Origin of the sequence: Kitasatospora sp. NBC_01560 (assembly GCF_045208415.1) — a bacterium.
GTDB lineage: Bacteria > Actinomycetota > Actinomycetes > Streptomycetales > Streptomycetaceae > Kitasatospora.
In genome coordinates this window covers 6,618,358-6,733,700 of the sequence record NZ_CP109364.1, presented here as the reverse complement: position 1 = coordinate 6,733,700, position 115,343 = coordinate 6,618,358, and the positions used below count along the sequence as shown (strand labels likewise).

The window sequence follows — 115,343 nt, the reverse complement described above, 5'->3', positions numbered from 1 at the left end:
TAGCTGTGGACCGGCTCGTTCACCGGCGCGGGGACCTGGGTCACAGCATCCATGAGCGCACGCTCTCCTTCGGTTCATGGGGGATGCCGGCGTGGGTCGCACGTCGGCCACAGGACGAACGCTATTCCTGCACCGGGGCTCACATGATTGGCCGGGCGGCTAAAGTCCCCCGTACGGCGTTGTCCGGCCCGACGAAGGGATCACGGAGCGGTCACGGCGGCGGCCGCCCGCGCGCTCCGGTCCCGGACTGCTCCGGCCCTCGGCCCGTTCCCCGACGGCTCCTCGTCCGCTCCCTGTCCGCCCGGCTAAAATCGCCGGTACGCCGTTGTCCGACCCGATGAAGGAAGCGCCGGTGTCCCAGCCCGCCGGACTCCCCCTGCGCCAGTTGCTGATGTCGCTCGGCGAACCGCTGGTCGAGCTCCAGGCCGCCCCGCTGGGCCTGGACGTCCCGGTCCGCGACGTCGCGATCCTCGACCCGGAGGACCCACCCGTCGCCGCCGCCGGCGAACTCGTCCTCGCCATCGGCGCCCGCGGCCGGGCCGCCCTCCCCGCCCTGCGCGCGGCCGGCCGGGCCGGGGCCGCGGCCGTCGCCGTGAAGCTGGACGCCCCCGGCCAGGCCGACGCCCTGCGCGAGGCCGCCACCGAGGCGGGGGTGGCGCTGCTCTCCGTCCGCCGGGAGACCCGCTGGGAGCACCTGGACTCGCTGGCCCGGGCGATCATCGCCGGGCCGGACGCCCCGGACGGTGCCGGCGCCCCCGAGCACAACGCCGGCGACCTCTTCTCGCTCGCCCAGACCGTCGCCGTGCTCACCCACGGCATCGTCTCGATCGAGGACACCTCCAGCCGGGTGCTGGCCTACTCCCGCTCCTCCGACTCGGACGAGGTCGACGACCTCCGGCGGCTCTCCATCCTCGGCTGGCAGGGCCCCGAGCCGTACCTCTCCAAGCTCCGCGAGTGGGGCATCTTCCAGCACCTGCGCAGCTCGGACACGCCGATCGCGGTCGACCCGCACCCCGAGCTGGGCCTGCGCCGGCGCCTGGCGATCGGCATCCGGACGGGTGCGCAGCCGCTCGGCACCATCTGGGTCCAGGAGGGCGCCCAGCCGCTCGCCCCGCTCGCCGAACAGGCCCTGGTCGGTGCGGCCCGGGTGGCGGCGGCCCAGCTGGTGCGCCGCCGCCGGGAGCTGTCGGCGGACGTCCGGCTGACCCGGACCCTGCTCACCGGCCTGCTGGAGGGCTCGACCGGCCCGCAGTCGCTGGCCACCCACCTCGGCCTGGACCTGCGCCGCCCGGCCACCGTCCTGGCGTACGGCGCCCGGGCCACCGAGGCGCTCACCCGCACCGAGGTGACCGGCCTGATCTCGGTGCACACCGCCGCCCGGCACCGCGCCGCGCTGCTCGCCCCGATCGAGTCCCGGGTGTACGTGCTGCTGCCCGACCTGCCCGCCGGGCTGCCGATGACGACGGTCCGCGGCTGGGCGCAGGAGGTGGTGGAGGCGGCCCGGGACCACCTCGGGGTCCCGCTGCGGGCGGCGATCGGCTCGACGGTGGACGGTCTGGCCCAGGTGCCCGACTCCCGGGCCCAGGCGGACCGGATCCTGGACGCGATGGGGCGCGGCGGGGTGGAGCTGGAGGTCGCCGCGCTGATCGACGTCCAGGCGGAGGTGCTGGTCAGCGAGATGCTGGCGCTGCTGCAGGAGCGCGGCGGCCTGCGCGACCCGCGGCTGACGGCGCTGGCCGACTACGACCGCCGGCACGGCACCCGGCTCGCCGAGTCGGTGCTGGCCTGGCTGGACGCGCTCGGCGAGGTCCGGGTCGCCGCGGACGCCCTGCACATCCACCCCAACACCCTGCGCTACCGGGTGCGCCGGGCCGAACAGCTGACCGGCATCGACCTGACCCAGCCGCAGCAGCGGCTGCTGGCCATGCTCCAGCTCCGGCTGCCCGCCGAGGGCTGACGGCCGCCCGCCGAAGGCCCCCGAAAGGCCCGGAGGCCCCCGCGAACCCCGAGGCGCCCGAGGCGCCCGAGGCGCCCGAGGCGCCCCGAACGCCGGGAAGGGGCCCGCCGGAGCGGGCCCCTTCCGTCACGACAGCGGGGCTCAGGCGCCGTAGCCCTGGCCGCGCTTGTGCTCGTTCAGCCGGTGCCACGGGCCGGTGATGGCCAGCTGGATGCCCGGGGTCTGGATGTTGGCGAAGAGGGTCTTGCCGTCGTCCGAGAAGGTGACGCCGGTGAACTCGCTGAACTCGGGCTTCTCGGCGCTGCCGATGTTCAGCTCGTTGCGGGCGATCGGGTAGGTCAGCCCGTCCTCGGTGGCGCCGAACAGGTGCGACACACCCTCGCCGTCCTCGGCGATCACGATGCCGCCGTAGGGCGAGACGGTGATGTTGTCCGGGCCGTCGAAGTTGTCGTGGTCGCCCCAGACGTCGGAGTTGACGCCCAGCAGGACCTTCAGGGTGATGGTGCGGCGGACGGGGCTGTAGAACCAGACCTGGCCGTCGTGCTGCACCGGGCTCTCCGAGCGGGCGAAGCTGGAGACGAAGTAGAAGCCGCCGTCACCCCACCACATGCCCTCCAGCTTGCGGGCGCGGGTGACCTCGCCCTCCTTGAACTGCTTGCGGATCGAGACGGTCCTGGCGTCGCGGTCCTGGACCTTGACCCAGTCCACGCCGTAGGTGGTGCCGACCTTGGTGGCGCGGGAGAGGTCGTCGACGAACTTGCCCTGGGCGTCGAAGACCTTGAAGGCCTCCAGCACGCCGGCGTCGGCGGCCAGCTTGCGCAGCTGGTAGCGGCCGTGCTTGAAGCCGGCCGGCGGGGTCCAGCGGAACAGCAGGCCGTTGGGGTTCGAGGCGTCCTCGGTCAGGTAGACGTGACCGCGCTTCGGGTCGACGACGACGGCCTCGTGGGCGTAGCGGCCGAAGGCCTTCACCGGCTGCGGGTCCTGGTTGTACTCGTCGTCGAACGGGTCGACCTCGAAGATGTAGCCGTGGTCCTTGGTGAAGCCGTTCTTGCCGGCCTTGTCCTCGGTCTCCTCGCCGGACAGCCAGGTGCCCCACGGGGTCACGCCGCCCGCGCAGTTGGTGGCGGTGCCGGCGATGCCGACCCACTGCTCGACCGTGCCGTTGGCCTTGGCGTGCACGATGGTGCAACCGCCGGCCGCGCCCGGGTCGTAGACGTGGCCCTCGGTCAGCGGCACCGGGTAGGGCCAGTTGGCGCGGGCGCCGCCCAGCTCGTGGTTGACGACCATGAGGTTGCCGCCGCGCTCGTCCTCGAACGCCGAGGTGCCGTCGTGGTTGCTCGGGGTGAACTCACCGGTGCGCAGCTTGGTGACACCGGCCCGGTTCACGACCTTGTACGTGAAGCCCTTGGGCAGCGCGAGCAGGCCCTCGGCGTCGGCGGCCAGCGGGCCGTAGCCGACGGCCACGCGCTCGGCCTCGACGGCCGCGGCGACCGGCGCCTCGCCGCCGACCGGGGCGGCGATCGCGCCCGGAGCGCTGGCCAGCGCCTCGGCGCTGCCGGCGATCAGGACACCGGCCCCGACGAGGGTGGAACGGTTGACGAAGTCCCGGCGGGACAGCGACATGTGAGTCACTCCTGAGTGGTGGGGCACCGACCGGGGGCGAACCCGGTACGTGGCGTGCGAGGTGTCGAGGCAGTCGTCGACGCCCAGAGACTCCGCCGGTGCAGTGAACGCCCGATGAATCGGACACCGCGTCAGGGTGTTCATTTGCCGACCTTATGCAAACGCATGACTTGTTCTTTGCCGTGCGCACCACAGGTCACAGCATCGTCGCCCACCGTTCGCCGCACACCGCCCACGCGTACAGCCCACCGCGCACCCCGCACAGCACGCCGCTCACCGCTCACCGCTCACCGGCAGGCGCGCGCCGACCGCCACTGCTCCCAGGCCGCCAGCCAGAGCTGCTCGCCGAGCTGCTGCTCCTCCCAGCCGTCCCCGTCGGCGGCCGGGCGGTCCCGCCAGAGCTGCTCCCAGGCCCGCTGCGCCGGCAGGCTCGCCACCTCGCTGGCGAACACCGTGTAGCGGACCACCTCCTCGACGGCGGCCTCGCCGTCCGGCGTGCCGACCACCCACTGGGTCTGCCGGGAGAGCCGGTTGAGGTGGTTGACCATCGACGTCACCGCCGCGACCGCCTCCTCGCGGCGCTCCGAGGCCAGCCGCATCTGCTGGCGCACCGCGGCCTCCCAGCGCAGCGCGCCGGTCTCCCCGCGCAGCCCGCGCGGCAGCCGGGGCGTCCGCCCGGCCCGGACCTGCGCCTCGATCGCGGCGGACTCCGCGATGCTGTGCTCGATCACCGCCCGGTGCGCCTCCAGCCCGGTGGCCGGGGCGAGTTCGCGCTCCTCCACCGGTACGTGCGGGCCGCGCCGGGAGGCCAGTGCGCGCAGCAGCGCCGTCCGGCCGCGCAGGTAGCGCTCGATGTCGTCGACGGGTGCCAGTTCGATCGCGCCGGGCGGCACGCCGCGCCCGCAGACGGTGACGGTCACCCCGCCGACCACGAACCGGCCGGCCCAGACCGGCCCGGCGCCCGGCTTGGCGCAGACCCCGGGGAGGCGGTCCTCCGGGCGCTCCCAGACCTCGCGCCGGTCCTCGTGCACCTCGACCGCCCGCGGCTCGCCGTCCACGGTGATCCACTCGCGCAGCGCCCGGACCCGCGCCGGGCAGTCGACCTCGTCCACGCCGAGCTGCTCGTACACCCGGTCGCGCTCGTCCTCGACCACGTCCTCCAGCTCGGGCAGGGCGGCGCCGCCCCCGGCACCGGGCCGGTGGGTGCGGACGGTCAGGTACGGGCCGTCGGCGGCGCTCCGGTCGCCGGAGCGCACCTCGACCCAGCAGAGCAGCCCGTCGGAGGTCTCGAACGCGGCCAGCGCGTCGCCCTCCCGGGCCACCCCGGACGCGACGCCGTACACGGGGAAGTCCGCCGCGGCGAGCATGCGGCGGGCGAAGTCCTCCTGGTCGGTGAAGCGGTCCTCCCGTCCGCGCGGGGCCACCCGCCCCGGCCCGTCGCCCCGGAGACCGTCCTGCCTGCCGCCGCTCTCCCGCGTCATCCCGCGCCGCACCCCCCAAGTCCTCACCGCTCCGCGCACCTGCGGGACCACGATACGTGGCGCGACCTGCCGGGTCATCAGCTCCTCTGGTCCGGCGGGCGGATCGGCCCGCCGGATGCCGTGTCAGGGCCGTGGTTTGTCAGTCCGGCTTCCTACGCTGTCGGGCATGACAGCAGCCAAGGACTTCCCCGCCAGAATCAGCATCGTCACCCTCGGCGTGGCCGACCTCGACGCCTCCGCCCGGTTCTACGAGGCGCTGGGGTGGCAGCGCTCCTCGGCCTCCAGCCCGGAGATCGTCTGGTTCCGCACGGCCGACTCGGTGCTCGGGCTCTTCCCGTACGAGGAGCTCGCCGCCGACGCGGGCGTGCCCGCCACCGGCGAGCCGTCGTTCCGGGGCGTCACCCTCGCGGTGAACCTGGAGTCGCCCGAGCGGGTGGACACCGCCCTGAAGACGGCCGTCGCGGCCGGCGCCACGGTGGTCAAGCCCCCGGCCGCGACCAGCTGGGGCGGCTACTCCGGCTACTTCGAGGACTTGGACGGCCACCTCTGGGAGCTGGCCCACAACCCGTTCTTCCCCTTCACCGAGGACGGCTCGCTGGACCTCCCGTAGGGCCGGGCGGAGCCGGGCCGCGGGTGCGGCGTACCGCCCCCGCCCCCGGCCGCAGCCCCACCGTCCCGTCCCGGTCCGGCCCGAGGGGCCGACCCCGTCAGCTCTTCGAACGCGCCTTGAAGGCCGCCTTGCGGGCCTCCTTGGCCACCGCCCGGTCCAGGTGCAGCTCCCCGACCGTGTCCAGCACGTCCGCCGTGTACGGGTGGTCGACCCGCCAGAGCTCGCCGAAGTAGCTCGCCGGGTTGCCGGTCACCGGCAGCTCGGCGATCAGCTCGCGCAGCAGCGCGGCGTCCCCGCCGGTGTCGAGCAGCTGGGCGGCGAAGGTGTCGATCACCGTCCAGAGCACCATCGTCCGCTCCGGCACGGGCACGTCGGTGGCGCCCAGCCCGACGAGCCAGGCCCGCGCGCCCCCGCCCAGCTCCGGGTCGTCCAGCACCTCCCGGACGGCGGGACCGGCGGGCTCCCCGAGCATCGTCAGCGCCTGCTGGCAGAGCATCCGGCGCATCGGCGCGTACGCGTCGCTGCCGCGCGCCGCGGCGAGCAGCTCACGGGCCGCCGCCACCGGCTCCCGGCCGGTGACCCAGACCCGCAGCTCCTCCTCGGGCAGCACGTTGGCCGCCTCGCAGACCGCGCTCAGCAGCTCGGCGGCGTCGCCCTGGGCGAGCTCACCGACCAGCGGGGCGTCGTAGCCGTCCTCCAGCAGCCACTGCCGGATGCCGTACTGGCCGAGCGGGGTGAGCCGGACCAGGCCGAAGCGGGCCGACTCCTCCTCGTCGAGCGGCTCCTCGCCGACGGCGGGTCCGGCCGGCTCCGCGCCCTCCTCGCCCTCCTCCTCGTCGAACAGCTCCGGGTCGATCGGGCGGTACTCCAGCAGGCCGAGCTCGGAGAGGTCCCCCAGCATGGGGTCCAGCGCGACCATCACGTCGGTGATGTCGCCGAGCAGTTCCTCGCTCGGCTCCTCGCCCTCCGGGACGACCAGCAGCGCGGCCAGCACGCCGAGCGGCACGGTCTCGCTGCCGGGGTCGGCGAAGGCGGTCGTCTCGTACAGCACCTGGAGCGCCTCGTCGAGCAGCTCGGCGGCCTCGTCCCGGGCGTCCTCGACCTGCGCGAGCTGCTCCTCGTCCTCCTCGTCCTCCTCGCCCGACGGCTCCTCGTCCCCGTCCTCGGGCAGCGAGTCCGCCTCCACCGCCAGCTCCCGGACGATCCCGGCAGCGGTGAGCCAGAGCTCCAGGACCGTCTCCGGGTCCCCCTCCTCGGCCGGCTCCAAGTCCGGCCCGGGCACGGCCACGTGCTCGCCGGCCGCGGTCGTGCCGATCTCGACCAGGTCCAGGTCGCACGCCAGCGACCAGGCCCGCATCGCCTCGACCACGGCCTCCTCGGGCGCGTCGCCCTGCTCCGGGGCGAGGCCGAGCAGCCGGGCGGCCGGCTCCCGGTCCGGCCCGGTGAGGTCCCCGAACTCGTCCACGGCCCGGTGCGGGGCCGCCCAGCGGGCCAGCTTCAGCGCGTAGCCGAAGATCGGCACCGCCTTCGCCTGTGCGGCGAGCTCCGCCTCGGCGGGCAGCTTCACCGGCGGCACCAGCACGGCCGCATCGTCCAGGTCCTCGTCGTCCAGCCCGTGCGCGGCGAACGCCCCGTAGAGGTCCTGCAGCTCCAGGTCGGCGGGGAGCACCGCTCCCTCGCCCGGGGTGCCCGTCGCAGCGGCCCCAGCGTTCTTCCGACGTCGTCCGGCCATCGTTGCGCGTTCTCCCTACAGCCTGCGGTCAGCCGATCAGCTCCGCGTACCGGTCTCCTACCTCAGCGTATAGGGACGGCAGGCCCGATGCTTGGCCTCCAGGGGCGCGCGCCGCGGGCGTGCGCCCACCCCTTATCCTTCGCAATGGTGCCGTGCACACCCCGCGCGGGCCACCGGGCAACGAAGCCCCCCTTCCTCCTCGTCCGGCAGCGGACGGGAGGGCACCCCTCACGCTCACTCGCCCCACCAGGGACCCCGCACCGAGGCCACACCACAGCGCCCCCGGACGGGACGCCGGCACACCCCGCCGACCCCGGTGGTGCCCGGCCACAGGAGACCCCTGCCATGGCGGACCTCTCCCCTGCCGGCTCCGGCCTGCGCACCGCGCAGCTCGACGGACGCCGACTGTCGGAGGCCCTGCTTCCCCTGGAGCTCGCCCCCCGGGCCCAGCTCCAGCTCGCCGCGATCAGCCGCTGGAACGCGCTGCGCGGTGTCCGCGTCGGCCTCGTCGCCGCCGCCCTCCTCTTCATGCTGATCGGCGCCAACCTGGCGACCCCGATCTACCCGCTGCTCCAGCAGCGGCTGGCGCTGACCGCGCTCGACACCACGATCCTCTTCACGATCTACGTGTTCGCGCTCGTCCCGGTGCTCGCCGCGGTCGGCCACTGGTCGGACCACCTCGGCCGACGGGCCATGATCCTGCCCGCGGTGGCCCTGGCCGCCGCCGGCGACGCCGTCTTCGCCACCGCCGGCAGCTTCTGGCAGCTCGCCGCCGGCCGCGCCGTCCAGGGCATCGCGGTGGGCCTGTCCACCGGCGCCGCCGGCGCCGCCCTCGGCGACCTGCTGCCCGAGCACCCCACCCTGGCCGCCAAGCTCACCCTCGCCTGTTCGGCCGGCGGCGTCGCGCTCGGCCCGGTGGTCGGCGCCCTGCTGGCGGGCGGCTCGGACCCGCTGCTGACCCCGTTCCTGCTGCACGCCGTCGCCCTGCTCGCGCTCTGCGTGCCGCTCGCCGTGGTGCACCCCCGGATGCCCGGCCGCAACCGCCCGCCGGCCTCCCCGCCGCGGATCACCATGCCGGCCCACCTGCGCCCGCAACGGCTCGCCCTGCCGACCTCCGGCCGGCGCGAGTTCCTGCTCGCCTCCGGCGCCGGCTTCGTCTCGTACGCGGTCTTCGGCGTCTACCTCAGCCTGGCTCCGGCGTTCTCCGCCAAGCTGCTGCACACCGACTCCCGGCTGACCGGCGCCGTCGTGGCGGCCCTGCTGCTCGGCTCCTCGGCCCTCGCCCAGCTGCTCGTCCCGCCGACCGCGGACCGCCTGGTCATCGCCCTGGGCCTGACCGGCCTGGCGGCCGGCCTCGGCCTGGTCGTCACCGCCCAGTACACCGGCACCCCGGCGCTGCTGTTCATCGGCAGCGTGCTGGGCGGCGCCTGCCAGGGCGTCGCCTTCCGTTCACTCTTCACCTCCGCCGTGGCGGCGATGAACCCCGAACGCCGGGGCTCGGAGCTCAGCTCGCTCTGGGTCATCGTCTACCTCGGCTCCTCCCTGCCGATCGTCGGCGTCGGCGCCCTCGTCCAGCGCTACGGCCTGCTCCCGGCCACCAGCGGCTTCGTCGCCCTCGCCGCGACCGTCTGCCTGGCCCTGGCCGCCGTGGTGGCCCGCCGGCCGAAGACCGCCTGACGCACGCCACAACGCCGCCGCCCGGGACGGATTCCGTCCCGGGCGGCGGCGTCTGCCGTGTCATGCGGTCCAGGGTTTCCAGGTGTTCGTGCGGAACTCGAACCCGAAGGGACTCGGCAGCCGGACCGTGTCCCCAAACTTCCACTCGCCCAGGACCGCGTAGCTGCCCTCCCGGCGATCCGGCTCACCGAACAGGGTGACTCCCGGATCCCTCGGATCACGGTCCACGAGCAGGTAGTACGGCACGCCGGTCCGCGCGTACCCGCTCCATCTGGTGGGCTTGACCCGTCGGCCCAGTACCGGACGGCGGTCGTTGTGCGCGTTCGACGAGGAGGTCACTTCGACCACCAGGCCGATCTGGTCCGGCCGGAGATAGGTGGCGTTCTCCGCGAGCCCGCGCTCCTCCACCTCGGCATCCATCACGACGAGGTCGGGGATGTAGCCGTCCCCGACCTCGACAAGATCAAGATTGATCGCCTGTACCACCCGCCAGGGATGGGCGGGGTCCTGGAAGCGGGCGTAGTCGATGCCACGCTGGATGTCCGACAGGATCACCGCGTGGGCGAAGACGGGTGCTGGTGACACGACGAACTCCCCTCCGACCACCTCGACCCGCGTGCCGTCGTCCGGGATCCGCAGGTATGCGTCGAGCTCACCGCGGACCCACATGGCGTACGCCGAGTCGGGCAACGTCCAATGCCCGATCGCTTCCACAGCCATCGCGTCGCTCCCTCCGTGGTCACGGCAGCACTCTCGCCACCCGCTCGCAGATATACCACTGCCGCGCGAATACTTCCCCCGAAGGGGAGACTCGCGCGGCAGCGGGTTGACGCTCGACCGGTCTCAGACGTTGAAGCCCAGCGCCCGGAGCTGGTCGCGGCCGTCGTCGGTGATCTTGTCGGGGCCCCACGGCGGCATCCAGACCCAGTTGATCTTCAGGTCCTGGACGAGGCCGTCGGTGGCCGTCTTGGCCTGGTCCTCGATGACGTCGGTCAGCGGGCAGGCCGCCGAGGTGAGCGTCATGTCGATGGTGGCCACGTCGGACTCGTCGATGTGGATGCCGTAGATCAGGCCCAGGTTGACGACGTCGATGCCCAGTTCGGGGTCGACGACGTCCATCAGGGCCTCGGTCAGGTCCTCGACGGAGACGGTGCCGGCGGTGGTGCCGACGATGACGGTCGGGCCCCCCTCAGCGGAAGGGGCGGGCGTCTCGGTGGTTTCGCTCATGGTCTCGGTCCTCCTCTTCTGCGTCAGTCGGTGGTGTCGTGGACGGCGGGCTGCCCGGCGAGCGCCTTGGCGGTGGCGTCCTTCCAGGCCATCCAGCTCAGCAGCGCGCACTTGACCCGGGCGGGGTACTTGGAGACGCCGGCGAACGCGACCGCGTCCTCCAGCACCTCCTCGTCGCCCTCGCCCTGGCCCTTGCTCTGCATGAGCTCCAGGAAGGCCTCCTGGACGGCCTGCGCCTCGCCGACGGTGCGGCCGACCACCAGGTCGTTCAGCACGGAGGCGCTGGCCTGGCTGATCGAGCAGCCCTGCGACTCGTACGAGACGTCGGCGACCGTGGCACCGTCGAGCTTCACCCGCAGGGTGATCTCGTCCCCGCAGGTGGGGTTGACGTGGTGCACCTCGGCGTCACCGTCCCGCAGCCCCTTGCCGTGCGGGTTGCGGTAGTGGTCCAGGATGATGTCCTGGTACATCGAGTCGAGCTTCATGATCGTCGCGCCCCGTCCCGTCAGCCGAAGAAGTTCCGGACGTGGTGCAGGCCGTCGATCAGGGCGTCGACCTCGCCCGGCGTCGAGTACAGATAGAACGACGCCCGTGTGGTCGCCGGAATTCCGTACCGCAGGCAGACCGGCCGCGCGCAGTGGTGGCCGACGCGCACGGCGATGCCCTGCTCGTCCAGCACCTGGCCCACGTCGTGCGGGTGGATGTCGCCCAGCGTGAACGAGATCGCCGCACCGCGGTCCACGGCCGTGCGCGGACCGATGATCCGCAGGTCCGGGACTTCGAGCAGCCGCTCGACCGCGTACGCGGTGATGGCGTGCTCGTGGGCCGCGATCTTCTCCATGCCGATGCCCGACAGGTAGTCGATCGCCGCGCCCAGCCCGACCGCCTGGGCGATCGGCGGGGTGCCGGCCTCGAACTTGTGCGGTGCCGGGGCGTAGGTGGACGAGCCCATGGTGACGGTCTCGATCATCTCGCCGCCGCCGAGGAACGGCGGGAGGTCCTCCAGCAGCTCCTGACGGCCCCAGAGCACGCCGATGCCGGTCGGGGCCAGCATCTTGTGGCCGGTGAAGGCGACGAAGTCGGCCTCCAGCGCCTGCACGTCGAGCACCATGTGCGGCGCGGCCTGCGAGGCGTCGATGACGACCAGCGCGCCGACCGACTGGGCCTTGCGCACGATGGTCTCGACCGGGTTGACCGTACCGAGCAGGTTGGAGACGAGGGTGAAGGAGACGACCTTGGTCTTCTCGGTGATCAGCTCGTCGATGTTCGAGAGATCGAGCCGGCCCTCGTCGGTCAGCCCGAACCACTTCAGCTTCGCGCCGGTGCGCTGCGAGAGCAGCTGCCACGGGACGATGTTGGAGTGGTGCTCCATCTCCGTGATCACGATCTCGGAGTCGGCGTCCACGCGGTACGGCTCGTCCGCCCAGGTCAGCATGTTGGCGACCAGGTTGAGCGACTCGGAGGCGTTCTTGGTGAAGACGACCTCGTTGCGGCTCGGCGCGTTGACGAACGCCGCGACCTTGTCACGGGCGCCCTCGTACAGCGCCGTGGCCTCCTCGGCGAGCACGTGCACGCCGCGGTGGACGTTGGCGTTGTGCCGCTCGTAGTACGCGTTCAGCGCCTCCAGCACCTGGCGCGGCTTCTGCGAGGTGGCCGCGTTGTCCAGGTAGACCAGCGGCTTGTCGTCGTGCAGCAACCGCTGCAGGACCGGGAAGTCCTTGCGGATCGCGTCGGTGTCGAGCAGTCCCGTAAACGTATGGGTCACTCGGAAGCGCCGCCCTTCACGTAGGCCTCGTAGCCCTCGTTCTCCAGCTTGTCGGCCAGCTCGGCGCCGCCGGACTCGACGATGCGGCCGCCCGCGAAGACGTGGACGTAATCGGGCTTGATGTACCGCAGGATGCGGGTGTAGTGCGTGACCAGCAGGGTGCCGACCTCGCCGGTCGAGCGGACCCGGTTGATGCCCTCGGAGACGACCCGCAGCGCGTCGACGTCCAGGCCGGAGTCGGTCTCGTCGAGGATCGCGATCTTCGGCTTGAGCAGCTCCAGCTGGAGGATCTCGTGGCGCTTCTTCTCGCCGCCGGAGAAGCCCTCGTTGACGTTGCGCTCGGCGAACGCCGGGTCCATCTGCAGACCGGCCATCGCCTCCTTGACCTCCTTGACCCAGAGCCGCAGCTTGGGGGCCTCGCCGCGGACGGCGGTGGCGGCGGTGCGCAGGAAGTTGGAGACCGAGACGCCGGGGACCTCGACCGGGTACTGCATGGCCAGGAAGACGCCGGCGCGGGCGCGCTCGTCGACGGACATCTCCAGGACGTTCTCGCCGTCCAGCAGGACGCTGCCGCCGGTGACGGTGTACTTCGGGTGGCCGGCCAGCGAGTAGGCCAGGGTGGACTTGCCGGAGCCGTTCGGACCCATGATCGCGTGGGTCTCGCCCTGCTTCACGGTCAGGTCGACGCCCTTCAGGATCTCGCGGGGGCCGTTCTCGGCCTCGACGGAGACGTGCAGGTCGCGGATTTCAAGGGTTGCCATATGTACTCAGGACTCCTGGTTGACGGAGACGAGCACATCGTCCCCTTCGATCTTTACGGGGTAGACAGCGACCGGCTTGGTGGCGGGCAGGCCGGAGGGCTTGCCGGTGCGCAGGTCGAAGCTGGAGCCGTGCAGCCAGCACTCGATCATGCAGTCCTCGACCTCGCCCTCGGAGAGCGAGACGTTCGCGTGCGAGCAGGTGTCGTTGATCGCGAACACCCCCTCGTCGGTGCGGACGACGGAGACCGGCACGCCGTTGAGGTCGACGCGCCGGGGCACGTCCTCGGCCAGCTCGCTGAGCGCGCAGGCGCGGAGAAAGCTCATCGGGCTCAGACCGCCGATTCCAGCTCGGCCTCGATCTTCTCCATCAGCTGGTCCTGGATCTCGGCGACGCCGATCTGCTGGACGAGCTCGGCGAAGAAGCCGCGCACCACCAGGCGGCGCGCCTCGTCGGCCGGGATGCCGCGGGCCTGCAGGTAGAACAGCTGCTCGTCGTCGAAGCGGCCGGTCGCCGAGGCGTGGCCGGCGCCGACGATCTCGCCGGTCTCGATCTCCAGGTTGGGGATCGAGTCGACCCGGGCGCCGTCGGTGAGCACCAGGTTGCGGTTGTGCTCGTACGTGTCGGTGCCCTCGGCGGCGGCGCGGATGACCACGTCGCCGACCCAGACGGCGTGCGCGTCCTTGCCCTGCAGCGCGCCCTTGTAGACCACGTTGGAGCGGCAGTGCGGGGTGTCGTGGTCGATGACCAGCCGGTGCTCCAGGTGCTGGCCGGCGTCCGCGAAGTAGAGGCCGAACAGCTCCGCCTCGCCGCCGGGGGCGGCGTAGGTGACCCGCGGGTGGATGCGGACGAGGTCACCGCCGAAGGTGACGACCACGGACTTGAGCGAGGCGTCCCGGCCGACCAGCGCGGTCTGCTGGGCGGCGTGCACCGCGTCGCGGTCCCAGTCCTGGACCGAGACGAAGGTGAGCTTGGCGCCGTCGCCGACCAGCAGCTCGACGTTGGCGGCCCGGGTGCCGGTGCCGGTGTGGTTGATCACCACGACGGCCTCGGCGAACGGCTTGACGTCGATCACCACGTGGGCGAAGCGGACGCCGCCCTCGCCGTGCACGTCGATCTTGACCGGCTCGGTGAGCACCGTCTCCTTGGGGACGGTGACCACGAGCGCCTGCTCGAAGGCGCTGAACGCCTGCGCGGCGACCCGGTCGACCGGCTTGCCGGCCTTGCCCAGGCGGGCGTCGTCGCGGCCGACGGTCTCGGCGGTGACGCCGTCCGGCAGGCTCAGCTCGACCTTGTCCTCGCCCTTCTCGGCGCTGTCGGCGGCGGTGCCGTCGTGCAGGCCGTTCAGGCGGTGCATCGGGGTGAACCGCCAGTCCTCCTCGCGGCCGGTCGGCACCGGGAAGTCGCCGACCTCGAACGAGGGCTTGACCGCGACGCGCGCGTCGATCGGCTGCTGGACGGTGGCACGGCCGGTGCCGGGGCCCGCGAGCTGCGCGCCCGCGCCCGCGGTGCCGACCTCGATCGAACCGGCGGTCGTGGAGCCGGTGGGGGTGTTGACGTCAGCCATGGCTGTCGTGGTGCTCTCTTCCTAGGGATGCGGAGTGGACTGCGTGCGGCCGTGCGTCAGCCGACGGAGCCTTCCATCTGCAGCTCGATCAGCCGGTTCAGCTCCAGCGCGTACTCCATCGGCAGCTCGCGCGCGATCGGCTCGACGAAGCCGCGGACGATCATCGCCATCGCCTCGAACTCGGTCATGCCCCGGCTCATCAGGTAGAAGAGCTGGTCCTCGCTGACCTTGGAGACGGTCGCCTCGTGGCCCATCGACACGTCGTCCTCGCGGACGTCCACGTACGGGTAGGTGTCCGAGCGGGAGATCGTGTCGACGAGCAGCGCGTCGCAGAGCACGTTGGACTTGGCGCCCTTGGAGCCCTCGCCGATCTCGATCAGACCGCGGTAGGACGTCCGGCCGCCGCCGCGCGCCACCGACTTGGAGACGATGTTGGAGGAGGTGTTCGGCGCCATGTGCACCATCTTGGCGCCGGCGTCCTGGTGCTGGCCCTCACCGGCGAAGGCGATCGACAGCGTCTCGCCCTTGGCGTGCTCGCCCATCAGGTAGACGGCCGGGTACTTCATGGTGACCTTGGAGCCGATGTTGCCGTCGACCCACTCCATGGTCGCGCCCTCGTACGCCACGGCGCGCTTGGTGACCAGGTTGTAGACGTTGTTCGACCAGTTCTGGATGGTCGTGTAGCGGCAGCGGCCGCCCTTCTTGACGATGATCTCCACGACCGCGGAGTGCAGCGAGTCCGAGGAGTAGATCGGCGCGGTGCAGCCCTCGACGTAGTGGACGTAGGCGTCCTCGTCGACGATGATCAGCGTCCGCTCGAACTGGCCCATGTTCTCGGTGTTGATCCGGAAGTAGGCCTGGAGCGGGATGTCCACGTGGACGCCCTTGGGCACGTAGATGAAGGAGCCGCCGGACCACACCGCGGTGTTCAGCGCGGCGAACTTGTTGTCGCCGGCCGGGATGACGGTGCCGAAGTACTCCTTGAAGATCTCCGGGTACTGCTTGAGCGCGGTGTCCGTGTCCAGGAAGAGGACGCCCTGCTCCTCCAGGTCCTCACGGATCTGGTGGTAGACGACCTCGGACTCGTACTGCGCGGCGACACCGGCGACCAGGCGCTGCTTCTCCGCCTCCGGGATGCCGAGGCGGTCGTACGTCGCCTTGATGTCGGCGGGCAGGTCCTCCCAGGACTCGGCCTGCTTCTCGGTGGAGCGGACGAAGTACTTGATGTTGTCGAAGTCGATGCCGGTGAGGTCGGAGCCCCAGGTCGGCATGGGCTTCTTGCCGAACAGCTTGAGGCCCTTGAGCCGCAGGTTCAGCATCCACTCGGACTCGCTCTTCTTCGCCGAGATGTCGCGGACGACGTCCTCGCTGAGCCCGCGCTTGGCGGCGGCACCTGCGGTGTCCGGGTCGGCCCAGCCGTACTCGTAGGTGCCCAGGCCTTCGAGCTCCGGGTGCGAAACGGTGTCAGTCATGCGAGCTTCCTAACGCGCGGACGCTGAGTCTTCGGTGGACGTACCGGCAGTCGGCACTGCACCGGTACCCGGGCCTGCGGTACGCAGGGCGGGCGACGATGCGGCACCGGGTGCCGGCACATAGGTGGTGCAGACCCCGTCGCCGTGGGCGATGGTGGCCAGCCGTTGCACATGGGTGCCCAGCAGTTGGGAGAAGACCTCGGTCTCCGCCTCGCAGAGCTGCGGGAACTGCTCGGCGATGTGCGCGACCGGGCAGTGGTGCTGGCAGAGCTGGGCGCCCGCCGGGGCTTTCGCCGCGGCCGACGGAACACGCCGCACGGTGGCAGCGTACCCGTCCGCGCTCAGCGCCTGGGCGAGCGCCTCGGTGCGCTCCCCCGCTTCGGCGCCGTGCAGGGCGTCGAGGTAACGCTCGCCCTGCTTGCCGAACCGGGCGCGGGCGAAGGCGGCGACCGCCTCCTCGCCCGCCTTGCCGCCGCCCACCGAGTCCGAGATCCAGCGCAGCGCGTCGGCCGCGAGCTGGTCGTAGGCCTGGTAGAAGGCGTCCCGGCCGCCGTCGGTGAGGGCGAAGACCTTGGCCGGGCGACCCCGGCCCCGGCTGCCGTACACCCGCTGTTCGCGGGCGTCGACCAGGCCGGCGGCGGCCAGTCCGTCCAGGTGACGGCGGACGGCCGCGGTGGTGAGGCCGAGGCGGTTGGCGAGGTCGGTGGCGGAGGAGGGGCCGTGGTCCAGGATCGAACGGGCGACCCTGTCCCGCGTGGCGCGGTGGCCCTCCAGCAGCACCTCGGCCGCCGTCGCGGGCACGGCGCAGCCGGGGGCCGACTCGGCCTCCGGGTGCGTGGAGTGCTCGCGCATGTTTTTCACAACACCAGTGTTGCGTAATTCCTTCCGACAGGACAACCCGTGATCCAGGCCTCACCGGTGTCCTCTGTCACGCAGGTAAGCCTTACCTGACCTGCGGAAACGATCCACGGCGGCGATTCCCCCTCGGCGGCTCCGGCCACGACGAACCGGACTCCGCAGGTCCGCCGAAGCGGAATCCCATCCTCCGGCACCCTCCGCCCGCGCCCCGGTCCACCCCTGCCGCGTCGACCGCCGGCCGCTCCGGCAGCCCCGGCCCGGCCCACCGTCCGGCCGCCGCGTTCACGCCTCTTACACTCGCCGGTATGCATTCCGAACCCGCGGTCCGGATCACCGGGCTGGTCAAGCGCTACGGCACTGCGTCGAAGCACCGAGTGACCGCGGTGGACGGTCTCGACCTCACCATCGCCCGCGGCGCGATCACCGCGGTGCTCGGCCCCAACGGCGCCGGCAAGACCACCACCGTCGAGACCTGCGAGGGCTACCGCCGCCCCGACGCCGGCACCGTCCGCGTCCTCGGCCTCGACCCGGTCACCCAGGGCGCCGAGCTGCGCCCCCGGATCGGCGTGATGCTCCAGTCCGGCGGCGTCTACGCGGGCGCGCGCGCCGTCGAGATGCTCCGGCACACCGCCAAGCTGCACGCGAACCCGCTGGACGTCGACGCCCTCGTCGAACGCCTCGGCCTCGGCTCCTGCGGCCGCACCACCTACCGCCGGCTCTCCGGCGGCCAGCAGCAGCGGCTCGCCCTGGCGATGGCCGTCGTGGGGAGGCCCGAGCTGGTCTTCCTCGACGAGCCCACGGCCGGCCTCGACCCGCAGGCCCGCCGCGCCACCTGGGAGCTCGTCCGCGACCTGCGCCGCGACGGCGTCACCGTCGTCGTCACCACCCACCACATGGACGAGGCCGAGCAGCTCGCCGACCGGGTCGCGATCGTCGACCGCGGCAAGGTGATCACCGAGGGCACCCCCGAGGAGCTCTGCCGCGGCGGAGCCGAGTCCTCGCTGCGCTTCGACGGCCCGCCCGGGCTCGACCTCGGCCCGCTGCTCAAGGAGCTGCCCGAGGGCGCCGCCGCCACCGAGCCCTCCCCCGGCAGCTACCGCATCGAGGCACCCGTGGACCCGCAGCTGCTGGCCACCGTCACCGGTTGGTGCGCGGCCTCCGGCATCCTCCCCGAGCGGCTGGCCGTGCAGCGCCGCAGCCTCGAAGACGTCTTCCTCGACCTGACCGGACGGGACCTCCGCGCGTGACGACCACCGACCACTCCCCCGCGCCCGGCGCCGCCCCCGTCGGCCGGATGCTGCTCGCGCAGACCGCCTTCGAGACGAAGATGCTGCTGCGCAACGGCGAACAGCTGCTGCTGACCGTCATCATCCCGACGGTGCTGCTCGTCCTCTTCTCCGCCGTCGACATCGTCGCCGTCGAGGGCCCCGGCAAGCGCGTCGACTTCCTGGCGCCCGGCCTGCTCGCGCTCGCCGTGATGTCCACCGCCTTCACCGGGCAGGCCATCGCCACCGGCTTCGAGCGCCGCTACGGCGTCCTCAAGCGGCTGGGCGCCAGCCCGCTGCCGCGCTGGGCGCTGCTCACCGCCAAGACGGGATGCGTACTGGTGACGGAGGCGCTGCAGGTCGCGCTGCTGAGCGTGATCGCGCTCGCGCTCGGCTGGTCCCCGCAGGGCAACCCGCTCACCGTCGCCGCCCTGCTGGTGCTGGGCACCGCCGCCTTCTCCGGCCTCGGCCTGCTGATGGCCGGCACGCTCAAGGCGGAGGCCACGCTCGCCGCCGCCAACCTGGTCTTCATCCTGCTGCTGCTGGCGGGCGGGGTGATCGTGCCGCTGTCGAAGTTCCCGTCCGCCGTCCAGTCGGTGCTGGAGCTGACCCCGATCGCCGCACTCTCGGACGGCCTGCGGTCCGTCCTCCAGGCCGGTGCCGGCGTGCCGTGGGCGGACCTGGGCATCCTGGGCGGCTGGGCGGTGCTCGGCCTGGCCGCGGCGGCCCGGTTCTTCCGCTGGGAGTGAGTGAGCGCGGGTGACGGGGCGGCCCCGACGGTCAGCGTTCGCCCGGGCCGTCGGAGTCGCTGTCCGGATCCTTCGACCGGCGGTAGCGGGTGATCAACTGCCGGGTGGTGTGCCACCGTGAGCGCGCCTGCTCGATCACGGTGTGCCATTCGCGGCGGATCTCGTCGTCGGGCGGGCGCTCGCCCCTGGCGATGCCGACGAGCTCGTCGCGCACCTCCCGCCCGAGCGCGGCCGCCCCGACGATGACGACCATCGCGCCGAAGAGCGCCGAGAGCGTCGCGAAGACGGCACCCACCGCGCCGTAGCGGGCGGCCGAGGAACTGAACAGGTGCGGCAGGTAGACCGCCGCACCCACCGAGTACACCGCCACCAGGACGCCCGCGACGACTCCGAACGGGACCAGGGCCCGCCAGGCGACCCGCCGCGCGGTGAGGATCCGGCCGCTCCAGACGAGGAAGGCCGCCGTCACCGGCGCCTCGGCCACGGCCGCGGCCACCTGTAGGCGCCCGTGGCCGAGGAACCCGTAGACCAGGCCGGTGACCGTCACGTAGCCGGCCAGGCCGGCCACCCACCACAGGTCGTTCAGCGTGTTGCGCACACTGAGCGGCCTGAGCTCCCAGGTCTGTTCGAACAGGCGCTGGACGGCCCGCGCGAAGCTCAGTACCGAGATCACGAGGAACACCACCCCGAAGACCCCGACGGTGGCACTCGTGTCGGACCCGAGCGAAAGGACCTGCCGGACGGCGTAGGCGCCTTCCCCGGTGAGCTGGTAGCGGCTGATGATCCGGTCCGCCGTGTCCTGGTGTCCCGTGTGTCTCAGGATGCTGCCGGCGAGGATCGAGAGCGGGACGGTCGCGGCCAGCGCCCCGGCGGCCAGGGCCATCGAGCGGTCGAAGCCCACGAGCTTCTGGAAGCGGCTGACGCAGCGGAGGGCGAAGGCCGGGCGCAGCCAGAACGTCAGCGTTCTGATGACGCGTTCGCGGCTGGTCTGGGCCGTCACGCCCTCCTTGGATCCCCGAGCTCCTGTCCTGCCTGCGAGCGTAGCCCGCCCGGCCCTCGGCGGGAGCTCGTGACGCGGCCGTGCGGGGACGTCCAGGCAGGCGGCACGGTGCGGCGAGGTGCGGCGAGGCCCTCGCCCGGGCGGGCGAGGGCCTTCGTGGCCGCGCTCAGCCGGGTATGCGGTGGCGGCCGGGCCCGGGGTTGGTTTCGGGGCTGGTTTCGGGGCTGGTTTCGGGCCCGAAGCGCCCGGCCTGGCGGGCGATCCAGGCGTACTCGTGGGTGCCGTCCGGGAGTCGGCGCAGCTCCCAGCGGCCGTGCCGGGTGATCGGCGGCGGGGGCTCGTCCGGCGGGGGCGGCATCCTGAGCGTGGCGACGACGCCGAAGGCGACGGTGGCCAGCGCCAGCGCGAGGAGGGTGAGCAGGGCGGCGCCGACGAGGAAGCCGGCGGTGCCGCTCCTCATCGGCGGATCCCGATCACGCGGTGGCCGAGGTGGGCGGCGAGGGCGTGGAGCAGGTCGTGAGCCTGGTCGCGGGTGAGGGGGACGGCGAGGTGTTCGCCGGGCGCGGCGTGGATGTCGAGGTCGACGGCGACGCGCAGCTGGAGGGCGGCGTCGGGGACGTGCTCGACGGCGAGGAAGGCGACGGTGGTGCGCTCGGTGTGGATCGCCTCGGTGGTGACCATCGGGATCAGGACTCCCACGGCCGGACCTCCTCGGTGTCGCGGAGCAGGTGGAGGAGGTTGAGGAGGGTGGCGACGGGGGCGTTGCCGAAGTCGACCAGGAGGCGGCCGTCGACGGTGCCGTTGACCGTGGTGGCGGAGCCCCACCGGATGCCGAACTGCGATCCCCGGGTGTGGAGTTCGCGCAGCAGCGCGGTGACCTGCGCATCGGTGTACTCGCGCATCCCGGGGTCGTCGGGCGCGATCGGGGCGCGGCGGGCGCTCACGCGGCGCAGTCCAGCTCGAACCAGACGAACTTGCCGTTCTTCCGGGGGCTCGCCCCGAACCGGTGGGTGAGCGAGCGCACGAGGTGCAGGCCGCGCCCGGAGAGCTCGTAGGGGTCGGCGGACGTTCTGGGCTCGGGCAGGACGGGGCTGTCGTCCGAGACCGAGACGCGCAGCGTGCGGGTGGCGAGCAGGACGACGACGACCGTCGGGGCGGGGCTGCCGCCGTGCTTCCAGGCGTTGACGAACAGCTCACAGAGGGCGAGTTCGGCGTCACGGGCCAGGCCGTCCGGCCAGCCGGCGGCGGACAGCGCGTGGCGCAGCGCCTCGCGGGCGGCGGACCAGTCGGGCGGGTTGAAGGCGCACATGAGGGACCTCCGGACGAGGTGGAAGGAGAGGTTCGTCGATCACCGGCGGAGACGTCACCGTGAGCCAGGCCAGGACATGGCTGCTCTGCGGTGCGGGGGCAGCAGGCGCCTACTGCCCTGGAAACAGGCGTTACTGACGACCCGTCGGATCGATGTGATATCGACCATAGCGCAAGCTCTCTTAAAGTTAATCCAGATCCGAGAAGGTTCCCTCTTCGGTGGGACGGCCGCCGCCCCGCACCCAACTGGCACCGCCGACGCGCGGCGCGGCAGACTGACGCCCGTACCCGCAGAGAGGACGTCATGGCCCTTCGCCCGAACCCAACCCTTCGCCAACGTCGCCTCGGCGCCGAGCTGCGAAGGATGCGAGAGCGAGCCGGCTTCGGAGGCAGCCACCTTGCCCGCCTGCTCGGGGTGACTCCGGCACTGGTGACCCAGATGGAGAACGGAAAGTCCTCTGTCAGCGTGGAGCGCCTGCGGGCGATTGCGGCGGCCTGCACCTGTGAGAACGAATCCCTGATCGACGCACTCGCCGACATCGTCGAGGAACGAGAAACAGGCTGGTGGGAGGAGTTCAGCCCCGGCCTGACCACCGACCTCCTCGATGTGGCCGCGATCGAGGGTCATGCACGAAGGATCTCCACGTACTCGATCACCTTCCTCCCCGGGCTGCTCCAGACTCCGGCCTACGCGACTTCGGTATTCGCTCGTGCGATCCCACCGTTGCCGCGCACCGATGTCGAGCTCAGGATGGCTTTCCGCCTCCAGAGGCAGGAGATCATCCGGACCAGCGCGACGCCCTACACGGCGTTCATCCACGAAGCCGCACTCCGCATGCAGTTCAGTGGGCCGGAGGTACTTGCCGAGCAACTCGGGACTCTCACCGAAGACTCCGAGAGCTCCGGAATCTCAGTTCGAGTGGTGCCCTTCGACATCGAATCTCTGCCCGGCCCCAGCGAGAACTTCGTCTACACCGAGGGCCCGGTGACCGAACTGGACACTGTGCAGATCGACATCAGCTTCGGGTGCCCGCTCTTCGACGCTCCATCCGACCTGGCGAACTACCGCGAGATCCTCACCCGCATGGCATCCGTAGCCCTCACGGAGGAGCGGTCCCGAGACTTCATCCGATCCATCAAGAAGGAGATCGAGAGCAAGCATGGGTAGCCCCATATGGCAGAAGTCCAGCTACTCCGGATCCAGCAACGCCTGCATCGAGATCCGCACCGCAGGCGGGCTGATCGAACTCCGCGAGTCCGACGACGCCGACACCATCCTCCGCACCACCCCCGTCAAGCTCGCCGCCCTCCTCCATGCCATCAAGGCCGGCGACTACGACCGCCACGCCTCCCCCGCGTAGCGAGTCGTTCCGGCGGCCCCCTGCTCCTCGCAAGGGGCCGCCGGCAGTGTGACCGGTGCGCCTCCGACGGGGTGACTGTTCGACGGGTCATGACAGGTTCGCGACGGTCTGACACTTAGCGTGACGGCATGACCACATATCATCCGCTCGGTGCCGCCGCGCCCTCGCGGATCATCCGGCACCCCGGCCTCGCGCCCCTCTTCGTCCTGGCCCTCGCCCTGCTCACCCTCGTCGCCGCCATCACGCCCGCCGCGGCCGCGCGCCGGGCGGGCGGCCTGCTCGGAGTGAACCTCGTCAACAGCAGCGACCGCGACCTGACCTTCACCGGCCTCCAGGTCACCGACGGGTGCGCCTACACCAACCCGCCGGCGCGACTCGCCGCCCTCGGCGGCACCGGGCAGTTCAACGTCGGCGTGTGCGACGGCTCCAACGGCGCGTCGGGCACCGTCAGCTACCAGGTGGGCGGTGAGAGCCAGGGCACCCTGATCACGCTCGGCTGGAACGTCCCGGCCCCGCTCGACGTGCCGAACACCTTCACCGAGACCGTGCCCACGGGCTACGTGGCGAGCCACAGCGGCGGCACCGGCCCCTTCGACCCCGTCACCTTCACCGTCGACTGCAACTCCACCACCTGCGACGGGATCCCGGACGACTGGAAGCGCAACGGCGTCACGATCAAGCCCAGCGACGGCAGCCCCGACCAGTTCATCGACCTCAAGGCGATGGGCGCCGACGTGAACAAGCCGGACATCTTCGTCCAGGTCGACTGGATGGCCGACGACACCCACAGCCACGCGCTCACCAACGACGCGATCAGGAAGGTCGTCGACGCCTTCAAGAACTCCCCGTTCAACCGGCACAGCCCCACCACCGGGATCAACCTGCACGTCGACGCCGGGCCGGACAGCTTCCTCGACTACACCAAGAACACCACCTGGGGGGCGCTCAGCAAGGCGAAGAAGCAGACCGAGGCGGCCAACCTCGGCACGGTGGACGCCAGCGGGCGCTACCTGTGGAACGACTTCAACAAGATCAAGACGGCCAAGGGCGGCTTCATCAGCACCGGGCGGAGCTCGATCTTCCACTACGCCATCGCGGCGCACAACCTCCAGCCCGGCGTCACGTACAGCGGCGTCGCCGCCGGCGTACCGGGCAGCGACTTCATCGTCAGCCTGGGCAGCTTCGACAACCGGGTCGGCAACACCAACCAGCAGGCCGGCACGCTGATGCACGAGCTGGGGCACGACCTGGGCCTGAAGCACGCCGGAAACGCCGACGCGCCCAACCACCAGCCGCAGTACTTCAGCGTGATGAACTACTCCTACCAGCTGGGCGGCCTGTCGATCGGCACCACCACCGGGGTCATGGACTACTCGCGCGCGGCGGCCTCGCTGACCGAGCCGACGCTGAACGAGCGCCAGTTCCCGGCCAGCGCCGCCGGCTACGACGTCATGCACTGGTGCCCGAACACCAAGCAGGGCTCCCGCTTCGTCACCGTCCAGGCGAGCGCCGCCCAGGTCGACTGGAACTGTGACGGCATGATCAGCCAGAACACCGTCGCGTTCGACACCAACAACGACGGGGCCCAGACCACGCTGAACGGCCACGGGGACTGGGACAACATCCAGCTGCGCGGCGGCTCGATCGCCCACTCGGGCGCGGCCGGGGTCCCGGCGCCGACCGAGGAGAACGAGATCACCCTCGAAGAGGCCGCCATGGAGCTGCCGCTCGACACCCTGCCGCCGGTCACCACCGCGAGCACCGACCCCCGGCCCGACCGGCACGGTGTCTACCACTCGGACGTCCGGGTCACCCTCGACGCCACCGACGACATCAGCGGCGTCGCGATGACCGACTACCGGGTCGACGGCGGCGAGTGGAAGCGCTACACCGAGCCGTTCACGGTGAGCGGCGACGGCCGCCACGAGGTCGCGTACCGCTCGGTCGACCACTCGCAGAACGCGGAGCAGGAGCACTGCCTGGAGATCCGGATCGACTGCGACCCTCGTAACGCGGAGCTCTGGGACGCGTCCGACGGCTCCCAGGAGGGCTGAGCCGGCCGGCATCTGACGCACCACCACGGGCCCGGGCCACCGCGAGGCTGCCCGGGCCCCGTCGCGCGGCGCGACCTCGCCCCAAAGCTGAATGACCCTCCGACAAAGGAAGCTCGGGCTGCCGCGCAGCTCCGGCACTCCTACGCGGCGAAACCGGTCCCGCGTTCGGCGAAGACACCGATCGCCTCACCCAGGAACTCCACCATCCTCGGGTGGTAGGAGTTGTGGAACTCCCTCATGCCGTCGTCCTCCCCGTAGAAGAGCGCCATGCCGACATAGGCTTCCCTGGTGGGGACGTAGAAACGGCAGATGATGTCGAAGTGCCTGCCGACGAGCTCCTGGACCTGCGGATCGCCGGGCAGGGATTCGTCCAGAGCGGCCGCGATCTCCTTGTACAGCACGTCCCAGTCGCGGTGGACGCGCTCCCTGTCCACGTGCTCCCAGTCGTTGGTCTCGGCGAGGCTCTTCGCCTGCTCCTCGGCCAACGCCCGGCGACACTCGTCCTCGTACTGACTGCGACCGCCCATGGCACCCGTTCCCATTCGTCCAACTACCCATCAATGATCTTGATTCAGACGAACGGTGACACGCCCCCACAGGTACGGCAAACCGTTTTGTCGGGCCGCGTCGAACCGTCCGCAGCGGCAGCGCCGGTACGGCAGGGATGCTCGTCCGCTAGGTTCGATCACGTTCCCGTCGGAGGACGGGCCCGGACCTACGCGTGAAGGAACTCATGGCCGCCATTCACCGCACCACCATGACGCCCACCAAGCTGGAACTGCTCACCGACTGGCTGCCGAAGCAGAGCTGGTACCTGGGCACCGGCGCCGCCCCGGCACTGGAGCGGGCCGGCGGGTTCCGGCTGGACGATCCGGCGGGCGCGGTCGGGATCGAGTTCATGGTCGTGGTGGACACCTCCGCACAGGAGCCGGTGGCGTACCTGGTGCCGATGGCCTACCGCGCTGCGGCCCTGGAGGGCGCCCCCGGCGAGGCGTTGATCGGCACCTCCGAGCACGGCGTGCTCGGCACCCGGTGGATCTACGACGGCGCCCACGACCCGGCGGTGACGGCGCAGCTCCGCGCCCTGCTGCGCGGCGAGGCCGTACCGCAGCACCAGAGCCTGAGCGACACCGCCGACCCCACCGTCACCGTGCACGGAACCGCCCCCGGCGAGGCGTTCGACGTCCGGCTCCACCGCGTCCTCCGGCCGGCGGAGGCCGCACCGGGCCCTGCTGCGACCCTCCTCGCCGGGTGGACCTGGCCGGACGGAACGACCGTGCGGGGCGCGTTCGCCACCGTCGCCCCCCGCTGACGCGGGAAGGTCGACGGCACACGCCCCCGGAGTGGGAAGTCGGACCGGCCGACTTCCCACTCCCCGCGTGGGCACCGTTCGGCAAAAGCCCGGGGTGGTGGCGGATACCCGCCGGCCGTTCTTCACGTCATACCGGTTGCCCGTCCGATCGGCGATGGTTCGGACCGGATCCACCCCCAGAAGGTTGGGATACCGGGCACCCGGCTCCGGCGGCGAGGATGCCTGTACCGGGAGATGTGGCATGCACGAGACACGTCTCCCGGCCGTATCCCGTCCGACCGGAGGAGCACTCCCATGACTTCGCGCAACCGACGCGCCGTCCTCACCTCGGGCCTCGCCGCACTGTTCGCGGTGACCGGCCTCGGGCTGGGCGCCGCACCCGCACAGGCCGATCCGCCCCCGACCCCCGTCTGCAACCCGGACCGGGACTACCTCTGGGAGGACATCGTCTCGGCCCGGGTCGACCCGACCGTCACCGACTTCGTCGCGGTCGCCATCACCCCCGGCACCACCGGCCAGTACACCAGGACGCTGACCGAGATCAACTCCGTGAGCACCACGGTCAACAACAGCGTGGAGGTCACGGCCGAGTTCAAGGCGCTCTTCGCCAAGGTCAGCGCCAAGGTCGGTTTCGCGGTGACCGACACCAAGTCGAGCACCCGCAGCACCTCCGTCACCGACACCGTGAACTTCAACAGCCCTGGCTACTACGGCATGTACCGCGGCACCCGGAAGGTGACCGGCGAGTGGGTCCGGTACATCTGCGCCCGCTCGGGGCCGGGCACCGGGTACTGGATCAACATCACCCCCGGCAGCCCCGGCACCTTCACCACCTTCGACGTTCCCGAGCAGGGCACCGTCTCCTGCGCCTGGCCCGAGCCGGCCGGCACTCTGCGCGCCGCCGCCCGACTGCGGCTCTTCTGCTGATCATCCGCCGGTGCAGCCCGCAAACCCTCAGCCGTGAAAGCGAGTTCATGATGCCCGTTCTTCACCGACTCCGCCGCGGGGTGGCCGCGTCCGGCACTGCGGCCGCCGTCGCCCTGCTGGTAGCCGCCGGCCCGACCGCCGTCGCGGCTCCCGCCCCCGCGCCGACCGCCCTCAACACCACCTGGGGCGACTTCACCTGCGACGGGGGCTTGTACCGCATCAACACCGGCACCGGCCGGCCCCTGACCGTCGCCCTGTCGCCCGGGAACCACGGCTCCGTCATCCAGTACTTCTGGGGCAACGAGTCCAATCAGAAGTGGATCTACTGCCACCGGCCCGAGCCCGACGGCCGCGAGACGGTGGTCTTCCAGGACAGCTGGCGGCACTGGTGCCTCGCCGTCGACGGGAATTCCATGAGCTACGGAGCCTGGATCCTCACCACCGGCTGCTTCAGTGACCACATCCCCACCGAGCAGCAGTTCGTGAAGACGAAGGTCCCCGGTACCAACCTGTTCGCACTCCAGGGCCAGCACTCCGGGAAGTGGGTCGCCGCCCAGTACCACGCCGACACCCTCGGCCAACAGATCGTCCAGGACGACCGGCCCGACCTCTACTCCCTCCAGGCCCTCTGACGACCGTGCGGCTGCCGGGGAGCCCCTCCACGGACGCCCGGTGCGCCGGGGTGGAACGGAGCGAACCTTGAGGCCCACCGCGCGTCGGGCGGGCCACCGTCGCCGGGCGGCCGCTCCGGCCGGCGGGCGCAACCCACGGCGGCCCCCCGCTCGACGTGCGAGCGGGGGGCCGCCGGGGGTGTTGCCGGGTGCCGCGCGTCAGCTCTCGCTGCCGTTGCTGCGGCGCTTGCGGGCGACGAGGACGAGCGCGCCGCCGAGCAGCACGACGCCGCCGCCGGCCGCGGCGATGACCGGGGTGGAGTTGCTGCTACCGGTCGCGGCGAGCGCCGGGCCCGGGGTGGCGGTGCTCGGGGCCGGGGTGGGCGTCTTGGCCGGGGTGGTGACCGCCGCGGTCGGGCTCACCGTCGCGGTGGGCGAGGCCGTGCCGCTCGGGGTCGGCTTCGGCGTCGGGGTCGGCGTCGCCGTGGCGGTCGGCGTCGGGGTGGGGGTCGTGGTCCTGGTGGGCGTGGGGGTCGGCGTCGGGGTCGGGGTGTGGCAGACCTCGATCGTCTTGGTCTCGGTCTTGTTCCAGTCGTGGTTCTTCGGGTCCTCGGTGGTGGTGACCACGATGGTCGCGGAGACCGGCTTGTCGTGGTCCTTGACCGGGTACGTGCCGTGGAACTCCTTGCCGAACGACTTCTGGTCCAGCACCTTCTCACCGTCGACGGTCAGGCTGACGACGTTCTTCACGCCCGACTGGTCGCTGTAGTTGGTCAGGTCGATCACGATCTTGTCGCAGCTCACCTGCCAGCTCGGCGAGTGCGCCGAGGCGCTGGTGGCCAGTGCCATCGGCAGCAGGACGGCGGCCGCTGCCGCCCCTGCCAGTGCCGCGCCCCTGATGCCGAGCTGCCGCTGCTGTCGCGCCATTTCGTTGTCCCCTCCGAACGGTCCTGTGCAGCAGGCATGTTGAGTGGTTTGGCGGTGGCCCGCTACGACTGTCCGGGGGACTCTACCGGCACTCCCGCCCCTGCCCACACCCCGCCGTGCGACCGGATTTCGTCTGTCCGTCCGGCCTCGGATGTGCATAACTAGCCCACCACACCTGCGACCTCGGGGAACAGCGCTTCGGCAAACTTGATCTGTTTCTGTCACACCGGCCAAAAACTGCTGCCCTTGAGGGTCGGAAACCGACCCTCAAGGGCAGCAGGGCGAACCGTCGGACAGGCGTCAGCCGTTCCTGGCCGCCCGACGGCGCGCCGCGACCACGATCGCGCCACCGGCCGCGACCACGACCGCGCCGCCGATCGCCAGCGGGACGACCGGGCCGGAGCCGGTGTGCGCGAGGTTGCCGCCGCCGGTCGCCTCGGCGGACGGGCTCGCGGAGGCACTCGGCGCACCCGGCGCGGCGGAGGCGGAGGCGGACGGGCTGCCGGAGGCGCCCGTGCTCGGCCGGCCGCCGGCCGGGGTGGACGGGGCGCCCGAAGCGCCCGGGGTCACCGAGGCGCCCGGCGTGCCCGGGGCGCTCGGGGTGACCGACGCCGAGGGCGAGCCGCTCGGGACGGTGGTCGGCGGCACCGTCGGCGGGACGCTCGGCACGGTGGTCGGCGGCGTGACGACCGGCAGGCAGCCGGTGAACGGGTAGTGGTGCGTCTCCGCGCCGCCCTCGCCGGACAGCGACTTGGCGATGACCGAGCCGTTGACCGGTCCGCCGCTGCCGAGATCGAAGGCGGCGTTCGGCGCGAGGACGGTGCCGGCCCAGGCGGCGGCGCTGTTCTTGACCACCTTGGTGGCGGTCGGGAAGTTCCAGAGCAGCTTGGCCCGGACGGCCCCGCCGGCGGCGCTCTGCAGCTTGTCGTCGAGGACGTACGCCTTCTTGGCCTCGTCCCACAGGTGGAAGCCGGTGGTCTTCGCGGCGGCCATGTCGTACGCGTCGCCGGTCACGTTGATCACGGTGACCGACCCGGCCGGCACCTTCAGGAACACGTCGTGGGCGCCCTGCAGGGTGGCGGCGCCGACCGTGAAGCTGTTGAGCCGGCCGTCGGCGCCGCTGAGGCGCAGCTCCGCGCCCTTGGACTCCACCGTGGCCCCGGCGGTCTGCGGCACGGCGGCGAGCGCGGTGGAGGCGGCGCGCAGCTTGGCGAACTCCGCCTTGAAGTCGATCGGGGACGCGCCCTTGCCCGTCTTGCCCTGGTGCGCCTCCAGGACGCCGGTCAGGGTGCCGCCGTAGATCCCGTTGCCCTTCATGACCTGCGTGTTGTGACCGTTCAGGTTGCCGGCCACGACCAGTGCGTTGCCGCCCGGCAGTGCCGCGACCTGCTCGGCGGAGAGTTCCTGGCCGACCGAGAAGCCCTTCGGGTTCTTCGGGTCGTTGCCGGCGAAGTAGGCGTCACCGCCGACCGCCACGGCGCCCTCGGCGTCCGGGACGTGGTGGTCGTCGCCCTCGATGAACTCGCCGTAGAGGTTGGCGACACCGAGGGTCTGACACTGCTGCCCCGGTTCGGCGGCCTGGGCCACGGGGGTGACGAGGGCGGCCAGGGCAAGGGATCCGCCGAGTGCGAGCGCAGCGGCGGGTGTGGGTATGCGCATGTGCAGGGTCTCCGCTTGACGTGCGGTGGTGGGGGGCTCGGCCCGAAAAAGGTATGGACCAAACCGCACTCTTCCGGCCAGTCCGGGCATTGGTCAAGACCAATGCCCGGGTTGACCGAACCATCCCTTTTGCGCCAACGGCCTTGCCGGAGCGGCAAACCGCCCGGGCGTCCCGCGCGGTCCGCACGGCGCGCGGCCGCCCCGCCCCAAGATCGGCTGTAAGGGCGCCTACGATTGACCCCGTGCGTACCCCCTTCTCCCTGCTCGCCGATCGCTGGCAGCCCTCCGCCGACATGGTCAGGCGCGCCGCGTTCGCCGCGCTGGTGATGAGCGTGGTCATCGTGGTCACCGGCGGCGCCGTCCGGCTCACCGCCTCCGGCCTCGGCTGCACCACCTGGCCCCGCTGCACCGCCGAGAGCCTGACGCCGACGCCCGAAATGGGCTTCCACGGCATCGTCGAGTTCACCAACCGGATGCTCACCTACGTGCTGAGCGCCGCGGTCGGCTGGGCCATCCTGGCCGCCCGCTGCCACCGCCGGCCTTCGGCCGGGGGCACGGCGACGCCCTGGCGCCGCGGGCTCACCAAGCTGGGCTGGGCGCAGTTCTGGCTGGTGATGAGCAACGCCGTGCTCGGCGGCATCACCGTCCTGACCGGCCTCAACCCGTACACCGTCGCGCTGCACCTGATCGCCGCGATGGGCCTGGTCTGGGTCGCGCTGCTGATGTGGGAGCGCGCGAAGGAGGGCGACGGGCCGGCGCAGCCGCTGGCCGCCCGCCCGGTCGTGCAGCTCACGTACGTCCTGGCCACCGTGATCGGCCTGCTGGTGGCGGCCGGGACGCTGGTGACCGGCGCCGGGCACCACCCGGGGACGCCCAAGGACAACAAGCTGGTGCCGCGGATCCCGATCGACTACGACCGCCTCGCGCAGGTCCACGCCGACCTGGCGTTCCTCTCGGTCGGCCTGGCCGTCGCCGTGCTGTTCGTGCTCGCCGCGGTGAAGGCCCCGCCGGCCGCGAAGGCCCGGGCCCGCGAGCTGCTCGCGGTGCTGCTGGTCCAGGGCGTGCTGGGCTTCGTCCAGTACTTCACCGACGTCCCGGAGATCCTGGTCGGCCTGCACATGCTGGGCGCCACGCTCACCTGGATCGCCGCGCTGCGCATCCCGCTCGCGCTGCGGGTCCGCGCCGAGGACGCGCCCGCCGTTCCCGGGCCGGCCCGGGAGCCGCAGACCGCCACCGCCTGACGCACCCCGTACGCGAAGGGGGCCCCGGGATCACCCGGGGCCCCCTTCGCGCGTTCGCGGTCCGGCGTCAGCCGCCGATCTGGATGCCGGCCATCCGCTTCCACTCGTACGGGCCCGTCTTCACCTTCAGGCCGAGCTCACCCTCGAAGCTGTCGTGCAGGGTGATGCCGGCCAGCTCGGCGGCCCGGCGGCCGACCGCGTAGCTCGGGGCGACCTGGTCGCCCCAGGCGCCGTCCGCGCCGACCACGACGATCCGGGTGGCCACGGCCCCGACGTACTCGACGACGCCGTCGGCACTGCCGCCGTGCTTCGCGGCGAAGCTGCTGAGGTGCTTGGCGATGCGCTTGGCGCGGCGCTCGACGCGGGCGTCCGGCGCGGCGGGGGTGGCGGTCTCTGCGCTGCTCATGCCCGCATGCTACCGAGCGGTAGCGGTGCTGGCGACGGGAGCGGACTGTGCACCGGGCCACATACTGGAACGGTGACCTTCCAAGGCTGGCCGACCGAGGCCCTCGACTTCTACGAGGGCCTGGAGGCCGACAACTCCCGGACCTTCTGGCAGACCCACAAGGACCGGTACGAACACGTCGTGCGGGAGCCGATGGAGCTGCTGCTCGACGAGCTGGAGCCCGAGTTCGGGCCGGGGAAGATCTTCCGCCCGAACCGCGACGTCCGGTTCAGCGCCGACAAGTCCCCGTACAAGACGCACATCGGCGCGCACCTGGCGGCCGGCGGCTACGTCCAGCTCTCCGCCGACGGCCTGGCCTGCGGCAACGGGCTGTACCAGCTCGCCCCGGACCAGCTGGAGCGGTACCGGGCCGCCGTGGCCGAGGACGTCTCCGGCGCCGAGCTGGAACGCGTCGTCGCCCTGGTCCGGGCGGCCGGACCGGAGGTGGTCGGCCGGGACAGCCTGAAGTCCGCCCCGCGCGGCTACCCGAAGGACCACCCGCGGATCGCGCTGCTCCGCCACAAGGGCCTGATCGCCTGGCAGGAGTGGCCGCCCGAGCCCTGGCTGGGCACCCGGGCCGCACGCGACCGGATCACCGCCTTCCTGCGGGCCTCCCTGCCGCTCAAGGACTGGCTGGACGGCCACGTCGGCCCGTCCGAGCTGCCGCCGCGCTGAGCCGGCCGCCGCGGCGGGCCCCGCAACGCCGAGGGGCCCCGGTCCGAAGACCGGGGCCCCTCGCCACGAACGGTGACCGCCCGAACGGGCCGGCTACTTCATGAACGGGTCGACCGCGATGACCACGAAGAGCAGCGTCAGGTAGGTGATCGACCAGTGGAAGAGCCGCATCTCCTTCAGCTTGGCGCCCACCACCCCGGCCTTGGCGCGGGCGTACAGCCCGTGCGCCTCCTTCAGCCAGGCCGCACCGAGCACGACGGCCGAGACGGGGTAGAGCCAGCTGGTGTCGGCCAGCGGCCAGAGCGCCATCGAGACGGCGACCATCACCCACGAGTAGATGACGATCTGCTTGGCGACCGCCAGGTTGCCCTTGACCACGGGCAGCATCGGCACGCCGGCCCGCTCGTAGTCCTCGCGCACCTTCATCGACAGCGGCCAGTAGTGCGGCGGCGTCCAGAAGAAGATGACCAGGAAGAGCACCAGCGCCGACCAGGACACCGTGTTGGTGACCGCCGCCCAGCCGACGAACACCGGCATGCAGCCGGCGATGCCGCCCCAGACGATGTTCTGCGCCGTCCGCCGCTTCAGGCCCAGCGTGTAGACGAAGACGTAGAAGAGCAGTGCCGCCAGCGCGAGCAGCGAGGACAGCGGGTTGACCAGGACGCCCAGCCAGACCGTCGAGCCGACCGCCAGCGCGATGCCGAAGACCAGCGCCTCGCGCGGCGAGACCATGCCGGTCACGAGCGGCCGCCGCTCGGTGCGGGTCATCACCGCGTCGATGTCGCGGTCGATGTACATGTTGAGCGCGTTCGCACCGCCGGCCGAGAGGTAGCCGCCGACGACCACCTGCAGCACCAGCAGCGGATCCGGAACACCGCGCTGCGCCAGGAACATCACCGGCACGGTGGTGATCAGCAGCAGCTCGATGATCCGAGGCTTGGTCAGTGCGACGAAGGCGCCGACACGGGCCCCGAACGGCCGGTTCGCAGGCGTCGCCCCGGTGACCCCGGCGGGACGGGATTCGACGGCGGTCACTAACACCCCAACTGAAGATGAATCCTCACAGGCGGCCACAGGAACGAAGGTCCCGAAATCGTCCGCTCTGTGCGTACCACGCCACCTTAGACGCTCCATATCTCCCCACCGGCTCCGGGGTCCCCCGGCGGGGCGGAACGCACACCCCTGGGTGAACCCACGAAGCCGGGCCCTTGCGGCACCGGTCCCCCGTCCTGACCATCGGACGGGCAGACGCCCGGAAATCAGGAGAGCCTGTGACAAAAGCTCCCATCGAACCCTCGTGGGAATCGCCATACGGAAATCCCGGTTGTCTCAGCACGGAGGGTGAGCCTCAGCACGGACGGTAGGCTCGCCCCAGAAGCGGGATCTACCCTCCGTGACCGGCACCACCCAAGCGTCCGGCCCCACCGACGTGGCCGACCCGGTCCCCCTCACGGGGTCACTCTTCACAACGGAAGGAGCCCTGAGACAGGGTGAGCACGACGCCGACGAATACATTCGAGTGGTCCGAACTGGACGAGCGCACTGTCGACACGGCCCGGGTCCTGGCCATGGACGCGGTCCAGAAGGTCGGCAACGGACACCCGGGGACGGCCATGTCGCTGGCCCCGGCCGCCTACCTGATCTTCCAGCGCTTCCTGCGCCACGACCCGACCGATCCGGCCTGGGTGGGCCGCGACCGATTCGTCCTCTCCCCGGGGCACACCAGCCTGACCCTCTACACCCAGCTGTACTTCTCCGGCTACGGCCTGGAGCTGGACGACCTCAAGGCCTTCCGGGTCGCCGGCAGCCGCACCCCCGGTCACCCCGAGCACGGTCACACCGCGGGCGTCGAGACCACCACCGGCCCGCTCGGCCAGGGCATCGCCAACGCGGTGGGCATGGCGATGGCCGCGCGCTTCGAGCGCGGCCTCTTCGACCCGGACGCCCCGGCCGGCGAGTCGCCGTTCGACCACACCGTCTGGGCCATCGTCTCCGACGGCGACCTGGAGGAGGGCATCTCCGCGGAGGCCTCCTCGCTCGCCGGCCACCAGAAGCTGGGCAACCTGGTCGCCCTCTACGACGACAACCACATCTCGATCGAGGGCGACACCGAGACCGCCTTCTCCGAGGACGTCCTCAAGCGCTACGAGGCGTACGGCTGGCACGTCCAGCGGGTCGCCCCGAAGGCCAACGGCGACATCGACGTGGCCGTGCTGGCCGAGGCGCTCGCCGCGGCCAAGGCCGAGACCTCCCGCCCGTCGATGATCGCGATGCGCACGATCATCGCCTGGCCGGCCCCGGACGCCCAGAACACCGCCAAGGCGCACGGCTCCGCGCTCGGCGCCGCCGAGATCGCCGCCACCAAGAAGGTCCTGGGCTTCGACCCGGAGAAGACCTTCGAGGTCAGCGAGAAGGTCATCGGGCACGCCCGCGAGGTCATCAAGCGCGGCAAGGCCTCCCGCGACGAGTGGCAGCAGTCCTTCACCGCCTGGCGCGCCGCCCACCCGCACCGCGCCGCGGAGTTCGACCGGATCCAGGCCGGCGAGCTGCCCGAGGGCTGGAAGAAGGCCGTCCCGGTCTTCGAGGCCGGCAAGGACGTCGCCACCCGCAAGGCGTCGGGCGAGACCCTCAAGGCGATCGGCGCGGTGATCCCGGAGCTGTGGGGCGGCTCGGCCGACCTCGCGGAGTCCAACCTCACCACCATCGACGAGGAGAGCTCCTTCCTCCCCGAGGGCAACCCGCTGAAGAGCGCCAGCCCGTACGGCCGGACGATCCACTTCGGCATCCGCGAGCACGCCATGGGTTCGGCCATGAACGGCATCGCGCTGCACGGGAAGACCCGCGTCTTCGGCGGCACCTTCCTGGTCTTCGCCGACTACATGCGCCCGGCCGTCCGGCTGGCCGCACTGATGAAGCTGCCGGTCACCTACGTCTGGACGCACGACTCGATCGGCCTCGGCGAGGACGGCCCGACCCACCAGCCGGTCGAGCACCTGGCCTCGCTGCGCGCCATCCCGGGCCTGACCATGGTCCGCCCGGCCGACGCCAACGAGACGGCCGTCGCCTGGCGCACCGTCGTCGAGCGCCAGACCACCCACCCCGGCCCGGTCGGCCTCGCGCTCACCCGCCAGAACGTCCCGACCTTCGACCGCGAGGTCTTCGGCTCCGCCGAGGGCACCGCGAAGGGCGGCTACATCCTGGCCGAGGCGTCCAACGGCGACCCGCAGCTGATCCTGCTGGGCACCGGCTCCGAGGTCCAGCTCGCCGTCAAGGCCCGCGAGGTCCTGGAGGCCGAGGGTGTCGCGACCCGGGTGGTCTCGCTGCCGTCCTTCGAGTGGTTCCAGGAGCAGGACCAGGCCTACCGCGACAGCGTGCTGCCGCCGTCGGTCAAGGCCCGCGTCTCGGTCGAGGCCGGCATCGGCCAGGGCTGGCGCGAGCTGGTCGGCGACCACGGCCGGATCGTCTCGCTGGAGCACTTCGGTGCCTCCGCCGACTACAAGGTGCTGTACGAGGAGTTCGGCCTGACCTCCGAGCGCGTGGTCGCCGAGGCCCACAACGCGCTGCGCTCGCTCGAAGCCGTCAACCGCTAGCCGCACCCGGCCGGGGCGCCGACCGCACATCGAGCGCCCCGGCCCCTCCGACGACCCCACGCAGACAGAAGAAAAAGGACTGAGCACCATGACTGACGCACTGAAGCGCCTCAGCGACGAAGGCGTGGCGATCTGGCTGGACGACCTCAGCCGCAAGCGGCTGAACACCGGCAACCTGGCCGAGCTGGTGCAGAACAAGCACGTGGTGGGTGTCACCACCAACCCGACCATCTTCCAGAAGGCGATCGGCGGCGGCGACTCCTCGTACGACGGCCAGCTGCGCGACCTCGCGGTCCGCAAGGTCACCACCGACGAGGCCGTCCGCATGATCACCACCTCGGACGTGCGCGATGCCGCCGACGTGCTGCGCCCGGTCTACGACGCCTCCAACGGCCGCGACGGCCGGGTCTCCATCGAGGTCGACCCGCGGCTGGCCCACGAGACCGCCGCCACCATCGCCGAGGCCAAGCAGCTCTGGTGGCTGGTCGACCGCCCGAACGTCTTCATCAAGATCCCCGCCACCAAGGCCGGCCTGCCCGCGATCGGCGAGGTCATCGGCAAGGGCATCAGCGTCAACGTCACGCTGATCTTCTCGCTGGAGCGCTACCGGGCCGTCATCGACGCCTACCTGACCGGCCTGGAGTCCGCCAAGGCCAAGGGCCTGGACCTCTCCCAGATCGAGTCCGTCGCCTCCTTCTTCGTGTCCCGCGTGGACACCGAGATCGACAAGCGCCTCGACAAGGTCGGCGGCGACGCCAAGAACCTGCGCTCCAAGGCCGCCCTGGCCAACGCCCGCCTCGCCTACCAGGCGTACGAGGAGGTCTTCGGCAGCGTCGACGGCAAGAACGCCGGCACCGACCGCTGGAAGGCCCTGGAGGCCGCCGGCGCCAAGCCGCAGCGCCCGCTCTGGGCCTCCACCGGCGTCAAGGACCCGGCCCTGCCGGACACCCTGTACGTCACCGAGCTGGTCGCCCCCGGCACCGTCAACACCATGCCCGAGGCCACCCTGGACGCCACCGGCGACCACGGTGTGATCACCGGCGGCACCATCGTCCCCAACTACGCCGACGCCAAGGCCGTGATGGACGCCATCGCCGCCGCCGGCGTGGACTACGACGACGTGGTCCAGGTGCTGGAGGACGAGGGCGTCGAGAAGTTCGAGCAGTCCTGGAACGAGCTGCTCGACACCGTCACTGCCTCGCTCGCCTCCTTCGCCGACGAGAAGTGATCCCCGCTCACAGCCAGCGCACGAAAGCGGAGCCCATCAAGTGAGCACTGATTTCCCCGAGTTGACATCGGATTCGGACGCGGGCGACCCCCCGCCGGCCCCCGTCAACCCGCTTCGTGACCCTGCCGACCGGCGGCTCCCGCGCATCGCGGGGCCGTCCGGCCTGGTCATCTTCGGGGTCACCGGCGACCTGTCCCGCAAGAAGCTGATGCCGGCCATCTACGACCTCGCCAACCGCGGTCTGCTCCCGCCGGGCTTCTCGCTCGTCGGCTTCGCCCGCCGCGAGTGGGAGGACGAGGACTTCGCCAAGGAGGTCCACGACGCGGTCAAGGACCACGCGCGGACCCCGTTCCGCGAGGAGGTCTGGCAGCAGCTCGCCAAGGGCATGCGCTTCGTCCAGGGCGACTTCGGCGACGACGACGCCTTCGACAAGCTGCGCGAGACCATCGAGGAGCTCGACAAGGCACAGGGCACCGGCGGCAACTTCGCCTTCTACCTCTCGGTGCCGCCGAAGTTCTTCCCCACCGTCGTCCAGCAGCTGAAGAAGCACGGCCTGGCCGACCCGCCGCAGGGCTCCTGGCGGCGCGCCGTCATCGAGAAGCCCTTCGGCCACAACCTGGAGAGCGCCCAGGAGCTGAACCGGATCGTCCACGAGGTCTTCCCCCGGGACGAGGTCTTCCGGATCGACCACTACCTGGGCAAGGAGACCGTCCAGAACATCCTGGCGCTCCGCTTCGCCAACCAGATGTTCGAGCCGATCTGGAACCGGTCGTACGTCGACCACGTGCAGATCACCATGGCCGAGGACATCGGCATCGGCGGCCGGGCCGGCTACTACGACGGCATCGGCTCGGCCCGGGACGTCATCCAGAACCACCTGCTCCAGCTGATGGCGCTCACCGCCATCGAGGAGCCGGCGTCCTTCCACCCCAAGGCGCTGGTCGCCGAGAAGCTCAAGGTGCTCAGCGCCGTCAAGCTCCCGGCCGACCTCGGCAAGCACACCGTGCGCGGCCAGTACGCGTCCGGCTGGCAGGGTGGCGAGGAGGTCGTCGGGTACCTCGACGAGGACGGCATCAACCCGGACTCCAAGACCGACACCTACGCGGCCATCAAGCTGGAGATCAACAACCGCCGCTGGGCGGGCGTGCCGTTCTACCTGCGCACCGGCAAGCGGCTCGGCCGCCGGGTCACCGAGATCGCGGTGGTCTTCCAGCGCGCCCCGTACCTGCCGTTCGACTCCTACGCGACCGAGGAGCTGGGGCAGAACGCCCTGGTCATCCGGGTCCAGCCGGACGAGGGCGTGACGGTGCGGTTCGGCTCCAAGGTGCCGGGCACCTCCTTCGAGGTCCGGGACGTCACGATGGACTTCGCCTACGGCGAGTCCTTCACCGAGTCCAGCCCGGAGGCGTACGAGCGGCTCATCCTCGACGTCCTGCTCGGCGACGCCAACCTGTTCCCGCGCCACCAGGAGGTCGAGCTCTCCTGGCAGATTCTCGACCCGATCGAGACGTACTGGGACACCCACGGCAAGCCCGCCCAGTACCCGGCGGGCACCTGGGGCCCGACCGAAGCGGACGAGATGCTCTCACGAGACGGCAGGAGCTGGCGCCGGCCATGAAGATCGACCTCACGAACACGACGTCCAGCAAGATCAACGCCGCGCTGATGGAGGCGCGCCGGGCCGGCGGCTCCACCGCCGCCGGCATGGTGCTCACCCTGGTGATCGTGACGGACGAGGGCAGCGCGTACGACGCCCTCAAGGCCGCCAACGACGCCTCCCGCGAGCACCCCTCGCGCACCCTGGCGGTCATCAAGCGGGCCGGGCGCTCGCCCCGGGCCCGCGCGGAGACCCGCCTGGACGCCGAGATCCTGGTCGGCAGCGACGCCGGCTCCGGCGAGACGGTCGTCCTGCGGATGCACGGCGAGCTCGTCGCGCACGCGCAGTCCGTCGTCCTGCCGCTGCTGCTCCCGGACGCCCCCGTGGTGGTCTGGTGGCCGGAGAACGCGCCGCTGCACCCGGCGCAGGACCCGCTCGGTGCCATCGCCCAGCGCCGGATCACCGACGCGGTGACCGCCGAGTCCCCGGTCGGGCAGCTCGCCCAGCGGGCCCAGAGCTACACCCCGGGCGACACCGACCTGGCCTGGACGCGGATCACCGGCTGGCGCTCGATGCTGGCCGCCGCGCTGGACCAGCGGCCGTCCACGGTCGTCTCCGCGATGGTCGAGGGCGAGTCGTACAACCCCAGCGTCGAGCTGCTCGGCCTCTGGCTGCACAACCGGCTGCACGTGCCGGTCGAGCGGGTCGTCACCGGCGGCCCGGGCATCACCGCGGTGCACCTGCGCACCAAGGACGGGGACATCACCCTGGACCGCCCGGACGGCCTGATGGGCACGCTCTCGATGCCCGGCTCGCCGGACCGCCAGGTGGCGCTCAAGCGCCGCGAGACCTCCGAGCTGATCGCGGAGGAGCTGCGCCGCCTCGACCCGGACGACATCTACGCGACGGCCGTCCGCACGCCCGTGGACCGGCTGCGCGAGCAGGCCGACGCGGACGCCGCGGCGGCGGCCGGGCGGGCGCCCCAGGCGGTCGCCGAGGCCGCGGTGGCCGCCCCGGTCCGGGTGACCGCCAAGGTGCCCGCCACCGAGGCTCCCGCCGCGGAGAAGGCGGCGGGCGGGAAGGCCGCCGCGAAGCCCGCCGTGCAGAAGACCGCCACCAAGCGGACCGCCACCAAGAAGGCGGTCACGAAGACGGCGGCCTCCAAGACGGCGGTCGCGAAGCCGGCCGTTGCCAAGCCGGCGGCCGCGAAGAAGACCGTCGCCAAGAAGGCGGTCGCCAAGACGGCCGTCGCGAAGAAGGCCCCGGCCAAGCCGGCCGCCCGACGCGCGACCAAGCGGGCGGGCTCATGACCGCGGCCACCCCGCAGCTGGTCGTCCACCGCGACAAGGAGCTGATGGCCCAGGCCGCCGCGGCCCGGCTGATCACCCGGATCGTGGACGCCCAGGCCGCCCGCGGCACCGCCTCGGTGGTGCTCACCGGCGGACGCAACGGCAACGCGCTGCTGGCCGCCATCGCCGCCTCCCCCGCCCGGGACGCGGTGGACTGGGCCCGGCTCGACCTCTGGTGGGGCGACGAGCGCTTCGTGCCCTCCGCCGATCCCGAGCGCAACGCCGTCCAGGCCCGGGCGGAGCTGCTCGACGCCGTCCCGCTCGACCCGGCGCGGGTGCACGAGATGCCCGCCTCGGACGGCGTGGACGGCTCGGACGTGGAGGCCGCCGCGGCCCGCTACGCCGAGGAGCTGGCGAAGGCCGCCGGACCGGGTGACCGGCTCGGCGTCCCCGCCTTCGACGTGCTGCTGCTGGGCGTCGGCCCGGACACCCACGTCGCCTCGCTCTTCCCCGAGCACCCGGGCGTGCGGGAGACCGAGCTGACGGTGATCGGCGTGCGCGGTGCGCCGAAGCCCCCGCCGGTGCGGATCTCGCTCACCCTGCCGACGATCCGCTCGGCCCGCGAGGTCTGGCTGCTGGCGGCGGGCGAGGACAAGGCCGGCGCGGTCGCGGTGGCACTGTCCGGGCCGGGCGAGCTGCAGGCGCCCGCCTCGGGCGCGTACGGCCGCAGCCGCACGCTCTGGCTGCTGGACCGGTCCGCGGCGGCGCAGATCCCGCCGCAGCTGTACCCGCCGGCCTCGGCCTGATCCGCGGGCCCCGGCCGGGGCCCGCGGACGCCGAAGGGCGCCACCGTATCCGATACGGTGGCGCCCTTCGTGCGTACGGCCCGGGCTCAGATCTCGCCGCGCAGCTTGGCCAGTGCCTCGGCGAGGATCGCCTCGCCGTCGGCGTCGGTGCGCCGCTCGCGGACGTAGGCGAGGTGGGTCTTGTACGGCTCGTTGCGCGAGGGAGCAGGCGGGTTCTGCTCGTCCTGTCCGGCCGGGAAACCACAGCGCGGGCAGTCCCAGGTGTCCGGGATGACCGCCTCGGCAGCGAAGCTGGGGCGGGTCTCGTGCTTGTTGGCACACCAGAAGGTGATCCGGTTGCGCGGGGCGGACTCGCCGCGCTCCGCCTCCCCCATCGGGCCGGCTCCGACCCTGCTGCCACGAATGGCGTTGCCACTTGCCACGGTCTGACTCCCTGCGTGCTGGTGCGCCCACCCGCCGCGGTGCGCGTCGGTGGCGAAAGTCGTCCTAGTGTAAGCAGGAGTTAAGGGTCCACCACCACCGGCTCCGCCCCGGACCGTTCCAGCATAGGCCGCGGGGCGACGGGGCGTCAGCGATACGTCAGCTCTTGTACTTGAGCACCAGGCCGAGCACGATGATGCATGCGAACCAGCCAACGCCGACAATGATCGTGATGCGGTCCAGGTTGCGCTCGGCCACCGCCGAACCGCCACCGGTGGACATCGCGCCGCCGCCGAACATGTCGGACAGGCCGCCGCCCTTCCCCTTGTGCAGCAGCACCAGCAGGATCATCAGCAGGCTGAAGATGATCAGGGCAATCGAGAACCCGATAACCACGACGGGACCAACTCTCTCGTATCTTCGGCGAAGGGGCCGGGCCCGCGGTGAGCGGTCCGGCCCCAAAGCCTACGTTGCTGCGGCGGCGTTAGCCTACTGCCTGGTCACGGTACCGCACGATCTTGACGAACTCCTCGGCGTCCAGCGAGGCACCGCCGATCAGGCCGCCGTCGACGTCGGGCTTGGCCATCAGACCGGCCGCGCTCGACGACTTGACCGAACCGCCGTAGAGCACGCGGACCTTGCCGGCCAGCTCGGCGTCGTACAGCTCGGCGATCCGCACACGGATGGCGGCGCAGACCTCCTGGGCGTCCTCGGGGGTCGCCACCTCGCCGGTGCCGATCGCCCAGACCGGCTCGTACGCGACCACGACGGACTCGGCCTGCGCGGCCGGGACGTCCTGGAGGGCGCCGTCGAGCTGGGCCAGCGTGTACTCGACGTGGGTGCCGGCCTTGCGGATGTCCAGCGGCTCGCCGATGCACAGGATCGGGGTGATCCCGCTCCGGTAGGCGGCCTTGACCTTGGCGTTGACGATCTCCTCGTTCTCGCCGTGGTACTGGCGGCGCTCCGAGTGGCCGATCACCGCGTAGGTGCACTTCAGCTTCGACAGCATCGGGCCGGAGACCTCGCCGGTGTAGGCACCGGAGTCGTGCTGCGAGATGTCCTGCGAGCCGTACTTGATCTTCAGCTTGTCGCCGTCGACCAGGGTCTGCACCGAGCGGAGGTCGGTGAACGGCACGAGGACGGCCACCTCGACCGACTCGTAGTCCTTGTCGGCCAGCGCGAAGGCCAGCTTCTGGGTGTGCTGGATGGCCTCAAGGTGGTTGAGGTTCATCTTCCAGTTGCCCGCCATCAGCGGGAGACGCTCAGTCATTGCCTCAGCCTTCCAGGGCGGCGAGACCGGGGAGCGTCTTGCCCTCCAGGTACTCAAGGCTCGCGCCACCGCCGGTCGAGATGTGCCCGAACTTCGTCTCGTCGAAGCCCAGGATGCGGACGGCGGCGGCGGAGTCACCACCACCGACCACGGTGAACGCGTCGCTGTCGAGCAGCGCCTGCGCGACGGCCTTGGTGCCCTCGGCGAAGGCCGGGTGCTCGAAGACGCCGACCGGGCCGTTCCAGAACACCGTCTTGGCGTCGGCCAGCTTCTCCGCGAAGAGCTCGCGGGTCTTCGGGCCGATGTCCAGGCCCTCCTTGTCGGCGGGAATCTTGTCCGCGTCGACGATCTCGAAGTCCTCGACCGGCGCGTGCGTCTTGGTGTCGGGGAATTTCGCGGAGATCGCGACGTCCACCGGCAGCACGAACTCGACGCCGTTCGCCTTGCCGCGCTCCAGGTAGTCCAGGACGACGGGGACCTGGTCCTTCTGCAGCAGCGAGATGCCGACCTCGTGGCCCAGCGCGTGCAGGAAGGTGTACGCCATGCCGCCGCCGATCAGGATGCGGTCGGCCTTGCCGAGCAGGTTGTCGATGACGCCGACCTTGTCGGACACCTTCGAGCCGCCGAGCACGACGACGTACGGGCGCTCGACCTCCTCGGTGAGGCGCTTGAGCACGCCCACCTCGGTGGCGATCAGGTCGCCGACGGCGTGCGGCAGCCGGGCCGGCAGGTCGTAGACGGAGGCGTGCTTGCGGTGCACCGCACCGAAGCCGTCGCCCACGTAGAGGTCGGCGAGGCCGGCCAGCTCGTCGGCGAAGGCGCCGCGCTCGGCGTCGTCCTTGCTGGTCTCACCGGCGTTGAAGCGCAGGTTCTCAAGCAGCGTGACCTCGCCGTCGGCCAGGGCGGCGACGGTGGCCTTCGCGCTCTCGCCCACGGTGTCGGTCGCGAACGCGACCGGAACGCCGAGGATCTCGCCGAGGCGGACGGCCACCGGCGCGAGGGAGAACTGCGGGTCCGGCTCGCCCTTCGGGCGGCCGAGGTGGGAGGCGACGACGACCTTCGCGCCGCGGGCGACGAGCTTGGCGATGGTCGGGGCGACAGCCCGGATCCGTCCGTCGTCGGTGATCGTCCCGCCGGACAGCGGCACGTTCAGGTCGGCGCGCACGAACACGCGACGGCCGGCGACGTCGAGGTCTTCGATGGTCTTCACGATCTTCGGTCTCCTGGGGAGAAGGTGGAGCAGGCGACGGCACAACGGCGGGCCGTCAAGGGGGAGTTGAGGGTGCGCAGACGAGGGCCCGGACGGCGTCGAAGCCTTCCGGGCCCTCCCCCTTACTTCACTTCAGCTCCCGCAGCGTCAGAGCTGTCCACCGACGAGGGTGGTCAGGTTGACGAGGCGGTTCGAGTAGCCCCACTCGTTGTCGTACCAGCCGAAGATCTTGACCTGGTTGCCCTGGGCCATCGTCAGCAGCGAGTCGAAGATCGTGGAGAACGGCGAGTTCACGATGTCGCTGGAGACGATCGGGTCCTCGGTGTACTGCAGGATGCCCTGGAGGTTGCTCTCCGACGCCTTCTTGAAGGCCTCGTTGACCTCCTCGACGGTGACGTCGCGCTCCAGGGTGACGACCAGGTCGGTGATCGAGCCGGTGGGCACCGGGACGCGCAGCGAGGTGCCGTCCAGCTTGCCCTTGAGCTCCGGCAGGACCAGCGCGGTGGCCTTGGCGGCACCGGTGGACGTCGGGATGATGTTGAGGGCCGCGGCGCGGGCGCGACGCAGGTCCTTGTGCGGGAAGTCCAGGGTGACCTGGTCGTTGGTGTACGCGTGCACCGTGGTCATCAGACCCTTGACGATGCCGAAGCTCTCGTTCAGCACCTTCGCCAGCGGCGCCACGCAGTTGGTGGTGCACGAGGCGTTGGAGATGATCGTGTGCTTGGCGGCGTCGTACTTGTCGTCGTTGACGCCCATCACGATGGTGATGTCCTCGTCGGAGGCGGGCGCCGAGATGATGACCTTCTTGGCACCGGCGGTGACGTGCTTCTTGGCGGCGTCGGCCTTGGTGAAGATGCCCGTCGACTCGATGACGACGTCCGCACCCAGCTCGCCCCAGGGGAGGTTGGCCGGGTCACGCTCGGCGATGACCTTGAAGGTCTTGCCGTCGACGGTGATGCTGTCCGCGGTGTGGGACACCTCGCCCGGGAAGGTGCCCAGGATCGAGTCGTACTTGAGCAGGTGCGCCAGCGTCTTGGTGTCGGTCAGGTCATTGACACCGACGATCTCGATGTCCGCGCCCTGGGCTTTGACCGCCCGGAAGAAGTTGCGGCCGATGCGGCCGAATCCGTTGATGCCTACCCGGATCGTCACGAACCGATCTCCTCGTTAGGTACGCCGGAACTATGCCGACGGGGTGGAATTTGGGATGTCCCCGACCGCCTATGACCCTACCCCTCCGAGGCCTGGGAGGGCACATCAGGCCGGGTCGGACGCCTTGGCGTGGCGTGTCAAGAGGCCGGGAACAGGCCTTCCGCCCTTGCCGTCGGCGGCAGTTGGTCCGGACCAAGTGCACCCGGGCACGAACTGTCCGCTCCGCACGTCCGGACACGCGAGAGCCGGTGTCCGCAATTCGGACACCGGCTCGGCGTGTTCACGGACGGTGATCGCTAGTTGAGCGCCATCTCGTCGGTCAGATTGGCCTCGGTGCTGGGCAGGCCGAGCTCGGAGGCGCGCTTGTCGGCCATCGCCAGCAGCCGGCGGATCCGGCCGGCCACCGCGTCCTTGGTGAGCGGCGGGTCCGCCAGCGCGCCCAGCTCCTCCAGCGAGGCCTGCTTGTGCTGCATCCGCAACTGGCCTGCGGCGGCCAGGTGCTCGGGCACCTCGTCGCCGAGGATCTCCAGCGCCCGCTGCACCCGGGCGCCCGCCGCCACCGCGGCGCGGGCCGAGCGGCGCAGGTTCGCGTCGTCGAAGTTGGCCAGGCGGTTGGCGGTGGCCCGGACCTCGCGCCGCATCCGGCGCTCCTCCCAGGCGAGCACCGACTCGTGCGCGCCGAGCCGGGTCAGCAGCGCGCCGATGGCGTCCCCGTCGCGGATCACCACCCGGTCCACGCCGCGCACCTCGCGGGCCTTGGCCGGGATGCCGAGCCGGCGGGCGGCGCCGACCAGGGCGAGGGCGGCCTCCGAACCGGGGCAGGTGATCTCCAGCGAGGAGGAGCGGCCGGGCTCGGTGAGCGAGCCGTGCGCCAGGAAGGCGCCGCGCCACGCCGCCTCGGCGTCGCAGGTGGCCCCGGAGACGACGGCCGGGGGCAGGCCGCGGATCGGACGGCCGCGGCCGTCCACGAGTCCGGTCTGGCGGGCCAGCAGCTCGCCGTCCTTGACCACCCGGACCACGTAGCGGCTGCCGCGGCGCAGGCCGCCGGGAGCCATCACGACCAGGTCCGAGGAGTGTCCGAAGATCTCCAGCAGGTCCTTGCGCAGCCGGCGCGCCGCCGCGCCGGTGTCCAGCTCCGCCTCGATCACGATGCGGCCGCTCACGATGTGCAGCCCGCCCGCGAATCGCAGGATCGCCGAGACCTCCGCCTTGCGGCAGCAGGCCCGGGTGACCGGGAGCCGGCTGATTTCGTCCTTCACCGCTGGAGTCATCGCCATGGCCCGATCCTTCCATGTGTCCGGAAAATCCGGTCGTACGCGGCGGCCAAGAGCTCCGGGTCGTGTCGCGGCGTGCCGTCGGTGCGGGCGACCCGGCCGAGCACCAGGGCGGCGCCCATCCGCTCGGCGGCCTTCTCCAGACCGGCCAGGTCCGCCAGGCCGAACGCGCCGCCGGTGACGGCGCGCTCGTCCACCAGGATCGCATCCACCGCGAGGGTGGGGGCGTGGTCGGCGATGACCTCCAGGTGGCGCTGCGGGGTGAAGCCCTCCGTCTCGCCGGGCTGCGGGGCCAGGTTCAGGGTGAGCAGGCGGCGGGCGCGGGTCTCGGTGAGCGCCGCGGCCAGCTCGGGCACCAGCAGGTGCGGCAGCACGCTGGTGAACCAGGAGCCCGGGCCGAGCACCACCCAGTCCGCCTCGCGGACGGCGGTGACGGCCTCCGGGACGGCCGGCGGCGCGTCCGGCAGCAGCCGGATCGACTGGACCGTACCCGGCGTGACGGCGACGCTGGCCTGGCCGCGGACGGCGGACAGCGCACCGGGGTGTGCCGGGTCGTGCCCGCGGACTATCGCCTCGATGTCCAGCGGCACCGCCGACATCGGCAGCACCCGGCCCTGGACGTTCAGCAGCCGGCCCACCCAGTCCAGGGCGGCCACAGGGTCCCCGAGCTTCTCCCAGAGCGCGACGATCAGCAGGTTGCCGACGGCGTGGCCGCCCAGCTCACCGGTGCTGGTGAAGCGCTGCTGGATCACCTCGGACCAGGTGCGGCCCCAGTCGTCGTCGCCGCAGAGCGCGGCCAGCGCCTTGCGCAGGTCCCCCGGGGGCAGCACCCCGAGCTCCTCGCGCAGCCGCCCGCTGGAACCGCCGTCGTCGGCCACCGTGACCACGGCGGTGAGGTCGGTGGTCAGCCGGCGCAGCGCGGAGAGCGAGGCGGAGAGGCCCTGGCCGCCGCCGAGGGCGGTGATCCGGGGTGCCTGCTTGCTCCGGGGCGGCTGGCTGGTACGGGAGGGACTGGTGCGGGCCGGGTTGCTACGGGCCTGGCCGGCCCGCAGGCGGCCGGCCCACGCGGAGCGCGACGGGGCCCCCGTCCGGTCGGCGGTCTTGTTCTGGAGCTGCCGCCCGGGCACGTATCCCGTCACACCCACCTCGCGTTCCTCTTGCCCGCCGCCGGCCTCCGCCGGCGGCCCGGCAGGAAGACGGCGGCTACTCCCGTCCCATGTCACGGTGGACGAGCACCGTTTCGACCCCGTCGGCGACGAGACGCTTCGTCAGGCGCTCGGACATCGCGACGCTGCGGTGCTTGCCACCGGTGCAGCCTACGGCAAGCGTCATGTAGCGCTTCCCCTCGCGGCGGTACCCCTCGGTGACGATGCGCAACAGCTCGGCGTAGCCGTTCAGGAATTCGTTGGCGCCGGGCTGGCGGAACACGTAGTCGGCGACGTCGGAGTCGGTGCCGGTACGGGCCCGCAGCTCGGGCACCCAGTGCGGATTGGGCAGGAAGCGACAGTCCACCACGAGGTCGGCGTCGACCGGCAGGCCGTACTTGAAGCCGAAGGACATCACGGTGGCGCGCAGCTCGGGCTCGTCGTGGTCGGCGAACTGCGCGTCGAGCTTGGCGCGCAGCTGGTGCACGTTGAGGTTGGAGGTGTCGATCACCAGGTCGGCCTCGCCGCGCAGCTCGCGCAGCAGGTCGCGCTCCTGGGCGATGCCGTCGACGATCCGGCCGTCGGCCTGCAGCGGGTGCGGCCGGCGGACGCTCTCGAACCGGCGGACGAGGGCGTCGTCGGAGGAGTCCAGGAAGACCACGCTCAGCCGGACGCCGCGCTTCTCCAGCTCGTCCAGCGAGGTGAGCAGGTCGTCGAAGAACTGGCGGCCGCGGACGTCCACCACGGCGCCGATCCGGGCGACGTTCCCCTGGGAACGGGCGCCGAGGTCGACCATGGTGGGGATGAGGGCCGGCGGCAGGTTGTCCACGACGAACCAGCCGAGGTCCTCCAGGCACTTGGCGGCGGTGGATCGGCCGGCTCCGGACATGCCGGAGATGATCACCAGCTCCGGGACGTTCTCCGCCCCGGCCTCCGGCCGGGGGGTACTCCCGTGGTCGGGCATCGTCACTTCGGTTCCCCGCTCTCGATGGTTCTGCTGAGGAGAACGCGCGTCGCGCGGGCATGCTTCCCCGGTCCACTCGGACGAGTGAGCGCGGGGCGCGCCGGCTGACGGGCGGCGTCGGCCGTCATGGCGTCTCCTGGGAAGGTGCGGTCCGGGGTGCCGCGGTCGGCGGCACTTGGTCCTGCGGCTCTGCGGTCTTCGGCACTGCGGTCGTCGGCACTGCGGTGGGCGGCACCGCGGTCGTCGGCCCTGTCGTCGGCCCGGCGGTCGTCGGCTCGGCGCCCCGCGGTCCTGCGGTGGTCCGGGGCGCTGCGTCCGCCGGGCCGCCGACCGCGTCGGCGCCGTCATCGATGATCTCGCCGGTGGCGGTGTTCACGGCCGGTGCCGCCGGTGTACGGGAGGACAACGCTGCCGCAACAGTCTCCGCCGTGCGGCGTCCGATGCCGGGCACGGCGCAGAGTTCGTCGACGGTGGCCGCCCGGAGCTTCTTCAGCGAACCGAAGTGCTTGAGCAGCGCCTGGCGGCGAGTCTCGCCGAGGCCGGGAACGGAGTCCAGCTCCCCGGCGGTGAGTCGCTTGGAGCGCTTGTTGCGCTGGTAGCCGATCGCGAAGCGGTGCGCCTCGTCGCGGACCCGCTGGAGCAGGTAGAGGCCCTCGCTGCTGCGCGGCAGGACCACCGGGTCGTCCTCGCCGGGCAGCCAGACCTCCTCCAGCCGCTTGGCCAGGCCGCACAGCGCGACGTCGTCGATGCCCAGCTCGTCCAGGGCCCGCTTGGCCGCGGCGACCTGCGGCCGGCCGCCGTCGACGACGAGCAGCTGCGGCGGGTAGGCGAACCGGCGCGGGCGGCCCGTCTCCGGGTCGACGGGGCCGGCCGGTGCACCCGGCTCGTCCTCCCCGCCCTCCTCCGGGACGGCCCACTCCCCGGTCTGCTCGCGCTCCTGCAGGTAGCGGCGGAACCGGCGGCCGATCACCTCGTGCATCGAGCGGACGTCGTCCTGGCCCTCGAAGCCCTTGATCTGGAACCGGCGGTACTCGCTCTTGCGGGCCAGGCCGTCCTCGAAGACCACCATCGAGGCGACCACGTCCTCGCCCTGGAGGTGGGAGATGTCGAAGCACTCGATGCGCAGCGGGACGGAGTCCAGCTCCAGCGCGTCGGCGATCTCCTGGAGGGCCCGGCTGCGGGTGGTGAGGTCGGAGGCGCGCTTGGTCTTGTGCAGCACCAGCGCCTGCTGGGCGTTGCGCTGCACGGTGGCCATCAGGTCCTTCTTGTCGCCGCGCTGCGGGACGCGCAGGTCCACCTGGGCGCCGCGCAGGCCGCTCAGCCACGCGCGGACCGGCTCGACCGGCTCGGGCAGCGCGGGGACGAGCACCTCGCGCGGCACCGACTCGCGCCGGTCGTCCTCGCCGACGCCGCCGTAGAGCTGCTGGAGGGCGTGCTCGACCAGGCCGGCGGTGTCCACGTCCTCGACCCGGTCGGTGACCCAGCCGCGCTGGCCGCGCACCCGGCCGCCGCGGACGTGGAAGATCTGGACGGCGGCCTCCAGCTCGTCCTCGGCGACGGCGAGCAGATCGGCGTCGGTGGCGTCGGCGAGCACGATGGCGTTCTTCTCCATCGCGCGCTTGAGCGCCCCGATGTCGTCGCGCAGCCGGGCCGCCCGCTCGTACTCCAGCTCCTCGGCGGCCTCCTGCATCTGCTCTTCCAGCCGGCGCAGGTAGTTGCCGGTGCGGCCGGCCATGAAGTCGCAGAAGTCCTCGGCGAGCGCCCGGTGTTCGTCGGCCGAGACCTTGCCGACGCAGGGCGCGGCGCACTTGCCGATGTAGCCGAGCAGACAGGGCCGGCCGACCTGGCGGGCGCGCTTGAAGACGCCGTTGGAGCAGGTGCGGACGGGGAAGACGCGCAGCAGCAGGTCGACCGTCTCGCGGATCGCCCAGGCGTGCCCGTAGGGCCCGAAGTAGCGCACGCCCTTCTTGTGCGCCCCGCGCATCACCTGGACCCGCGGGTACTCCTCGTCGAGGGTGACGGCGAGCTCCGGGTAGCTCTTGTCGTCGCGGTACTTGACGTTGAAGCGGGGGTCGAACTCCTTGATCCAGGAGTACTCCAGCTGGAGCGCCTCGACCTCGGTGGCGACCACCGTCCACTCCACCGAGGCGGCGGTGGTGACCATCGTCGCGGTGCGCGGGTGCAGCCCCGCGAGGTCCTGGAAGTAGGACGAGAGGCGGGGCCGCAGGCTCTTGGCCTTGCCGACGTAGATGACCCGCCCGTGGGCGTCGCGGAACTTGTAGACGCCCGGAGAGGCCGGGATCGCGCCCGGGGCGGGGCGGTAGGTGGACGGGTCAGCCATGGGTCCACCGTACCGAGTCGGGTCGGGCGTGCGGAGTGCGGATCAACTGCTTCAGCTCGGAGTCACCTTGAGGTTTCCACCCTCGACGACCACCTGGTACTCGGGCAGCGGCTTGGTCGCCGGGCCCTCGACGCGGGCGCCGGTGGTGAAGTTGAAGTTGCTGCCGTGACAGGGGCACTTGATCAGCTGGTCCTCGACCTTGTCGACCACGCAGCCGGCGTGGGTGCAGACGGCGCTGAACGCCTCCCACTGCCCCTCGGCGGGCTGGGTGACGACGATCTTCTTCTCCCGGTAGACCGTGCCGCCGCCCACCGGTACGTCCGTGGCCGGGCCGACCACCACCGGCTCCTTGGGCTTCGCCGGGGTGGAGGACTTCGGCGCCGAGGAGGAGCCGGCGGAGGCGCAGCCGGACAGGGCGACCGTGCCGCCGGCGGCGAGCACGGCGGCGGCGCCGCAGAGCACGGTGCGACGGGAGGCGGCGGGGGTCTCGGGGGCCTCGGACATCGGTGGCTGCTCCTGGTGGGGTGGGCGGTCCCGGCGGGCCGGGCGGTCCTGCGTCAGCGGGATTCTATGCGGCGCACAGCCGGCCGCCCCGTGACGGGACGGCCGGGCTGCGGCGACGGGCCGCCGCCGGGGCGGGCGGCGGCGGGCCGCGGTCGGCGACGGGCCACGGGCTACTTCTTGGCGGCGGGCTGCTTCTTGGCCGCGGCACGCTTGCGCGGTGCCTTGACCGGGACCGGGGCGTCGGTGAACTCGCCCGGGAGGATGTCCCGCAGGAACTTGCCGGTGTGGCTCTCCGGGACGGCGGCGATCTGCTCCGGGGTGCCCTCGGCGACGACCGTGCCGCCGCCGGAGCCGCCCTCGGGGCCCATGTCGACGACCCAGTCGGCCGTCTTGATCACATCGAGGTTGTGCTCGATGACGATCACCGTGTTGCCCTTCTCCACCAGGCCGGAGAGGACCTTGATCAGCTTGCTGATGTCCTCGAAGTGCAGGCCGGTGGTGGGCTCGTCCAGGACGTAGACCGTCCGCCCGGTGGAGCGCTTCTGCAGCTCGGAGGCGAGCTTGACGCGCTGCGCCTCACCGCCGGAGAGGGTCGGCGCGGACTGGCCGAGCCGGACGTAGCCGAGGCCGACGTCGTTGAGCGTCCGGAGGTGGCGGGCGATCGCCGGGACGGCCTCGAAGAAGTGCAGGGCCTCCTCGATCGGCATGTCCAGCACCTCGGCGATGGACTTGCCCTTGTAGTGGACCTCCAGCGTCTCCCGGTTGTACCGGTCGCCGTGGCAGACCTCGCACGGCACGTAGACGTCGGGCAGGAAGTTCATCTCGATCTTGATGGTGCCGTCGCCGGAGCAGTTCTCGCAGCGGCCGCCCTTGACGTTGAACGAGAACCGGCCGGGCAGGTAGCCGCGGACCTTGGCCTCCTGCGTCTCCGCGAAGAGCCGCCGGACGTGGTCGAACACGCCGGTGTAGGTCGCCGGGTTGGAGCGCGGGGTGCGGCCGATCGGCGACTGGTCGACGTGCACCACCTTGTCCACCAGGTCGGTGCCGGTGATCCGGGTGTGCCGGCCCGGCACGCTGCGGGCGCCGTTCAGCTCCCGGGCGAGGTGGGTGTAGAGGATGTCGTTGACCAGCGTCGACTTGCCGGAGCCGGAGACGCCGGTGATCGCGGTGAACGTGCCGAGCGGGAAGCCGACCGTGACGTCCTTGAGGTTGTGCTCGCGGGCGCCGTGGACGGTCAGCTGGCGCTTGCGGTCCCGCTCGCGGCGGGCGGCCGGGATCGGGATGAACCGCTTGCCCGACAGGTACTGGCCGGTCAGCGACTCCTTGTTGGCGAGCAGCTCCTTCATCGAGCCGGAGTGCACCACCTTGCCGCCGTGCTCACCGGCGCCGGGGCCGATGTCGACCACCCAGTCGGCCATCTTGATGGTGTCCTCGTCGTGCTCGACGACGATCAGGGTGTTGCCGATGTCCCGCAGCCGGACGAGCGTCTCGATCAGGCGGTGGTTGTCCCGCTGGTGCAGGCCGATGGACGGCTCGTCCAGCACGTAGAGCACGCCGACCAGGCCGGAGCCGATCTGGGTGGCGAGCCGGATCCGCTGGGCCTCGCCGCCGGAGAGCGTGCCGGCCGCGCGGTTGAGCGACAGGTAGTCCAGGCCGACGTCGACCAGGAAGCGCAGCCGCTCGTTGACCTCCTTGAGGACGCGCTCGGCGATCTGCTTGTCCCGGGCGTTGAGCTTCATCGCGCCGAGGAAGTCCGAGCAGTCGCTGATCGACATCGCCGAGACGTCCGCGATGGAGCGCCCCTCGACGGTGACGGCGAGCACGACCGGCTTGAGCCGGGTGCCCCGGCAGGTCGGGCAGGGCACCTCGCGCATGTAGCCCTCGAAGCGCTCGCGGCTGGAGTCGCTCTCCGCCTCGGTGTGCCGGCGCTGGATGAACGGCACCGCGCCCTCGAAGCCCGTGGTGTACGAGCGGTCCCGCCCGTAGCGGGTGCGGAACTTCACCTCGACCTGGTGCTTGTGGCCGTACAGCAGCGCCTTCCTGGCGCGGGCCGGCAGCCCGGCCCAGGGGAGGTCGGTGCGGAAGCCCAGCTCCTCGGCGAGCGCGCCGATCAGCCGCTGGAAGTACTCCTTGGTGTGGCCGCCGGACCACGGGTGGATGGCGCCCTCGTCGAGCGACTTCTCCTCGTCGGGGACGACCAGCTCCGGGTCCACCTCCATCCGGTTGCCCAGGCCCGAGCAGTCCGGGCAGGCGCCGAACGGCGAGTTGAAGGAGAACGAGCGCGGCTCCAGCTCCTCGAACGACACGTCGTCGTACGGGCAGTACAGGTGCTCGGAGTACATCCGCTCGCGCTCGGGGTCGTCCTCCGGGAGGTCGACGAAGTCGAGCACGACCATGCCGCCGCCGAGCCGCAGGGCCGTCTCCACCGAGTCGGTGAGGCGGCGCTTGGCGCTCTCCTTGACGGTGAGGCGGTCGATGACCACCTCGACGGTGTGCTTCTCCTGCTTCTTGAGCTTGGGCGGCTCGGCGAGCTGGACCGTCTCGCCGTCCACCCGGGCGCGGGCGTAGCCCTTGGACTGGAGGTCGGCGAAGAGGTCGACGAACTCGCCCTTGCGCTCGCGCACCACCGGGCTGAGGACCTGGAACCGGGTGCCCTCGGTGAGCTCCAGCACCTTGTCCACGATGGCCTGCGGGGACTGCTTGGCGATCGGGCGGCTGCAGTGCGGGCAGTGCGGCTTGCCGATCCGGGCGAACAGCAGGCGCAGGTAGTCGTAGACCTCGGTGATGGTGCCGACGGTCGACCGCGGGTTGCGGTTGGTGGACTTCTGGTCGATCGAGACGGCCGGGGAGAGGCCCTCGATGAAGTCGACGTCGGGCTTGTCCATCTGCCCGAGGAACTGCCGGGCGTAGGAGGACAGCGACTCGACGTACCGGCGCTGCCCCTCGGCGAAGATCGTGTCGAAGGCGAGCGAGGACTTGCCGGACCCGGAGAGGCCCGTGAAAACGATGAGGGAGTCGCGGGGCAGGTCGAGCGAGACGTTCTTGAGATTGTGCTCGCGAGCACCGCGGACGATGAGGCGGTCGGCCACTGCTTCTGGCGCCTTTCTCCGGGGCGAGATGGCTGGCGGAAGTGATGCGTACTTCTTCCAGGATGCGGCAGCCAGCCTACTAGCTCACGCGTTCGATTATCGAGCCTGTCCAGCCGAGTCCACCCGAACGAGTGACGGGGCGCCCCGAGCCCGCCCCGGTCCGTTCGAAACTACTCCTGTTCGGCCCGGGGATCGGCGGTAACGTCACCACGTCAACGAGCGGCGGGGCCTGGAGGCAACGCCGCGAGCCCGCCGATCCGGAGGACCGATGACCGACCCCCAGAGCGCCGCCCGCGCCGCCGCGCAGCTCACCGCCGTCGCGGAGAGCACCGAGCGCCTGCTGCACACCGTGGCCGGGCTCAAGCCCGAGGCGCTGGCCGAGCCCTCGGCACTGCCCGGCTGGACCAGGGGCCACGTCCTGGCGCACCTCGCCCGCAACGCCGACTCCCTGGTCAACCTGCTGGACGGCGCCCGCACCGGCACCGACATCCCGCAGTACCCGAGCGGCGAGGCCCGCGACCGGGACATCGAGACGGACGCGCCCCGCCCGCTGGACGTCCAGCTCGCCGACCTGCGCGCCTCCGACCGGCGGTTCGCCGACGCGGCGGCGCTGCTGCCCGCCGCGGCCTGGACGGCCGAGGTGCGCCACCGCACCGGCTACGTCTTCGAGGCGTCCGAGATCCCCTGGAAGCGCCTGCTGGAGGTCGAGTACCACCACGTCGACCTCGACGCCGGCTACACCGCCGCGCACTGGCCCGCGGAGCTGGCCGGGGTGGAGTTCCGCCGGCTGAGCGACCGGCTGGCCGGCGACGGCGCCCTGCCGGGCGTGCGGCTGATCGCCGACGACACCGAGGACGGCGCCCTGATCGGCAGCGAGGAGGGCGGGCCGGAGCTCACCGTCGAGGGCCCCGTCCGGGCGCTCACCGCCTGGCTCTCCGGCCGCTCCGACGGCGACGGCCTTCAGGTCCACCGGGGCGGCGTCCAGCTCACCGACGGCCGCACCGCGCTGCCCCGACTTCCCCCGCTGGGCTGACGGCGCGAGGATGCTGTCAGGTCAGGTCAACCCACACCTCTAGGAGCGGACGGATGACGTACCACGGAGCGGTCAAGGTCGGCGGACCGCCGGACGTGCGCGAGCTGGCCCACCTGATCATCACCAAGGTGGCCGTCGGACCGTACGACAACAACGCCTACCTGCTGCGCTGCCGGGCCACCGACGAGCAGCTGCTGATCGACGCCGCCGCCGACGCGCCGGTGCTGCTGGAGACGGTGGGCGACACGCTGGCCACCGTGGTCACCACGCACCGCCACCACGACCACTGGGCGGCGCTCGCCGAGGTGGTCGCGGCCACCGGGGCCCGCACCGCGGCCGGGGAGCACGACGCCGAGGGCATCGACGTGCCGACCGGGCTGGCCCTGGCGGACGGCGACACCGTCCGGGTCGGACAGGTCGGGCTCACCGTCCGCCACCTGGTCGGCCACACCCCCGGCGCGATCGTGCTGGTCTACGACGACCCGCAGGGGCACCCGCACGTCTTCACCGGCGACTGCCTCTTCCCCGGCGGGGTGGGCAACACCTGGGGCGAGCCGGAGGCCTTCGCGAGCCTGTTCCGGGGCGTCAACGAGAAGCTCTTCGACGCCCTGCCGGACGAGGCCTGGGTCTACCCCGGCCACGGCAGCGACACCACCCTCGGCGCCGAGCGCCCGCACCTCCAGGAGTGGCGCGAGCGCGGCTGGTAGCCGGCCCGGCCGGGCGACCGGCACGACGACGGCGGCGGGCCCGCGACCACTGCTCGGTCGCGGGCCCGCCGCCGTCGGTGCACGGGGCTGCCGTGCACGGGGTTGCCACGGGGGCTCAGGCGTCGATCTTCTCCGCCTGCCCGGCCTCCCGCTCCTGCTTCCTGGAGGCCATCAGGCTGGTCACGGTGGTGACGGCGAGCACCACCACGATGAAGCCCAACGAGAACGGGATGCCGATCTCCGGGACGTGCACCCCCTGCTCGTGCAGCGCGTGCAGGACCAGCTTCACGCCGATGAAGCCGAGGATCACGGACAGGCCGTACGACAGGTGGACCAGCTTCTTCAGCAGCCCGCCGATCAGGAAGTACAGCTGGCGCAGGCCCATCAGCGCGAAGGCGTTGGCGGTGAAGACGATGTACGGGTCCTGGGTGAGGCCGAAGATCGCCGGGATCGAGTCCAGCGCGAACAGGACGTCGGTGGTGCCGATCGCCAGCATGACGATCAGCATCGGCGTCATCAGCCGGCGGCCGTTCTCCCGGACGAAGAGCTTGGTGCCGTGGTACTTGTCGGTGGACGGGAAGCGCCGCTCGATCGACTTGAGCAGACGGTTCTCCTCGAACTCCTCGTCCTCCTCGTCGGACCGGGCCTCCTTGATCAGCTTCCAGGCCGTCCAGACCAGGAATGCGCCGAAGATGAAGAACACCCAGGAGAACTGCGCCACCAGCGCCGCACCGCCGGCGATGAAGACCGCGCGCAGCACCAGCGCGATGATCACGCCGAACATCAGCACGCGCTGCTGGTAGATCCTCGGCACCGCGAACTTGCCCATGATCAGAATGAACACGAACAGGTTGTCGACGCTGAGCGACTTCTCGGTGATGTACCCGGCGAAGAATTCGCCGGCCGGCTTCGACCCGGAGTGCCACCAGAGGAACCCGCCGAAGATCACGGCCAGCACGACCCAGACCGTGGTCCAGATACCGGCTTCCTTGACCGAAACCTCGTGCGGCTTACGGCCGCCGATGAAGAAATCGGCCACGATCAGCGCCAACAGCACACCGATCGTGCCGACCCACATGCTTACGGAAACGTCCACTACTGCTCCTCCGGCAGGTAGGCGAGACAGACATCGTCACTGCCGGAGGTCTCTTCCGCCCGTCGGACTCGCTCGGCGAGTGCTCGGACCAGCGCCCCGGGACGCCGCTCGGGGCGTCCGTGATGACGGGACAACTGCTGCAGGGAATACTCCCCTCCGCTGCCATCGAGAGTAACAGGAAGTCCAAAGGAAGGTAAAGAAGGTAAAGAACCGCCCCGCGGCACCGCCCCCGGGGCACCACGGCGGCACCTGCTGGAGGAGCGGCTCGACGGCCCTAGAGGAACGGCTCGATGGCCGGCAGCAGGTCCTGGAAGGTCCGCCCCCGGGCCGGTGCGCCGATCGCCAGCATGGCCCAGCCGCCGGCCGCCTCGCGGTACACCTTGGCCATGATCTGGCCGGTGTGCGGGCCGCCGCCGGCCAGCTCGTACCGGGCCAGCTCCAGCCCGGTGGAGTCGTCCACCAGGCGGCAGTACGCGTTCTGCACCTCGGCGAAGGTCTGGCCGGTGTACGAGCTGACCGTGAACACCACCTGGGTGATGTGGGCCGGCACGTGCGCCAGGTCCACCAGGATCGACTCGTCGTCGGCGCCGGACCCGCTGCCGCCGACCAGGTTGTCGCCGGTGTGCCGGACGGAGCCGTCGTCGCTCTCCAGGTGCTGGAAGAAGACCACGTCGGACGGGGTCTGCTCGGCGTACAGCAGCGCCGAGGCGTCCAGGTCGATCTGGCGGGTGCGGCTGCCGAACAGGCCGCGCCTGGGCGCCGCCTTCCAGCCCAGCCCCATCCGGACGATCGTCAGCGACTCGCCCGAACCCTTCTGCAGGCTGACCTGCTGCCCCTTGGCAAGGGTCACCGACACGGCGTTGTCCTCTCTGCCCAGCCGCGCGGTCGGTCTCCGCGCCGGCTCCACGGTGGAACACCCCGTTGCCGTCCCCCGGCTGAGGCCCCCTGGTGCGACCGCCCCCGTCCCGGGGGCGGCACCGCAGGCCAGCCTAGGGCCTGCGCCCGGACGCACCGCCCGGCGTCCACCCGTTTGTGGCCAGGCCGATACACCGCCGGTCCTGACCGGCGCCGGAACCGGCCGGGCCCGGCGACCGCCGGCAGCGGCCCCGGGCGGGGCCCACCGCCGCCCGGGGCCGGGCCCGCTCAGGCGATGCCCGCCTCGCGCATCTGCCGCAGCTCCTTCTTCAGCTCCTTGACCTCGTCGCGCAGCCGGGCCGCCACCTCGAACTGGAGGTCCGTGGCGGCCGCGTGCATCCGGTCCGTCATCGACTGGATCAGCTCGGCCAGCTCCGCCGCCGGCATCGACTTGGCCGGCTTGCGGTCGGCGCCCAGGGCCGGCACCGGGGCCTTGCCCTTGCCGGCCGCGCCGCGGTACCCGCTGGAGAGCAGCTCGTCGGTGTCCACGTCCTCGCGGGCGAGGGTGTCCAGGATGTCGCCGATCTTCTTGCGCAGCGGCTGCGGGTCGATCCCGTGCTTCTTGTTGTAGGCCTGCTGGACGGCCCGGCGGCGGTTGGTCTCGTCGATCGCCCGCTCCATCGAGGGGGTGATCCGGTCCGCGTACATGTGGACCTGGCCGGAGACGTTACGGGCGGCGCGGCCGATGGTCTGGATCAGCGAGGTGCCGGACCGCAGGAAGCCCTCCTTGTCCGCGTCCAGGATCGCCACCAGCGAGACCTCGGGCAGGTCCAGGCCCTCACGGAGCAGGTTGATGCCGACCAGCACGTCGAACTTGCCGGCCCGCAGCTCGCGCAGCAGCTCGACCCGGCGCAGCGTGTCGACGTCGCTGTGCAGGTACTCGACCCGGATGTCGAGGCCGAGCATGTAGTCGGTGAGGTCCTCGGCCATCTTCTTGGTGAGCGTGGTGACCAGGACGCGTTCGTCCCGCTCCACCCGGGTGCGGACCTCGTGCACCAGGTCGTCGATCTGGCCCTCGGTCGGCTTGACGATCACCTCGGGGTCGATCAGACCGGTCGGGCGGATGATCTGCTCCACCTGGCCGTCGCCGCGCGACAGCTCGTACGGGCCCGGGGTGGCCGAGAGGTAGACGGTCTGGTCGATCCGCCCCAGGAACTCCTCCCACTTGAGCGGGCGGTTGTCCATCGCGGACGGCAGCCGGAAGCCGTGCTCGACCAGGGTGCGCTTGCGCGAGGCGTCGCCCTCGTACATCGCGCCGATCTGCGGGACGGTGACGTGCGACTCGTCGATCACCAGGAGGAAGTCCTCCGGGAAGTAGTCGAGCAGCGTGTTCGGCGGGGAGCCGGGCTCGCGGCCGTCGAAGTGCATCGAGTAGTTCTCCACGCCGGAGCAGGTGCCGATCTGGCGGAGCATCTCGATGTCGTAGGTGGTGCGCATCCGCAGCCGCTGGGCCTCCAGCAGCTTGCCCTGCTTCTCCATCCGGGCGAGCGTCTCCTCCAGCTCCTTCTCGATGCCGTTGACCGCGCGCTCCATCCGCTCCGGACCGGCGACGTAGTGCGAGGCGGGGAAGACGTGGACGGCGGTGTCCTGGGTGATGATCTCGCCGGTGAGCGGGTGCAGCGTGTACAGCGCCTCGATCTCGTCGCCGAACATCTCGATCCGGACGGCCAGCTCCTCGTAGACCGGGAAGATCTCGATGGTGTCGCCGCGGACCCGGAAGGTGCCGCGGCTGAAGGCGACGTCGTTGCGGGTGTACTGGATGTCGACGAAGCGGCGGAGCAGGACGTCGCGGTCGATCTCCTCGCCGACCTTGAGCTGCACCATCCGGTCGACGTACTCCTGCGGCGTGCCGAGACCGTAGATGCAGGAGACCGAGGCGACCACGATCACGTCCCGGCGGGTGAGCAGCGAGTTGGTCGCGGAGTGGCGCAGCCGCTCGACCTCCTCGTTGATCGAGGAGTCCTTCTCGATGTAGGTGTCCGTCTGCGGGACGTAGGCCTCGGGCTGGTAGTAGTCGTAGTACGAGACGAAGTACTCGACCGCGTTGTTGGGCAGCAGCTCGCGGAACTCGTTGGCCAGCTGGGCGGCCAGCGTCTTGTTCGGCGCCATCACCAGGGTGGGGCGCTGGAGCTTCTCGATCATCCACGCCGTGGTGGCGGACTTGCCGGTGCCGGTGGCGCCGAGCAGGACGACGTCCTTCTCCCCCGCGCGGATCCGGCGCTCCAGCTCGGCGATGGCCGCCGGCTGGTCACCGTTGGGCTGGAAGGGGCTGACGACCTCGAAGGGCGTCACTGACCGCTCAATACTCGTGATGGGTCGCACGTGTCCACCGTACGACCCACCACTGACAACCGGTGCCTACTTCGCGCCGTCCCCGGCGCCGGCCACCGCACCGGCTCCGACGCCGGCCGCGACAGCGGCTCCGGCCGCGGCCGCGGGCTTCGCGCTGTCCCGCGCCAGGGCGACCAGGCGGGAGACCGCCCGCAGGTACTTCTTCCGGTAGCCGCCGCGGAGCATCTCCTCCGGGAAGACCTGGTCGAACGGGACGCCGGAGGCGGTGATCGGCAGCTCGCGGTCGTACATCCGGTCGGCGAGGACGACCAGGCGCAGCGCGGTGGACTGGTCGTCGACCTGCCGCACGCCGCGCAGGCAGACCGCCCGCACGTCGTCCAGCAGCGCGCCGTAGCGGCTCGGGTGGACGGCGGAGAGGTGGTCGAGCAGGGCGCCGAAGTCGTCCAGCGAGGCACCCGCGGTGCGGCCGGCGACGGCCTCCACGTGCGCGTCGGAGTACGGCGGCGGCGCGTCCGGGAGGCCGCGGTGGCGGTAGTCCTGGCCGTCGATCCGCATCGGGCGGAAGTGCGCGGAGAGGCCCTGGATCTCGCGGAGGAAGTCGGCGGCGGCGAACCGGCCCTCGCCGAGCTTCTCGGGCAGGGTGTTGGAGGTGGCGCAGAGCTTGACGCCGTTCTCGACCAGGCGGCCGAGCAGGGTGGAGACCAGGACGGTGTCGCCCGGGTCGTCCAGCTCGAACTCGTCGATGCAGAGCAGCGTGTGCCCGGAGAGCGTGGTCACGGCCTGCTGGAAGCCGAGCGCACCGACCAGGTTGGTCAGCTCGACGAAGGTGCCGAAGGCCTTGGGGCCGGGGGCCGCGTGCCAGAGCGAGGCGAGCAGGTGGGTCTTGCCGACGCCGTAGCCGCCGTCCAGGTAGACGCCGGCCGGGCCGGTGGGCGCGGGCGCGCTGCGGCGGAACCAGCTGCGCCTGGGGGCCGCACCGTTCCCGCTGTTGAGCGTGCCCGCGAACTGCTCCAGGACCTGTACGGCCTCGTACTGGCTGGGCTGGGTCGGGTCGGGGAGGTACGTCCCGAAGCTCACGTCGGAGAAGCGCGGCGGCGGGACCATCTCGGCGACCAGCCGCTCGGCGGGGACGACGGGGCGTCGGTCGGTGAGGGCGACGGGGGCGGCGGCCGGGGGCTCGGTGGCTATCGACTCGCTCGCACCGGGCGCGGCGTCGGGGTGTGGGGCTGCTGCGGGCACGGTACTAGAGGGTACGCCTGGTCGCGGCCCGGTCCGGGCCGGGCCCGCGGTAGGCGGGGCCGGGGGCCGGGCGGCCGCGGACGCGCCGGGCGCGGGCTGCGGCACCGGGCAGAACCAGGCCGGGCCGGGCCGGGCAGGGCAGGGCCGGGCAGGGCCGGCCGGCGGCTCCGGTGGAAGACTGTGGGCATGCAACAGTTGATCACCCCGCTGGACCGGCCCGCCGCCGATCCGGCGTCCCTGGAGTCGCTCGCCGCCGTCTACGCGTACCCCGACCAGGTGAATCACGGCCGGCCGTGGCTGCGCGCCAACATGGTCGCCGGTCTGGACGGCGGGGCCAAGCTGGACGGGCTCTCCGAGGGGCTCTCCAGCCAGGCCGACAAGCGGATCTTCGGCGTCCTGCGGGCGCTCGCGGACGTGGTGCTGGTGGGCGCCGAGACGGTCCGCGCCGAGGGCTACCGCCCCGGGCGGGCGCGGGCCGACTTCGCCGCGGCGCGGAAGGCGGCCGGGCAGGCCCCGGCGCCGGTGATCGCGGTCGTCACCCGCTCGCTGGAGCTGGACCTCACGGCGCCGCTGTTCACCGAGCCGCTGGTGCGCACGGTGGTGATCACCACCGGGGACGCACCCGAGGAGCGCCGCGCGGCCGTCGCCGGGGTGGCCGACCTGATCGTGGCCGGGCGGGGCTCGGTGGACCTGCGGGCGGCCGTCGCCGCGCTGGCCGAACGGGGCTGGACGCGGCTGCTGAGCGAGGGCGGTCCGCGGCTGCTGGGGCAGCTGGCGGCGGCGGACCTGCTGGACGAGCTCTGCCTGTCGCTGGCGCCGCTGATCACGGGCGGCGGCGCGCCGCGCATCATCCACGATGCGGAAATGCCTGACGTGCAGCAGATGCGACTGGTCTCATTGATCGAGCAGAAAGGATTCCTCTTCACCCGCTACCTGCGTCTTCACCCGCATCCTGCCCCGCCGGGGCCCGGGACCGCCGGAGCGTGATCCCGATCTCGTTCGGGCACCCGCCCGTGTGACCCGCGTGGGAGCGGGCAGCGTGCGGAAAGCTTCCGCCGGGCAGTCATGGGATGCGATGCCGGGGCCCGGGGGCCGGCCACTGGAAGGAACTCACGTGTTCAAGACGGTACTGATGATCGAGAAGGCGCTCTCCGACGCCGACGTGGAGCTGGTCACCACGCTCCACAGCGACGAGAAGGTGTCCTTCGTCGTCCTGATGCAGCCGAGAGGCAGACAGGACGAACTGCTGCGGGCGCTGGACGACGTCGCGCTCGGCCACCTCGACAAGGTGGTGCGCGAGCACGACGAGTCCGAGAGCGGGCCCACGGTGGCCGGCGAGTCGCTCGAACACAGCCTGCGCCACCTGCGGGCCGCCGGGGCCGAGGCGGTCGGCGAGCTGGTCGAGGACAAGCCGCTGGAGCGGCTGCGCGCGGTGGTCGAGGAGCACCGCGCCGACGAGGTGGTCGTGCTCACCTCCCCGCACTTCGTGGAGGAGTTCTTCCACCGCGACTGGGCCTCCCAGGCCCGGCACAAGGTGGGCGTCCCGGTGCTGCGGCTGTTCGCCAGCGACTCCTGACCGCTCCCGCCCGCCCGCTCCCCGGCCCGGGGCTGCCCGTGCGGCCCCGGGCCGCAGCGCCGCACCGCCCGCCCCCGGCCGGCGGTCGCGGACGAGGGGCCCGCCGCCGGTGGTGCAGAATCGTCCTTGCGGTCCGTCCGCGAGGACGACCCGCCCCTCGTCCGTCTTCACTGTCCCGCCCCCGCCCGTACGGAGCCCCGCCTTGAACGACGCCGCGCACGACCTGCACGCCCCGCACTTCATCGGTATCGGCGGCGCCGGGATGTCCGGCCTGGCGAAAATCCTCGCGGTGCGCGGCGCCAGCGTCTCCGGCAGCGACTCCAAGGAGTCCGAGACCGTCCTCGCGCTGCGCGCGCTCGGCGCCAGCGTGCACATCGGCCACGCCGCCGAGCACGTGCCGGACGGCGTCAGCAGCGTCGTCGTCTCCAGCGCCATCCGCGCCGACAACCCGGAGCTGGCCGTCGCCCACGAGCGGGGCATCCCGGTCGTCCACCGCTCCGACGCGCTGGCCGCGCTGATGGGCGGCCGCCGGGCGCTGGCCGTGGCCGGCACCCACGGCAAGACCACCACCACCAGCATGCTCGCCGTCGCCCTCGGCGAGCTGGGCCTCGACCCGTCCTACGCCATCGGCGGCGACCTCGACGCACCCGGCTCCAACGCCCACCACGGCACCGGCGAGATCTTCGTCGCCGAGGCCGACGAGAGCGACCGCAGCTTCCACAAGTACGCGCCCGAGGTGGCGATCGTGCTCAACGTGGAGCTGGACCACCACGCGAACTACGCCTCGATCGAGGAGATCTACGAGTCCTTCGAGACCTTCGTCGGCCGGATCACCCCCGGCGGCACCCTGGTCGTCTCCGCCGACCACGACGGCGCGCGTGAGCTGACGGCGCGGGTGGCCGGCCGCGAGGGCCTCAACGTGGTCACCGTCGGGGCCGCCGAGGACGCCGACGTCCGCGTGCTGTCGGTGGTCGCCCGCGGGATGACCAGCGAGGTCACCGTGGAGCTGGACGGCGCCGAGCTGGGCTTCACCGTCTCCGTGCCCGGCCGGCACTACGCGCACAACGCCGTCGCCGCGCTGGCCGCCGGCGTCGCGCTCGGCGTCCCGGGGGCCGACCTCGCCAAGGCGCTCGGCGCCTACACCGGCGTGCGGCGCCGGCTCCAGCTCAAGGGCGAGGCGGGCGGCGTCCAGGTGATCGACTCCTACGCCCACCACCCGACCGAGATGACCGCCGACCTGGAGGCGATCCGCGAGGGCCTGGAGGGCGAGGGCCGGGTGCTGGTGGTCTTCCAGCCGCACCTGTTCAGCCGCACCCAGCAGCTCGCCGAGGAGATGGGCGCCGCGCTCGCCCTCGCCGACGCCTCGGTGGTGCTCGACATCTACCCGGCCCGCGAGGACCCGATCCCCGGCGTGACCAGCGCGCTGATCGTCGACGCGGCCGGCCGGGCCGGCGCCGAGGTCACCACCGAGCACGACTTCGACGCCGCCCCCGCGCTGCTGGCCGGCCTGGCCCGCCCCGGCGACCTGCTGCTCACCATGGGCGCGGGCGACGTCACCAACCTCGGACCTGCGATCCTGGAAGAACTGCAGCGGGGCTCCAAGCACCTCGCGAACGTCGCCACCAACGTCTGAGTCCACCCGACCGGGAGCTGTCATGAGCTACGAGATCGAGAAGTCCGAGGCCGAGTGGCGCGCCCAGCTCACGCCGGAGGAGTACCACGTGCTCCGCGAGGCCGGCACCGAGCGCCCGTTCACCGGTGAGTACACCGACACCAAGACGGTCGGCGTCTACAGCTGCCGCGCCTGCGGCAGCGAGCTGTTCAGCTCGGAGACCAAGTTCGACAGCCACTGCGGCTGGCCGTCCTACTACGCGCCGCTCGCCGGGGACCGCGTCCAGTACATCGAGGACAGCACGCTCGGCATGCGCCGGGTGGAGGTGCGCTGCGCGAACTGCGGCGGGCACCTCGGCCACGTCTTCGAGGGCGAGGGCTACGGGACGCCGACGGACCAGCGCTACTGCATCAACAGCATCTCGCTGACGCTGAAGCCGGCCGACCAGGGCTGACCCCGGCGGCACGGCAGCACGGCGGCGCGCAGGCCCGGGAGCCCCTCGGCTCCCGGGCCTGCGCGCTGTCCGCGGGCGGGGCCGGGCCAGGGCCAGGGGCCGCGGGCGGGTGCCCCGGCGTGCCCGGGCTATCCGGCGACGGGGTGGAAGCGGACCGGGAGGTGGACCAGGGCGCGGTGGAACGGGCCGGGACGCCAGAGCAGGTCCGCCGCCGGGGTGGCCAGTTCGAGGTCGCTGAGCCGGCTGGTGAGCTGCTCGATCGCGGTGATCGCGATCAGCAGCGCCGGATCCCGGGCGGGGCAGGCGTGCGGGCCGGCGGCCCAGGCCAGGTGGGCGGACTCGCCACTGGGCAGCCCGGTACCGTCCGTGGGCGGCGCCGCCTGCGAGTTCGCGGCCGCGTAGGAGACCAGCACCAGCGTGCCGGCCGGGATCTCGCGCCCGTGGAAGGTGATGTCGTAGCGCGGGTAGTGGGCGGAGAGGTTCGCCAGCGGCGGCTCGTGCCAGAGCGCCTCGTCGATCGCCTGGTACGCCGTCATGGCGCCGCCGAACAGCGAACCGGCGTACCGGGCGTCGGTGAGCAGCCGCAGCAGGGCGTTGCCGATCAGGTTGGTGGTGGGCTCGTGCCCGGCGATCATGTTCAGGGTGATCTGCCGGACCACCTCGTCGTTCTCCAGCCCCGCCGGGTGGGTGACGAACCAGGAGGTCAGGTCGTGCCGGGGCCGCTCGCGGCGCTCGGCGACCATCTCCGTGACCACCGCGACGAGGTCGCCGTACGCGGCGACCGCCTTCTCGGCGGACTCGATCATGCCCGCGATGCCGGCCACCAGCCGGGCGCTGTGCTCCTCCGGCACGCCGAACCAGGTGTTGAAGACGAACAGCGGCAGCCGGCGGGCGTACTCGGCGATCAGATCGGCCGTACCCGTCGCCGCGAAGCCGTCGATCAGCTGCTGCGCGACCTCGGCGACCCGGCGCTGGAGCTGGTGCGGCTCCAGCAGGGCCAGACCGTCGGTGATCACCTGGCGGTAGCGGGCGTGCACCTCGCCGTCGCTGAACAGGGCCGTGGGGCGGTACCCGAGCATCGGCAGCAGCGGGGAGGTCGGCGGGAGGGTCTGCTGCCAGGCCCGGGAGTCCTTGGAGAAGGTGTCGGAGTCGCGCAGCAGGTCCAGCGCGGCCTGGTAGTCGGTGACCAGCAGCGCCTCCACGCCCGGCGCGATCTCCACCGGGGCGACGGCGCCGTAGCGGCGCAGCCGGTCGTAGACGAGCTGCGGGTCGGCGGCGAAGACCGGGCCGTGGATCGGGATCGGACGGTCCGCGGCGGCGGCGGGCGCGTCGGTGTCGACCGGGCCGGTGACGGGTGCGTCGGCGGTGTCGGGAGCGGTGGTGGGGACGGGGGCGGGGGCGGGGACGGCGGGGCCGTTCGCGTCGGCGGGTACGGCGTCGGTGCTGGTCACGGCTGCTCCGGGGCGGCGTCGGGTGCTGCGGGCAGGCCGTGCAGCACGTGCTCGGCCAGCGCGATCAGCGCGTCCAGGCTGGCGCGGCGCTCGCGGGCGTCGCAGAGCACCAGCGGGGTGTCGGCATGCAGGTCCAGGTGCGCGCGGAGCACCTCGACCGGGTGCGCGGGCGCGTCGGGGAAGCAGTTGACGGCCACCGCGTACGGCAGGCCCTGCTCCTCGACCATGTCCATGATCTCGAAGGAGTCGGCCAGCCGGCGGGTGTCGGCCAGCACCAGGGCGCCGACCGCACCGCGGGCGATGTCCTGCCAGAGCGGGAAGAAGCGGCGCTGACCGGGCGTGCCGAACATGTAGAGCACCACCTGGCCGGGCAGGGTGAGCCGGCCGAAGTCGACCGCCACCGTCGTGGTGGCCTTGTCGGGCAGCAGCGCGGCGTCGTCCACGGGGGCGCCGGTCTCGGTCATCGCCTCCTCGGTGTGGAGGGTCGGGATCTCCGAGAGCGTACGGATGAGCGTCGTCTTGCCGACGCCGAACGGGCCGGCGACGACCAGCTTCATCAGCGTCTGGTCCCGGTCGGGCAGGTAGCCCACCCGGTCCGGCCGGCCGGACCGGCCGCCGGCCGGGTCGGCCGGGTCGGCCGGGCTACCGGAGAGTGCGGAGTCCAACGAGGAGCCTCTCGACGATGGAGCGGTCGGTCTGCTGGGCGCGGGGGATCGGGGCGCGGGCGCGGAGGCAGCCCAGCTCCACCAGGTCGGCCGCGAGGAAGACGGTGGCGCTGACCGGCAGCCGCAGGTGCGCGGCGGCCTCCACCACGGTCAGTGCGCCGGGCCGCAGCAGCTCCCAGAGCCGCCGGTGCTCGCCCTCCAGCTCCTGCAGCGCCTGCGGCGGTTCGGCGCCGGTGGTGTGCAGGACGGTCAGCCGCTCGAAGCCCGCCGTACCCGGCCTGGTCCGGCCGCCGGTGGCCAGGTAGGCGGGGACCATCCGCCTGCGGGGTACGGCGGTCATGACCGGACGGTGGCGCCCTGTCGCCTGGCGGGACTCGCCAGGGCGCGGCCGAGGGCGGCCACCTGGACCTGCATCTGGTAGGCCACGTTGCCGAGTTGGGCCTCCGGGGTGGTGAACACCGCCAGCGAGGTGTTCTCGCCCGCCGGAACGACGATCGCGAATCCCTGCTCGGACTCCACCACGGTCTGCGCCAGCCGGGGCTGCTCGATGTCGGTGAAGGCGGTGGTGAACGCGCGGGCGGCGGCGTGCACGGTGGCCGTCATCGCGGCGACCCGCTCGGCCGACGCGCGGCCGAGGCCGTCCGAGGCGCCCTCGACGAGGCCGTCGCCGGTGGCGATCACCGCGTGCAGGACGCCCGGGAGCTCCAGCAGCGGGGTCAGCACCCACGAGATCTCGTCGGTGGCGGTCGGGCTGGGCGTGCTGCTCACTGCTCGGCTCCTTCGGAAGGCTGGACGGGACGACGGCCGGTCCGGCCCTGGCGGGCGGTCTCGGCCTCGGCCTCGGTGGTGTGCGGTGCGGCCGGGACGACCTCGGCGGCCGCGGCCGCCCGGTCGCCGGTCTCCGGCGCGGCAGGCGCGTCGGCGCCGGCTGTGGTGGGCGCGTCGGTACGGGGAGCGGTGCGGGTGCCGGTGCGGGTGCCAGGGGCGGTGCGGGTGGCGGGAGTGGTGCGGGTCGCGGCGGCCGCCTCGGCGACGGCGGCCCGTCCGGAGCCGGTGCCCTGTTGCAGCGCCTCCCAGCGGGCGGCGGCCTGCTCCGGGGTCCGCGCGACCGGGCCGGCGGCGGTGCCGTCGCCCGCGCCCCGCGCGGTGCCGTCGGCGGACCGGTCGGACCCGTCGGCCCCGGCAGGCCCGTCGGCCGGACCGGTGGACGGCTGGGCGAGCGGCTGGCGCCGGCGCCGGCTGGGCAGACCGGTGCCGTCGGACGGCGCGGCGTGCACCGAGGGCACGACGTGCATGGCCGGCGCGGGGTGCCGGAGCGACAGCTCGTGCCGCTCCGGCACGTCGTGCCTGTTCTGATCATCGGACGCGTCGCGCGGTGCCGGCACCGCCTGCACGGTGGGTGCGGGGGCCGGCCCCGTCCCGGCGCGCAGCGGCAGCGGGGTGAGCACCGAGAGCGGCTGCTCCTCGTCCACCACGGTCAGCAGCCCGGCCGGGATCCGCACGATGGTCCGCATGCCGCCGTACGGGGAGGGCTCGATGTGACAGGCGAAGCCGTACTGCCGGGCGAGCTTGCCGACCACCGCGAAGCCGGTCTTCGGCGGGTTGCCCAGCTCCGTGAGCAGCACCTCGGGCGGGCCGGCCAGCAGCCGGCGGGCCCGGCGCAGCTGGTCCTCCTCCATGCCGATGCCGCTGTCGTCGATGATCACCAACGCCCCGCGGCCGCCCTGCTGGACGGTGACCGGGATGTCGGTCTCCGGGTGCGAGTACGCGGTGGCGTTGGCGAGCAGCTCGGCCACGGCGATGGCGAGCGGCTCGGCGGCCCGGGCGACCACGGCGAGGCGGTTCTCCCGCAGGTGGTTGGCCACCTTGATCCGGGCGTAGCCGGGCACCCGGGAGAGCGCGCCGATCACCACCTCGGCCAGCGGGGAGTCGGTGCGGGCCAGACCGGGCCAGGCCTCGCAGAGCACCGCGATGGTCTGGATCCGGCGCAGCGCGACCTCGTTGCGGAAGTCGACCTCCAGCAGCCTGGGGTCGTCGTTGTCGTCCTGGAGCTGCTGGACGAGGCTCTGGATCTGGTACAGCAGCGTCTGGATCCGGGAGGTGGCGCCGCGCATCGCCGCCCGGGCGGCGGCGTCGACCCGGTCGCGCTCGTCCGTGACCGCCGCGGTGGCCGCGTCCAGGACGGCCTGCAGGGCCCGGACGGCCTCGGGGCCGACGGCCGGCGCGTCCAGCGGCCCGACGACGGGCGCGTTGGGGTGGCTGAGCCGCACCGCGGCGGCGGTCACCCGTGCCGTGGCGAGGTGGCCGACCTCGGCCAGCAGGGCGCTGGTCCGCGCGTCGGCCTCCGCGGCCCGCCGGCCGGCCTCGGCGGTGCGGTCCTCGGCCGCGCGGACGTGCAGCTCGGCCTCGGCCGCGCGGTGCTCCGCCGCGGCGGTGCGCTGGTCGGCCTCACGGGCCCGGCCCTCGGTGGCCAGCGCCCGGGTCTCGGTCCGGCGGGCCTCCTCGGTGGCCCGCCGGGTGACCTCCTGCGCCTCGCGCAGTTGCTGCTCACCGCGGGCCAGCCGGCCGTCGGCGGCGCGGGCCCGCTCCTCGCTGTGGGCGGTGGCCGTCTCGGCGGTGACGGCCCGGGTGAGCGCCCGGGAGCGTCCCCGGGCCAGGGCAGCGGCCGCCGCGAGCGCGGCGGCTGCGAGCACCGCCAGGACGAGCAGCGCGATCTGCGTCATCGAAGTCCTCGGAAGTCCTCGATCGAAGGGGCGGGGGGAGCGGCCGGCGAGGGAAGGGGCGCGGAGGGGGTGGAGGGGTGGGCCGCCGGCCGGGCGGTCGGGCAGTGAGACAGCGGGTGGCCGGGCCGCGGACGGTCAGGCGGAGGCCCGGACGTCCGGTCCGGACCGGGGCCGCGGCGGGCGGGCGGCGGCGTCCTCGGCGAGCTCCCGCTCCACCAGGGCGACCTGACCCATCGCCTCCAGGACGTTCGGCACCTCGCTGCCGTTCAGGTGCCGGTACTCGGCGGCGACGGTGAGCACCAGCCGCTCGGGCAGGCCGAGCTCGGGGTGGCGCTGCTCGGCGATGACCCGCCGGGCGGCGTCCAGCGCGGGTATCCCGGCGGCGTGCAGCGCGTGGGCGCGCTCGCGCACGTAGGCGAGGTAGGCGATGTGGGCCCGGACGCCGGAGCGGTCGAGCACCGGGCCGTGGCCGGGGACGAAGATCTCCGCACCGGTGGCGAGGGCCTGCTCGCAGGCGGCGACGATGTTCTCCAGCGGACCGGCCCAGTGCGAGGGGTGGTCCCCGGGCTGCTCGGGCGTCGAGCCGAAGATCACGTCGCCGGTGAACACGGCACGCTGGTGCGGCAGGTGCACCAGCAGGTCGCCGCCGGTGTGCGCGGCCGGCAGCGCGGTGATCTGCACCGGGTACTCCCCCACCCGCAGCTCCAGCTCGCCGGTGAAGACGGTGTGCGGGTGGACCGGCTCGGTCTCCGACCAGTCGAACTGGCCGAAATGACGCTGGAGGTAGCCGCCGAGCAGGGAGTCCGGGTCGCCACCGTTGACCAGGGCGTGCTGCTGCTGCGGCGTCGGCTCCCAGTGGATGTGGCCCAGTGCCTCGCGGGTGGCGATCACCTCGGCGTCCGGGAGCACACCGGCGCCCCAGAGGTGGTCGCCGTTGGCGTGGGTGACGACCACCCGGTCGACGGTGACGCCTTCGGACAGCCGCTGCCGGCTCTCGGCGAGGAACTCCGAGGCGAGGGAGGGGTCGTAGGGTGTGTCGATCCACAGCGCGGTCCGCGGCGAGGCCAGCAGACCGCAGTTGGCCAGCCCCCAGCCACGCTCCGGCGGGAGCCACACGTACAGGTCCTCGGCAATCGCGCTCACGTTCGCGCGGCTGATCGTCATGTGCGCGATTATGCCGATGATATGACAGTGGCGAAGCAAAACCCTTGCACTTCCGGCCACTTCCTGCCCCAGACCCTCCCGACCTGTCCCCATTCGCACCGGTGCGGTCCGGACCACTTCGTCTCAAGGAGCAGGACGGCGAACGGCGCACCGGCGGCCCCGCCGGAGCCTCAGACCGCCGGGAGGAGCCGGCAGACCTCCACCGTCACGTCGACCGTGTCCAGGCCGATCACCCGGCCCTCGACGGCGGCGAATCCTTTCTCCCCGCTGCGGAAGAGCGCCGCCAGCGGGGACTTCCGGCTCGCCGCGGCCAGCGCCTCGACCGCCATCGCCGACCCGAAGGCGAACACCCCGCAGAGCACGATGCAGGGCGCGTGCCGCGAGGTGTGGGTCACGAAGACGAAGCCGTGGTCCCGAATCAGCTCGTCGGCGGGGTTGTACTGGGCCTCGAAGGTCATGCCGCCCCAGCGCGCCCGGGCCGCTTCGGGGTACTCGATGCAGAAGTCCGGGAAGGCCGCACCGAGCACGCTCGCCGAGTACGGATTGACGCTCGGGCCGCCGACCGAGAAGGTCGGCATCCGCGGGTCCTGCGCCCCGGCGGTGACCAGCTCGATCGTCGCCTTGCGGTTGACCTTCCGCAGCAGGTCGGTGAGCTGGGCGATCGCCCGGGCCTCGGCCATCGGCATGAAGAGGACGTTCCGCGGGCCGCGGCTGGTCAGCCGGCGGCCGTCCTTGGCGAAGGCGAACTCCGCCACCTCGATGCTCGGGGTGACGATCTGCACCCGGCTGTACGGCGCGAGCAGCGCCCGGAGGAAGCCGTAGCGGAGGAACAGCCGGGTGCGGGCGAGGGAGCGGGCCGCGAGGAAGCCGATCACGGCCGGAACGAATCCGATCAGGACCTGAAGCAGGATCTCCATACCACCCCCCGCGGGGAATACTCGGGCACGAACTGTCTGCCGTGAGGTGATGCCCCGTAGAACACCGGGAACTCCCGGCACAGCAGCTCGCCCGGCGCGCGCCGCCGCGCGTGCGCCCCGCCCCCGGCGGCCCGCCGGCGGCCCACTGTGCTCCCGTCAGCCGCCCAGCTGCTTGGTGAACTTCCGCTCGCTCGCACAGCGCTCGTACCCGAGCCACTCGTTGATCGCGAGCATCGGCGCATTGGTCGCGTCGTTGCTGGTGTACGCCCGGCGGTAGCCGGCCTCCCGGGCCCGGCGCAGCGACTCGTACTTGGCGAGCTTGCTCAGGCCGCGCCCCCGGAAGTCCCGCCGGCAGGCCGTGAAGGCCGACCAGTAGCGGTCCGCGCCGTCCGTCTGCACCGCGCTGAACGCGACCGGCTCGCCGTCGAGCACCGCGACCACGGTCAGCTCGCGGTCGAAGTCCGGGCGGGCCCAGTCCCCGTTCAGGAACTCCTCGTAGTCGGCGGCGTCCATCACGACCTCGCCCGGTTCGTCGCGGATCGCGTCCGCCTCGACGACGAAGATCGGGTACGGGTCGTCCGCCCACTCGCTCGCCGGGCGCAGCTCGACGCCCGCCGGCACCGCGGGGGCCGCCGGGAGCGGGAGCGCGAGGTCCCGGCCGCCGAAGTGGGCCGTCCGGCCGGCGGTGAAGCCGCGGTTCGCCGCGAACTCCAGTGCCGCCGGCTCGTCGTCCACCCAGCTGTGCACCTCGACCACGCCGTGCTCGGCGAGGTGCGCCTCGGCCGCGCCCAGCAGCGCGGTGAACGCGCCCCGGCGCCGGTGCGCGGGCAGGATGCTGCCGTTGGCGTAGCCGACGCCCTTGGTGCTGGTGCCGGTGACCAGGCCGCAGCGCAGCGCGCCGGCCACCTGGCCGTCGACCTCGGCGACCAGGGTGCGGTGATGCTGCTCCGCGGGGAAGTTGGCGTCCATCCACACGAAGGTCTCGGGCGTGAGCACCAGGTGCTCGCGGCCGGCGCTGTGGGCGGCGGCCACGGCCGCGGCGTCCTCGGGGCGGAAGTCACGAATCGTCAGTGTCGTCATAGGCGTGTCACGCTAGCGCCCGACCACCCGGTTCGCCTTTGAATTTCCGCTCCCACCTGCGCGTTCTCGGCCCGGACGGGACCAAAGTCCCTGACCTCCGGATCCGCAAGCTCAAATAATGCTCTGAGATGACCGGGCAAGGCTTGGCAGCCGCCCCGCCCGGGGACATCCTCAGCAGCACAGCCCGGACCGGCCCTGGCGACGACGCCCGCGCCGGCCGACGGCTCCCCACCCAGCCCTCCGAAGGGGGCGCACCGATGATCTCCCCTGCGCCGAACTCCGCTGCGCCGAACTCCGCTGCGCCGGGACTCCCTGCACCGGGACTCCCCGCACCGAACGCCGCTGCGCCGGACACCTCCGCGAAGAGCGCCCCGGCCCGGCACACCGGGCAGGTCACGCTCGGCGTCGGCCTCGGCTGGCGCAGCGAGATCGACGTCGTGGTCGAGCGGCAGCCAGGCCTCGACTGGGTCGAGGTGGTCGCCGAGAACATCTGCGCCGGCCACCTGCCCGCCTCACTGCTGGCCCTGCGGGAGCGCGGCGTCACCGTCGTCCCGCACGGCGTCTCGCTCGGCCTCGGCGGCGCCGACCGGCCCGACCCGGCCCGGCTCGCCGCGCTCGCCGGGACCGTCGCGGCGCTCGACGCCCCGCTGGTCACCGAACACCTGGCGTTCGTCCGGGCCGGCGGCCTGGAGGCCGGGCACCTGCTTCCGGTGCCGCGCTCGCGCGACGCGCTCGCCGTGATCGCGGAGAACGTCCGGATCGCCCAGGACCAGCTGCCGGTGCCGCTGGCCCTGGAGAACATCGCCGCCCAGCTGGCCTGGCCGGACGACGAGCTCACCGAGGGGCAGTTCCTCGCCGAGCTGGTCGAACGCACCGGCGTCCGGCTCCTGATCGACGTCGCCAACCTGCACACCAACCGGGTCAACCTCGGTCTGGACCCAGCGGCCGAGCTGGACCGGCTGCCCCTGGAGGCACTCGCCTACGTCCACGTGGCGGGCGGTCAGCTGGTCGACGGCGTCTGGCACGACACCCACGCGCACCCCGTCACCGAGCCCGTCCTGGAGGTGCTGGCCGAGCTGTGCGCGCGGGTCGTCCCGCCCGGTGTGCTGCTGGAACGCGACGCCGCCTTCCCGCCGCCGGCCGAGCTCGCCGCCGAGCTGGACGCCGTCCGGCGCGTCCTGGACGGGGCGCGGCGACCGTGACGACCCCCGAGGAGGCCGGGCTCGCCGCCGCCCGCGCCCGGCTGGCCGAGCGCCAGGAGGCCCTGCTGACCGCCCTCGTGGCGGGCGGTCCGGTCCCGCCCGGCTTCGACGAGGCGCAGGTCCACGCCCAGGCACTGGGCCTGGCCCGCAAGCGCCGCGACACCACGGCCAAGGTGGCCCCGGAGCTCGCCCGCCTGCTCGGGCCGCGGTTCGGGCCGCTCTTCCTGGCCTACGCCCGCCGGCACCCGCAGGCCGGCGGCTACCGCGCCGACGCCCGGGCCTTCGCCGCCTGGGCGGTGGCCAACACCTCCGCGTACGGCGCCGGCGAGGGCCTCGGCCCCGAACAGCGCCGGGCCCTGGAGCAGTGGCTCCGCGGCCCCGCCCCGGAGCAGCCGCCCGGCCCGCTCACCCGGCTGCGCCGGAGCCTGCGGCCCGGCCGCCGGCCGCACTGACCCGATCTCCTGCACACTTCACCACCCGGGGGAACCGCCCATGTGGCACAACGTCTGCTTCTTCGTCCCCGCCGTCCTGCTGCTCGCCGCCGCCGTCCACGCGTCACGGGCCCGGCAGGCCGTCCTGCGCGTCCCGTACGCCCGGGGCCTGCCCGGCCGCGGGCTGCCGCTGCTGGAGACCGCCTTCCTCTCCGGCGGTCCCGGCCGGGTCTTCGACACCGCCTTCGTCCGGATGCACCAGGCCGGCCACGTCGTCGTCAACCGGGCCGGGCTGGTCACGCTGACCGCCGACCGGCCGTACGACGCCGTGGACCAAGCGATCGTCGAGGCGATCGGCCCGACCGGGCAGCAGGACCTCGCGCCGCTGCGCCGCACCGTGATGCGCTCGCCGGCCGTCCAGAAGCTGGGCGACGGGCTCGCCGACCGCGGTCTGATGCGCAACCCCGCCAAGCTGCGCCGGGCCAGGACCGCGCGCCGGCTGCTCTGGTGGGCGCTGCTGCTGGTGGTGGTGACCACCGTGCTGGCCTTCGCCCTCGACCGCGGCGACGCCGGCGCGGACCGACCGGCGCTCGCCGTCCCGCTGGTGCTGCTGGTGGTCGGGCTGATCTCGCTGATCGTGACCTGGCCGCTCAAGGGCCGGGTCACCCCGGCCGGCCGGCGCCAGCTCGGCCTGATGAACACCGGCAAGCCGTGGCAGCCCTCGGTCGGCCTGGCGCCCCGCGCCGCCGGGGGCGTGCTGCTCGGCTCGATCGCGCTGGGCGGGCTGGCCGTGGCCGGCCTGGAGGACGGCGAGCTGGAGGCGGCGATGACGGCCGCGGCCGCCGCCGAGCTGGAGGCCGCCCGGGTGGCGGCCGGCGCCGGCTCGTCCTCGTCCTCCTCCGGCTCGTCCTCGTCCTCCTGCGCGAGCAGCACCGTGTGGTGCGGGTCCTCCTCGGACTCCGGCTCCTCGTCCAGCTCCTGCGGCGGCAGCTCCTGCGGCTCCTCGTCCGGCTCCTGCGGCTCGTCCTCGTCGAGCTGCGGCTCCTCCAGCAGCTGCGGGTCCTCGTCGAGCTCCTGCGGGTCCTCCAGCAGCTGCGGCGGCGGCAGTTCCTGCAGCTCCTGAGGCCCCCGGGGCTCCCGGGGCCGGGGCCCTCCCGAGTCACAGTTCGGTATCGCGGTCCGGAATTGCGTTCCGCACAAGGTGAGGGCGGGTCTACAACAAGCCCATGTGGTTGCTCTTCCTGATCCCGGCCTGCGCCGCCGCGGTGCTCTCCTGCATCCGGCTGGTCCGGATGACCGCCACCGCCGACGCGCTCGCCGGCCAGGACGGCCCCCGGCCGCCCGAGGCGGTCGGGGTCGGGCTGTACGAGACGGCGTACCTGGCGGGCGGCCCGGAGCGGGTGGTCGAGCTCGCCCTGGTCCTGATGGCCTCGCGCGGCCGGCTGCACCTCGCCCACACCGGCTGGACCACCGTCGTCGACCCGAGGGGCCGCAGCCGGCTGGAACGCGCGGTGGTCGCCGCCGCCGGCCCGGACGGCCAGTGCCGGACGGACGAGCTGCGCCGGGCGATGGCCGTCCACCCCACCGTGCTGGAGATCGGCGCCCGGCTCTCGCTGGCCGGCCTGGCCACCCCGGCCCTGGTGCAGCAGCACACGGTGCTGGTGATCCGGCAGGTCCGGCAGGCGCTGCTGCTGTCGCTGGTCCTGCTGGCCGGCGCGCTGGCCGTCGCCGGCCTGACCGGGGGTGACGCGTCGGCGGCGCTCGCCTGGTTCGCGCTGCCGCTGGTGCTCACCTCGGGCACGCTGCTGATGGCCCGGGTCGACGTCTACCCCTACACCCACTGGGCGTCGCCGGTCGGGCAGGAGGTGCTCCGCGAGGTCCGCCCACCGCGCCAACGCGGCCTGACCGACGACGACGAGCGCGAACTGCTCACCGCCGTCGCGATGATCGGCCCCGCCGCCCACCCCGACGCCCGGCTCCGCGCGGCCCTGGGTCACCGGCACTGACCGCGCCCGGCCGGGGTCGGCCGGGGCCGGCCGGGGCCGGCCGGGGCCGGCCGGGGCCGGCCGGGGCCGGCCGGGGCCGGCCGGGGCCGGCCGGGGCCGGCCGGGGCCGGCCGGGGCCGGCCGGGGCCGGGCCGGGGCCGGCCGGGGCCGGGCCGGGGCCGGGCCGGGGCCGGGCCGGGGCCGGGCCGGGGCCGGGCCGGGGCCGGGCCGGACGTGCCGAGGGCCGGTCCCCCCGATCGGGGGGACCGGCCCTCGGCACGTCCGGGGCTCCGGTCTCAGACCAGGCCGTTCAGCAGCTCGCTGACCGGCTTGCGGCGCCCGGTGTAGAACGGCACCTCCTCGCGCACGTGCAGTCGCGCGCGGGACGGGCGCAGGTCGCGCATCAGGTCGACGATCCGGTGCAGCTCGTCCGCCTCGAAGGCGAGCAGCCACTCGTAGTCGCCGAGCGCGAACGAGGCCACCGTGTTGGCCCGCACGTCCGGGTAGCCACGCGCCATCTGGCCGTGCTCGGCGAGCATCGCGCGCCGCTCGGCGTCCGGCAGCAGGTACCACTCGTAGGAGCGGACGAACGGGTAGACGCAGACGTAGTCGCGCGGGCGCTCGTCGGCGAGGAACGCCGGGATGTGCGACTTGTTGAACTCCGCCGGGCGGTGCAGCGCCATGTTCGACCAGACCGGCTCCAGCTCGCGGCCCAGGCCGGTCCGGCGGAAGCGGTTGTACGCCTCCTGGAGGTCGTCCGAGTCCGCCGCGTGCCACCAGACCAGGATGTCGGCGTCCGCGCGCAGCCCGGACACGTCGTACGTCCCGCGCACCGTGACGTCCTTCGCGGCGAGCTGCTCGAACAGCTCCTCCACCTCGGTGGCCAGCGCGGTGCGGTCCTCGGGCAGGGCGCCCTTGAGCTTGAACACCGACCACATGGTGTAGCGGATGACCTGGTTCAGGTCGCGCGCCTTCTTCTTCTCGGGCTGCTGCTCCGGCTGCTGCTCAACGGTCTCAGTCATGCGCCCATTGTCCTCTCCGTGACGTCCGCCCCGGTCGCCGGGGTCAACACCTTGTCGATCTCCGCTACGGCCGCCCGGGCGCTCGCGATGCACGCCGGGATGCCCACGCCGCCGTACGCGGCCCCGCACAGCGCCAGGGCGCCGACCCGCGCGGCGGCGGCCCGGATCCGGGTCACCCGGTCGAGGTGGCCGACCGGGTACTGCGGCAGGCCGGCCGGCCAGCGGGTGACGGCCGTGTCGTACGGCCGGGCGGTCAGGCCGATCGCCTCGCCCAGGTCGGCCAGCGAGCGCGCCACCAGCTCCTCGTCCGGCAGGTCCAGCGGCTGCTCCTCGCGCAGCCGGCCGAGCGAGGTGCGCAGGAGGAAGCTGTCCGGGGCCGAGCGCTCCAGCCAGCCCCACTTGTTGGACGAGAAGGTGGACGCCTTGATCCGGCGGCCGTCCACCGGCGGCACCAGGAACCCGCTGCCGGCCGGCGGCTCCGGCAGGTCGGCCCGCCGGAAGGCCAGCGTGACCAGCGCCATCCCCGCGTACTCGACGCCGTCCAGCTCGGCCGCCGCCCCGGGCACGTCGGCGCGCAGCAGCCGGGCCGCGGCGGGCGCGGGCACGGCCAGCACCACGGCGTCCGCGTGCAGCACCTCCCCGCTGCCGGTGACCACCCGCCAGCCGTCGGCGGTGCGGCGCAGGCCGTCCACCGCCGTCCCGGTGCGCAGGTCGACGCCGGCCGCGGCGCAGGCCTCGGCGACGGCCACGGGCAGGGTGCCGAGGCCGCCGCGCAGGCCCTGGAAGACGGGGGTCGAGACGGTCTGCGGGCGGGTGGCCAGCGCGTGCACGCCCTCGACCAGCGAGCCGCCGCCGCGGGCGATCTCCAGCAGCTGCGGCACGGCGGCGCGCAGCGAGATCTCGTCCGCGCGCCCGGCGTAGACGCCGCCGAGCAGCGGCTCGACCAGCCGGTCCACCACCTCGCGGCCCAGCCGGTCGGCGACGTAGCGCCCGATCGCCACGTCGTCCGTGACGCGCTCCCCGGTGCCCTCGTGCCGGGCCCGCTCCAGGCCCTCCGGGCTCAGCACCCCGGACGCCGCGAGCGCCGCCAAGTCCCCCGGGACGCCCATCACCTGGCCGCCGGGCAGCGGCCGCAGCGCGCCGCGCGTCCAGATCGCGGCCCTGGCGGTGGTCGGCGGCTCCAGCTCGGCGCCGAGCCCGACCGCGCGGGCCAGCTCGACCGCCTCGGGCCGCCGGGCGAGCATCGACTCGGCCCCGAGGTCCACCCGGACCCCGCCGACCTCGCCGCCGAACAGCTTCCCGCCGAGCCGCTCCGAGGCCTCCAGCAGCGTCACCCGGGCCCGCGCCGGCCCGCCGGCCGCCCCCGAGAGGAACGCCGCCGCGGCCAGCCCCGCGATACCTCCGCCGATCACCACGACCTGTGCTTGCGCCATGCCCCGCAGTCTCGCAGGTCCTTACATCTTTGCCTCAATCCGCCCGCTTCGACCCCTTCGACCGGTTCGGGGCCGGCACGAGCGCGTCGAGGTCGACGGCGACGGGGAACGGCACCGGCCGTTCCAGCAGGCTCCGGAAGATCCCGGCGGGCGCGTACGCGGAGGTGGCGGCGTCCAGCTCGTAGACGTGCACCACGGGGAGGCCGTCCTCCTCCTCGATCACCCAGTAGTGCGCGATCCCGGCCTCGGCGTACTTGCGCAGCTTGACGGTGCGGTCCCGGTGCGCCGACTCCGGCGAGACGACCTCCACGACGAGCGAGACCTCCTCGGCGGCGTACCAGGTGCGGTCCGGATCGTACGAGCCCACCGCGACCAGCAGGTCCGGCTCGGGGCGGTTGTGCCGGTCGAGCTTGACCGTCATCTCACGCTCGGCCAGGTACCCGTCCGGTACGAGAGCCTCCAACAAGGCGGTCAGGGCGGTGACGACCCGGCTGTGCCAGGAGCGCTGCGGGGACATCATGAAGACCAGCACTCCGTCGATCAGTTCGGTGTGCCGCGGTGCCTGCGGAAGGTGGTCGAGGTCGTCGGCGATCCACCCCTCCGCCCGGGGTGCGTACATCCAGTCCGGCAACTCACTCATGGGACCCAAAATAGCGCCCGGCCGGGCCTGCGCGGGCGCGCTGCGGCGGCGGCCCGGGCCGCCGCCTTGTCCGGGCCGCGGCCGAGCCGTGACCGAGTTGCGATCTCCCGGGCGGGTCCGATCGGGCGGCGCCACCGTCCAATGGGCCGGACGCCCCAACGGGGGCTCCGGCCAGAGGACTTGGGGAGGGCACGATCGTGGTGCGAGAACGGCGCGGAGCGGGGCGCGGAGCGGCGGCGGCCGTCGCGGTGGTCACGGTGGCGGTGCTGGCCGGCGGGTGCGGCGCGGGTGCCGAGCGCGGCGCGGACAGTGCGGCGGCGGCCAAGCAGGAGGGGGCTGCGGCGGCCGGTGCGCCCGCGGTGGGGGCGGCGCCGGTGCAGCCGTCGGCTGCCGCGAAGGCGGGCGCACCGGCCGCCGACGGGGCGGCGCAGACCGGCGCCGTGCCGGTGGCCGACCCCCGGCTGATCGCGTACACGGCGCAGCTGTCGGTGCGGACGAAGGACGTGGCCGGGGCGCTGGCGAAGGCGCGGGAGCTGGCGGCGGCGGCCGGGGGCTACGTCGGCGCCGAGACGGTCAGCGGCACCGGTGAGGGCTCCGGGCAGAGCGGCCAGATCACCGTGAAGGTGCCGTCGGCGACGTTCCAGCAGACGCTGGACCGGCTCGCCGCGCTCGGCGAGGTGCTGTCGCGCCGCAGTCAGGCCGACGACCTCACCCAGCAGGTGGCGGACGTCTCCAGCCGGGTGCAGACCCAGCAGGCGAGCGTCGACCGGGTCCGGGCGCTGATGGCGCAGGCGAAGACGCTGGGCGAGGTCACCAGCCTGGAGGGCGAGCTGAGCCGCCGCGAGGCGGATCTGGAGTCGCTGCAGAAGCAGCTGAAGGAGCTGTCGGCGCGGACGTCGCTCTCCACCGTCACGGTGGACGTGCGGCAGCAGGCGGCCCCGGTGCCGGTCGCGCCGGAGAAGGAGGAGGACGGGTTCCTGGCCGCGGTCGGCTCCGCGCTGGGCGGCGGCTGGCACGTCCTGGTTGCGATCGTGCGCGGCCTCGCGGTGGCGGTGGCCGCGGCCGCGCCGTTCCTGCTGGTGCTGGTACCGGCGGCGCTGGCGTTCCGGCTGGTCCGCCGGCGCCGCACGGTAGCGGCCGGGGCGCCGGCGGTGCCGGCCGAGGAGGCCAAGGAGGAGGCGACGGCGGAGCGGCAGGACGGCTGAGCACCGGCGGCAGGACGAACGACGGGCGGCGGGCCCCCGCGCGAAGGGGGCCCGCCGCCCGGTCGGGCGCCTCGGGCGCCGGGGGCTCAGCGCGCGCTGGCCTCGTGCACGAACGCGACGAGCCGGCTGAGCGCGTCCGGGTCCATGCTGGGCAGCACGCCGTGGCCGAGGTTGAAGATGTGGCCGCTGGTGCCGAGGGCCCGGGCGGCGTCCAGCACCTCGCGGGCCTTGGTCTCGACGGCCTCGGTGGGCGCGAAGAGCACGGCCGGGTCGAGGTTGCCCTGGAGGCCCTTGCCGGGGCCGACGCGCTCGGCGGCGACGTTCAGCGGCACCCGCCAGTCGACGCCGACGATGTCCGCGCCGGCCTCACCCATCAGGCCGAGCAGCTCGCCGGTGCCGACGCCGAAGTGGATCCGCGGCACGCCGTAGCCGGCGACGGCGTCGAACACCTTGGTGCTGGCGGGCATGACGGAGCGGCGGTAGTCCTCCGGGGCGAGCGCGCCGACCCAGGAGTCGAACAGCTGGACGGCGGAGGCGCCGGCCTCGATCTGCACCTTGAGGAAGGCGGAGGTGATGTCGGCGAGCCGGTCGACCAGGGCGGCCCACAGCTCGGGCTGCCCGTACATCATGGCCTTGGTGTTCTCGTGGTTCTTGGACGGGCCGCCCTCGACCAGGTAGCTGGCCAGCGTGTACGGCGCACCGGCGAAGCCGATCAGCGGGGTGCCGCCGAGCTCGTCGACCAGCAGGCCGATCGCCTCGGTGATGTAGGGGACGTCGTCGGGCTCCAGCGGGCGGAGCCGCCGGAGGTCCTCGGCGGTGCGGATCGGGTCGGCGATGACCGGGCCGATGCCGGGCTTGATGTCGACGTCGATGCCGATCGCCTTGAGCGGCACCACGATGTCGCTGAAGAAGATCGCCGCGTCCACCTTGTGCCGGCGCACCGGCTGGAGGGTGATCTCCTTGACCAGCTCGGGCCGCATGCAGGACTCCAGCATGGGGATGCCCTCGCGGACCTTCAGGTACTCGGGCAGCGAGCGGCCCGCCTGGCGCATGAACCACACGGGGGTGTGCGGCACCGGCTCGTGCCGGCACGCGCGCAGGAACGCGGAGTCGTACGCGGCGCCGCGGCGCGCGGGGGCCTGCTGACCGGGGGTGGTGCCGGCCTGGGCGGCCGCCGTGGTGTCTGCCGTAGTCTCGCTCACGGTTCAAATCTTCGCACGCGCTCCCCACCCGCCTTTCCGGCCGGTCTCGTCGGTTCCTCCAAGATCTGGCCGGTTTGCCGGTCCGGCACGCCGCGTGAGCAGAAGTTACGGCGATTACCCAGGTTTTCGACCTAGTCTTCGGGTCATGGCAGCGGTCGGCGGGCACCCCGCACAGGGTGGCGGAACAGGTGGCGGAACGGGTCGGGAGGCGGCGCCGAGGGAGTTCCGGGCCGCCGTCGAGGCCCTGACGGGCGCGCGGCTGCGCCCCGAGCTCTCCCTCTCCCCCGCCCCGGCCCCCCGCCGGCTCGCCCCGCACGCCTTCGCCCTGACCGCCACGGTTGAGGTGGACGGCGACGAGCTGGCCGACGGCCGGCTGGTGCTGCTGTACGACCCGGCCGGCCAGGAGGCCTGGAACGGGGACTTCCGCGTGGTGACCATGACCCGGGCGGAGCTGGAGCCGGAGATGGCCGGCGACCCGATGCTCTCCGAGGTCGGCTGGGCCTGGCTGCTGGACGCGCTGCAGGCGCACGGCGCGGGCTACGCGGAGCCGTCGGGCACGGTGACCAGGTGCGCTTCGCAGTACTTCGGCGGCCTGGCCGACCGGGAGTCGTCCACCGAGATCGAGATCCGGGCGTCCTGGACGCCGGCCGACGGACGCTTCGAGCGGCACCTCGCGGCCTGGGGGGACCTCCTCTGTCTCGGCGCCGGCCTGCCGCCGGCCGCCCCGGCGCCGCAGCCCACGGCCGACGTGCCGTCACTCGGCGGGGTGGTCCCGATGCCCGCCCGCCGGCGCCCGCGTTCGCACTGACGGGTGGCTTCCGGGCCGGTCGGCCCCGGCGTGCCCGCCGCCACCCCCAGGGCTGACGGAGTGTGACTTCGGATCCGCTCTGCGTCAATTAACCGGTCGGAGCCGACCGTCCCCCGCCGAGATCTGATCGATTTTGTGCGATTTCCAGGCATGTCGTAATCAGTCACCTGCACGATTTGTCCGTATTGTTACTCACTAGATCGTGATCTTTCGCTAAAGCCGGGCACGGTTGTTGCCGAAGCAGACTGTGACCCTTTCCGAACGCGGAACACTCCGACCGCCCCCATCGGGGTTCCGTCCGCCACTCCCCGCAGGAGGCCTGGTGTCGGTCCTTCTTGAGCACCCCGCAAACGTGGTCGCCTACCGGCCGACCAAGCCCACCGCCATGGTGGTCATCGCCGATCCCCGTGTCCGAAACACCGTCACCCGCCACCTCTGGGCGCTCGGCGTCCGTGACGTGATCGAGGTGTCCTCGATCGCCGAGGCCCGCCCCCGGGTCTCCACCCCGCGCGACATCTGCGTCGCCGACGTCCACCTCCCGGACGGCTCCGGGCTGACCATCCTGGCCGAGACCCGCGCCGCGGGCTGGCCGAACGGCCTGGCACTCTCCGCCGCCGACGACATCGGCGCGGTCCGCAGCGCGCTGGCCGGCGGCGTCAAGGGCTACGTGGTCACCGGTACCCGGACCAACGTCGCCATGCCGGGCCGCCCCGGTCTCCCCCTCGGTGCCGGCGGCCTGGCCGGCCGGATGCGCCGCCCCGGCATGCCGGGCGTGCCGGGTGCGGCCGGTGCGCCGGGCGCCCCCGGGGCCCCCGGTGCGCCGGGCACGCAGCAGGCCGCCTACCGCGAGCTCTCCGGCCGCGAGGTCGAGGTGCTGCGACTGGTCGCCGAGGGCCAGTCCAACAAGGCGATCGGCGTCGCGATGGGCCTGTCCGCGCTCACCGTGAAGAGCCACCTCGCCCGGATCGCCCGCAAGCTGGGCACCGGCGACCGGGCCGGCATGGTCGCGGTCGCCCTGCGTACCGGCATCATCCACTGAGTCGTCGGTGGGACCGCTGCGGCGGCTCTGGAGGAACGTTCCTCCAGAGCCGCCGCAGCGGCGTCGGGCGCCGCCGCGCCGACCGTGCCGGGCGACGCGCCCGTGGCCGCACCGGGCCCGCCCGGTGACGCGCGCGGGCGTGCCCGCCGACCCGGTCTGACCAGTCCGACAACACTCCCGGCTGCGAGGTCCGTCGTACCCTTGGTAGGTGACCGACGCCGTAGCAGCCATCCCAGAAGAAGCAGCCCCGGTCCCACTCCTCGAACCGAAGGAGGGGATCCCGCCAGTCGTGGCGGACGAGCGGGCGCTGGCCGCCACCGTCGCCGCCTTCGCCGCGGGCACCGGACCGGTTGCCGTCGATGCCGAGCGGGCCTCCGGCTACCGGTACGGCCAGCGCGCGTACCTCATCCAGCTGCGCCGCGCGGGCTCCGGCACCGCGCTGATCGACCCGATCGCCTGTCCCGACCTCAGCGGGCTGGGCGCCGCCCTCGCGGACACCGAATGGGTGGTGCACGCCGCCACCCAGGACCTGCCCTGCCTCGCCGAGGTCGGCATGCGCCCGCAGCGGCTCTTCGACACCGAGCTGGCCGGGCGGATCGCCGGGTTCGCCCGGGTCGGCCTCGGGCCGATGACCGAGAGCGTGCTCGGCCTGAGCCTCGCCAAGGAGCACTCGGCGGTGGACTGGTCCACCCGCCCGCTGCCCGAGCCGTGGCTGCGCTACGCCGCCCTGGACGTCGAGGTGCTGGTCGAGCTGCGCGACGCGCTCGAACAGGAGCTGGAGGCCCAGGGCAAGCTCGACTGGGCGCTGGAGGAGTTCGCCGCGATCGCCTCCGCGCCCCGCCCGGCACCGCGCACCGACCCGTGGCGCCGCACCTCGCAGCTGCACAAGGTCCGCCGTCGCCGCCAGCTGGCCGTGGTCCGCGAGATCTGGCTGACCCGCGACCGGCTGGCCCAGGAGCGGGACGTCTCGCCGGGCCGGGTGCTCTCGGACGCCGCGATCGTCAACGCCGCCCTGGCCATGCCGCTCAACGTCGCCGCGCTCCAGGCCGTCCAGGGCTTCGGGCCGCGGGTGCACCGCCGGCAGCTGGAGCAGTGGCTGGCCGCCGTGCAGCGGGGCCGGGAGATCCCGGAGAACCAGCTGCCGCCGGCCTCCGCGCCGCACGACGGCCCGCCGCCGCCGCGCGCCTGGGCCGAGAAGGACCCGGTCGCGGCCGCCCGGCTCTCCGGGGCCCGGGCCGCCGTCAGCGAGCTGGCCGAGCAGCACAACCTGCCGGCCGAGAACCTGATCACCCCGGACCTCGTCCGCCGGGTGTCCTGGGAGCCGCCGGCCGATGCCGGCGCCGACAACGTGGCCGCCGCGCTGCGCCGGCTCGGCGCCCGGGCGTGGCAGGTCGCCCTGGTGGCACCGGCCGTCGCCGCCGCCTTCGCCGACGCCGCCGACGCGACCGACTGAGCGGGCCGGCCCCGCGCAGGACCGGAAGGGGATGCCGTCTTCGGACGGCATCCCCTCCGTCGTACCCGGCCTTCGGGGCACGTGTCGCGGGACACACCCGGAGATCGGGCCGCCGGGCCTGGGCAGGTTGGTTACCGGCGGGTAGCATGGCGGTGAAGCGGCACCGCCCACGTCCTCTCTGCGACGGACGGCGGCAGCCTGCCCACCTCAACCTGTTGGTCCCTGGGAGGAGAGCCCCCGTGCCTCGTACCGCGAGGGACGTCGTCTTCGTCGATGGCGTCCGCACCCCGTTCGGCAAGGCCGGCCCGAAGGGCATCTACCACGAGACCCGCGCCGACGACCTCGTCGTCAAGTGCATCCGGGAACTCGTGCGCCGAAACCCGAGCCTGCCCGTCGAGCGGATCGACGAGGTCGCCGTCGCGGCCACCACGCAGATCGGCGACCAGGGCCTGACGATCGGCCGCACCGCCGCCCTGCTGGCCGGCCTGCCGAAGTCCGTCCCCGGCTACTCGATCGACCGCATGTGTGCCGGCGCGCTGACCGCCGTCACCGCGACCGCCGGCGGCATCGCCTTCGGCGCGTACGACGTGGTCGTGGCCGGCGGTGTCGAGCACATGGGCCGCCACCCGATGGGCGAGGGCGTCGACCCGAACCCGCGCTTCGTCTCCGAGAAGCTCGTCGACGAGTCCGCCCTGTTCATGGGCATGACCGCGGAGAACCTGCACGACCGGTTCCCGCACATCACCAAGGAGCGGTGCGACGCCTACGCCGTGCGCTCCCAGGAGAAGGCCGCCAAGGCGTACGCCAACGGCGACATCCAGCCCGACCTGGTGCCGATCTCGATCCGCAACACCAACCCCGAGGTCGGCGAGACCGGCTGGGGCCTGGCCACCGTGGACGAGCCGCTGCGCCCGGGCACCACGATGGAGTCGCTGGCCGGCCTGAAGACCCCGTTCCGCCCGCACGGCAACATCACCGCGGGCAACTCGGCCGGTCTCAACGACGGTGCCACCGCCTCCCTGCTGGCCGCCGAGGACGTCGCCGAGGAGCTCGGCCTCCCGGTCAGGATGCGCCTGGTCTCGTACGCCTTCGCGGGCGTCGAGCCCGAGGTGATGGGCATCGGCCCGGTGCCGGCGACCGAGAAGGCGCTGGCCAAGGCCGGCCTGACGATCGACGACATCCAGGCCTTCGAGGTCAACGAGGCCTTCGCCGTCCAGGTACTGGCCTTCCTCGACCACTACGGCATCGCGGACGACGACGAGCGGGTCAACCCGTTCGGCGGCGCCATCGCCTTCGGTCACCCGCTGGCCTCCTCCGGCGTGCGCCTGATGAACCAGCTGGCCCGCCGCTTCGAGCAGCGCCCGGACGTCCGCTACGGCCTCACCACGATGTGCATCGGCTTCGGCATGGGCGGCACCATCATCTGGGAGAACCCGCACTTCGAGGGTGGTAAGTGACCATGAGCACCACGACCGATCTGCTCCAGCACGGCGCCCGGCTGTTCCCGGGCGAGGTCATCACGACCGCGCACGTGCGCCACCTCGACCTGCCGCTGCAGGCCGGCAAGCTGGCCCTGATCACCCTGGACAACGGCTTCGACCACACCAAGCCGACCACCTTCGGCCCGGGCTCGCTGCTGAAGCTGGACACCGCGCTGGACCAGGTCGAGGCCGAGGCCGCCGCGGGCACGATCGCCGGTGTCGCGATCACCGGCAAGCCGTTCATCTTCGCGGTCGGCGCCGACCTCAAGGGCGTCGAGCTGCTCAAGGAGCACGCGGACGCGCTGGCCATCGGCAAGGGCGGCCACGACGTCTTCAAGCGGATCGCCGCGCTGCCCGTCCCGTCCTTCGCGTTCTACAACGGCGCGGCCATGGGCGGCGGTGTCGAGGTCGGCCTGCACGCCACCTACCGCACCGTCAGCGCGGGCGTCCCGGCGTTCTCGCTGCCCGAGGTCTTCCTCGGCCTCGTCCCCGGCTGGGGCGGCTGCACCCTGCTGCCGAACCTGATCGGCCCGGCCAAGGCCGTCAAGGTCATCATCGAGAACTCGATGAACCAGAACAAGCAGCTCAAGGGCCAGGAGGTCTTCGAGCTCGGCATCGCCGACGCGATCTTCGAGCCCGCCGACTTCCTGGAGCAGTCGCTGCTCTGGGCCGCCAAGGTGCTCAAGGGCGACGTGGTCGTCGAGCGCGAGGCGATCGACCGCGGCAAGGCCTGGGACGACGCCGTCGCCTGGGGCCGCCTGGTCGCCGACGCCAAGGTGCACGGCGCCGCGCCGGCCGCCTACAAGGCGCTGGACATCATCCAGCAGGTGAAGGACGCCGACCTGCAGGCGGGCTTCGACGCCGAGGACGTGGCCCTGGCCGACCTCTTCATGAGCGGCGAGCTGCGCAGCGGCATCTACGCCTTCAACCTGGTGCAGCGCCGGGCCAAGCGCCCGGTCGGCGCGCCGGACAAGTCGCTGGCCCGCCCGGTCACCAAGGTCGGCGTCGTCGGCGCCGGTCTGATGGCCTCGCAGCTGGCGCTGCTGTTCGCCCGCCGTCTGGAGGTGCCGGTGGTCCTCACCGACATCGACCAGGAGCGCATCGACAAGGGCGTCGGCTACGTCCACGCCGAGATCGACAAGCTGCTCGCCAAGGGCCGGATCGGCAACGACAAGGCCAACCGCCTCAAGGGCCTGGTCACCGGCTCGCTCGACAAGGCGGCGGGCTTCGGCGACGCGGACTTCGTGATCGAGGCCGTGTTCGAGGAGATGGGCGTCAAGCAGACCGTCTTCGCCGACCTGGAGGACGTGGTCTCGCCGACCTGCGTGCTGGCGACCAACACCTCCTCCCTCTCGGTCAGCGAGATGGCCTCGAAGCTGAAGCACCCCGAGCGGGTCGTCGGCTTCCACTTCTTCAACCCGGTCGCGATCCTCCCGCTGCTGGAGATCGTCCGCGGCGAGCAGACCGACGCCGCCTCGCTGGCCACCGCCTTCGGGGTCTCGAAGAAGCTGAAGAAGACCTCGGTGCTGGTCAAGGACGCCCCGGCGTTCGTGGTGAACCGGATCCTGACCCGCTTCATGGGCGAGATCCAGGACATCATCGACGAGGGCACCCCGATCGCCACCGTCGAGAAGGGCGTCGAGCCGCTCGGCCTGCCGATGTCCCCGATCGTGCTGCTGGAGCTGGTCGGCCCGGCCATCGCCCTGCACGTCTCGGAGACCCTGCACCGGTCCTTCCCGGAGCGGTTCACCGTCTCCGAGAACCTGGGCAAGGTCGTCAAGGCCGGCAAGCGCGGCTTCTACACCTGGGTGGACGGCAAGCAGGTCCTCGACCCCGAGGTGCTGGAGCTGCTCTCCTTCGGCGACACCGTGCTGACCGAGGAGCAGGTGCTGAGCCGCTCCCTGGAGGCCGTCGCGCAGGAGATCGGCCTGATGCTGGAGGAGGGTGTCGTCGCCGAGGCGCAGGACATCGACCTCTGCATGATCACCGGCGCCGGCTGGCCCTTCCACCTGGGCGGGATCACCCCGTACCTGGACCGTGAGGGCGTCTCGGAGCGGGTGAACGGCAAGCCGTTCCTCGCCCCGGGTGTGGCCTCGCTGCCCGCCTAGCAGTGACGCGAGGAGCCCCGGTGACCGTGGAGGTCACCGGGGCTCTTTTCGTTCTGCCGGGCCGCTCGGCGCCGACGGCGGGACGTGGTGGGGCGGGGCCGGCGGGGCGTGGTCGGCGGGGCGCAGCGGGGCTGCGCAGGGCCGTGACGGGCCCGTGGCGGGCGGGAGGGGGCGGGGGCCGGATCGGGCGCCGGAGCCCCGGCCCGGCCCGGGCTCAGCGCTTGAGGCGGTAGACCACGGTGTCGGCGAAGACGCCGACCATCTCGTAGTGGGTGTCCAGCAGGTTCTCGATCTTCGGGATCTGGGTCGGCTGGTACGGCGAGAGGCCCGAGTCGTCCACGACCACCTCGGGGAGGCCGTTGTCGACCAGCTCCTTGTCGAAGGTCTGCCAGGCGTTGCTGACGCTGAACTGCTCGCCGACGTTGGCGTTGCCGTCCTTGCCGCCGCTGTAGTTGGTCAGGAATCCGGCCGTCAGGTAGCGGGTGGCCGGCTTGCGGTCGGCCAGCCAGTACAGCTCCGGGTGCATGCCCCAGACCAGCACGGTGTCCTTCGGGGTGGTCTGCGCGGCGACGGCGGTGGCCACCTCGGTGGTCCGGTTCAGCCGCTCCCCGGGCCAGGCCAGCGCCAGCCCCCAGAACGCGGTGGCGGCGACCGTGGTGTACACCAGCACGGGCTTCCAGCGGACCGCCGAGGTGGCGACCGCGCCGGTGCCCAGCAGCACCAGCGGGGGCATCAGCTGCAGGTAGTAGTGGCCGAAGAAGTGGAAGCCCACGCTGACGGCGACCACCGAGGAGAGCAGCCAGACCCAGAGGTCGGTGGTGGAGCCGTGCTCCTCCCCCGCGACCGGCAGCGGGCGGTGGCGGTACTTCAGCCAGAGCCTGCGCCCGACCGGCAGCAGGAAGCCCAGGCCGGCCGCGACCAGGATCGCCGAGTTGCCGAGCGCGCGGCCGGTCATCTGCAGCCAGGCGCCGCCGAACGAGGCGTAGTCGCCGCTGCCGGTGACCACCCAGAACAGGAAGCCCTTCGGCTTGGTGAGGATCACCGCCACCAGCGCTATCGGCAGAGTGAAGCCGAAGCCGATCTTGAACAGCGCGGGCGGCCAGCGGACCCCGCGCCGGCGGGCGTCCTGGAGGAGCATCCAGAGCACCGGCAGCAGCACCGCGCCGCCGGTCTGCTTGGTGAGCGAGCAGAGCGCCACGGCGATGCCGGCGGCCAGCCAGCGGCGGCGCTCGGCGTACCGGAAGGCCGCCACCATGGCGGGCAGCATGAAGACCTCGAAGGTGGCCGCCTGGGTGTCCTCCGGGGAGAGCCCGATGGAGACCAGCAGGTACAGCAGCCCGGCCCCGGCGCCGGCCCGGTTGCCCCAGCGGCCGCGGGCGATCGAGGCCAGCAGGATCGCGGTGACCAGGTGGGCCACCACCGCCAGGGTGCGCAGCGGCCAGAGCGAGGCGGAGCCGAAGAGCGCGAAGCAGGCCTGGTAGAGCCAGGGCAGCAGCGGCGGCTTCCGGTCGACGACGGTGTCGTAGAGAATGCCGCCGTCGGCCAGCATCCGGGCCTGGGTGGCGAGGAAGCCCTCGTCGGGGCTCCAGACCGGCCGGACGAAGGAGGGGATGTGGGTGACGAGGGCGACCAGCGCCAGCACCGGCACCAGCCTCGTCCAGTACCGCCCTCCCAGCCCGCCGAAGGGCAGCAGGAGCCCGGTACGGACGCGTTCGGGCAGGCGCTCGGCGAGCCCGGCGAGGCGGGGGCGGGTGGGGGTCGGCACGCATGACAACCTACCGGGCGGGATCGGCGCGGGCAGCGCCGGTCCCGCCTTTCGATGCGATTATCGTCCCGGCGTCTGGCCTCCCCCGGGCGAACTGTTGCGCACTTGTCGCAAACGGACGCCCCGGGGACGGGCCGGGAACGGGGCCGGAGCCCCGCGAGCGGTGGCTCAGGCCTCGACGGTGGCCACGTCGAGCCGGGCCAGCCGGGAGACCAGCGCCGTCACCTGACGGGCGATGTCGGGGGCGTTGAGGCCGATCTCGGCGAGGATCTCGCCCCGCGAGGCGTGGTCCAGGAACTCCTGCGGGATGCCGAAGTCACGCAGCGGGACGTCCACCTCGGCGTCGCGCAGCGCCTGCGCGACCATCGCGCCGACGCCGCCGACCCGGCCGTTGTCCTCGATCGTGACGACCGCCCGGTGCTCGGCCGCCAGGCCCGGCAGAGCCTTGTCCACCGGCTTGACCCAGCGCGGGTCCACCACGGTGGCGGTGATGCCCTGGGCGGCCAGCAGCCCGGCCACCTCCAGGCTGGTCGGGGCCATCGCGCCGACCGAGACGATCAGGACGTCGGCCCGGCGGCCCTCAGCACCCTCCGCCGGGGCGCTCTCGTGCAGCACGTCCATGCCGCCGATCCGGCCCACCGCGGCGACGGCCGGGCCGACCGTGCCCTTGGAGTAGCGGACCACGGTCGGGGCGTCCGTCACCTCGACGGCCTCGCGCAGCTGGGCCCGCACCTGGTCGGCGTCGCGCGGTGCGGCGAGCCGCAGACCGGGGACGACCTGCAGGATCGACATGTCCCACATGCCGTTGTGCGAGGCGCCGTCGGTGCCGGTGACGCCGGCCCGGTCCAGCACGAAGGTGACGCCCAGCTTGTGCAGGGCGACGTCCATCAGGACCTGGTCGAAGGCCCGGTTGAGGAAGGTCGCGTAGACCGCGAAGACCGGGTGCAGGCCGTTGGTGGCCAGGCCGGCCGCGCTGGTGACGGCGTGCTGCTCGGCGATGCCGACGTCGAAGATCCGGTCCGGGAAGGCCTTGGCGAACGGGGCCAGGCCGACCGGGTGCAGCATCGCGGCGGTGATCGCGACGATGTCCTCGCGCTCGCGGCCGAGGGCGACCATCTCCTCGCCGAAGACCGACGTCCAGTCCTTGCCGGAGCTCTTCACCGGCAGGCCGGTGTCCGGGTGGATGACGCCGACCGCGTGGAAGCGGTCCTCCTCGTTGTTCTCGGCGGCGTGGTAGCCGCGGCCCTTCTCGGTCAGGCAGTGCACGATCACCGGGCCGCCGAAGCCGCGCGCCTTGGTGAGCGCGGACTCCAGGGCGATGAGGTCGTGGCCGTCGATCGGGCCGATGTACTTGAGGCCGAGGTCCTCGAACATGCCCTGCGGGGCGATGAAGTCCTTCAGGCCCTTCTTGGCTCCGTGCAGGGTCTCGAAGAGCTGCTGGCCGACCACCGGGGTGCGCTGCAGCGCGTCCTTGCCCCAGGAGAGGAAGCGCTCGTAGCCCTGGGTGGTGCGCAGCGTGGCGAGGTGGTTGGCCAGGCCGCCGATGGTCGGCGAGTAGGAGCGCTCGTTGTCGTTGACGACGATGACGACCGGCAGGTCCTTGTTGTCGGCGATGTTGTTGAGCGCCTCCCAGGCCATCCCGCCGGTCAGCGCGCCGTCGCCGATCACGGCCACCACCGGGTCGTTCTTCCCCCGGACGCGGTTGGCCTTGGCCAGGCCGTCCGCGTAGGAGAGCACGGTGGAGGCGTGCGAGTTCTCGATGACGTCGTGCTCGGACTCCGCCCGGGACGGGTAGCCGGAGAGGCCGCCCTTCATCTTGAGCCGGGTGAAGTCCTGGCGGCCGGTGAGCAGCTTGTGGACGTAGCTCTGGTGGCCGGTGTCGAAGAGGATGCGGTCGCGCGGCGAGTCGAAGACCCGGTGCAGGGCGACGGTCAGCTCCACCACGCCGAGGTTCGGGCCGAGGTGGCCGCCCGTCTTGGAGACCTCCGTCACCAGGAAGGTCCGGATCTCCTGGGCCAGCGTCGCCAGCTGTCCGGGCGTGAGCCGGTCGAGATCGCGCGGTCCCCGAATGCGGGTCAGCAGGGCCACCCGTTCCTCCTCGTTCAAAGTCGCGGACCGCGGGCGGTCCGACGGGCGTCGCTGCCCGGTGGTGCCGACGCGCTCCGACGGTCTCGGTCGGTGCCGACCGGTCGAGTCTAATGTCCGCCTACCGGACACGGAGCGGGGCGCCCGGTGCCACTGGCCGGTTACCGCCCCGAACGGTGCGGTTCACGCGCGGCGACGGCCACGGAGAGCTCTCCGGCGGGCACTCACGGTCGAGCGGCGGACGTCTGTGCGGATCTGCCGAGCGCGCCGGACTCGCCCATCTCGCTCATCACCAGGGCCAGCGCGCCGAGCACCTCGGCCCGGCCGCCCAGGGTGCCGGGCACCACCGACAGCTGGCGGGCCGCGCTCGGGATGGCGTAGCGGGCCACCGAGTCCCGGATCGGCGCGAGCACCAGCTCGCCGGCGTCGGCGAGGTCGCCGCCGAGGATCACCCGGCGCGGGTTGAGCAGGTTGCAGAGGGTCGCGACGCCGGTGCCGATCTGGCGGCCCGCGTCGGCGATCACCCGGCGGCAGCCGAGGTCGCCCTGGTGGGCCAGCTCGACCACCCGGGGCAGCGAGAGGTCCGGGCCGAGGGTGGGGCTGAGCAGGGCCAGCAGGTAGCGGGAGCCGACGAAGGTCTCCAGGCAGCCGCGGTTGCCGCAGCGGCAGACCGGGCCGGCCTCGTCGAGGGTGATGTGGCCGATCTCTCCCGCGGTGCCGCCCGGGCCGCGGTAGATCTGGCCGTTGACCACCAGGCCGGCGCCGACGCCGCTCGCCACCTTGATGTAGGCGAGGTCGCTCAGGCCACGGCCCGCGCCCCAGACCAGCTCGCCCAGGGCGCCGAGGTTGGCGTCGTTGTCCACGTGCACCGGCATGCCGAGGCGCGCGGCCAGCTCGTGGCCGGGGGCGATGCCGGTCCAGCCCGGCAGGATCGCGGTGGAGCCGAGCGCGCCGGTCTCCACGTCGATCGGGCCGGGGACGCCGAGACCCACCCCGATCACCTTGTCGGGGCGGAACCCGGCCTGCGCGAGCAGCCGCTCGACCAGGGCCTCGGCCCGGTCGAAGCCCTGGGCCGCCGAGACGTCCACGTCGATCGGGGCGCTCTCCTCGGCCAGCACCCGGTGCGCGAGGTTGCCGACGGCGACCCGGAGGTGGGTGTGGCCGAAATCGATGCCCACCACGATGCCGGCGTCGCCGCTGAGCGAGACGCTGCGGGCGCGGCGGCCGCCGGAGGAGGTGTCGGCGACCACGACGGTGCCGCTCTCCTTGAGCTCCCGGACGATGTTGGACACGGTGGCCGCGGAGAGCCCGGTACCGCGGGCGATCTCGGCCTGGGTCAGCGAGCCGGCCATCCGTACCGCCCGGAGCACGCGCTCCAGGTTGGCCCGGTGCAGTGAGGACTGCGAGCCCGGTGTGTCCGTCGACATGATCCACCCTCCCAAGGGCGAGGGAACCCCTCCGCCGGGCGATCCCTTCAACTCCTGAAGCCTAGGCCCTGGAGGGCCCGGGAGGTGCGGTGACGGCCGACGTGGGTGGAACGGCGGGTGGCGGGGAGGGGGCGGCGGGGCGTCTGAGCGCCGCCCCGGGGGTGTCCGGCGGGGTGCGGCGACCGGACGGGACGGGGTACGGCGGCGGTCGGCGGGAGCGCGGCGACGGAGGTGGTGCGGGTGCGGGGCGGGGGTGGCCGGGCGGGAGGTGAGGGGTTGGCGGAGTGTGCGTGGGCGTGCGGTGCGGGCCGCGCCCCGTCGGCCCGTCAAGGGCGCCGCCGGACGGGGAGTCCGGGCAGCTCAGGGCGGGGCGGGCGGGGTTCGGGGCTCCTGCGGCCCGGCGAAATCGGGCCACCCGTACCATGGTGCCCAATCTCACCCGTCCCACCGGCCACGGGGATGTGACCCGGCCGGGGGACACTTCCAGACATGACGGGGCATCAGATGGCAGGGGATCACCCTACTCCAGGGTCAGGCGACACGCCGGGCAACGGACCGCACGACAACCGGGGCGTCTCGTTCGGGCGGACGCCCGGCACGGACCCGGCCGCCGTGGCGGACCAGATGACCCGGCTCGACGGGGCGCCGGTGCCCGGCCAGGCCGGACCGGCCGCCCCCGCGACGCCGCCGGGACAGCCGCCGGCGCCCGGCAGCGAGTACGCCTACGCGCCCACCGCCGCCGCCTTCCCCGCGCAGGCGCCCCCGCCGCCGGCCGGCGCACCGGTCGGCCCGTACGACCCGGCCGCCGGCCAGCAGCCCCCGTTCGGTGCCGGCAACACCGGCCAGCAGTACGGCTACACCGCGCCGCCGAGCCCCGACGCCACCGGCGGCTACGGGTACCCGCAGCAGCAGCAGTCCGGGTTCGGCTTCCCCGGCGCCCCCGTACCCGCGCCGCCCAAGCAGCGCAACCCGGTGATGCTCTGGGGCGGCATCATCGGCGGCGTGCTGGCGATCGCCATCGTCGCCGGGCTGATCGTGCTGTTCACCCAGAACAAGGACGACAACACCTCCGCCGACAGCGGCGGCAGCAGCACCTCGGGCGGCGTGACCGGCGGCTCCACCGCCGACCCCGGCACGTCGGGCGGCACGTCCGGCGGCTCGGGCGGCGGCGGTGGCGGCAAGGCCGGCGCGTACAACCTCGCCTGGACGGCCCCCAAGCCCGCCAACGCCACCAGCGGCGCCCAGCTGCTCGGCATCTGGGGCGCCGACAAGACCGTGGTGCGCGCCGACAGCTACGGCATCCGCGGCCTCAACGCGGCGGACGGCAAGGAGCTGTGGACGATCGCCCCGCCGGCCGGCAGCAAGGAGTTCTGCGCCGCGTCGTACGGCGTCAACTCCAAGCACATCGCCGCCGTCGCGCTCAACACCGGTGACAGCGACTGCTCCACCGTCGGCGCCGTCGACGTCAGCACCGGCAAGCTGCTCTGGACGGTCAAGGTCAGCCCGGACCGGATGTCCTCGCCCACCCTGACCGTCACCGACAAGGTCATCGGCATCGGCGGCAACGTGGTCGGCGCGGTGAACGTCGCCGACGGCTCGCCGGCCTGGCAGTTCCAGCCGCGCGAGAAGGACTGCAGCGTCTACGGCAAGGCCGCGGGCGCCCAGATCGCCGTCAGCGACCGCTGCTACGGCTCCGGCACCACGGTGAAGTCGCAGCTGGTGCTCGTCGACACCGACTCCGGCAAGGCCACCAGCGGCGCGCCGATCACGCTGACCGGCAGCATCGAGCGGGTCGACAAGGTCGTCTCGGACCAGCCTCTCGTCCTGCTCGTCACCAACGGCCCGAACGGCGACTACATCCTGCCGTTCGACAAGAGCAACAAGCCGATGACGCCGATGTCCGTCAAGGAGCCCGGCGCCGACAGCCTGCGGCTCTCCGGCCAGTCCGACGCGTACACCCAGAACGTGGTCAGCGGCACCACGCTGTACGTCCAGACCAGCCCGGTCAAGCCGGCCATCAACGCCTACGACCTGACCACCGGCAAGCGGCTCTGGTCCTCCACCGGCGGCACCAACGAGGGCATCCGGCTGGTCTCCGGCACCGACAAGGACGGCAAGGTCCGCGCCGTGCTGGACATGGGCTACAACAAGGACGCCAAGCTCGTCACGCTCTCGCCGGCCGACGGCTCCGTGACCGAACTGGGCAGCATCACCTCGGCCAAGGGCACCGACTTCCTGGGCTCCAGCACCACCGAGTACGTCCTGCAGTCCGACGGCGCGCTGGTCGGCTTCAGCCGCAGCGCCGGCTCGGACGCCCCGGTGGTCAAGTACACCAAGAAGTGACGCACCACCGGTTCCCCGGGCACCGCGTGCCCGGGGAACCGGCCGGCCGTACGCGTGACGGGCGGGGCAGCAGCGGGCCGGCCGGCCCGCTGCTGCCCCGCCCGCGGCTATTTCCCCGGGCGCCGCACGCCGGACATGGCAGGATGCGGAGCACCAGCCCGACGAAGGAGTCCAGCGAGTGCCCGGCACCAACCTGACCCGTGAGGAAGCCCGCACCCGGGCCGACCTCCTGCACGTGGACGCGTACGACATCGAGCTCGACCTCGGCTCGGCCCGCGAGGGGGGCACCTTCCGGTCCACCACGGTGGTCCGGTTCAGCGCCAACACCCCCGGCGCGGCCAGCTTCATCGACCTCGTCGCCCCGAACGTCGAGGAGATCGTCCTCAACGGCGAGCGCCTCGACACCGCCAACTTCGCCGACAGCCGGATCGCGCTGCCGAACCTGGCGGCCGAGAACGAGCTGCGCGTCGTCGCCGACTGCGCCTACACCAACACCGGTGAGGGCCTGCACCGGTTCGTCGACCCGGTCGACGGCGAGACCTACCTGTACACCCAGTTCGAGGTGCCGGACGCCCGCCGGGTCTTCGCCAACTTCGAACAGCCCGACCTCAAGGCGGCGTTCACCTTCACGGTGACCGCGCCCACGGGCTGGGTCGTGGTCTCCAACTCGCCCACCCCGACCCCGGAGGGCGACGGCGACGTCCAGGTCTGGAAGTTCGAGCCGACCGGCCGGATCTCCACCTACATCACCGCGCTCGTCGCCGGCCCGTACGTGGGCGTCTTCGACGCCTACGAGAACGGCGACCAGAAGGTGCCGCTGGGCGTCTACTGCCGCCCCTCGCTGCGCGAGTTCCTGGACGCCGAGGCGATCTTCGAGGTCACCAAGCAGGGCTTCGACTACTTCCAGGAGAAGTTCGACTACCCGTACCCGTTCGCCAAGTACGACCAGCTCTTCGTCCCGGAGTTCAACGCCGGCGCGATGGAGAACGCGGGTGCCGTCACCCTGCGCGACCAGTACGTGTTCCGCTCCAAGGTGACCGACGCCGCGTACGAGTCGCGCGCCGCGACGATCCTGCACGAGCTCGCCCACATGTGGTTCGGCGACCTCGTCACCATGGAGTGGTGGAACGACCTCTGGCTGAACGAGTCGTTCGCGACCTTCGCCGAGGCGGTCTGCCAGGCCGAGGCGCCCGGCTCGAAGTGGCCGCACTCCTGGACGACCTTCGCCAACCAGATGAAGACGTGGGCGTACCGGCAGGACCAGCTGCCGTCCACCCACCCGATCATGGCGGAGATCAACGACCTGGAGGACGTCCAGGTCAACTTCGACGGCATCACCTACGCCAAGGGCGCCTCGGTGCTCAAGCAGCTGGTGGCGTACGTCGGCCAGGACGCCTTCTTCCAGGGCGTGCAGGCCTACTTCAAGCGCCACGCCTGGGGCAACACCCGCCTCAGCGACCTGCTCGGCGCCCTGGAGGAGGCCAGCGGCCGCGACCTCAAGGCATGGTCCAAGGCCTGGCTGGAGACCGCCGGCATCAACGTGCTGCGGCCCGCGCTCACCGTCAACACCGACGGCGAGATCGAGTCCTTCGCCGTCCTGCAGGAGGCCCCCGCGCTGCCCGCCGGCGCCAAGGGCCAGGCCGTGCTCCGCCCGCACCGGATCGCCATCGGCCTGTACGAGCTGACCGACGGCGCGCTGGTGCGCACCGACCGGATCGAGCTCGACGTCGACGGCCCGCGCACCGACGTCCCGCAGCTGGTCGGCCGGCACCGCCCCGCCGTCGTCCTGCTCAACGACGACGACCTCTCCTACGCCAAGGTCCGCCTCGACGAGGACTCACTGGCCGTCGTCACCGAGCACCTCGGCGGCTTCGCCGACTCGCTGCCGCGCGCGCTCTGCTGGGCCTCCGCCTGGGACATGACCCGCGACGGCGAGCTCGCCGCCCGCGACTACCTGGCGCTCGCCGTCTCCGGCCTCGGCCGGGAGTCCGACATCGGCGTCGTCCAGTCGGTGCACCGCCAGGTCAAGCTCGCGCTCGACGCCTACGCCGACCCGGCCTGGCGCGAGCAGGGCCTGGCCCGCTGGGCCGAGAACGCCGAGGCCCAGCTGCGCGCCGCCGAGCCCGGCAGCGACCACCAGCTGGCCTGGGCCCGGACGCTCGCCTCCGTCGCCCGCACCGACGGCCAGCTCGGCCTGCTCGCCGGCCTGCTGGACGGCACCGCCGAGCTGAAGGGCCTGGCCGTCGACACCGAGCTGCGCTGGACGCTGCTCGGCCGGCTCGCCGCCACCGGCCGCGCCGACGAGGCCGCCATCGCGGCCGAGCTGGAGCGCGACCGCACCGCGGCCGGCCAGGAGCACGCCGCCAGCTGCCGCGCCGCCCGGCCGACCGCCGACGCCAAGGCGCAGGCCTGGGCCGACGTGGTGGAGTCGGACACGCTCACCAACTACGTCCAGGACGCCGTGATCGCCGGCTTCCAGCAGGCCGACCAGCGGGAGCTGCTCGCGCCGTACACCGCGAAGTACTTCGCGGCCGTCAAGGGCGTCTGGGAGACCCGCAGCCACGAGATCTCGCAGCAGATCATCGTCGGCCTGTACCCGGCGGTCCAGGTCGAGCAGGCCACGCTGGACGCCACCGACGCGTGGCTGGCCTCGGCCGAGCCGGCACCGGCCCTGCGCCGGCAGGTCGTCGAGGCGCGGGCCGGGGTCGAGCGCGCGCTCAAGGCCCAGGCCGCCGACCGGGCGGCGGGCGCCCGGGAGCTGGGGCACTGACGCGGTGCGGGGCCCCGGGCACTCCCGGGGCCCCGCCTCCGGGGCCCCGGGGTGTTCCCGGGCCGGTGTCGGAAACGCCGTGAGGGGGCGCCGGACGTGACGTCCGGCGCCCCCTCAGGGCTGGTGCGAGGCTCGGGTGGAGAGCCCTCGGCTACTTCTTCTTGGCCTTGTTGCCCCACGGCATGCCGGCCAGGGCACCGATGATCACGAAGGCCGCGAGCGGGATCAGCACGTACAGGCCGAGAATCTGGGCGACGCTCAGGCCCGGGCCCGGGTCGTCGCCGTCGTCCCGGGTGAGCGCCATGGCGGGCGACGACAGCAGCATCATCAGCGTGACCGTTGCGCTGATCGCGCCGGCTCGCAAAGCGTTCCTCTTGTCCACGTCGCCCAACTTACCCGCCGCTTACGCCGCCGCGCTCGGCGGGGTCGGCCTTTCGGGCCCCTCCGCCAGGATTCCCGCGAAGGCCGCTGCGGCCGGGCCCGCGGCCAGCTCGTCCAGCGTCACCGGCGCCCCGGCGGCGTCGGCGACCGGCAGCCGCCAGTTCGGGTACTGGTCCCAGGTGCCGGGCAGGTTCTGCGGGCGCGGATCGCCCACCAGATCCGGCAGCCAGACGCCGACCAGCTCGGCCGGCGTGGCCCGCAGGAACCGGTACAGCGCCTGCGCCGAGAGCGGATCCCCCTCCCCCAGCAGCCCCAGCCGGGCCAGCTCGGCGTGCCAGTCCGCCAGCTCCGCCGCCGCCTCCGCCTGCTCCTCGCCGAGCGACCGGGCCAGCAGCCCGAGCCGGTGCCGAAGCTCGACGTGCTCGCCGGAGAGCCGGGCCGCCGTACTCGGCAGGTCGTGGGTGGTCAGGGTGGCCAGGCTCCCCGGCCGCCAGCGCTCCGGCGCCAGGATCTCGCCCTTCGCCCGCCAGTCCCGCTCGAACCAGAGCACCGACGTCCCCAGGATGCCGCGCGCCGCCAGCTCCTCCCGGACCCCGGGCTCCACCGTGCCCAGGTCCTCGCCGATCACCGCCGTCCCCGCCCGGTGCGCCTCCAGCGCCAGCACGCCGAGCATCGCCTCCGCGTCGTAGCGGACGTACGCGCCCTCCGTCGGCGCGTGGCCGTCCGGCACCCACCAGAGCCGGAACAGGCCCATCACGTGGTCGATCCGGATCGCGCCCGCGTGCCGGGCCGCCGAGCGGAGCAGCTCCGCGAACGGCGCGTACCCGGTCTCCGCCAGCGCGTCCGGGCGCCACGGCGGCAGGCCCCAGTCCTGGCCGTGGGCGTTGAAGGCGTCCGGCGGGGCCCCGGTCGAGATGCCGGTGGCGAGGGCGTCCTGCAGCGCCCAGGCGTCCGCGCCGTCCGGGTGCACACCCACGGCGAGGTCGTGCACCAGGCCGACCGGCATGCCCGCCGTCCGCGCGGCCTGCTGGGCGTGGGCGAGCTGCTGGTCCACCTGCCAGGCCAGCCGGCGGTGGAACTCGACGCGGTCGCGCAGCTCCTCCGCCGCCAGGGTGACGTGGGGGCTGTCCGGGTGACGCAGCCCCTTCGGCCAGGCGTGCCGGTCCGGCCCGTGCACCTCGGCGAGCGCGTTCCAGACCGCGTACCGCTCCAGCCAGACGCCCTCCCGCCGGCGGTACGCCTCGTACGCGGCCCGCCGGCCCGGGCCGAGCGGCACCTCGTGCAGCAGCTCCAGCACCCGGCGCTTCAGCGCCCAGACCGCGTCCCGGTCGATCAGGCCGTCGTGCCCCAGCACCTCCTCGCGCAGCCGGACGGCCCGGCGGCCCAGCTCCTCCGCCTCGGCCCGCTGCTCGCCCGTCAGGTAGCCGTACTCGGGCACCGCCTCGACCCGCAGGTGCACCGGGTCGGCGAAGCGGCGGGAGGACGGCCGGTACGGCGACGGGTCGGAGGGCGCCCCGGGCAGCGCCGCGTGCAGCGGGTTGATCTGCACGAACCCGGCACCGAGGCTCCCCGCCCACTGGGCGAGCTCGGCGAGGTCCGCCAAGTCCCCCATGCCCCAGGAGCGGTCCGACAGGACGGAGTACAGCTGTGCGAGGAACCCCCAGCTGCGGCCGGGCAGCTTCGGCAGCACCTCCGGTGCGACGATCAGGTGGGCGTGCTCCACCCGCTCCGGCGTGAACGCCCGGAGGGTGTGCCGCCCGAGCGGGAGGTCCGCCGGCAGCCAGTGCGAGTGCCCGCGCGGCAGCTCCCAGATGCCGCCGTCCTCCAGCTCGACGCTCAGCACGGCCTCGGCCGGCACGTCCAGCGCCGTCCGCCGCCCCTGCCGCACGACGACCGTCGGCGGCAGCGACCGCGCCCGCTGCCCGGCCCGGTGCCGCTCCAGCGCCGCCCGCACCTCCTCCGGCGAGGCCGCCGTCACGCCCAGCGCGGCCAGCACCGCCACCAGCGTCCGCGCCGACGGCTGCAACGACACGTCCACGCCGTACGCCTGCGCCAGCGCCACCAGTTCGACCGGCGGCGGCGGCGCGTCCTGCGCCGGCACCTCCAGGCCGTCGGCTCCGTCACGATCGAGATAAGCGGCCACTCGCGGCTCCTGCGATGTCTCGGCACCACCCGGTCAGAACAGCCACAGTCCTACCCGGGTAACACCTCGATCACCCAGCGCGACACGACGGCGGGGCCCGCCGATGAGCGGGCCCCGCCGTTTTCTTCGCCTGCCGGACGCTAGGCGTACGGGTTGATCGAGAACTCCGGCCTTTCACTCGGGAAGTCGTCCGGGAAGAGGTTCAGCCGCACCTCGCCGGAGAGCAGCGCCAGCAACACCCCGGTGGAGCTCAGGGGCAGCTGGGCGTAGCTCAGCCGACCGGCCTCCACCACGAGCGTCGGCCAGTCCTCCGGGTCACCGACCGGCAGCCAGAACACCAGGTCGGCGTTGTCGGTCACCGCCCACTGCACCAGGTCGTCGGTCGTCAGGCCGTGCTCCGCGAGCAAAGCCGGGAGGGTGGGCTCCGGATAGTCCCGCAGCAGCTGCCGGGTCTCCTCCGTCTGCCGGACCAGGTCCGAACCGGGCCTGGTGGATCCCACCGCGTACACCCAGAGGAACTCGTCGAAGCACCCAGGACCGTAGGCGTCGATCAGCGCCCGGTGACTGGGCGGGATCTCGAACCCCGCCCCGGCCGCCGGTACCACCTCGACCCTCTGCTCGGACGGCGGACAGAGGGCCGTCAGGCGCTGCAGCTCGTTCACCGCGAACCTCACAGGTTGGAGAGTGTTTTCTTGAGGGTCCAGCCGAAGTCGTCGACCGCCTCGATCGTGATCCTGGTGGCGAGCGCCCCCGGATTGTCGTAGTGCGGTGTGACGCTCATGATGACGGTATTCCCCGTATTCTCGACGTGCTTGGCGATGAGGTCCTCCACCGTGGCGATGGGACCGTTGTTCTGGGCCTGGGTCTGGGTGACGATGTTCCGGAGATCCTTGCCGGATCCACCGAACTGCCGTCCGATCAGGTGACCCTTGGACCAACCGGCGTTGCCACCACCGAGCTTGATGAACTCGGCAGGCGCGTTCCGCTTGCCCTGGCTCGGCTCGCTGCCGATCGTCCTGGCCTTGGCGTCCGCCAGGACCTGGGGCGACACCTCGGCGTAGGCCACACCGGCGCGGCCGTCGGCCCCCACCTCGCTCAGGTGCACGTTGGCGCCGTTGCAGTTGTGCACGAGCAGCGGGGTGGCGCCCGCGACCACGTAGTAGGTGTGGACGCGGTCAACGGTCAGGTTGTGCGTGACGACGGCGTCGAGGTAGTTGCGGACGGACCGGACGACGCTGGTGCTGCCGTCCGGCTTCCGCAGCTCCTCACCGACGGTGAGCTCACCCGCGTCGACCCACTGCTTGCGCGTCTCGCTCCAGTACGGGTGGTGGTGGGTCGAGGTGATGACGGTGGACTCGCCGGCCAGGGTGAGGTCGGTGAAGTCCTTGTCGTCGGGCGTGGTGATGGTGGTGGTGACCGTCTCGGGCGCGGTCTCACCGGTCTGCGGGTCGGTGGCCATGACCACGTCGCCGTCGACGACCTGCTCGATCGGCTTGACCGTCCCGTCAGCCATCAGGACCTGGGTACCGGCCGGGAAGCTGTTGCAGCTCGGAGCTGCGGAGCCCGAGTCCACCTCGGCCTTGCTGGCCGAGGGCTCCGTACTCGGTGCGTCGCCGGCCGTTTCCTTGGCCGCCTTCTCCTCGGCCGCCTTCGCTGCCGCCTTCTCCGCGGCTCTGGCCTCCTCGGCCGCCGACTTGGCCCGGACGATCGCCTTCTCGGCGTCCGCGGCGGCCCGTTCGCCGGCGCGGATCACGTCGTAGGCCTTGTCGATCTCCTTGTAGACCTTGAAGGCCTTGATGCCGACCTTGATCGCCTTGAAGAGCTTGCCCCAGGGCACCGCGTTGAGCGCGGTGTTGACGCAGGCCATCACGTCGCCCTTGGTGAAGCAGTCACGGGCGTCGTTGTAGCCGATCAGGTCACCGATGAGGTCGACGACCTGGTGCTTGATCTCGTCGCGCTTGCGCTTGCCCTCGTTGACGATCTTGTCGGCGGCGTTCTTGTCGTCCTGGGCCTTCTGCTCGTCGGCCGACGGGGCCGGGGTGGGCGTCGGGGTCGGCGGGGTCCCCGCCGAGCCCTTCCTCTGCTCCGCCTCCCACTCGCGCAGGCCCTGGCACTCCGCCGGGGTGTCGCAGGCCTGCCTCAGTCCGTTGGCGTCGGACCTGTTGACCGGACTGTTGTTGGCGTAGGCGTAGGCGTTCCACTGCTGTGGATCACCGGAGTCGACGATCGGGTCCGGGCTGAGGAAGCGGGCCGTCCTGGGGTCGTACTCACGCGCCCCGAGGAGGGTGAAGCCGGTGGCACTCTCCTTGGTGCCCCCGACGAAGCCCTTGTCCCCCGCCCACACCCCCGGCGCCGGCTGGGCGCCGCGCTCGTTGCCGAACGGGTCGGTCGGACGGCGGACCTGGGCGAGGGTCGAGGCGTCGAACTGCACGCTGTTCGTGCCGTGCGGGTCCGATCCCTGGTAGGCCAGCCGCGAACCGGCCACGGTGGTGGTCCGGGTGATGGTGAGCCCGCCGGCGGCCGGGTAGGACCGCACGTCGGTCACCGCGTCCGCAACGGTGTCGAAGGTGATCTGGTCGCCCCCGAGGTTCAGCGTGGTCCGGCCCGTGTCCCGGCGGATCAGCTGGTTGCCGGAGGTGTCGTACAGGTAGCTGGTGCCGTTGCTCTCCCCGGTGCCGGTGACCTTGTCGAGCTTGCCCTGGTCGTTCCAGGTGAGCGACTTGGTACCGGACGTGCTGGTGATCGAGGCGGTGTTGCCGCTCATGTCGTAGGTGTACGAGGTGACCGCGGGAGCGGCGGGGGCGGGGCCGGTCCGGGTGGACCTGACCAGCGCGTGCGGGCCACCGGTGCCGACGCCGTTCTTCGGGTCGCCGACCGCCGTGTTGGTGCCGGGGCCGAAGGTCTGGGTGGTGGTGACGTCCTTCGACGCGTCACCGTTGACGTCCTTCTGGACCAGCTTGGTGCGGTTGCCGATCAGGTCGTACTCGTACTGCTGCCAGTACGGTGCCGGTCCGCCGACGCTGGGCTTGCCGGCGTCGACCGCCGGGCCGTTGGCGTTGGTGCAGGCGCCGAGGCCGGGAATGCTGGGCTGCGCCGCGGTGGTCTGGGTGCCGGTGTCGGTCCAGGCCTGGGTGAGCCGGCCGAGGTAGTCGTGGTTGTAGCACTGCAGGTCGGCGACCTGGCCGTCCTGCGCGTTGCGCACGGAGGTGACCTGGCCGAGCGCGTTGTAGGTGTAGTCGTTGACGTCGACGCTGGCGGTGGGCGCGTTCTCCTTGTCCAGGATCGAGCGCGTCACCCGGCCGGTGCTGTTGTCGAACATCGTCGTCGAGACGACGTTCGCCCCGCCGCGACCGAGCGTGGTGCGGATGATCCGCCCGTACGGGTCGTAGCGCAGGTCGGCGACGTAGGTGGTGGAGGGGCCGAACCCGAACACGCTGGACAGGCCGGCCAGGTGGCCGACGGTGTCGGAGGCGAAGGTCAGCTTCTCGGCCGCCAGGCCCGCGTTGGGCACGGCCGGGAGGAGGCTGTTCTGGAGCCGGCCGGCCGCGTCGTAGGTGTTGGTCGTGGTGTAGGTGCCGGCGAGCTTGCCCTCCTCCTGCGGGATGGTCGTCTTCGTCCCGAGGACGCGGTATCCGGTGTCGTAGCCCGTGACCTCGGACTTGTAGGCCTTGCCGGTCACCCCGCCGACGTAACGGGTACCGGAGGTCGGCTTGCCCAGCGCGAGGGTGTCGTACGTCCAGGCACCGACCTGCTTCGTCGAGTCGGCCACCGGGCCCTCGTACGAGGCGACGGTGCGGCCCAGCAGGTCGGTGACGCTGGTGGCGCTCCTGCCCCGGGCGTCCGTTCCCGTGGAGGTGTTCTTCGCGTCGTTGTAGGACAGGGTGGTGCTTCCGGAGTCCGGGTCGGTGGACTTGAGCAGCCGGCCGAGCAGGTCGTACTCGTGGGTCCACACGTTGCCCGCGGCGTCCTTGCGCCAGGCCTCCTGGCCCTCGACCGTGTACCCGTACGTCGTCTCGTCGTACGGCCCGGTCGGGGTGTTGGCCTTGTACTGCCGCAGCGCGATGCCCTGACCACGGGCGTCCGTGATCGACGCCGAGGCGTACCCGCCGGCCGGCGGGATCGACCGGGTCTCGTCCGCGCCCGCGTACTCGGTGCGGCTGCGCCACTGCTCGATGCCGTAGGACTGGAAGACCGAGTCGGTGACCCGGCCCATGCCGTCGTACTTGCGGACCGTCTGCGCCGGGATCTTGCCGTCCGGGTTCACCCCGCCGTTGGGCAGGAAGAGCGCGCCGCTCGGGTCGCCCTGGTCGGTGTAGTACGCGGCGCTGGTCTTGGTCTGCCAGCCGTGGGAGTCGAACAGCGCGTCGGTGATCATGCGACCGGCCACCCCGGACGGGGTACTGGCCTGGGTCTGGCGGATGCGGCCGAGTCCGTCGTAGATGGTGAAGCTGGAGGTGTACGTCTTCAGGTCGCCCAGCAGCGCCTGGGTCAGCACGGTGGACGGCGCGTTGGCGCCGTTGAGCGCGTACGAGAACTTGCGGTTCGGCCGGGTCGGGTTCTTGGCCCGGTCGTTGTCCGGGCTCCAGGCCGCGACGACCCGGCCGAGGGCGTCGTAGTCCTGCTCGGAGATCCGGTTGTTCTCGTCCTTGGCCTTGACCGGCAGCGCGCGGCCGACGTCCAGGGTGGTGACGTTCTGCCAGCCGAGCGGGTTGGTGTGGGTGATCTGGGTGGGCAGCTGGCCGGTGGCCGGCGCGTAGGCGGTCTTCGTCTCGGCGCCGGTGGCGTGCGTGTCGTCGGTGCGGGTCGGGTCCTTGGTGCTGGTGACCCGGCCGTAGTCGTCGAAGGCGGCCCGGGCGGTGAACCGGTAGACGGCCTTGCCCGTGGCGTCGTAGCTCTCCAGGACCTCGGTCGCGGTCTGCTCGGCCTTCGAACCGGCCTTGCCGAGCTCCAGGTTGTCGAAGTAGGAGCGGGTGTCCGCGATCGTGTTGGCCTTGGTCGGCGTCTGGTTGCAGGCGCCGGAGAGCAGCAGGACCCGGGAGGCCAGCTGGGTCACCGCTCCGCCGGGACCGTCGGCGTAGCTGAACTGCGAGCAGCGCGCCTGCTCCGGGTGCGCCGTGTCCGGGTTGTCGACGACGACGGTGGGCCGGGCGACGAGCGTGGTGTCGTACGCGGTCGACTGCTCGTTGGTCCGCCAGCCGCTGACCAGCTTGGTGCGCGTGGTCACCTTGGCGGTGTTGACGGCGCGCGCGGTGATCGCCGGCATGCCGCCGGACTGGTTGCGGGTCGCGGTGACCGGGCCGAGCCAGGGGTCGGAGACCACGGTGGAGACGATGTTGCCGTTGTCGGCGTCGTAGTTCGTGGTGTCGCGGATGTAGCCGGCGAGGACGTTCTCGTCCTTGATGCTGCCGCCGTGCACGTCGGCGACGTCGGCCGTCCGCTTGGAGCCGTTGGCCAGGACGTCGCCGTCCATGCCGCGCAGGAAGGTGGAGATCGTCCTGGTGCGCGGCGCCTCGACGCTGCTGCCGCTGCCGCCCCGCGTGGTGACCGTCGCGAACCCGCGGAACTGGTCCCACGTGCGCGTCTTCGGGTCGGTCAGCTCGGAGTCGTTGCGGTGCCAGGCGGCGCCGCCCCCGTACTCGTACGTGGTGACCGTCGGCGTCGCACCGGCCACCGCGTCCTGCTGGGTGACGGACTCCACCACGATCTTGTTGAACCAGTCGTTGACCGGATCCGGTGCGGACTGCCCGGGCAGGTACCACTTGACCGGCATGCAGGCCATCTTGTTGTCGTCCTCGGAGGACGGCATCCGGCCCGCGACCCGGGAGCAGTCGGCGCCCTTGTAGACGATGTTGACCACGCCACCGGTCTCGGTGGTGATCTTCTGGATGCGCGGGCGCTTGTACGGCTCCACCGAGGCGTGCGTGCCGTCGGGCCGGGTGATGTCGCCGTCCACCCGGTTGGGGATCTGGAGCGGCTGGAACGCGACCTCGGGCAGGGTGATCGGCGTCCTGCCGTTGCTGCCGGTGCGCTGCACCGAGTCCAGCCAGAGGGCCGGTGACGTACCGTCGCCCGGGTCCTGGAAGGACTGCTTCAGGGCGAAGGAGTCGACCGCGCGGTACGCGGAGCCGTCCCACACCTCGGTGTCGATCTTCGTCAGGCGCTTGCTGGTCCAGAACGTCGGCGAGTAGATCTCGCAGGTGCCGTTCTGGTCGCAGGTCTGGTCAACGGGTGTGTCCGGCCAGGACTTGGCGTTGGCCTTGGTGCGCTGCGACGGGTCGCAGGTGATCTGGCCGCTCGGCAGGCAGCGCTCGTCGGTGCGGAACCACACCTGCGCGGCCGGCTTGGCCTTGCCCTTCGCGGCGATCTGCTCGGGCAGCCGCTGGCCGTAGCCGACCCAGACCGGGTACGAGGCCCGCTGGTACTGGGTGCGGGTGCCGTTGCCGTTGTTCTGGCCGCCACCGCGCGCGTAGCTGTTCTGCTCCTGCTCGTACCGGTAGGTGATCAGGTTCTGGTGCGGGTCGACCACGTAGTCGAGCGACCACTGCCAGCCCATCTGCGACCAGGAGTTGGTGGCCGGCGAGCCGGACTTCAGGCACGGGTCCTGACCGCCCGGCCAGTACACCGGCACCGTGGAGACCGAGTTGGCGGCCTGGTCGCTGCCGTCACCGCCGGGCAGGTGGTTGGCGCCGAAGTAGAACTGCGTGCCGTCGACGGTGGTGACCCGCCAGGCCTCGCCCTTCCAGGCGCCGTTGTTCTGGTCGGTCAGCCGCTCGACCTTGGTGCCGTCCTCGCCCTGGAGGTGCCAGACGCACGAGGTGTCGTCCCGGACGAGCTGGCCCGCGTGGCCGGCCAGCGACAGGGAGAGCAGGTCTCCGCCCCAGCACTGGTCGCCGGAGTTCTGCACCCCGGCGTCCTTGCAGCCCTTGTAGCCGCGGGTGATCGCACCCGGCTGCCAGTCCCAGCCGTCGCCGATCCAGGACGGCTGCGCGTTGGTGGACGCCGTCTTGCCGTCCACCGCCGAGGAGTCGTAGCCGAGCGAGACGCTCGGCGCCGATCCGCCCAGGGCGGAGGGCAGTTCGACGGTGTAGCCGTAGGTGAAGTTGGCCGCGTTGGCACCGGCCTGCCAAGAGGCGGAGGGCGTCAGCGGCGAGGCGGAGAAGTCACCGGCGCTGCCGGACGGGCCGGCCTCGACCGCGAGCGCGAGCGCCGGGGAGGCCGACGCCGGAGCGGCGAAAGCGCTGGGGGAGAGGGACTTGGCCGCGACGGCGGCCGACTGCGGAACGTCGACCTCGGCCACCAGCCGGCCCACGCCGTCACGGTGCGAGGCGACCGGGGTGCGCGTGGTGCAGCCGGGCGCACCCGGCGTCGTCAGGGCACAGCCGGGCAGCTGCACGACCCGGGCCCGGGAGCCCCAGTTGGCGCCCGCGGCCTTCGCCCAGGCCGTGGTGTCGATGCCGACCTGGACCCGGCCGGGAACGGCACCGGCACCGGCGTCGGCGAGCGAGATCAGGGCACCGGAGACGCCGGCCGAGCGGGTCCGGTCCGCGTCCGCCACCTCGACCTTGAGCTGCGCGCTCCCGGCCCCGGCGGGGGCCAGCGGGGCGAGTTGGGCGGACTTGCCGGCGGGGGCGGCCGACGACGGCTGCGCCTGGCCGATCCAGACCGGCAACGTGCCGACCTGCACGGGAGAGGCGGCCGAGCCGGCGGGCGCGGCATCGGCCGCACCGGCGGACGCGGCCGGGGCCGACTTCGCCGCGGCGCCGGCCGACGCACCGTCACCGAGCGCGGTGGTCGCCGCCCCGGAGGGCGTGGTGGTGTCCCCGGGCGGGGACCACTTCCTGCCGCGGTCCGCGGTGTGGCCCTCGACCTTGGCGGCGGAGCCCTTCACCGGCGTCGTCTGCGGCAGCGGCGTGTTCGGTGGCACCCAGACCGCGGGTTCCTTGACCGCCTCGGCGACCGCCTGTGCGGAAGGGATCGTCACCACCGACATCAGGACCGCGAGCGCCGCGACCGCGGCCGTTCTCGATCGCCCTCTTCGCACGAATTGCCATGGACCAGGTGACAACTGAACCCCCATGAGATGCACACCGCAAGCGAGGGCCTCCACGGAGGCCCAGGTCAGGGGGCACCTTATGAGCACACGATCTATCGGCGAAAGAAAAAACTTAGAAATTTCTCATGTGACCAACGTCACCGGACAGGCAATGCGCCATCAGCCCCGACAACTCGGACACCCTGTCGACAAAGTGCTTTGACACCGTGCGCACGGACCGCGAGCGTGCGACGGAGCTCCGCTCGCTGCACGGGCCGGTCACTCCCTCACCCGCGGCCGCGAGCCGACCCAGCATCAGTTCATCACTTCAGACGGGGACTCCATGCCGAGGTTGCAACCTCCCGCGCCCAGACCGAGATCCAGAAACTCCTCCGTCGGGCGTCTGCTCGGCCCCACCGCCCTGCCCGTCGCCTGCGCGGCCGTCCTGGCGCTCGGCGCCGGCCTGCTGGTCGCCCCGACGGTCGCCGTCGCCGCCGACCGCGGCCACGGGCCGGCGGACGCCTCCTGGCCCGCTCCCCCGGCCAAGCCCGCCGAGGCCGGCCAGGCCGGCGCCGTCCAGGCCGCCCGGGCCAAGGCGAAGGAGACCGGCCGAGCCGTCGTCATCGACGCACTGACCGGCGCGAGTTCACAGACCTCGGCCAACCCCGACGGCACCCTGACCACCAGCTCCACCCCGGTCCCCGAGCGCGCCAAGGGCGCCGACGGCTCCTGGCGGCCGGTCGACGCGACGCTGCGCAGCAACGCCGACGGGACGGTGACCCCCACCGCGGTCGGCTCCGCCCTCAGCTTCTCCGGCGGCGGCAACGGCCCGATGGCGACCATGACGACGTCGGACGGCAAGAAGCTCGCCCTCACGGCCCCGTTCGGCCTCCCGAAGCCCGAGCTCAGCGGCGACAGCGCGCTCTACCGCTCGGTGCTGCCCGACGTCGACCTCCAGCTGACCGCCACCACCTCCGGCGGCTGGCGCCAGGTGCTCGTCGTGCGCACCGCCCGGGCGGCCGTCGACCCGCGGATCAGGAACCTGCACCTCGACGTCACGGCCGACGGCCTGAGCGTCAACGCCGACGCGGGCGGCAACCTCACCGCCGTCGACGCCGCCGGTGCGGCGCGCTTCACCGCCCCCTCCCCCGTCCTCTGGGACTCCACGGTGCCCGCAGCCACCGAGGCGCCGGCGCTCAAGGCCGCGCCGAAGGTCCGCGGCAAGTCCGCCGAGGCACCCCCGGCGGACAGCGCGCTCAACCCGGTGGCCACTGTGTCCTCCGCGAAGGGCCCGGGCGACGGCGCCACGGTGGCACCGATCGCCGCCACCGTCACCGGCTCCGGCATCGACCTGGTGCCCGACACCGCGGCCCTCGGCAAGGGCACCGGCCCCTGGTACATCGACCCGGGCTGGAACCCCAGCATCGACAACGGGACGCAGGCCTGGGCGCAGGTCCAGGAGGCCTACCCCGATTCGAGGCAGTACAACAGCACCAAGGACGACCAGGACAAGCCGGCGGCCGGCTACTGCGGGTACATCGACACCGCCAACCCGTGCCCCAAGGTCGGCCGCACCCGCGCGTACTTCCAGGTGGGGTTCGACTCCCGGCTCTGGGACACCACGATCCTGAACGCGAAGCTCTACGCCAACGTGGTCAGGTCGTCCAGCCCGTCCACCCCCACGCCGATGGGCCTCTACACCACCCCGGTGATCAACGAGTGGACGCGCTGGGACGCCCAGCCGTGCCAGACCGACTGGACCATGCAGAACTGCTCCAAGGTCGTCGGCAAGTCGATCTCCGGCACCGGCGGCGTCGACTTCGACGTCACCGGCGAGATGCAGCGGGCCGCCCGCGAGCACTGGCCCAACTGGACCTTCGGCTTCGCGCCCGACGACGAGAAGAACAAGTACTACCGCCAGCGCTTCGCCAACAACCCGCACCTCGCGGTGACCTACGACATCGCGCCGCACATCGGCACCCCGGCGGCGAGCCCCACCCCCGGCTTCGCGCGGGACGGCTCCTCGAACGGCTGCGCCACCCCGGGCACCGCCCACCCGTGGGACAACCCGGGCTGGGTCGGCGTCAACACCGACGTCAACCTGAGCGTCGACACCTGGTCACCGACCGGCGAGCAGCTCTGGACCACGTTCAAGATCTGGGACGACGACAACGGCGGTGCCTCGCAGATCTTCGAGACCGGCTGGATGGGCGGCTCCGGCCGGGTGTCCAAGAGCGTCGGCCCGCTGACCGACGGCCACCAGTACGGCTGGTTCGCCGTCACCGGCGACGGCACCCTCAACAGCCCGAACTCGGACATGTGCTTCCTGCGCATCGACCGCACGCCGCCCACCGCGCGCGTCACCTCGACGGACTTCCCGGAGTCCGGCACCCTCGGCGCCAAGCCGAAGCTGGCCGGCCAGCCCGGCGTCTTCACCCTGACCGGGACGGACCCGGTACCCGCCGGCGGCGCCCGCAGCTCCGGCCTGGCCTGCGCCCGGTGGACCACCGACCCCGTCCAGGCCGCGGCCACCGGGTGGAAGTGCACCGACAACGACAGCCGCATCGTCAAGATCGACAACGGCTTCTCGGTGAACGTGACGATCACCCCGAACAACTGGGGCACCAACTTCGTCTTCCTCCAGACGCAGGACAACGCCGGCAACATGTCCCAGCCGGTCTCGTACAGCTACTACGCCCCGACCAACCCGAACGGCCCCGCGCCGATCCTCGGCGACATCGACGGCGACAAGAAGTCCGACGTCCTGCTCCCCGACAGCGCCGGCAACCTCCGCATGATCGGCGCCGGCGCCGACCCGTACGGCGCCCCGAACGCCAAGCCGCAGTCCGCCCCCGGCACCACGGGGTGGGACAACATCCAGATCACCCACCGCGGCTCGTTCAGCGACGCCAACGTCGACGACCTGGTCGCCCACGCTCCTGGCAGCGCCGAGGCCTACCTGTACGTGAACGACCGGATATCCGGGCGCTTCGACGGCCAGGCGGGCGTGGCCCTGGCCAAGCCCACCAGCTGCATGCTGCCCGACGCCACGCCCGTCACCTGCTCCGACTGGGGCCTCGGCGCCGACTGGTCCAAGGTCACCGACATCGCCGCGTTCGGCTCGCCCACCGGCGACACCCCGGACATCCTCGGCACCAACCTCCCCGGACTGCGGCGCACCTCGCTGCTCTTCCGCGAGGGCAGCCGCCTCTGGCTGGCGATGTCGTCGAGCGTCAAGACCCTCGACGGCCCCGTCGTCCTGCTCTCCGGCACCGACCAGGAGTGGGACTTCTACGACCTGATCACGCCCGGGCCCACCAAGGGCACGGACATGCCGACGCTCTGGTCGCGCTCGCGCGGCGACGGCACCATTCACGCCTTCCAGCTGAAGCCGAAGCCCGACGGGACGCTCGACGCGAGCGAGTTCACCACCCCCACCAAGGGCTGGATCGCCAACGGTGTCGACCGCCGGCTCTACCCGAAGGTGGGCTCCAACGGCGACCTCACCGGCGACGGCGTGCCCGACCTCTGGGCCGTGGACACCAACCAGCAGCTCGTCGCCTGGAGCGGCGTCGGCACCAAGGCGCCCAGCACCGGCACGGCCGTCGGCCCCACCGTCACCGGCCTGAGCGGGACGCCCGTGGTGCTCGGCAACCTGAACCGGCCGACCGCCTCCTGGCTGGCCGCGCCGGACGGGAGCAACAACGTGCCGGACGGACGCGGCCAGAGCCAGTACGCGGCCACCGCCGCGGGCGTCGGCTGGTCCCCGGACACCGTCAACGGCAAGTACCGGACGGTGGCCGGCTTCAGCCCCGCCGCCGGTTCGAACATCACGGCGGCCGGGCCCGTCGTCGACACCCGCAAGAGCTTCACCGTCTCGCTCTGGGCGAAGTCCGGCCCCAACGGAGGCATCGTGGCCAGCCAGACCGCGGGCCACGCCAGTGACTTCATCATCTACAACGACGGCGGCACCGGCCCCTGGCGGTTCGCCGTGAGCTGGCGCGACACCACCGGCTGGCCGTTCCACTACACCGACCTGATCAACTCTAGCGTGACCTCCCGACCGGGCGTCTGGACCCAGCTCACGGCGTCCTACAACAGCGTCACCAGCCAGATGTCGCTGTACGTGGACGGCGTCCTCGCCGGGACGGGCATCCACAACGCGGGCGAGAGCTCCGTACCGTCCGGACCGTTCGTCCTCGGCCGCTACAAGGCCAACGACGCCATGAGCGGGAGCTTCGACGGGGCCCTCGGGGCCGTCGCCGTCTACCCCTTCGCCGTCAGCCCGTCCGCACCCGGCACCGCCGAGGTCCTGCGGTCCGGCGTGAACGCGGGCATGTGCGTCGACGACGCCGGCAGCGCCACTGGACCGGACAACCCGGTGCAGCTCTACGGCTGCAACGGCACCGCGGCCCAGCAGGTCTCGGTCGGCACCGACGGCACCCTGCGGGTGCTCGGCGGCTGCCTCACCGCGCAGGGAGCCGGCACCGGCAACGGCACCAAGATCGTGTACCGGGCCTGCGACGGCACCCCGTCGCAGATCTGGGCCCCGACCGCCGACAACCGGTACTACCACCCCGCCTCGACCCGGTGCCTGGACCTGCCCGGCTGGAACGCCGTCAACGGCAACCAGTTGCAGCTCTGGGACTGCCACACCGGCGCCTCCCAGCAGTGGACCACCACCCTGCTCCGCACCCCGGTGATCCCGGCACCGCCGCAGTAACCGCACCACCGACCGGCACAACGCGCCCGGGCCCGCCGCACCGATGACGGTGCGGCGGGCCCGGGCGCGTTGGGGGTGGGATCTTTGCCCGGCCGGAGCCGTCTACTCGGGCCTCGATTACGAGGATGATCCGCCGCACCTTATACGACATCCGCCTGATGACGGCGTCGCCGACTACTGCCGTTAGGTGCATAAACTTTCCCCACCGGGAATCAGTCTCATCGAGGCTTCCGAGACCAAATCAGGAACAGTGACGGAGGTCCCACCAGCACCACGAGCACTGGTGGGACCTCCGCGTGCTTAATCTGTCGGAACTGCCTATATCGCCGGAATGGCAGCGACCGTCACTTGCCCATCCATCAGGCATTCAATGAGAACCGAACCGCCGAGCGGGTAAATCCAGAAATGTGGCCCGGGGTCCAGGATTTCCCGCGCGTGCTCTACAACAGAGCGTGCGGGAAGAGTTACGGTCGGGATAGCGAGATTTCCCCAGAAGATGGCGACACGCTTTCCCTCCATCGCGTATGAGGAGAGAAGTTCCGCCACCATCCTCGCCCAGTCTTCCTCGTCGTCCCAGCATCGGCGGTCATCGTACGAGGC

Annotated in this window: 92 protein-coding genes and 2 pseudogenes (2 of these 94 only partly in view); 36 read left to right on the top strand and 58 right to left on the bottom strand. The window is 72.5% G+C overall.

What is annotated here, in order from left to right; genetic code table 11:
• Positions 1 to 53 carry the 5' end (the start) of an L-glutamate gamma-semialdehyde dehydrogenase gene (gene pruA / locus OH807_RS29130; protein WP_406204569.1) on the bottom strand. The gene continues 1,576 nt to the left of window position 1, outside the view, so 53 of the gene's 1,629 nt are visible here — the first part of the coding sequence; its start codon is at positions 51 to 53; the stop codon falls past the left edge of the window.
• Positions 54 to 352: 299 nt separating this feature from the next.
• Between pruA and OH807_RS29125 the strand changes: the two genes are divergently transcribed.
• Positions 353 to 1,957, top strand: coding sequence for a PucR family transcriptional regulator (locus OH807_RS29125; RefSeq protein ID WP_406204566.1), 1,605 nt, complete (start codon positions 353 to 355; stop codon positions 1,955 to 1,957).
• A gap of 141 nt (positions 1,958 to 2,098) precedes the next feature.
• Here the strand turns inward: OH807_RS29125 and OH807_RS29120 are convergent, their stop codons facing one another.
• Positions 2,099 to 3,580, bottom strand: coding sequence for an alkaline phosphatase PhoX (locus OH807_RS29120; protein ID WP_406204563.1), 1,482 nt, complete (start codon positions 3,578 to 3,580; stop codon positions 2,099 to 2,101).
• A gap of 287 nt (positions 3,581 to 3,867) precedes the next feature.
• A complete protein-coding gene (locus OH807_RS29115) occupies positions 3,868 to 5,061 on the bottom strand; it encodes a hypothetical protein (RefSeq protein WP_406204560.1) in 1,194 nt (397 codons plus the stop codon).
• 166 nt (positions 5,062 to 5,227) lie between these two features.
• Between OH807_RS29115 and OH807_RS29110 the strand changes: the two genes are divergently transcribed.
• A complete protein-coding gene (locus OH807_RS29110; protein ID WP_406204558.1) occupies positions 5,228 to 5,671 on the top strand; it encodes a VOC family protein in 444 nt (147 codons plus the stop codon).
• Positions 5,672 to 5,768: 97 nt separating this feature from the next.
• Here OH807_RS29110 and OH807_RS29105 read toward each other — a convergent pair whose 3' ends face one another.
• On the bottom strand, positions 5,769 to 7,340 hold the full coding sequence (locus tag OH807_RS29105; RefSeq protein ID WP_406204555.1) for a hypothetical protein: 1,572 nt from the start codon (positions 7,338 to 7,340) through the stop codon (positions 5,769 to 5,771).
• 408 nt (positions 7,341 to 7,748) lie between these two features.
• Here OH807_RS29105 and OH807_RS29100 point away from each other — a divergent pair, with 408 nt between their 5' ends.
• A complete protein-coding gene (locus tag OH807_RS29100; RefSeq protein WP_406204552.1) occupies positions 7,749 to 9,080 on the top strand; it encodes an MFS transporter in 1,332 nt (443 codons plus the stop codon).
• Between the two features lie 60 nt (positions 9,081 to 9,140).
• Here the strand turns inward: OH807_RS29100 and OH807_RS29095 are convergent, their stop codons facing one another.
• The 9 genes from OH807_RS29095 to OH807_RS29055 all read right to left on the bottom strand — a co-directional run bounded on the left by OH807_RS29095 (position 9,141) and on the right by OH807_RS29055 (position 16,722).
• A complete protein-coding gene (locus tag OH807_RS29095) occupies positions 9,141 to 9,800 on the bottom strand; it encodes a Uma2 family endonuclease (protein WP_406204549.1) in 660 nt (219 codons plus the stop codon).
• 123 nt (positions 9,801 to 9,923) lie between these two features.
• Positions 9,924 to 10,307 carry a metal-sulfur cluster assembly factor gene (locus tag OH807_RS29090; RefSeq protein ID WP_406204546.1) on the bottom strand — a complete coding sequence of 128 codons (384 nt, stop codon included), beginning with the start codon at positions 10,305 to 10,307 and terminating at the stop codon, positions 9,924 to 9,926.
• A 23-nt stretch (positions 10,308 to 10,330) separates the two neighbouring features.
• Positions 10,331 to 10,792 carry a Fe-S cluster assembly sulfur transfer protein SufU gene (sufU, locus tag OH807_RS29085; RefSeq protein WP_406204543.1) on the bottom strand — a complete coding sequence of 154 codons (462 nt, stop codon included), beginning with the start codon at positions 10,790 to 10,792 and terminating at the stop codon, positions 10,331 to 10,333.
• Positions 10,793 to 10,812: 20 nt separating this feature from the next.
• Positions 10,813 to 12,072: a cysteine desulfurase gene (locus OH807_RS29080; RefSeq protein ID WP_406204540.1), complete on the bottom strand. Its 1,260-nt coding sequence runs from the start codon at positions 12,070 to 12,072 to the stop codon at positions 10,813 to 10,815.
• Entirely contained in the window at positions 12,069 to 12,833 is a 765-nt protein-coding gene (gene sufC, locus OH807_RS29075) for a Fe-S cluster assembly ATPase SufC (RefSeq protein WP_406204537.1), read from the bottom strand. The genes OH807_RS29080 and sufC overlap by 4 nt, the downstream gene beginning before the upstream one ends.
• Before the next feature lie 6 nt (positions 12,834 to 12,839).
• The gene (locus OH807_RS29070; RefSeq protein ID WP_209411713.1) at positions 12,840 to 13,157 is read right to left on the bottom strand and encodes a bifunctional 3-phenylpropionate/cinnamic acid dioxygenase ferredoxin subunit; all 318 of its coding nucleotides are present in this window, start codon (positions 13,155 to 13,157) and stop codon (positions 12,840 to 12,842) included.
• Positions 13,158 to 13,162: 5 nt separating this feature from the next.
• Positions 13,163 to 14,398: a Fe-S cluster assembly protein SufD gene (gene sufD / locus OH807_RS29065; protein ID WP_406204533.1), complete on the bottom strand. Its 1,236-nt coding sequence runs from the start codon at positions 14,396 to 14,398 to the stop codon at positions 13,163 to 13,165.
• Positions 14,399 to 14,454: 56 nt separating this feature from the next.
• Positions 14,455 to 15,870, bottom strand: coding sequence for a Fe-S cluster assembly protein SufB (gene sufB, locus OH807_RS29060; RefSeq protein WP_406204530.1), 1,416 nt, complete (start codon positions 15,868 to 15,870; stop codon positions 14,455 to 14,457).
• 9 nt (positions 15,871 to 15,879) lie between these two features.
• Positions 15,880 to 16,722 carry a helix-turn-helix transcriptional regulator gene (locus OH807_RS29055; protein ID WP_406204527.1) on the bottom strand — a complete coding sequence of 281 codons (843 nt, stop codon included), beginning with the start codon at positions 16,720 to 16,722 and terminating at the stop codon, positions 15,880 to 15,882.
• Positions 16,723 to 17,033: 311 nt separating this feature from the next.
• Here OH807_RS29055 and OH807_RS29050 point away from each other — a divergent pair, with 311 nt between their 5' ends.
• Together OH807_RS29050 and OH807_RS29045 are read left to right on the top strand one after the other, a co-directional pair.
• Positions 17,034 to 17,975 carry an ABC transporter ATP-binding protein gene (locus OH807_RS29050; protein ID WP_406204524.1) on the top strand — a complete coding sequence of 314 codons (942 nt, stop codon included), beginning with the start codon at positions 17,034 to 17,036 and terminating at the stop codon, positions 17,973 to 17,975.
• Between the two features lie 47 nt (positions 17,976 to 18,022).
• The gene (locus tag OH807_RS29045; RefSeq protein WP_406211264.1) at positions 18,023 to 18,742 is read left to right on the top strand and encodes an ABC transporter permease; all 720 of its coding nucleotides are present in this window, start codon (positions 18,023 to 18,025) and stop codon (positions 18,740 to 18,742) included.
• 31 nt (positions 18,743 to 18,773) lie between these two features.
• Here OH807_RS29045 and OH807_RS29040 read toward each other — a convergent pair whose 3' ends face one another.
• The 5 genes from OH807_RS29040 to OH807_RS29020 all read right to left on the bottom strand — a co-directional run bounded on the left by OH807_RS29040 (position 18,774) and on the right by OH807_RS29020 (position 21,051).
• Positions 18,774 to 19,742 carry a YhjD/YihY/BrkB family envelope integrity protein gene (locus OH807_RS29040; protein ID WP_406204521.1) on the bottom strand — a complete coding sequence of 323 codons (969 nt, stop codon included), beginning with the start codon at positions 19,740 to 19,742 and terminating at the stop codon, positions 18,774 to 18,776.
• A 166-nt stretch (positions 19,743 to 19,908) separates the two neighbouring features.
• Positions 19,909 to 20,202: a hypothetical protein gene (locus OH807_RS29035; RefSeq protein ID WP_406204518.1), complete on the bottom strand. Its 294-nt coding sequence runs from the start codon at positions 20,200 to 20,202 to the stop codon at positions 19,909 to 19,911.
• Positions 20,199 to 20,441, bottom strand: coding sequence for a hypothetical protein (locus tag OH807_RS29030; protein WP_406204515.1), 243 nt, complete (start codon positions 20,439 to 20,441; stop codon positions 20,199 to 20,201). Before OH807_RS29030 ends, OH807_RS29035 begins: the two co-directional genes overlap by 4 nt.
• Positions 20,429 to 20,686, bottom strand: coding sequence for a hypothetical protein (locus tag OH807_RS29025; RefSeq protein WP_406204512.1), 258 nt, complete (start codon positions 20,684 to 20,686; stop codon positions 20,429 to 20,431). Before OH807_RS29025 ends, OH807_RS29030 begins: the two co-directional genes overlap by 13 nt.
• On the bottom strand, positions 20,683 to 21,051 hold the full coding sequence (locus OH807_RS29020; RefSeq protein ID WP_406204510.1) for an ATP-binding protein: 369 nt from the start codon (positions 21,049 to 21,051) through the stop codon (positions 20,683 to 20,685). Before OH807_RS29020 ends, OH807_RS29025 begins: the two co-directional genes overlap by 4 nt.
• Positions 21,052 to 21,354: 303 nt before the next feature.
• Here OH807_RS29020 and OH807_RS29015 point away from each other — a divergent pair, with 303 nt between their 5' ends.
• The 3 genes from OH807_RS29015 (at position 21,355) to OH807_RS29005 (ending at position 24,465) form a co-directional block, all read left to right on the top strand.
• Positions 21,355 to 22,218 (top strand): helix-turn-helix domain-containing protein, encoded by an 864-nt coding sequence (locus OH807_RS29015; protein ID WP_406204507.1) that lies wholly within the window; start codon positions 21,355 to 21,357, stop codon positions 22,216 to 22,218.
• Entirely contained in the window at positions 22,211 to 22,411 is a 201-nt protein-coding gene (locus tag OH807_RS29010; protein WP_406204505.1) for a DUF397 domain-containing protein, read from the top strand. The genes OH807_RS29015 and OH807_RS29010 overlap by 8 nt, the downstream gene beginning before the upstream one ends.
• 128 nt (positions 22,412 to 22,539) lie before the next feature.
• Positions 22,540 to 24,465 (top strand): OmpL47-type beta-barrel domain-containing protein, encoded by a 1,926-nt coding sequence (locus OH807_RS29005; RefSeq protein WP_406204503.1) that lies wholly within the window; start codon positions 22,540 to 22,542, stop codon positions 24,463 to 24,465.
• A 140-nt stretch (positions 24,466 to 24,605) separates the two neighbouring features.
• Here OH807_RS29005 and OH807_RS29000 read toward each other — a convergent pair whose 3' ends face one another.
• A complete protein-coding gene (locus OH807_RS29000; protein WP_406204500.1) occupies positions 24,606 to 24,992 on the bottom strand; it encodes a TipAS antibiotic-recognition domain-containing protein in 387 nt (128 codons plus the stop codon).
• A 206-nt stretch (positions 24,993 to 25,198) separates the two neighbouring features.
• Here OH807_RS29000 and OH807_RS28995 point away from each other — a divergent pair, with 206 nt between their 5' ends.
• From OH807_RS28995 to OH807_RS28985, 3 genes are all read left to right on the top strand, one after another.
• The gene (locus OH807_RS28995) at positions 25,199 to 25,777 is read left to right on the top strand and encodes a maltokinase N-terminal cap-like domain-containing protein (protein ID WP_406204497.1); all 579 of its coding nucleotides are present in this window, start codon (positions 25,199 to 25,201) and stop codon (positions 25,775 to 25,777) included.
• Between the two features lie 294 nt (positions 25,778 to 26,071).
• Positions 26,072 to 26,704: a hypothetical protein gene (locus tag OH807_RS28990; protein ID WP_406204494.1), complete on the top strand. Its 633-nt coding sequence runs from the start codon at positions 26,072 to 26,074 to the stop codon at positions 26,702 to 26,704.
• A gap of 47 nt (positions 26,705 to 26,751) precedes the next feature.
• The gene (locus OH807_RS28985) at positions 26,752 to 27,336 is read left to right on the top strand and encodes an RICIN domain-containing protein (protein WP_406204491.1); all 585 of its coding nucleotides are present in this window, start codon (positions 26,752 to 26,754) and stop codon (positions 27,334 to 27,336) included.
• Between the two features lie 198 nt (positions 27,337 to 27,534).
• Here OH807_RS28985 and OH807_RS28980 read toward each other — a convergent pair whose 3' ends face one another.
• Complete coding sequence (locus OH807_RS28980) at positions 27,535 to 28,242, bottom strand: LAETG motif-containing sortase-dependent surface protein (protein WP_406204489.1); 708 nt, start codon at positions 28,240 to 28,242, stop codon at positions 27,535 to 27,537.
• 300 nt (positions 28,243 to 28,542) lie between these two features.
• A complete protein-coding gene (locus OH807_RS28975) occupies positions 28,543 to 29,901 on the bottom strand; it encodes a choice-of-anchor A family protein (protein WP_406204487.1) in 1,359 nt (452 codons plus the stop codon).
• A gap of 233 nt (positions 29,902 to 30,134) precedes the next feature.
• On the opposite strand from OH807_RS28975, the gene OH807_RS28970 reads away from it, so the two are divergent.
• Positions 30,135 to 31,142 (top strand): COX15/CtaA family protein, encoded by a 1,008-nt coding sequence (locus OH807_RS28970; protein WP_406211262.1) that lies wholly within the window; start codon positions 30,135 to 30,137, stop codon positions 31,140 to 31,142.
• A 67-nt stretch (positions 31,143 to 31,209) separates the two neighbouring features.
• Here OH807_RS28970 and OH807_RS28965 read toward each other — a convergent pair whose 3' ends face one another.
• Positions 31,210 to 31,548 carry a hypothetical protein gene (locus OH807_RS28965; RefSeq protein WP_406204484.1) on the bottom strand — a complete coding sequence of 113 codons (339 nt, stop codon included), beginning with the start codon at positions 31,546 to 31,548 and terminating at the stop codon, positions 31,210 to 31,212.
• A 72-nt stretch (positions 31,549 to 31,620) separates the two neighbouring features.
• Between OH807_RS28965 and OH807_RS28960 the strand changes: the two genes are divergently transcribed.
• Positions 31,621 to 32,262 carry a DUF2461 domain-containing protein gene (locus OH807_RS28960; RefSeq protein WP_406204481.1) on the top strand — a complete coding sequence of 214 codons (642 nt, stop codon included), beginning with the start codon at positions 31,621 to 31,623 and terminating at the stop codon, positions 32,260 to 32,262.
• 93 nt (positions 32,263 to 32,355) lie between these two features.
• Here OH807_RS28960 and OH807_RS28955 read toward each other — a convergent pair whose 3' ends face one another.
• Positions 32,356 to 33,297, bottom strand: coding sequence for a heme o synthase (locus tag OH807_RS28955; protein WP_406204478.1), 942 nt, complete (start codon positions 33,295 to 33,297; stop codon positions 32,356 to 32,358).
• A gap of 455 nt (positions 33,298 to 33,752) precedes the next feature.
• Here OH807_RS28955 and tkt point away from each other — a divergent pair, with 455 nt between their 5' ends.
• The 5 genes and pseudogenes from tkt (at position 33,753) to pgl (ending at position 40,772) form a co-directional block, all read left to right on the top strand.
• On the top strand, positions 33,753 to 35,852 hold the full coding sequence (gene tkt / locus OH807_RS28950) for a transketolase (protein WP_406204476.1): 2,100 nt from the start codon (positions 33,753 to 33,755) through the stop codon (positions 35,850 to 35,852).
• 88 nt (positions 35,853 to 35,940) lie between these two features.
• The gene (gene tal, locus OH807_RS28945) at positions 35,941 to 37,080 is read left to right on the top strand and encodes a transaldolase (RefSeq protein WP_406204473.1); all 1,140 of its coding nucleotides are present in this window, start codon (positions 35,941 to 35,943) and stop codon (positions 37,078 to 37,080) included.
• A gap of 61 nt (positions 37,081 to 37,141) precedes the next feature.
• Entirely contained in the window at positions 37,142 to 38,698 is a 1,557-nt protein-coding gene (gene zwf / locus OH807_RS28940; RefSeq protein ID WP_406211260.1) for a glucose-6-phosphate dehydrogenase, read from the top strand.
• A pseudogene (gene opcA, locus OH807_RS28935) lies at positions 38,695 to 39,625 on the top strand (glucose-6-phosphate dehydrogenase assembly protein OpcA); the annotation flags it as partial. The gene zwf and the pseudogene opcA, both read left to right, overlap by 4 nt.
• 358 nt (positions 39,626 to 39,983) lie before the next feature.
• A complete protein-coding gene (gene pgl / locus OH807_RS28930; RefSeq protein WP_406204470.1) occupies positions 39,984 to 40,772 on the top strand; it encodes a 6-phosphogluconolactonase in 789 nt (262 codons plus the stop codon).
• Between the two features lie 86 nt (positions 40,773 to 40,858).
• Here the strand turns inward: pgl and OH807_RS28925 are convergent, their stop codons facing one another.
• The 11 genes from OH807_RS28925 to uvrA form a co-directional block, all read right to left on the bottom strand.
• On the bottom strand, positions 40,859 to 41,194 hold the full coding sequence (locus tag OH807_RS28925) for an RNA polymerase-binding protein RbpA (protein ID WP_406204467.1): 336 nt from the start codon (positions 41,192 to 41,194) through the stop codon (positions 40,859 to 40,861).
• 157 nt (positions 41,195 to 41,351) lie between these two features.
• Positions 41,352 to 41,588 (bottom strand): preprotein translocase subunit SecG, encoded by a 237-nt coding sequence (gene secG, locus OH807_RS28920; protein WP_406204464.1) that lies wholly within the window; start codon positions 41,586 to 41,588, stop codon positions 41,352 to 41,354.
• 88 nt (positions 41,589 to 41,676) lie between these two features.
• A complete protein-coding gene (tpiA, locus tag OH807_RS28915; protein WP_406204461.1) occupies positions 41,677 to 42,462 on the bottom strand; it encodes a triose-phosphate isomerase in 786 nt (261 codons plus the stop codon).
• 4 nt (positions 42,463 to 42,466) lie between these two features.
• Positions 42,467 to 43,672, bottom strand: coding sequence for a phosphoglycerate kinase (locus tag OH807_RS28910; RefSeq protein WP_406204458.1), 1,206 nt, complete (start codon positions 43,670 to 43,672; stop codon positions 42,467 to 42,469).
• A gap of 147 nt (positions 43,673 to 43,819) precedes the next feature.
• Positions 43,820 to 44,824 carry a type I glyceraldehyde-3-phosphate dehydrogenase gene (gene gap / locus OH807_RS28905; protein WP_406204456.1) on the bottom strand — a complete coding sequence of 335 codons (1,005 nt, stop codon included), beginning with the start codon at positions 44,822 to 44,824 and terminating at the stop codon, positions 43,820 to 43,822.
• 296 nt (positions 44,825 to 45,120) lie between these two features.
• Complete coding sequence (whiA, locus tag OH807_RS28900; protein ID WP_209411690.1) at positions 45,121 to 46,101, bottom strand: DNA-binding protein WhiA; 981 nt, start codon at positions 46,099 to 46,101, stop codon at positions 45,121 to 45,123.
• Positions 46,092 to 47,225: a uridine diphosphate-N-acetylglucosamine-binding protein YvcK gene (yvcK, locus tag OH807_RS28895; RefSeq protein ID WP_406211258.1), complete on the bottom strand. Its 1,134-nt coding sequence runs from the start codon at positions 47,223 to 47,225 to the stop codon at positions 46,092 to 46,094. Before yvcK ends, whiA begins: the two co-directional genes overlap by 10 nt.
• A gap of 76 nt (positions 47,226 to 47,301) precedes the next feature.
• Positions 47,302 to 48,207 (bottom strand): RNase adapter RapZ, encoded by a 906-nt coding sequence (gene rapZ, locus OH807_RS28890; protein ID WP_406211257.1) that lies wholly within the window; start codon positions 48,205 to 48,207, stop codon positions 47,302 to 47,304.
• 124 nt (positions 48,208 to 48,331) lie between these two features.
• Entirely contained in the window at positions 48,332 to 50,548 is a 2,217-nt protein-coding gene (uvrC, locus tag OH807_RS28885; protein ID WP_406204453.1) for an excinuclease ABC subunit UvrC, read from the bottom strand.
• Between the two features lie 51 nt (positions 50,549 to 50,599).
• Entirely contained in the window at positions 50,600 to 51,052 is a 453-nt protein-coding gene (locus OH807_RS28880) for a Rieske (2Fe-2S) protein (RefSeq protein ID WP_406204451.1), read from the bottom strand.
• Positions 51,053 to 51,222: 170 nt separating this feature from the next.
• On the bottom strand, positions 51,223 to 54,141 hold the full coding sequence (uvrA, locus tag OH807_RS28875; protein WP_406204448.1) for an excinuclease ABC subunit UvrA: 2,919 nt from the start codon (positions 54,139 to 54,141) through the stop codon (positions 51,223 to 51,225).
• Between the two features lie 268 nt (positions 54,142 to 54,409).
• Here uvrA and OH807_RS28870 point away from each other — a divergent pair, with 268 nt between their 5' ends.
• Positions 54,410 to 55,174 (top strand): maleylpyruvate isomerase family mycothiol-dependent enzyme, encoded by a 765-nt coding sequence (locus OH807_RS28870; protein ID WP_406204445.1) that lies wholly within the window; start codon positions 54,410 to 54,412, stop codon positions 55,172 to 55,174.
• 53 nt (positions 55,175 to 55,227) lie between these two features.
• Positions 55,228 to 55,881 carry an MBL fold metallo-hydrolase gene (locus OH807_RS28865; RefSeq protein WP_406204442.1) on the top strand — a complete coding sequence of 218 codons (654 nt, stop codon included), beginning with the start codon at positions 55,228 to 55,230 and terminating at the stop codon, positions 55,879 to 55,881.
• A 115-nt stretch (positions 55,882 to 55,996) separates the two neighbouring features.
• On the opposite strand, the gene OH807_RS28860 is transcribed toward OH807_RS28865, so the two are convergent.
• From OH807_RS28860 to zapE, 4 genes are all read right to left on the bottom strand, one after another.
• Positions 55,997 to 56,977: a TerC family protein gene (locus tag OH807_RS28860; protein WP_406204439.1), complete on the bottom strand. Its 981-nt coding sequence runs from the start codon at positions 56,975 to 56,977 to the stop codon at positions 55,997 to 55,999.
• A 274-nt stretch (positions 56,978 to 57,251) separates the two neighbouring features.
• Positions 57,252 to 57,833 carry a TerD family protein gene (locus OH807_RS28855; RefSeq protein ID WP_406204437.1) on the bottom strand — a complete coding sequence of 194 codons (582 nt, stop codon included), beginning with the start codon at positions 57,831 to 57,833 and terminating at the stop codon, positions 57,252 to 57,254.
• Positions 57,834 to 58,120: 287 nt separating this feature from the next.
• Positions 58,121 to 60,214, bottom strand: a complete 2,094-nt coding sequence (uvrB, locus tag OH807_RS28850; protein ID WP_406204434.1) for an excinuclease ABC subunit UvrB — start codon at positions 60,212 to 60,214, stop codon at positions 58,121 to 58,123.
• A gap of 36 nt (positions 60,215 to 60,250) precedes the next feature.
• Positions 60,251 to 61,372, bottom strand: a complete 1,122-nt coding sequence (gene zapE, locus OH807_RS28845) for a cell division protein ZapE (RefSeq protein ID WP_406211254.1) — start codon at positions 61,370 to 61,372, stop codon at positions 60,251 to 60,253.
• Positions 61,373 to 61,609: 237 nt separating this feature from the next.
• Here zapE and OH807_RS28840 point away from each other — a divergent pair, with 237 nt between their 5' ends.
• The 4 genes from OH807_RS28840 to msrB all read left to right on the top strand — a co-directional run bounded on the left by OH807_RS28840 (position 61,610) and on the right by msrB (position 65,065).
• A complete protein-coding gene (locus OH807_RS28840; protein ID WP_406204431.1) occupies positions 61,610 to 62,410 on the top strand; it encodes a pyrimidine reductase family protein in 801 nt (266 codons plus the stop codon).
• 127 nt (positions 62,411 to 62,537) lie between these two features.
• A complete protein-coding gene (locus OH807_RS28835) occupies positions 62,538 to 62,999 on the top strand; it encodes an indole-3-glycerol phosphate synthase (RefSeq protein ID WP_406204428.1) in 462 nt (153 codons plus the stop codon).
• Between the two features lie 202 nt (positions 63,000 to 63,201).
• Positions 63,202 to 64,632, top strand: a complete 1,431-nt coding sequence (murC, locus tag OH807_RS28830; RefSeq protein WP_406204425.1) for a UDP-N-acetylmuramate--L-alanine ligase — start codon at positions 63,202 to 63,204, stop codon at positions 64,630 to 64,632.
• A 22-nt stretch (positions 64,633 to 64,654) separates the two neighbouring features.
• Complete coding sequence (msrB, locus tag OH807_RS28825) at positions 64,655 to 65,065, top strand: peptide-methionine (R)-S-oxide reductase MsrB (RefSeq protein WP_406204422.1); 411 nt, start codon at positions 64,655 to 64,657, stop codon at positions 65,063 to 65,065.
• Between the two features lie 128 nt (positions 65,066 to 65,193).
• Here the strand turns inward: msrB and OH807_RS28820 are convergent, their stop codons facing one another.
• From OH807_RS28820 to OH807_RS28785, 8 genes are all read right to left on the bottom strand, one after another.
• Entirely contained in the window at positions 65,194 to 66,366 is a 1,173-nt protein-coding gene (locus OH807_RS28820) for a cytochrome P450 (RefSeq protein WP_406211252.1), read from the bottom strand.
• Between the two features lie 146 nt (positions 66,367 to 66,512).
• Positions 66,513 to 67,073, bottom strand: a complete 561-nt coding sequence (locus OH807_RS28815) for a GTP-binding protein (protein WP_406211250.1) — start codon at positions 67,071 to 67,073, stop codon at positions 66,513 to 66,515.
• 85 nt (positions 67,074 to 67,158) lie between these two features.
• Positions 67,159 to 67,521: a DUF742 domain-containing protein gene (locus tag OH807_RS28810; RefSeq protein WP_406204420.1), complete on the bottom strand. Its 363-nt coding sequence runs from the start codon at positions 67,519 to 67,521 to the stop codon at positions 67,159 to 67,161.
• On the bottom strand, positions 67,518 to 67,949 hold the full coding sequence (locus OH807_RS28805) for a roadblock/LC7 domain-containing protein (protein WP_406204417.1): 432 nt from the start codon (positions 67,947 to 67,949) through the stop codon (positions 67,518 to 67,520). Before OH807_RS28805 ends, OH807_RS28810 begins: the two co-directional genes overlap by 4 nt.
• Positions 67,946 to 69,904, bottom strand: a complete 1,959-nt coding sequence (locus tag OH807_RS28800; RefSeq protein ID WP_406204414.1) for an ATP-binding protein — start codon at positions 69,902 to 69,904, stop codon at positions 67,946 to 67,948. The genes OH807_RS28805 and OH807_RS28800 overlap by 4 nt, the downstream gene beginning before the upstream one ends.
• Before the next feature lie 135 nt (positions 69,905 to 70,039).
• Positions 70,040 to 71,068, bottom strand: coding sequence for an MBL fold metallo-hydrolase (locus tag OH807_RS28795; RefSeq protein ID WP_406204411.1), 1,029 nt, complete (start codon positions 71,066 to 71,068; stop codon positions 70,040 to 70,042).
• 170 nt (positions 71,069 to 71,238) lie between these two features.
• Positions 71,239 to 71,985, bottom strand: coding sequence for a hypothetical protein (locus OH807_RS28790; RefSeq protein ID WP_406204408.1), 747 nt, complete (start codon positions 71,983 to 71,985; stop codon positions 71,239 to 71,241).
• A gap of 156 nt (positions 71,986 to 72,141) precedes the next feature.
• Entirely contained in the window at positions 72,142 to 73,065 is a 924-nt protein-coding gene (locus OH807_RS28785) for a GNAT family N-acetyltransferase (RefSeq protein ID WP_406204405.1), read from the bottom strand.
• A gap of 257 nt (positions 73,066 to 73,322) precedes the next feature.
• Here OH807_RS28785 and OH807_RS28780 point away from each other — a divergent pair.
• The 3 genes and pseudogenes from OH807_RS28780 to OH807_RS28770 all read left to right on the top strand — a co-directional run bounded on the left by OH807_RS28780 (position 73,323) and on the right by OH807_RS28770 (position 76,704).
• A pseudogene (locus tag OH807_RS28780) lies at positions 73,323 to 74,719 on the top strand (DUF692 domain-containing protein).
• 40 nt (positions 74,720 to 74,759) lie between these two features.
• Positions 74,760 to 75,821 carry a TIGR04222 domain-containing membrane protein gene (locus OH807_RS28775; RefSeq protein WP_406204403.1) on the top strand — a complete coding sequence of 354 codons (1,062 nt, stop codon included), beginning with the start codon at positions 74,760 to 74,762 and terminating at the stop codon, positions 75,819 to 75,821.
• A 103-nt stretch (positions 75,822 to 75,924) separates the two neighbouring features.
• A complete protein-coding gene (locus tag OH807_RS28770; protein WP_406204400.1) occupies positions 75,925 to 76,704 on the top strand; it encodes a TIGR04222 domain-containing membrane protein in 780 nt (259 codons plus the stop codon).
• 275 nt (positions 76,705 to 76,979) lie between these two features.
• On the opposite strand, the gene hemQ is transcribed toward OH807_RS28770, so the two are convergent.
• The 3 genes from hemQ to OH807_RS28755 are packed head-to-tail and all read right to left on the bottom strand — an operon-like array spanning position 76,980 to position 79,778.
• Entirely contained in the window at positions 76,980 to 77,705 is a 726-nt protein-coding gene (hemQ, locus tag OH807_RS28765) for a hydrogen peroxide-dependent heme synthase (RefSeq protein ID WP_406204397.1), read from the bottom strand.
• Complete coding sequence (gene hemG / locus OH807_RS28760) at positions 77,702 to 79,138, bottom strand: protoporphyrinogen oxidase (RefSeq protein WP_406204394.1); 1,437 nt, start codon at positions 79,136 to 79,138, stop codon at positions 77,702 to 77,704. The genes hemQ and hemG overlap by 4 nt, the downstream gene beginning before the upstream one ends.
• A 34-nt stretch (positions 79,139 to 79,172) precedes the next feature.
• Positions 79,173 to 79,778 (bottom strand): Uma2 family endonuclease, encoded by a 606-nt coding sequence (locus OH807_RS28755; protein WP_406204391.1) that lies wholly within the window; start codon positions 79,776 to 79,778, stop codon positions 79,173 to 79,175.
• Between the two features lie 197 nt (positions 79,779 to 79,975).
• Here OH807_RS28755 and OH807_RS28750 point away from each other — a divergent pair, with 197 nt between their 5' ends.
• Positions 79,976 to 80,983, top strand: a complete 1,008-nt coding sequence (locus OH807_RS28750) for a DUF4349 domain-containing protein (protein WP_406204388.1) — start codon at positions 79,976 to 79,978, stop codon at positions 80,981 to 80,983.
• 86 nt (positions 80,984 to 81,069) lie between these two features.
• On the opposite strand, the gene hemE is transcribed toward OH807_RS28750, so the two are convergent.
• Positions 81,070 to 82,083, bottom strand: a complete 1,014-nt coding sequence (hemE, locus tag OH807_RS28745; protein WP_406211249.1) for a uroporphyrinogen decarboxylase — start codon at positions 82,081 to 82,083, stop codon at positions 81,070 to 81,072.
• Between the two features lie 247 nt (positions 82,084 to 82,330).
• Between hemE and OH807_RS28740 the strand changes: the two genes are divergently transcribed.
• The 5 genes from OH807_RS28740 (at position 82,331) to OH807_RS28720 (ending at position 89,074) form a co-directional block, all read left to right on the top strand.
• Positions 82,331 to 82,993: a DUF3000 domain-containing protein gene (locus OH807_RS28740; protein ID WP_406204385.1), complete on the top strand. Its 663-nt coding sequence runs from the start codon at positions 82,331 to 82,333 to the stop codon at positions 82,991 to 82,993.
• A 322-nt stretch (positions 82,994 to 83,315) separates the two neighbouring features.
• Entirely contained in the window at positions 83,316 to 84,032 is a 717-nt protein-coding gene (locus OH807_RS28735; RefSeq protein ID WP_406204382.1) for a LuxR C-terminal-related transcriptional regulator, read from the top strand.
• Positions 84,033 to 84,240: 208 nt separating this feature from the next.
• Positions 84,241 to 85,485 (top strand): ribonuclease D, encoded by a 1,245-nt coding sequence (locus tag OH807_RS28730; RefSeq protein ID WP_406204380.1) that lies wholly within the window; start codon positions 84,241 to 84,243, stop codon positions 85,483 to 85,485.
• 239 nt (positions 85,486 to 85,724) lie between these two features.
• Entirely contained in the window at positions 85,725 to 86,942 is a 1,218-nt protein-coding gene (locus tag OH807_RS28725) for a thiolase family protein (RefSeq protein ID WP_406204377.1), read from the top strand.
• Positions 86,943 to 86,944: 2 nt separating this feature from the next.
• Positions 86,945 to 89,074 (top strand): 3-hydroxyacyl-CoA dehydrogenase NAD-binding domain-containing protein, encoded by a 2,130-nt coding sequence (locus tag OH807_RS28720; RefSeq protein WP_406204374.1) that lies wholly within the window; start codon positions 86,945 to 86,947, stop codon positions 89,072 to 89,074.
• A 214-nt stretch (positions 89,075 to 89,288) separates the two neighbouring features.
• Here the strand turns inward: OH807_RS28720 and OH807_RS28715 are convergent, their stop codons facing one another.
• From OH807_RS28715 to OH807_RS28705, 3 genes are all read right to left on the bottom strand, one after another.
• Positions 89,289 to 90,839 carry an ArnT family glycosyltransferase gene (locus tag OH807_RS28715; RefSeq protein ID WP_406204371.1) on the bottom strand — a complete coding sequence of 517 codons (1,551 nt, stop codon included), beginning with the start codon at positions 90,837 to 90,839 and terminating at the stop codon, positions 89,289 to 89,291.
• A 168-nt stretch (positions 90,840 to 91,007) separates the two neighbouring features.
• A complete protein-coding gene (gene dxs / locus OH807_RS28710) occupies positions 91,008 to 92,927 on the bottom strand; it encodes a 1-deoxy-D-xylulose-5-phosphate synthase (protein WP_406204369.1) in 1,920 nt (639 codons plus the stop codon).
• Positions 92,928 to 93,148: 221 nt separating this feature from the next.
• On the bottom strand, positions 93,149 to 94,351 hold the full coding sequence (locus tag OH807_RS28705) for an ROK family protein (protein WP_406204366.1): 1,203 nt from the start codon (positions 94,349 to 94,351) through the stop codon (positions 93,149 to 93,151).
• 612 nt (positions 94,352 to 94,963) lie between these two features.
• Between OH807_RS28705 and OH807_RS28700 the strand changes: the two genes are divergently transcribed.
• Both OH807_RS28700 and pepN read left to right on the top strand, forming a co-directional pair.
• Entirely contained in the window at positions 94,964 to 96,694 is a 1,731-nt protein-coding gene (locus OH807_RS28700; RefSeq protein WP_406204363.1) for a PQQ-binding-like beta-propeller repeat protein, read from the top strand.
• Positions 96,695 to 96,872: 178 nt separating this feature from the next.
• Positions 96,873 to 99,464: an aminopeptidase N gene (gene pepN, locus OH807_RS28695; protein WP_406204361.1), complete on the top strand. Its 2,592-nt coding sequence runs from the start codon at positions 96,873 to 96,875 to the stop codon at positions 99,462 to 99,464.
• 151 nt (positions 99,465 to 99,615) lie between these two features.
• On the opposite strand, the gene OH807_RS28690 is transcribed toward pepN, so the two are convergent.
• The 4 genes from OH807_RS28690 to OH807_RS28675 form a co-directional block, all read right to left on the bottom strand.
• The gene (locus OH807_RS28690) at positions 99,616 to 99,846 is read right to left on the bottom strand and encodes a hypothetical protein (RefSeq protein ID WP_406204358.1); all 231 of its coding nucleotides are present in this window, start codon (positions 99,844 to 99,846) and stop codon (positions 99,616 to 99,618) included.
• Positions 99,847 to 99,867: 21 nt separating this feature from the next.
• Positions 99,868 to 101,988 carry a 4-alpha-glucanotransferase gene (gene malQ / locus OH807_RS28685; protein WP_406204355.1) on the bottom strand — a complete coding sequence of 707 codons (2,121 nt, stop codon included), beginning with the start codon at positions 101,986 to 101,988 and terminating at the stop codon, positions 99,868 to 99,870.
• 140 nt (positions 101,989 to 102,128) lie between these two features.
• Positions 102,129 to 102,650, bottom strand: a complete 522-nt coding sequence (locus OH807_RS28680) for a hypothetical protein (protein ID WP_406204353.1) — start codon at positions 102,648 to 102,650, stop codon at positions 102,129 to 102,131.
• 8 nt (positions 102,651 to 102,658) lie between these two features.
• Positions 102,659 to 109,969, bottom strand: coding sequence for a polymorphic toxin-type HINT domain-containing protein (locus OH807_RS28675; protein WP_406204350.1), 7,311 nt, complete (start codon positions 109,967 to 109,969; stop codon positions 102,659 to 102,661).
• A gap of 394 nt (positions 109,970 to 110,363) precedes the next feature.
• On the opposite strand from OH807_RS28675, the gene OH807_RS28670 reads away from it, so the two are divergent.
• Complete coding sequence (locus OH807_RS28670) at positions 110,364 to 114,743, top strand: ricin-type beta-trefoil lectin domain protein (protein ID WP_406204347.1); 4,380 nt, start codon at positions 110,364 to 110,366, stop codon at positions 114,741 to 114,743.
• A 318-nt stretch (positions 114,744 to 115,061) separates the two neighbouring features.
• Here OH807_RS28670 and OH807_RS28665 read toward each other — a convergent pair whose 3' ends face one another.
• Positions 115,062 to 115,343, bottom strand: partial view of a hypothetical protein gene (locus OH807_RS28665; RefSeq protein WP_406204344.1) — the 3' portion only. 180 nt of this gene lie beyond the right edge of the window; only the last 282 of its 462 coding nucleotides appear in the window; its start codon lies off the right edge, out of view; the stop codon is at positions 115,062 to 115,064.

Coding starts and splice junctions, on each gene's coding strand:
- OH807_RS29120 (WP_406204563.1), bottom strand. CDS start 3,580: ATGTCGCTGTCCCGCCGGGACTTCGTCAACCGTTCCACCCTCGTCGGG.
- OH807_RS29115 (WP_406204560.1), bottom strand. CDS start 5,061: ATGACGCGGGAGAGCGGCGGCAGGCAGGACGGTCTCCGGGGCGACGGG.
- OH807_RS29110 (WP_406204558.1), top strand. CDS start 5,228: ATGACAGCAGCCAAGGACTTCCCCGCCAGAATCAGCATCGTCACCCTC.
- OH807_RS29100 (WP_406204552.1), top strand. CDS start 7,749: ATGGCGGACCTCTCCCCTGCCGGCTCCGGCCTGCGCACCGCGCAGCTC.
- OH807_RS29095 (WP_406204549.1), bottom strand. CDS start 9,800: ATGGCTGTGGAAGCGATCGGGCATTGGACGTTGCCCGACTCGGCGTAC.
- OH807_RS29090 (WP_406204546.1), bottom strand. CDS start 10,307: ATGAGCGAAACCACCGAGACGCCCGCCCCTTCCGCTGAGGGGGGCCCG.
- sufU (WP_406204543.1), bottom strand. CDS start 10,792: ATGAAGCTCGACTCGATGTACCAGGACATCATCCTGGACCACTACCGC.
- sufC (WP_406204537.1), bottom strand. CDS start 12,833: ATGGCAACCCTTGAAATCCGCGACCTGCACGTCTCCGTCGAGGCCGAG.
- OH807_RS29070 (WP_209411713.1), bottom strand. CDS start 13,157: ATGAGCTTTCTCCGCGCCTGCGCGCTCAGCGAGCTGGCCGAGGACGTG.
- sufD (WP_406204533.1), bottom strand. CDS start 14,398: ATGGCTGACGTCAACACCCCCACCGGCTCCACGACCGCCGGTTCGATC.
- sufB (WP_406204530.1), bottom strand. CDS start 15,870: ATGACTGACACCGTTTCGCACCCGGAGCTCGAAGGCCTGGGCACCTAC.
- OH807_RS29055 (WP_406204527.1), bottom strand. CDS start 16,722: ATGCGCGAGCACTCCACGCACCCGGAGGCCGAGTCGGCCCCCGGCTGC.
- OH807_RS29050 (WP_406204524.1), top strand. CDS start 17,034: ATGCATTCCGAACCCGCGGTCCGGATCACCGGGCTGGTCAAGCGCTAC.
- OH807_RS29045 (WP_406211264.1), top strand. CDS start 18,023: ATGCTGCTCGCGCAGACCGCCTTCGAGACGAAGATGCTGCTGCGCAAC.
- OH807_RS29035 (WP_406204518.1), bottom strand. CDS start 20,202: ATGAGGAGCGGCACCGCCGGCTTCCTCGTCGGCGCCGCCCTGCTCACC.
- OH807_RS29020 (WP_406204510.1), bottom strand. CDS start 21,051: ATGTGCGCCTTCAACCCGCCCGACTGGTCCGCCGCCCGCGAGGCGCTG.
- OH807_RS29015 (WP_406204507.1), top strand. CDS start 21,355: ATGGCCCTTCGCCCGAACCCAACCCTTCGCCAACGTCGCCTCGGCGCC.
- OH807_RS29010 (WP_406204505.1), top strand. CDS start 22,211: ATGGGTAGCCCCATATGGCAGAAGTCCAGCTACTCCGGATCCAGCAAC.
- OH807_RS29005 (WP_406204503.1), top strand. CDS start 22,540: ATGACCACATATCATCCGCTCGGTGCCGCCGCGCCCTCGCGGATCATC.
- OH807_RS29000 (WP_406204500.1), bottom strand. CDS start 24,992: ATGGGCGGTCGCAGTCAGTACGAGGACGAGTGTCGCCGGGCGTTGGCC.
- OH807_RS28995 (WP_406204497.1), top strand. CDS start 25,199: ATGGCCGCCATTCACCGCACCACCATGACGCCCACCAAGCTGGAACTG.
- OH807_RS28990 (WP_406204494.1), top strand. CDS start 26,072: ATGACTTCGCGCAACCGACGCGCCGTCCTCACCTCGGGCCTCGCCGCA.
- OH807_RS28985 (WP_406204491.1), top strand. CDS start 26,752: ATGATGCCCGTTCTTCACCGACTCCGCCGCGGGGTGGCCGCGTCCGGC.
- OH807_RS28980 (WP_406204489.1), bottom strand. CDS start 28,242: ATGGCGCGACAGCAGCGGCAGCTCGGCATCAGGGGCGCGGCACTGGCA.
- OH807_RS28975 (WP_406204487.1), bottom strand. CDS start 29,901: ATGCGCATACCCACACCCGCCGCTGCGCTCGCACTCGGCGGATCCCTT.
- OH807_RS28965 (WP_406204484.1), bottom strand. CDS start 31,548: ATGAGCAGCGCAGAGACCGCCACCCCCGCCGCGCCGGACGCCCGCGTC.
- tal (WP_406204473.1), top strand. CDS start 35,941: ATGACTGACGCACTGAAGCGCCTCAGCGACGAAGGCGTGGCGATCTGG.
- pgl (WP_406204470.1), top strand. CDS start 39,984: ATGACCGCGGCCACCCCGCAGCTGGTCGTCCACCGCGACAAGGAGCTG.
- tpiA (WP_406204461.1), bottom strand. CDS start 42,462: ATGACTGAGCGTCTCCCGCTGATGGCGGGCAACTGGAAGATGAACCTC.
- whiA (WP_209411690.1), bottom strand. CDS start 46,101: ATGGCGATGACTCCAGCGGTGAAGGACGAAATCAGCCGGCTCCCGGTC.
- rapZ (WP_406211257.1), bottom strand. CDS start 48,207: ATGCCCGACCACGGGAGTACCCCCCGGCCGGAGGCCGGGGCGGAGAAC.
- uvrC (WP_406204453.1), bottom strand. CDS start 50,548: ATGGCTGACCCGTCCACCTACCGCCCCGCCCCGGGCGCGATCCCGGCC.
- OH807_RS28880 (WP_406204451.1), bottom strand. CDS start 51,052: ATGTCCGAGGCCCCCGAGACCCCCGCCGCCTCCCGTCGCACCGTGCTC.
- OH807_RS28870 (WP_406204445.1), top strand. CDS start 54,410: ATGACCGACCCCCAGAGCGCCGCCCGCGCCGCCGCGCAGCTCACCGCC.
- OH807_RS28865 (WP_406204442.1), top strand. CDS start 55,228: ATGACGTACCACGGAGCGGTCAAGGTCGGCGGACCGCCGGACGTGCGC.
- OH807_RS28840 (WP_406204431.1), top strand. CDS start 61,610: ATGCAACAGTTGATCACCCCGCTGGACCGGCCCGCCGCCGATCCGGCG.
- msrB (WP_406204422.1), top strand. CDS start 64,655: ATGAGCTACGAGATCGAGAAGTCCGAGGCCGAGTGGCGCGCCCAGCTC.
- OH807_RS28815 (WP_406211250.1), bottom strand. CDS start 67,073: ATGAAGCTGGTCGTCGCCGGCCCGTTCGGCGTCGGCAAGACGACGCTC.
- OH807_RS28810 (WP_406204420.1), bottom strand. CDS start 67,521: ATGACCGCCGTACCCCGCAGGCGGATGGTCCCCGCCTACCTGGCCACC.
- OH807_RS28800 (WP_406204414.1), bottom strand. CDS start 69,904: ATGACGCAGATCGCGCTGCTCGTCCTGGCGGTGCTCGCAGCCGCCGCG.
- OH807_RS28795 (WP_406204411.1), bottom strand. CDS start 71,068: ATGACGATCAGCCGCGCGAACGTGAGCGCGATTGCCGAGGACCTGTAC.
- OH807_RS28790 (WP_406204408.1), bottom strand. CDS start 71,985: ATGGAGATCCTGCTTCAGGTCCTGATCGGATTCGTTCCGGCCGTGATC.
- OH807_RS28785 (WP_406204405.1), bottom strand. CDS start 73,065: ATGACGACACTGACGATTCGTGACTTCCGCCCCGAGGACGCCGCGGCC.
- OH807_RS28775 (WP_406204403.1), top strand. CDS start 74,760: ATGTGGCACAACGTCTGCTTCTTCGTCCCCGCCGTCCTGCTGCTCGCC.
- OH807_RS28770 (WP_406204400.1), top strand. CDS start 75,925: ATGTGGTTGCTCTTCCTGATCCCGGCCTGCGCCGCCGCGGTGCTCTCC.
- hemQ (WP_406204397.1), bottom strand. CDS start 77,705: ATGACTGAGACCGTTGAGCAGCAGCCGGAGCAGCAGCCCGAGAAGAAG.
- hemG (WP_406204394.1), bottom strand. CDS start 79,138: ATGGCGCAAGCACAGGTCGTGGTGATCGGCGGAGGTATCGCGGGGCTG.
- OH807_RS28755 (WP_406204391.1), bottom strand. CDS start 79,778: ATGAGTGAGTTGCCGGACTGGATGTACGCACCCCGGGCGGAGGGGTGG.
- OH807_RS28740 (WP_406204385.1), top strand. CDS start 82,331: ATGGCAGCGGTCGGCGGGCACCCCGCACAGGGTGGCGGAACAGGTGGC.
- OH807_RS28720 (WP_406204374.1), top strand. CDS start 86,945: ATGAGCACCACGACCGATCTGCTCCAGCACGGCGCCCGGCTGTTCCCG.
- OH807_RS28705 (WP_406204366.1), bottom strand. CDS start 94,351: ATGTCGACGGACACACCGGGCTCGCAGTCCTCACTGCACCGGGCCAAC.
- OH807_RS28670 (WP_406204347.1), top strand. CDS start 110,364: ATGCCGAGGTTGCAACCTCCCGCGCCCAGACCGAGATCCAGAAACTCC.